Consider the following 100,819-nt stretch of genomic DNA (forward strand, 5'->3'; position numbering starts at 1 on the left):
ATGTTATCTAGTTTAGATCGAGGACATAAAAAATTTATTGACTTTTAAAGTGAATAAGTTATATAATGATTGTCTCAAAAGAATAATGTTTGGTGATGATGGCAGAGAGGTCACACCCGTTCCCATACCGAACACGGAAGTTAAGCTCTCTAGCGCCGATGGTAGTTGGGACCTTGTCCCTGTGAGAGTAGGACGTTGCCAGGCAATATTATTCCGCAGTAGCTCAGCGGTAGAGCTATCGGCTGTTAACCGATCGGTCGTAGGTTCGATTCCTACCTGCGGAGCCATTGGAGAGCTGTCCGAGTTGGCCGAAGGAGCACGATTGGAAATCGTGTATACGTCACAAGCGTATCAAGGGTTCGAATCCCTTGCTCTCCGCCATAGGATTTATAATATTTGGCCCGTTGGTCAAGTGGTTAAGACACCGCCCTTTCACGGCGGTAACACGGGTTCGAATCCCGTACGGGTCACCACTTTTGGAGGATTAGCTCAGCTGGGAGAGCACCTGCCTTACAAGCAGGGGGTCGGCGGTTCGATCCCGTCATCCTCCACCATATAAACTATATGAATAATATTATCGCGGGGTGGAGCAGCACGGTAGCTCGTCGGGCTCATAACCCGAAGGTCGCAGGTTCAAATCCTGTCCCCGCAACCAAATGGTCCCGTGGTGTAGTGGTTAACATGCCTGCCTGTCACGCAGGAGATCGCCGGTTCGACCCCGGTCGGGACCGCCATTTTAATAAGGCTCGGTAGCTCAGTCGGTAGAGCAGAGGACTGAAAATCCTCGTGTCGGCGGTTCGATTCCGTCCCGAGCCACCATTTATTTTAATAAAATACGCCGGCTTAGCTCAATTGGTAGAGCAACTGACTTGTAATCAGTAGGTTGGGGGTTCAAGTCCTCTAGCCGGCACCATGTAAGTTTCGGAGGGGTAGCGAAGTGGCTAAACGCGGCGGACTGTAAATCCGCTCCTTCGGGTTCGGCAGTTCGAATCTGCCCCCCTCCACCATTTACATAGGGGCATAGTTTAAAGGTAGAACTGAGGTCTCCAAAACCTCCAGTGTGGGTTCGATTCCTACTGCCCCTGCCAAATATATTTACACAACATGGCGGTTGTGGCGAAGTGGTTAACGCACCGGATTGTGGCTCCGGCATTCGTGGGTTCGATTCCCATCAGTCGCCCCATTTTTATTTTAAAAATTATAAATAATCTAATTGATACTTACATATAATTAAGTAAGAATTCGATGGGCTATAGCCAAGCGGTAAGGCAACGGACTTTGACTCCGTCATGCGCTGGTTCGAATCCAGCTAGCCCAGCCATTTTGCGGAAGTAGTTCAGTGGTAGAATACAACCTTGCCAAGGTTGGGGTCGCGGGTTCGAATCCCGTCTTCCGCTCCAATGAAATTTAATATGGCGGCATAGCCAAGTGGTAAGGCAGAGGTCTGCAAAACCTTTATCACCGGTTCAAATCCGGTTGCCGCCTTTTCTTTTGTGCCGATGTGGCGGAATTGGCAGACGCGCACGACTCAAAATCGTGTTCCTTCGGGAGTGTCGGTTCGACCCCGACCATCGGTATCATGAACGGCGTAATAAAAATCTCTATACTAATTGTATAGAGATTTTTTGTGTTTTCATTACACGAAAAAATAAGCACAAAAAGTGTGCGGTGAGTAAACTGCGAAACAATAAGAGGATAAAAATAAACATTCATTTTTATTCTCTTAATTACATTATCCTATAAAATATCAGCAGAATATTGTATATACAATATTCTCTTTAAGCACTCTAGAGAGAACTTCTCCAGCCCGGTGACATGAAGTTAAATCCGACACCACCAGTAGATATTAGCACATTAGCAGCTGTTAATTTTGTAATTTCTAAAAACTTCTTTTCAAACTTTTCTCTGTTGTATTTGTACATAGTTGAGTGGCACGACCACATGTGTGTTGAAGTACTTAACCAGTCTCCTAATTCCTTTAATTCAGGAAAAGACTCAAATTGAATTGGTTCATCTAATTTCATAAATCTTACTTGATAGATAGTTGGGTTTAACTTCTCTCCAATTCCTTTAAGACCATGTGCTTTTTTCTCATTTGAATGTGTCATAATTCTCCCCCTTATCTTTTCTTCAAATTTTTCCCTATTTTAATTATACAACGATAGAAAGTAATTAAGGGAATATTATGGAAATCGATATCGTCTTTTTTGTTAAATTATACTATGTGCTCCTAAAATTCGTAATAAACGTAGGAATTCATGTATAATATAACTTGTCGAAAGAACAAAATGATAATGATTTATATTATGTCTGTAATATGAATCAAAAATGAACTTTTTATATTTCTTTTAAAAATGTGTTGAATACACATTATATTTCATATTAATATTTTTATGTAGATTTAAAACGGGAAAGAGAGTGGAAAGTATGGGTCGTAAATGGAATAATATTAAGGATAAAAAAGCATCAAAAGATGCAAATACAAGCCGTATATACGCGAAATTTGGACGTGAAATTTATGTGGCAGCAAAACAAGGTGAGCCAGATCCAGAATCAAACCAAGCGCTTAGAGTCGTATTAGAACGTGCGAAAACATACAATGTACCAAGAACAATTATTGATCGTGCAGTTGAAAAAGCAAAAGGCGGTTCAGAAGAAAATTATGACGAGCTTCGTTATGAAGGATTCGGACCAAATGGATCTATGGTAATTGTAGATACACTTACAAATAACGTAAACCGTACTGCAGCAGATGTACGAGCTGCATTTAGCAAAAACAGTGGTAACATGGGTGTAAACGGTTCTGTAGCTTACATGTTTGATGCGACAGCTGTTATCGGTCTTGAAGGTAAAACATCAGATGAAGTTCTTGAAATTTTAATGGAAGCAGATGTAGATGCACGTGACATTCTTGAAGAAGAAGATGCTGTTATCGTGTATGCTGAACCTGATCAATTCCATTCTGTACAATCTGCACTTAAAGATGCTGGTGTTGAAGAATTCACAGTTGCAGAATTAACAATGCTTGCACAAAGTGATGTAGAACTTCCTGAAGATGCTCAAGTACAATTTGAAAAAATGGTTGATGCATTAGAAGATCTAGAAGATGTGCAACAAGTTTACCACAACGTAGACTTAGGAGAATAATTCGATAGAAGCCCCCTGTTCGTTTAACGGATAAGGGGCTTTTTTATGCGGTTAATTAAGTTGATGAATTAGTAAAGGGATTTTGTTGTAGACAGGGAATATGCCTATAGGGATATATGAAATAATCATTATTTCTAGGAGGTTTAATATGGAACATAGAACACCAAAGCATATCGTTGCCGTAGCATGCTATTTAACAAATGAAACAGGTGAAGTGTTATTGGCTAAAGTACATTGAGCAGATACGTGGGAGTTGCCAGGTGGACAGGTAGAAGAAGGGGAAGCGCTCGATCAAGCTGTTTGTAGGGAAATAAAAGAGGAAACAGGATTAACGGTGAAACCTATCGGTATTACAGGGGTTTATTATAATACTTCTATGCATATTTTATCTGTCGTTTTTAAAGTGGCATATGTGAGCGGTGAAATAAAAATTCAGCCTGAAGAAATACAAGAGGCTAAATTTGTTGCTTTAAATGAGGAGAACATAGATGAGTATATAACGCGTCCTCATATGAAATCTAGAACGCTTGATGCGATGAGAGCAATACATTTTATTCCGTATGAAACGTGGAAAGTGCAGCTGTATAACTTAATAGGAAGATTGTAAAGAAAAGAGTAGCCGATTTGAGATGCAATCAAATTGCTACTCTTTTTTGTATACTGTTTAAGAAAAAGGTCAAAATAATAATAGTGTTAGTATTGATTTTAAGAACGTTTGTTCTGTATAATGTATGATGTATTATATACATTTAGATTACTAGATACTCAAAAGTATATATATTTGTAGATGATATAATGAAAATAGAGTGCTTTAATATAGATAGTATAATAGTCTTAAGGTTTAATCTGTTATTGGTTCAGCATAATCTATATTCAATATTTCAGATGAATAGTAGATAAAAAAAGACTGTGATACAATACTTTTTTATACCTTACAATGATGTAAGGTACGTGTAAGAGAAATCGATGGGATATTTTTTTGCAACAAGGTATTCTTAAAGTAAGAGTTATACGCTGTGTGGAAAAGAGGTGTTTAAGATGAAAGAACGAGTATTATCTAGGGTGAACTATCATCAAAAAGTTGCATTAAATCCAATGACTAAATTTTTTTATAAAGCCATTATTTTATTATTATTGTTAAGTTTTACGTTATTATTCATTGGAAATGTAATGATCGAGCAGAGTGATATTAGTAAATTACATGTACCGGCTAAGTTAGAGGTGCCAGAATCGTTAACACATGCATTCATTGCAACAGAAGATAAAAGGTTTTATCATCATAACGGTTTAGATTATATAGCGATTATCAGGGCGTCTGTTGAGAATATAAAAGCTGGTGGTGTTGTGCAAGGAGGAAGCACAATTACACAGCAATTATCCAAAAATGCTTTTTTAACGAATGAACGTACATTTTCTCGTAAGTGGAAAGAAATTTTTTACACGAAAAAAATTGAACGCACATTTACGAAGGATGAAATTTTAAAATTGTATGTAAGTAATATTTATTACGGAGAAGGAGCATGGGGAATTGAAAAGGCAGCAAACCTTTACTTCGGTAAAAAGGTGAGCCAATTAACGTTGGCTGAAAGTGCAATGATGGCTGCTGTAGTAAAGGCACCAGCTTATTACTCACCTGCACAAAATTACGATAAAGCAGTTGAGAGAAGGAATGTAGTTTTGAGGTTAATGGAGAAAGAAGGCTATATCAATCATGATGAGTATGTGCAAGCAGTTAGTGAGAAATTAGTAATCCGTCATGATATAAAAACAGAGCAGTCGATGTTAAAGAATGCACGTGAAAAGGCAGTAAGCTAAGGGAAGTTCCTACATAGGAGCTTCTTTTTTTGAATAAATTGTGACAATTTGTGACACAATATCGTCACAAATGTTGTATTTTTGTAATTTATGTGAGCGTGTTCATTGCGTGATATATGTAAGTATTGATATTATGTGTATTGTGTACAATGCTGTATACAGAATATGAATTTAAAGAGGAATGTATATGAAATCATCGAACAAACTCATGGCTCTTGGTATAGTTTTTTCCATTGCAGTATTGATTGTAATCGGAACGATTGCGTATAGCATCATAAATGACAAAAAAGATAAAGGGAATGAGATGTTTGCTTATTCCACACAACAATCTTTAGGGAAAGATGATGCTCCGGTTAAGGTAGTTGAATTTGGAGACTTCAAATGTCCTGCTTGTCGTACTTGGGATGTAACAGTATTACCACGATTAAAAGAAGAGTATATAGATAAAGGTAAAGTGCAGTTATATTTTATTAACTTCCCATTTATCGGAAAAGACTCTGATTTAGGTGCAGCAGCTGGTGAAGCAATTTATAAGCAAGATAAAGATTCATTCTGGATTTTCTATGATGAGATTTATCAAAGTCAAAAGAAAGACACGGAAGAATGGATTACAGAAGAATTACTTCTTAACATTGTGAAAGAAAAGCTTCCGAAAGTTGATGTAGAGCAATTTAAAAAAGATTTACATAGTAAAGAAATGAAAGAAAAAGTACGTAAAGATTCAGATCGTGCTCAAAAATTAAAAGTACAAGGCGCTCCTTCAGTATATATAAATGGAAATCTTGCAAATCCCGATTTCGATAGTATGAAGAAGGCAATTGATAAAGAATTGAAAAAGTGATGAGATACTCATCACTTTTTCGACTTTTTTCGATAAAATTCTTGCTTCCGCTTTTTTTACATGCTATACTACTTTACATAAGTTATTCTAATATCTTATATTTATTTCATATTTGCGGGTGTAGTTTAGTGGTAAAACAAGAGCCTTCCAAGCTCTGGTCGAGAGTTCGATTCTCTTCACCCGCTCCAAATTTTATTTAATGTTTTTCTATAAATTGTGATCAACGCAGTGTTTCGTTTCCGAGATAAACGAGGCATTGCGTTTTTTAATGTTTGAAAAGCATGATTGTATGCGAAAATAGAAGTAAAGAATAGTATTCCAAAAGAGAATTGCTAACCAATATAGTCGTTACATAAGGGATGAATTCATCTGAGGAGGCGATTAGGAATGGATTTTGAACAATTAAAGCAAGATGTCATTGCGTATAGTAAAACAATTGGTATAGATAAAATAGGCTTTGCTAGTGCTTCACCATTTGAGGAATTAAAGCAGCGTTTAATCCAGCAGCAACAATTAAATTATCAATCTGGATTTGAAGAGCCTGATATAGAAAAGAGAACGAACCCACAGCTTTTACTGCCTGGTGCGAAATCAATTATTGCGATTGCGTTAGCGTATCCTTCAAAATTAAAAAATGCACCATTAAGTAAGCGTGGAGAACGCCGCGGGATTTTTTGTCGTGCCTCTTGGGGACAAGATTATCATCTTGTTTTACGAGATCGTTTGCAAAAATTAGAAGCATATTTAATCGAAAAACTTCCCGATATAGAAGTTAAGTCAATGGTTGATACGGGTGAATTAAGTGATCGAGCTGTTTCGGAGCGTGCCGGTATTGGATGGAGCGGTAAGAATTGCGCTATTATTACACCTGAATTTGGTTCGTATGTATATTTAGGAGAAATGATTACAAACGTTCCATTTCCACCCGACCAGCCAATAGAAGATCAATGTGGAAGCTGTACAAAATGTATTGATATTTGTCCTACAGGTGCTTTAATACAAGGAGGACAGTTAGATTCGAAGAAATGTATAGCATTTTTAACACAGACGAAAGGATTCCTACCGGAAGAATATCGCGACAAAATAGGAAATCGTATTTATGGATGCGATACGTGTCAGACTGTTTGTCCGAAAAATAAAGGAATGGATTTTCATAATCACCCTGAGATGGAACCAGATCCTGAGTTAGTTAAGCCGTTATTAACACCACTTTTAACAATTAGCAATCGTGATTTTAAAGAGAAATATGGAATTATGTCTGGTTCATGGAGAGGTAAAAAGCCGTTGCAACGTAATGCGATTTTGGCACTTGCACATTTTAAAGAAGCATCAGCAATTCCAGATTTAATAGGTGTTATGAAAGATGATCCAAGACCAGTACTTCGCGGAACAGCAGCGTGGGCACTTGGGAAAATTGGTGGAGACGGCGTGGGCGAAGCTATTGAAAAAGCGATGCAACGTGAGAAAGACGAAGAGGTTCTTCATGAAATGAATCGCGGACTTGAATTGTTAGCGCAGAAAAAAGAGTAGATAATATCTCCCTTTTTCATATTGTAATATGGGAGGGAGACGAAATGGCTGTAAAAATAAATATTGAAAAGCAGGTACAACAATTTTTAGCATATATAACAGAGAAACGAACAAGTGTAGATGGTATTGCTGCAGATTTATTACAAATAGCGCTGAGAAAGAAACAATTGTTTCAAAAGCGTAATGCACATATAGTGAAAGCAACTGCGGACGTTTCTTTCATAAGACAATTAAATAATAGCAATCATAAAGAAGTTGATTATCAAATACATTTTAAATATTTAATTAAGCATAAGGAATTATTTTACATCGAAGAGGAACAATTAAAACGAAGAGTTTGTTTAAATAATAGTCGGGTAATAGGTGATTATGCTATTGAAGTGCCAGAAGCAGTTGGAATGGGTGAGACATTAGAAAGGGAAATTACAAAGGAGAAGTATGGTTCTTATCAGTATAATCGTTTAGAGGCAGTTAAATATGCGGAACGTTGGTGGGATGATCGAAACCCTGTATATCGTAATTTCCCTGATAATTGTACGAATTTTATTTCTCAATGTCTTCATACTGGAGAAGTACCAATGAATGGATATCCTAATATTCGTAAAGGATGGTGGCAAAGGGAGAATCAGTGGAGTTGGAGCTGGGCTGTCGCACACTCTTTTTATTGGTATTTGTCAGGTGCTACAACGGGGCTTCGAGCAGAAGCAGTAGAAAGACCAGAGGACCTTATTCTTGGTGATGTCATCGCTTATGATTTCGAGGATGATGGTAGGTGGAATCATACGACGATTGTAGTAGCAAAAGATGCAGATGGTATGCCACTTGTAAACGCACATTCAGCGAATAGCCGTCAGCGTTATTGGAACTATGAAGATTCTAGTAAATATACACCACAAATGAAATATAAATTCTTTCATATTATTAATGGGTAGAGATTTTTCGCTCAAGTGGTATAATACGTAGTAGACAAAAAACAGAGGTGAATATCGCGTGGGAGTACATGTTGTTTTATATCAACCAGAAATTCCAGCAAATACAGGGAATATTGCTCGTACTTGTGCAGCAACTGGAACAGAATTACATTTGATTAGACCGCTTGGATTTTCAACGGATGATAAAATGTTAAAGCGTGCAGGATTAGATTATTGGCAGCACGTGAAAATTACGTATTATGATTCAATTGAAGAATTTTATGAGAAAAATAAAGACGGTGAATTCTTCTATTTAACAAAGTATGGCGAGAAGGCTCATACAGCGTTTGATTATAGTAAACGTGAGAAGGATTACTACTTTGTATTTGGAAGAGAAACAAACGGTTTACCAGCTAATGTAATCGAAGAAAACTTCGATCATTGTTTACGTATTCCAATGACTGATAAAGTGCGCTCATTAAATTTATCTAATACAGCAGCTATTTTAATTTATGAAGCGTTCCGTCAACAAAATTATCCAGGATTAGATTTAGAAATTGTTTATTAAAAGTCGCCATATGGCGACTTTTTTTCTAAAAATAAAAATAAATATGTAATCATACATTTAAAAAAGGGGACATATTCATATAGAATGGGATATATGAATAAAAATAGATCAGACAGGTTGAGATAAATATGAAGGAACAATATAGTAATCAAAATACCTTTTTAAGTATGATAGATATGGATTTAATAAGAAGAGGATTATTACATGCTATTCAAGATTTAGTATTTATTGTGAAAGTTATTGATGATGAAACCTTTAAATATATTTATGTAAATAAGTTAGGTATGGATTATGCGAAGCTAAGTGAAGAATGTTATGGAAAAACTTTTGCAGAAGTATTACCGAAAGATACGGCGGAAATATTGCAAGTGCAATATGCAAAAGTAGCGAGCGAAGCGAAAGCGCATACCTTTTGTGATGTAGTTAGTTTACCAAAGGGTGAGATACATTATGAATCTTCACTTAATCCTGTATTTGACGAAGAAGGTGTATGTCAGTTTATTATTTGTATTACGAGGGATATTACAGCTCAAATTGAGGAGAAGATTGAGATAGAGGAAAAACAAATGTTATTTAAGTCATTACTAGAATATAATAATGACTCTATTATATCTATAGATTCTATAGGGAAAATTACATATGCAAATCCAGCAACGTATGAAATATTTGGATACCGATATGAAGAATTAAATAATAAATCTATTTTTGAATTTATTAATAAAGAATATGAAAAAGATTTTCAAATTATATTTAAAGGGGCTATGCAAGGAAGAGCAAAGCAAATTGTTTCAAAGAAATATGTTCATAAAGAAGGGTACGAGCTCTATATTTCTTTGAGAACTATTCCAATTATTGTGAATGGTGAAATTGTTGGGGTTTATATTGTTACGAGGGATGTTACAAGGCAAGTATTAAATGAGATGAGAACGGAATATTTAGCTTACTATGATCAGTTAACAGGATTAATGAATAGAATTTCATGTACAAATAAGTTAAATAATTTCTTAAATGAGAAGATAGATTTTGCGTTTATCTTTATAGATTTAGATGAATTTCATCTTATTAACGATACGTTTGGTCATAAAGAAGGAGATAAAGTATTACAAAAAGTTACAGAATGTTTAAGCAGTCTCCAAATAGACGGTATGCATTTATTTAGAGAACACGATGATCAATTTGTTATGTTAATAGAAAATATAACGAAAGAACGTGTAAAGGTAGTTGCAAAAAGCATACAAAAAAAGATTAGTGAACATTTTGTAATTGAAGAAGAGGACGTGTATTTAAGTGCGTCAATCGGAATTGTAATGGCTCCAACAGATGGAGAAGATGAAAAAATATTATTCCAAAGAGTTGATGCTGCTTTGGAAAAAGCGAAAGAAAAAGGAAAAGGACATTATCATTTTTATTGTAGTGGATTAGATTGTGAGCGTGAACAAAGATTTATAATAGAAAACCAATTACATCGTGCTATAGAAAAAAATGAATTCTTCTTATATTATCAGCCGCAAATGAATATTGAAACGAAAAAAATAGCCAGTATGGAGGCTTTAATAAGATGGGAGAATAAAGAATTAGGATTTGTCTATCCCAATCAATTTATTCCGCTAGCAGAAAGAACAGGATTTATTATTAAGCTTGATGAATGGGTAGTAAATGAAGTGTGTCAGCAAATACGTGAATGGTTAAATAAAGGATATGAAGTTGTCCCAGTTGCAGTTAATATTTCAGCCAGGCACTTTCGCTCTATTACATTAATAGAAATGATTACACGTGCTTTACATAAGTACAACGTACCAGCTCATCTATTAGCGATAGAGGTTACCGAAGGAGCCCTTATACATAAAGACATATCGAAAAGAGTATTGCTACAATTAAAAGAACAAAATTTAAAGATTCATTTAGATGATTTTGGGACGGGATATTCATCTTTAAGTTATTTAAAAACGTATCCAATTGATACTTTGAAAATCGATCGTTCTTTTATGGAAGGTATACATGTAGATGAACGTGATACGAATATTACGGCTGCAATTATTCATTTAGCTCATACTTTGGAATTGAATGTAATTGCAGAAGGAGTAGAAAAAGCAGAACAAATACAATTTTTGAAGGAAAAGAATGTGAAATTTGTACAAGGTTATTATTATAGTAGACCGCTATCAAAATATGATGTGGAAAATACGTATTACAAATGATTGATAAAGAAAAAAGTGATGTGCTAAAAAGCACATCACTTTTTATGTGTACCTGGTTTATCATTGTAACCAGATGTAAAAATGGCTGTAAGAAATGTAAGTGATACACCTAAAATCAATAATAATTTCATACTAATATCCTCCTTACGTTTTCGGTTTATGAATCCTAATTATTATTCGAAATGTATGTAAGGTTCTTGGAAGAAAAGAATTTATTTATAATGAATAGCGGTGTAAAAACTTTAATACCTATATTATACAGAATTTTCTTTGAATTTTGGAGAGAATTTTATATGACTACTATATATTTCATTTTGATTTAAAGAATGTTTGAGGACATCCTAGCATACCTTTTATAATAATCCGATTGAACAAGGAGATGGGGGAGGAGCTATAATGGATATTCTTAAAAAAATTGAACAGCATCGAGAAGCAGAAGAACGCTTACAATGGGAAGGTACGTTTGCGGAGTATTTAGAGCTTGTGAAGGAAAGACCATGGGTGGCTCAAACAGCACACTCTCGCATTTACAATATGATAAAAGACGCTGGAATTGAAGAAGTTGATGGCAGAAGAAAGTATAATTTCTTTAGTAATCAGCTATTTGGATTAGAGGATGCTTTAGAACGCCTTGTAGAGGAATATTTTCATCCATCAGCAAAACGATTAGATGTTAGAAAACGTATTTTATTATTAATGGGTCCTGTTAGTGGAGGGAAATCAACATTAGTTACGATGTTGAAACGAGGATTAGAAACTTATTCAAGAACAGATCGCGGAGCAATCTTTGCAATTAAAGGTTGCCCAATGCATGAAGATCCACTTCATTTAATTCCGCATCATTTACGAGATGATTTCTTTGATGAGTATGGAGTCAGAATTGAAGGGAATCTATCACCACTAAATGTGATGCGTTTAGAACAAGAATATGGGTCAAGAATTGAGGATGTAGTTGTAGAGCGTATTTTCTTCTCGGAAGATCGCCGTACAGGGATTGGTACATTTAGTCCTTCAGATCCGAAGTCACAAGATATTGCTGACTTAACAGGTAGTCTTGACTTCTCTACAATTGCAGAATATGGTTCAGAATCAGATCCTCGAGCGTATCGCTTCGATGGAGAATTAAATAAGGCGAACCGAGGAATGATGGAATTCCAAGAGATGTTAAAATGTGATGAGAAATTTTTATGGCATTTATTATCTCTTACGCAAGAAGGGAATTTCAAAGCAGGAAGATTTGCGCTTATTTCAGCAGATGAATTAATCGTAGCGCATACGAACGAAACAGAGTATCGTTCCTTTATAGCAAATAAGAAAAATGAAGCATTACATTCGCGTATTATCGTAATGCCGGTCCCATACAATTTACGGGTTAGTGAAGAAGAACATATTTATGAAAAAATGATTCGTGAAAGTGACGTGTCCGATGTGCACATTGCACCGCACACACTTCGAGTTGCAGCAATGTTTACGATTTTAACTCGTTTAAAAGATCCGAAGCGTCCAGATATTGATTTAATTAAAAAGATGCGTTTGTATGATGGAGAAACGGTAGAAGGTTATAATGCGATTGATGTAGAGGAGCTGCAACGCGAATATCAAGATGAAGGTATGAAAGGTATTGATCCTCGTTACGTTATTAACCGAATTTCTTCTACAATTATTCGAAAAGAGGTACCGTCTATTAACGCCCTAGATGTGCTTAGATCGTTAAAAGATGGGTTGGATCAGCACCCATCGATTAGTAATGAAGACCGAGAGCGTTATATGAATTTCATTTCATTAGCGAGAAAAGAATACGATGAAATCGCGAAGAAAGAAGTACAAAAAGCGTTTGTTTATTCGTACGAAGAATCCGCTAAGACACTCATGGATAATTACTTAGATAACGTTGAGGCGTACTGCAATAAGTCGAAGTTACGTGATCCGTTAACAGGAGAAGAAATGAGCCCAGATGAAAAATTAATGCGCTCAATTGAGGAGCAAATTGGAATCTCGGAAAATGCTAAAAAAGCATTCCGGGAAGAAATATTAATCCGCATCTCTGCTTATGCACGTAAAGGGAAACGCTTCGATTATAATTCGCACGAACGTCTTCGTGAAGCGATTCAGAAGAAGCTATTTGCTGATTTAAAAGATATAGTGAAAATTACAACATCAACGAAAACGCCAGACGAAAATCAGCTGAAGAAAATCAATGATGTTGTTGCACGTTTAATTGATGAACACGGCTATAATTCTTCTTCAGCAAATGAATTATTACGCTATGTAGGTAGCCTGCTAAATCGATAGTTTGATAACAAAACGCTGTCTCTTGTATTTTGCGGGACAGCGTTTTATTATCCGTTCATATGTGTAAAGTGTCATACCTTGTCCAAATATAATAAATTAAGATGCAATTTTATGAATTTATTGTCAATTATTTTTGCAATATGCATATGATAGAGTAACCAACCATTCATACGAAAAAAGCCAACACAATACAATATGTTGCAAAGTGAAAATGTGTGCAACAATGCATTGTGTTTCTTTCTTATCGACGGTTAAATGTCATTTCTATTATGTGAGTGGCAAAATTTTGTTTAGGATGCTCGGAGTATTATATGAAAAACGTTATATATGTTTATGGGATGATTTTCGATGGGCAGTTACCTTTCATTCTAGCTGGCACAGTATAAAACAAAATTTTTAGCTTGCTGTTCATATAGGAAGACAATTACAGTAAGGAGGGAAAGAAATGGGTGAAGAAAACCAACCAAATTATACGATTTCACAGGAAAACTGGTCCCTCCATCGCAAAGGATATGACGACCAACAACGCCATCAAGAAAAAGTACAAGAGGCAATTAAGAATAATTTACCCGATCTTGTAACAGAAGAAAGTATAGTGATGTCTAATGGTAAGGATGTTGTAAAAATACCGATTCGCTCTTTAGATGAATATAAGATTAGGTACAATTATGATAAAAACAAACATGTTGGGCAAGGAAACGGTGACAGCAAAGTTGGTGATGTCGTTGCGAGAGATGGATCAGGTGGTCAAAAACAAAAAGGACCAGGAAAAGGGCAAGGGGCAGGAGATTCAGCTGGAGAAGATTATTATGAAGCTGAAGTTTCTATTCTAGAATTAGAGCAAGCGTTTTTCAAAGAATTAGAATTACCTAATTTGAAGAGAAAAGAAATGGATGAAAATCGGATTGAACATGTTGAATTTAATGACATTAGAAAAACGGGATTATGGGGCAACATCGATAAGAAAAGAACGATGATATCCGCATATAAACGAAATGCGATGCGTGGTAAAGCATCCTTCCATCCAATTCATCAAGAAGATTTAAAGTTCCGCACTTGGAATGAAGTATTAAAGCCAGATTCTAAAGCGGTTGTATTAGCAATGATGGATACGAGTGGATCAATGGGAATATGGGAGAAATATATGGCACGCAGCTTCTTTTTCTGGATGACGAGATTCCTACGGACGAAGTATGAAACAGTAGATATTGAGTTTATTGCCCATCATACGGAGGCAAAAGTAGTTACAGAGGAAGAGTTTTTCTCAAAAGGAGAAAGTGGCGGAACAATATGTTCTTCTGTATACAAAAAAGCACTCGAGCTAATTGATAATAAATACTCACCAGACCGCTATAATATTTATCCATTCCATTTTTCAGACGGTGATAATTTAACATCAGATAATGCTAGATGTGTAAAGCTTGTTGAAGAGTTAATGAAGAAGTGTAATATGTTTGGATATGGGGAAGTGAATCAGTACAACCGCCATAGTACCCTCATGTCAGCCTATAAAAATATTAAAGATGAGAATTTCAGATATTATATTTTAAAGCAAAAAGCAGATGTATTCCATGCAATGAAGAGCTTCTTTAGAGAAGAAGCTGGAGAGAAAATGGCATAACCCCTTTAAAAAGGGGTTATTTTTTTTGTAAACTTTTTATTTTCCTAGTTGACAATGAAAATGAAAATCATTATCATTTATTCGAGATATAATTACATTTAGATTTATATATTTTGGAGGAGATGTAAAGTTGAAAAAAAATAAAAGAAAACATATAAATGCGATGATTATAGCTGCGGCGTTATCACTTCCATTTGCTGCGTACTCAACGCCTGCTTTAGCAGCAGTAGCAATTGAGGTGAATAAAACTGGGCATGCTTTAGAAGATGGTACATATGATGCTGTTATTAAGGCGTATAAAGATAAAACGAATGAAGAGTCTATGGCAGCTGTTTATATAAAAAATCCTAAATTAACAATTGAGAAAGGAAAGAAAATTGTAACGGCAACGTTAAGTGATAGTGATTTCTTTCAATACTTGAAAACAGAGGATATTCATACTCCAGGTGTATTCCATGATGTAAAAGTAATATCAGAAGATAAAAAGAAAAATGGAACGAAAGTGATTCAGTTTGAAGTAGGAGAATTAGGGAAAAGGTATAATATGCAAATGCATATTTATATTCCGACAATGGCCTATGATAATAAGTATCAAGTGCAATTTGAAGTAAATACATTGAATTTAGAGAACAATGTTCCAGAAGAACAAAAGGAAAATAAAGAGGATAAAGTGGATCAACAAGATGCGAATGTAATAGTAGATAAGCAACTACAAAGGCATATTAATAAATATAACTTGAATAGAGAGAATCTAAATACTCCAATAACTAAGGAAGATTTATTAAAAGTTAAATCTTTAATAGTCGTTGAAGCCAAAAGTAAAGGAATAAAAGACGTAAGCGGTCTAGAATATATGAAGAACTTAGAAAGCTTAACTTTGGAAGAAGTTAAGTTAGAAAATATAAACTTTATCTCGAATCTGAGACAATTGAAATCATTAAGTATAACCTACGGCGAACTTGAAGATATTGGACCTTTGGCTGATTTAGAGCATCTGGAGTTTTTAACCTTGAGAAACAATAAAATCTCAGATTTAAGCCCGTTAAGCCAAATGAAGAAGATTAAAATGCTAGATTTAAATAGTAATGATATAAAAGATATTAAACCATTATTTACAGTGAAATCTTTAAGGACTTTGACTGTAGCAAATAATCAAATTAGTAATGCAGATCTTGAAGGAGTTCACCAATTAAAGAATTTAAAGACATTTGAAATAAGCAATAATGGATTGAGTAATGTTGAACATATTAATGGAATGAATAAATTAATTGAATTAGGGCTTTCCAAAAATGAATTAGTAGATCTTACGCCATTATCAAAATTATCAGGGCTACAGAAACTAAATCTAGAAGAAAACTATATTTCAGATATAACGCCACTTAGTCAATTAACAGGTTTATATGATTTAAAACTAGGTTCAAATGAAATTCGTGATGTTAGACCGGTTCAAGAACTAGGAAAAAGAATGTATATTGATATTCAAAGACAAAAAATCTTTTTAGATGATGTAGAAAAAGATAAGGAAGTTAAAATACCTATCTATAATTTACAAGGAGAGCCAATTAATACTATTCAATTGAATAGTGAAGATGGAATAGTTAATAATGGTTCTGTTAAATGGGGTACTACCGGTGAAAAAACATATGAATTTATGTTGGATATAAAGCCAGAAGAGAATCGTATTAAGTTTAATGGAACAGTAATTCAAAATGTTGTTGAAAAGTTAGATGAAATAAAGGAAACAATCAAAGAGAATAATGAACAAAAGGAAAATGTAATTCTAGATAAAACTTTACAACAACATATTAATAAAGAGAGTTTAGGTAGAGAGAATTTAAACGCTCCTATCACAAAAGAAGATTTATTACAGATTAAAAAATTAGAGGTACTTAAAGAAAAAGGAAAAGAGATAAAAGATATAACAGGTTTAGAGTACATGACGAACTTAGAAAAACTCACTTTAGAAGGAGTAGGTTTGAAGAATATCGAATTTATCTCGAATTTAGAAAAGTTGAACGATGTGAACGTATCTCATAATCAAATTGAAGATATAACACCACTATCTTCATTAAAAAATCTACAATGGTTAAATCTTGCGGACAATCATATTAAAGATGTATCGGTTCTTGGTTCCATGCTAGACTTACTTGGCTTACATTTAGCAGGAAATGAAGTTCGTGATGTAAGACCGTTAATACAATTGGGTCAATGGGGAACAATTGATGTCAGAAGGCAAAAGGTCATTTTAGATGATGCAGAAATAAATAAGGAAGTGAAAATACCTGTATATGATTTAGAAGGAGAACGAATTGAAAAGATTACGTTAAAGAGTGCAGGTGGAATGCTTACTGATGAGGGAATCATTTGGAGTACTCTAGGAGAAAAAATATATGAATTTAATTTAGATGCAGATCATTATGAGACTGGCATATTATATAGTGGCATCGTTATGCAGAATATAGTAGAAAAATTAATATCGACAGAAGAAGTAAAAGAACCAACGAAAGAAGTTGAAAAAGCAAAAGAAGAAGTAAAAGAGCCAACAAAAGAAGTTGAAGAGGTAAAAGAAGAAGTAAAAGAGCCAGCGAAAGAAGTTGAAGAAGCAAAAGAAGAAGTAAAAGAACCAGCGAAAGAAGTTGAAGAAGCAAAAGAAGAAGTAAAAGAACCAGCGAAAGAAGTTGAAGAAGCAAAAGAAGAAGTAAAGGAACCAACAAAAGAAATTGAAGAAGCAAAAGAAGAAGTAAAAGAAAAGAAGAAGTAAAAGAGCTAACGAAAGAAATTGAAGAGGTAAAAGAAGAAAAAGAGCCAACGAAAGAAATTGAAGAGGTAAAAGAAGAAGTAAAAGAGCCAACGAAAGAAATTGAAGAGGTAAAAGAAGAAGTAAAAGAGCCAGTGAAAGAAGTTGAAGAGGTAAAAGAAGAAGTAAATGAGCCAGTGAAAGAAGCTGAAAAAGTAAAAGAGGAGGAAGTAAGAGAGTCAACAAAAGGATTAGTAACTGGATTGAATCAAGAGCAAAAAGGGAATAATCAAGTTGTTGAAAACGAAGAGAGAAAAGCAGACAATTTAAATAAACAACATGCTAATAAGCAAGAGGAAGGTAAGAAATCTTTAGCATCAACAGGTGGTGAAGCTAGCACATCAACTTTACTTTCTGGAATAACACTTGTTCTTTCCGCACTAAGTATGTTCGTATTTAGAAAGAGATTATTTAAAAAATAAAAACGTTTTATCTTTTTATAATGTAAAATGATTATAAAATTTTTTGAGAAGACATTATTATGGCGATTTCATTTTGTAATATGCTTATAATAATGTCTTTTTTTGAAGGATATAAATGGAAAAAGTGTAAATGTATTAGAGAAGGAGGAGAGGTTATGTATGTTAGTACTATTTTAAAGGTTGAAGAGATTGCATCATTTATTGCAACTGTAAATAAAGACGCTATTCATCATGTTGGTTATTGTGGAGATGAGAAAGGGGAGTTGTTACATACAATTCTTCATGATTTTTCTGATATAGGTTGGGAAAAATCTTTTGTTGTCACTTATGAGAACAATAAAATAATTGGTGTATTAGGATTTGATGTGGATGAGGTAAAGAAATGTGCAGAAATTTGGGGACCATTTATTATTGCAGAGAATTGGGAAGAAGTTACTTTACATATGTGGAAGGAACTTATAGAAAAGGTGCCGTTTCATATTGAAAAATTTTATGGTTTTTATCATGTGGAAAATAATAATTGTGCCCGCTTAATGAAGGACTTACATGCAAAAGAACAAGGTCGACATAGTATTTTCAGTTTAAGTCATAATACTGTGGAAGAACGTAGTATATGTAATATAGAAGAAGCTTTACCACAAATGTTTGAGCAGTTTGTCGCTTTACATAATCATGTTTTTCCTAATACATATTATAAAGGAGATGAAATCATTGAACGTTTAAGTGATACGAATAAATTATTTGTAAGTATGAAGAATGATAAGTTAGAAGGTTATGTATATGTGGAAGTAAATCCAGGGTTTCAAGAAGCGAATATCGAATTTATTGCAACCGCTGAAAATAGTAGAAGAAATGGTATCGGAGAGCGGTTATTACAAGCTGCAATTCAGTATATTTTCTCCTTCAAAGGGATGAGAGAGATAGAACTATGTTTGAATACGAATAATGATGGTGCGATGAAGTTGTACAAGAAAGTAGGTTTTGAGGAGAAGGCATGTTTACAACACTATATAATAGAGTAAAAAACCCATTCGTATGAAAATTATATTTCATACGAATGGGTTTTATTAATCTACTTTTCCCTCAGTTATTACGGATTCAGAAGTAATTTGAGGTGCTAATCGTTACATAACCTTTTTTATTTTTTGCGTAACTTCTTTCGTTTGCGAATTAATATCTTCTTTTCGCAGCTCCTTAAAGAGCGAAATGACCATAAGAACGACTACGATAGAAAATGGTAGTGCTGCGATGATAGCTGCAATTTGTAGGGCGTTTAACCCTCCAGCTTGTAATAAAATAGCTGCAATAATTGCGATTGTTAATCCCCATATAAGTTTTAAACTATTTTTCGGTGATAAGCTTCCATTACTCGTTTGCATGGAAACAACAAATGTTGCCGAGTCGGCAGAAGTAACGAAAAATGTGGCTACTAAAATCAATCCAATAATTGTTAAAAATGTAGAGAATGGTAGGTGTGAAATAACAGCGAATAATCCAATCTCTGTTCCGTTTTTTGCGATTTCATCAGCTATGCCAAGCGATTGGAACATTTCCATATGGATAGCGGTGCCGCCAAATACTGCAAACCAAAATGTACAGATGAGAGTTGGGACTAATACAACTCCAAAAATAAATTCTTTTATTGTGCGCCCTTTAGAAATACGGGCGATGAATGTACCGACGAATGGAGACCAAGAGATCCACCATCCCCAATAGAAAATAGTCCAGTTTTCAATCCAAGAAGAAGATTTTTCATTAAATGCTCCTAAATTTAATCCCATACTAGGTAAAGCTCCAATATAAGAACCGAGTGTAGATGTGAAATATTTCATAATAAATACAGTTGGTCCTAAAAGTAAAAAGGAGACGAGTAAAATACCTGCAAGAGAGAAATTTAAGTTACTCAAATATTTAATCCCACGATCTAATCCAGTTTGTGCACTCGTTAAATATAAAACAGCGAAGATGGCGATAAGTACGAGCTGTGTAAGTAGAGTGTTATGAATAGAAGGGAATAAATAGCTTAATCCTCCGGCGATTTGTTGAGCACCGATCCCAACAGATGGCACAATACCAAATACTGTGGCTAAAACAGCTAAAATATCGACTGTTTTTCCGATAGGAGAATTTTTCGATCGATTAAATAATGGAGTAACTGTAGCACCAATTGTGCTACCTTTTTGTTTGCGGAATGTGAAATAGGCAATTGTTAAAGCAACCATTGCGTATAGTGACCATGGAAAGAGGCCCCAGTGGAAAAATGAATATTGCATAGCGAGCTTGGCGCTTTCCTCTGTACCTGCTTTTCCTGTTAGTGGATCTGTAAAATGTGAAATCGGTTCAGCGATTCCGTAAAAGAGGAGGCCAATTCCCATTCCTGCTCCAAACAACATGGATAGCCAAGATGGATAACTATACTTTGGTTTTTCCCCATCTTTACCAAGACGAATAGAACCGTACTTAGAAAATGCTAAATAAGTGGCTAGAATAATCATTGCGGTCATAAGTAAAGAGTAAAACCATCCAAATTTATTGAGGATAAATGAATTTAAGGAAGATGTAACACTTTGTAAATCATAGCCTTGTATCCAACTTGCCGGGGTAATTCCCCATATAATGAATAATGTTGTAAGCAAGATGGAGATATAAAATACACTGTTTTCTTTTTTTATCATAGAATCCCACCCTTGTTTAATAAAGTTAACAATTATATTAACCATAACAATTAAAGGTTTAATTGTCAAAAAATTCGTTTTTTAACACGTGTAAAAGGACAGTTTAATCGTTATAGATTCATAACTATTGGAGGTTAGATAAAGGTAAGGTTGTTCACGATATGTACAAAATATGGGGAGAAATAATATGAAATATTGCATTTTATATTGTTGTATCCAGATTTTATGTTAAATTCGTGAATGGAATATTTGAATAGGGGCAAGGATATGAACAAGAAATCAAAAATCAATAAAGTGATGCTTAGTATTAGTACAATGGCTTTATCGTTAGGGGCACTTCAAGCTCCTGCATCAGCGGAAGAAAAAGTACCGTATAATGTGTTGAAAACGAAACCAGTTGGAATTGAAAAACCAGTAGATGAGATTGGACACGTTTCTAAAGCGGAGGAAACATTATCGTTTCAAGAACGGTTAAAAGTAGGAGACTTTTCACAGCGACCAGCATCTATTACGAACAAAGCGACAGTAAAGCAAGTTAAGGAAAGCTATTCAATGGCTGATTTAAACAAAATGAATGATCACGAATTAGTTGAAACGTTAGGCAGTATTAAGTGGCACCAAATTACAGACTTATTCCAGTTTAATGAAGATGCAAAAGCTTTTTATAAAGATAAAGGGAAAATGCAAGTCGTTATAGATGAATTAGCTCATCGGGGTAGTACATTTACGAAAGATGATTCAAAAGGAATTCAAACATTTACGGAAGTGTTACGTTCAGCTTTTTATCTGGCATTTTATAATAACGAATTAAGTGAATTAAATGAAAGAAGCTTCCAGGACAAATGTTTACCTGCTTTAAAAGCAATCGCAAAAAATCCAAACTTTAAGCTTGGTACAGCTGAACAAGATACAGTCGTATCTGCATACGGTAAATTAATTAGTAATGCATCAAGTGATGTTGAAACAGTGCAATATGCATCGAATATTTTAAAGCAATACAATGATAATTTTACTAACTATGTAAATGATCGAATGAAGGGACAAGCAATATACGATATTATGCAAGGTATTGACTATGATATACAGTCTTACTTAATTGAGGCTCGTAAAGAAGCGAATGAAACGATGTGGTATGGGAAAGTAGATGGGTTTATTAATGAAATAAATCGTATTGCTCTTTTAAATGAAGTAACACAAGAAAATAAGTGGCTCGTTAATAATGGAATTTATTTTGCTAGTCGTTTAGGGAAGTTTCACAGTAATCCAAACAAAGGTTTAGAAGTTGTTACACAAGCAATGCATATGTATCCGCGGTTAAGTGAACCGTATTTTGTCGCAGTAGAACAAATTACAACAAATTATAATGGAAAAGATTATAGCGGGAATACGGTAGATTTAGAGAAAATACGTAAAGAAGGAAAAGAGCAGTACTTACCAAAAACATATACATTCGATGATGGATCTATCGTGTTTAAAACAGGGGATAAAGTATCAGAAGAAAAAATTAAGAGACTATACTGGGCTGCAAAAGAAGTAAAAGCACAGTATCATCGTGTAATTGGGAATGACAAAGCGTTAGAGCCGGGCAATGCAGATGATGTATTAACGATAGTAATTTATAACAGTCCAGAAGAGTACCAGTTAAATAGACAACTGTATGGATACGAAACAAATAACGGTGGAATTTATATTGAAGAAACAGGAACATTCTTTACATATGAGCGTACGCCAGAACAAAGTATTTATAGTTTAGAAGAGTTATTCCGTCATGAGTTTACTCATTATTTGCAAGGGAGATATGAAGTACCAGGTTTATTTGGAAGAGGAGATATGTATCAAAATGAAAGATTAACTTGGTTCCAAGAAGGGAATGCAGAATTTTTCGCAGGATCTACTCGTACAAATAACGTAGTACCGAGAAAGAGCATCATTAGTGGATTATCATCTGATCCTGCAAGCCGTTATACAGCAGAGCGAACATTATTTGCTAAATATGGCTCTTGGGATTTCTATAACTACTCATTTGCATTACAGTCTTACTTATATACACATCAATTTGAAACGTTTGATAAAATTCAAGATTTAATTCGTGCAAATGACGTGAAAAATTATGATGTATATCGTGAAACTTTAAGTAAAGATCCTAAACTAAATAAAGAGTATCAAGAGTATATGCAGCAGCTAATCGATAATCAAGATAAATATAATGTACCGGAAGTAGCAGATGATTATTTAGCTGAACATGCACCAAAATCGTTAACAGCAGTAGAGAAAGAAATTACTGAAACGTTGCCGATGAAAGATGCAAAAATGAAAAAACATAGCTCCCAATTCTTTAATACATTTACATTAGAAGGCACGTTTACAGGTAGTGTAACAAAAGGTGAGTCAGAAGATTGGAACGCAATGAGTAAGAGAGTAAATGAAGCTTTAGAACAACTGGCGCAAAAAGAATGGAGTGGCTACAAAACTGTTACAGCATACTTCGTCAATTACCGTGTAAATAGCTCAAATCAATTTGAATATGATGTAGTCTTTCACGGTATCGAAAAAGATGACGGAGAAAATAAAGCTCCAACGATTAATATAAATGGCCCTTATAATGGGCTTGTAAAAGAAGGTATTCAATTTAAAAGTGATGGCTCAAAAGATGAAGATGGAAAAATCGTTTCTTATTTATGGGACTTTGGAGATGGAAGCACAAGTGCAGAAGTAAATCCAGTACATGTATATGAAAGAGAAGGTTCATATAAAGTAGCGTTAATAGTAAAAGATGATAAAGGGAAAGAGAGCAGAAGCGAAACAACTGTCACGGTTAAAGATGGAAGTTTAACAGAATCAGAACCAAATAATCGTCCAGAGGAAGCAAATCGTATTGGGCTAAACACTACTATAAAAGGTAGCCTTATCGGCGGAGATCACACTGATGTTTATACATTTAATGTAGCATCAGCCAAAGATATCGATATTTCCGTTTTAAATGAGTATGGAATCGGGATGACATGGGTACTTCACCATGAATCAGATATGCAAAATTATGCTGCTTACGGTCAAGCAAATGGAAATCATATAGAGGCAAACTTTAATGCAAAACCAGGTAAGTATTACTTGTATGTATATAAATATGATAATGGCGATGGAACTTACGAATTATCAGTAAAGTGAAACCTTAATCAGTGGGGGTTCTGTTCATCCCCCACTGATTATTAGCCCACACCAATCGGGCTTTTACTGCCCGTTAATGCGGGTTAAAACAAGTGTTTTTCCAATGTATGTTTAACTTTACTTTTTGTGGAAAATAGTATATTATATAGATATATAATATATCGGTTATTTTCTAGGAGGAGCCTGTCACAATAGGTTTCTCCTGTTCTTTTTTAGAGGCCTGTACTGCAGGCTTTTCTTTAAAGGGTAAATAACTGAAAATTAAGAACAATAATCTTTGGAAGAGGTGGGGCATACACATAACAAAAAAGGGATTGTTTAAGAGAGGGGGATAAGAAATGGTTTTGTTTGGTTATCCACTTGAGACAATTTATTTATATGGATTTATTATTGCTACTATACTCACTGTGATTTATATCTTTTTTGGAGATATATTTGAATCCATATTTAGTTTTGGAGGCGGATCGGTATCCGTTGTTACTTTATTACTTAGTTTTTTCGCCATGTTATGTGGACTTAGTTATATAGGAGAATATTTATTTTCCTTTAATAGTATTCTTATTTTCGGGGCTGCATTTGCTATATCTTTTATTGGTGTATTCATAATGAAAATACTAATTTTAAAGCCAATTGCAGAAGCAGAACAAAATACTGTGCAACGTATGGATGAATTCGTTGGTTGCAAGGGAGAAGTCATTACGACAATTCCTACAGAAGGATTTGGTGAAGTATTAATCTCTTCCCAATTTGGAAGTAATGCAATCCCAGCTAAAACAGTTGGAAAAAAAGATATTTCACAAGGAACTGAGGTTATTATCGAGGGAGTCCAAGATGGTGTTTTGCTTGTACAAAACATCTCTTATTCTTTAAAAAAACCAAAATTATAAGGGGGAATTTACATGACGATTCCATTAATTATTGGTGGAGTTTTACTCGCAATTTTAATTCTACTCATTTTAGTATTTATTACGAAGTATCGAACAGTTGGACCAGATGAAGCGTTAATTGTTACAGGTAATTGGCTTGGAGGCGGGAAAAATGTTGTTACCACGGATGATGGAAAGAAGATTAAGATTATTCGCGGTGGCGGTACTTTCGTAGTTCCGATTATGCAAAGAGCAGAGCCTTTAAGCCTATTAAACTACAAGTTAGAAGTCGGAACACGTGATACGTATACGAAACAAGGTGTACCAATTACAGTAAACGGTGTTTCTATTATTAAAGTAGGATCAACAATTGAAGAAGTTTCCACAGCAGCTGAACAATATCTAGGAAAAGAAACGGAAGAGTTAAAAATAGAAGCAAAAGAAGTTTTAGAAGGGCATCTTCGTGCTATCTTATCTTCTATGACAGTAGAAGATGCATATAGTAATAGAGAGCAATTTGCTCAAAAGGTGCATGAAGTAGCTTCTACAGATTTAAAGAAGATGGGTCTTCGCATCGTTTCCTTTACAATTAAAGAAATCATGGATAAGAACGGTTACTTAGATGCACTTGGTCAGCCGCAAATTGCGACAGTTAAGCGTGATGCAACAATTGCGAATGCAGAGCGTGAAAAGGAAGCACGTATTGAAAAAGCTCGCGCTGAGAAAGAAGCGAAAGAAGCTGAATACCAACGTGATGCACAGATTGCTGAAGCTGAAAAACATAAAGAACTAAAAGTACAATCGTATAAGAGAGAACAAGAACAAGCTCGCGCAGACGCGGATCTTTCTTATGAATTACAACAAGCGAAAGCGCAACAAGGTGTAACAGAAGAGCAAATGCGCGTTAAAATCATTGAGCGTGAAAAGCAAATTGAGTTAGAAGAAAAAGAGATTGCGCGTCGTGAAAAGCAATACGATGCAGAAGTAAAGAAAAAGGCAGATGCAGATCGTTATGCTGTTGAGCAATCAGCTGAAGCTGAAAAAGTAAAACAAATTAAAAAGGCAGATGCGGATCAATATAAGATTGAAGCAGAAGCGAGAGCACGTGCAGAAGAAGTACGTGTAGAAGGTTTAGCGAAGGCGGAAATTGAGAAAGCGCAAGGTCAAGCGAAAGCGGAAGTACAAAAAGCACAAGGTACAGCAGAAGCCGATGTTATCAGATTAAAAGGTTTAGCGGAAGCAGAAGCGAAACAAAAAATTGCAGAGGCATTTGAATTATATGGCCAAGCGGCAATTATGGATATGGTACTTAAAATGCTTCCAAGTTATGCGAAAGAAATTGCAAGCCCACTTAGCAACATTGATAAAATTACAGTTGTTGATACAGGCGGCGGTGGTAAAAATAGCGGCGCTGGAAAAGTTGCGGGTTATGCGACTGATTTAATGGCGACGATGCAAGAAACATTAAAAGCTTCTTCTGGCATTGACTTAAAAGAGTTATTAGAAGGATTTGCAGGAAAGGGAGCGGTACAACAATTATCAAATGATAAACCTGGTGTATCTGTAGTAGAAGATGAGAAAAAAGAAGTAGAAAAAGGTAAAGAATAGTGTAGTGGGAAGAACCTCTAGTAAGTGAGATACTAGAGGTTCTTCACTGAATTATAATATTTAGAATAATATACATTTTTATATATTGTTTTAATTATTTAATTTATATAGAATGAAAAGGGTATGTATTAATTCTTTAATAGAAAAAGAGACAAAGAGTTGATACATCTTAATCGTATAATTTATATAAAGAAATTAAATGTAAGATAATTACATTTAAAACGGTATGGAGGGGTAGAAATATGCTTCAAGGGAAATTAAGGAGAAGTAGTTTAAAAGCAAAGTTACTTATATCATTTGTTATTGTTTTAATTCTTCCAAGTATTGTAATTGGTTGGACGTCTTATCAGCAAGCGAAAACAAACTTTAATGAAACAATTTTACGATCAGCGGAAGATAACGTAAAGATTTTAAACAATGTTATTAACAAAGAGATAGACAGTAAAAAGGTAGACGCAGTATATTTTACAAAGTTATTTAATGGAGTAAGTTACGGAACTGATCAGCTCCAAAATGTGCAAAATAAATTAGAAGAATATAATAAATTACATCCAGAAATAGAAGCAATTTATACGGGATCTAGTACGGGACAATTTATTCAATCACCGTCTATTCAAATGCCAGATGGGTATAATCCTACCGAAAGAGATTGGTATAAAGAAGCAGCGAAAAAAAGCGGAGAAGTGGTTATCACAGCCCCATATAAGTCAAGTACAACAGGGAATATTGTTATTACAATAGCGAAACAAAATGAGGATAAAAGTGGTGTTCTCGGTATTGATTTAATTATTAATGATATTGTAAATACTTCAAAAATGGTCAATATCGGCAAAAAAGGATATGTAGCAATCTTCGACCAATCTAAACAGGTAATAGCACATCCGACGATGAAACCAGGTGACAAAATAGAAGAAAAACTTGAGAAGGAATTGTACAAACAGGAAACAGGTGATTTTAAATTCAAACTCGATGGTGATGATCGCAATGTTACCTTTATAACAAATAAGCAGACTGGATGGAAAATAGCAGGGATTATGCCTTCCAAAGAAATTATCGAAGCAGCTAACCCTATTTTCTATAAAACGCTAACTGTTATTGGTATTTCATTAATAATTGGCGGGATTTTAATTTACTTCATAATTGCTTCTATTATTAGTCCGTTAAAACAACTTGTTATATCATCGAAAAAGATTAGTGAAGGTGATTTAACAGAAACGATTACAGTTCATTCTAAAGATGAAATTGGGCAGTTAGGAGAAAGCTTTAACGAGATGGCGGCATCATTACATCATGTCATTTCTAATATAAATACTTCAGCAGGTCATGTAGCAGCATCTTCAGAAGAATTAACAGCTAGCATGAAGCAGACAAGTGAAGCGACGGAACAAATTACACAGGCAATAGAGCAAGTGTCGAGTGGATCGGAAATACAAACGAAAGAAGTTGAAGAAGGCGCAACATTATTAGAAGAAGTTACAGAAGGAATTCAGCGTGTTGCAGATAGTTCTTCATTAGTATCCACAGCATCTATGTATACGAAGAAAAAGGCTGAAGATGGTGGAAAGTTAGTTGAACAAACTGTGAATCAAATGCAATTAATCCATGAGTCTGTTTCACAATCAGATAAAGTTATTGTTTTGTTAGATGATAAGTCGAAACAAATTGGAGCAATCCTTGAGGTGATTCAACATATTGCAGAGCAGACAAATTTATTAGCATTAAATGCTGCAATCGAGGCTGCGAGAGCTGGAGAGCAAGGAAGAGGATTTGCAATTGTAGCAGATGAAGTGCGAAAGCTAGCTGAACAATCAGGACAGTCTTCTACGGAAATTGGAAAACTAGTAAAAGAGATACAATTTGACATAAAAGAAACAGTAAGCTCTATGAAGCAAGTTGGGACAGAAGTACAATCAGGACTTGTAGTTGCAAATGAAACGAAACAAAGCTTTGCTGAAATATTGAAGTCTACAGATGATACAGTTGTACAAATTGATAGTATGGTAGAAGTAGCGAAACAAATGACGGTAGATGCAAAACAAGTTAGTGCATCTATTAATGAAATTGCAGCTACAATTGAAGAAAATGCAGCAAGCGTTCAAAATATTGCTGCTTCTTCAGAAGAGCAATTAGCTTCAGTAGATGAAATCAATGCAGCAGCAGTTCATTTATCGCAAATGGCAGAAGAATTACAAGAGATGATTGGGAAATTTAAAGTGTAATAAAAAATGTTGAGAAATGAGGTAGTAATTGTACCTCGTTTCTTTTTTTATGAAGATAAAAATAAAGAAATATAGAGTAACCGTGTTATGATTAAGTATAATTATAAAAGACTGTATTTTCTTTAAATTCCATCTTTAATCATGTTAGGGGAATGGTTTTGAAATTAAAAAAATTAAAATTACAACCAAGAATTACATTAACTATTAGTACACTTATTCTTGTTGTACTTCTGTTAACGAGTTATTTATTCTATTACATATTGTCTGAAACAGTAGAAGAGCAAATTGGGAAACGAGCTTTACATGTTGCGAAAACAGTTGCTGCTATACCTGAAATAAAGGAAGCTTTTCAAACAGAAAATCCAGCTTCTATCATTCAACCGATTGCAGAAAAAGTTCGAATGGATACAGATGCTGATTTTATTGTAGTTGGAAATAAAGAAGGGATTCGTTATGCACATCCTAAGAAAGATAAAATAGGAGAAGTAATGGTTGGTGGAGATAACAAAGGGGTGCTATTAGAAGGAAAATCTTACGTTTCGAAAGCAACTGGATCATTAGGCCCTTCATTACGCGGCAAAGTTCCAATTCGTAATCAGGAAAATGAAATTATTGGCGTGGTATCTGTTGGATTTTCAATGGATGATATTCATGGAGCGGTAGAAGTATATGGAAAGCGTGTATTTTGGATTACAATAATCGGTCTTTTAATTGGGATAATTGGTTCTATGTATTTAGCAGGAAGTATAAAAAGAATGATGTTTGGGATGGAGCCAGAAGAAATTTCATCTTTATATGAAGAGCATAGTACCGTGATTCAATCTGTACGTGAAGGGATTATTGTCATTGATCAAAAGGGCATGATTAGTTTAGTCAATCAAGCAGCTTATGATATTCTTTCGCTAGATGAACAACGCAATATTATTGGAGAATTTATTTTAAATGTAATTCCTAATTCAACGATACTAGATGTACTTCAAACTGGTGAAGAACAGTTTGATCGTCAATTGAATATAAAAGGGCAGGCTGTGATTGCGAATCGTCTACCTATTAAAGTAAAGAATAAAGTAACGGGCGTTGTATCGAGCTTACGTTTGAAATCTGAAATGGATCAGTTAACAGCAGAATTATCTCAGACGAAGCAATATACAGAGGCATTACGAGCGCAAACGCATGAATATAACAATTTATTGTATACGCTTTCAGGTCTTATTCAGCTAGAATCATATGAGGATGCTTTAGAGCTTATTCATAAGGAAACAGCGGTATATCAAGATTTTGTTCAATTTATTATGAAGCGAATTCAAAATCCATGGTTAGGTGGAATTTTAATTGGATTCTATAATAGAGCAAGAGAGCTGAAGATTGATTTTGTGCTAGATCGAGAAAGTAGCTTAGACAAATTAAGCCCGCACATTGAGAGTAATTATGTCGTTTCCATTTTAGGAAATTTAATTACGAATGCATTTGAAGCGATTGAAAGAAATGAAGAGAATGATAAGAAGGTAAGGATGTTTGTAACTGATATCGGAGAAGAAATCGTAATTGAAGTGGAAGATTCGGGCCAAGGGATTCATGATGAAGTCATTACTAGCATATTCTACAAAGGCTTCTCGACGAAAGAAGGCGGGAAGAGAGGATATGGATTAGCAAAAGTGAAAGAGTTAGTAGAAGATTTAAATGGAAGTATCGCAATCGAAAAAGGGGATTTAGGTGGTGCATTATTTATTATTGCATTACCAAAAAAGAGAGGCGAATTGTAATGGGTGAGGAGATTGAAGTATTGATTGTAGAAGATGATATTCGAATTGCGGACATTCATCGTCGTTTTACCGAAAAGATTGAGGGATTTAAAGTAATTGGAACAGCAACGAATGGAGAACAAGCGAAAGAATGGCTAGATTTTGTGAAGCCACAGCTCGTTTTATTAGACGTGTACTTACCTGATATGCAAGGAACGGAACTTGTCACATATATTAGGAATAATTTACATGATACAGATATTATTATGATTACAGCTGCATCGGAAACAGATGTAGTCAGACATGCTTTACGAGGCGGAGTAACAGATTATATCGTAAAACCACTTATGTTTGATCGATTTAAGGCAAGTTTGGAAAGTTACCAAAAAAAGATTGTGCAGTTAAAGAAAAATAATCAATTATCTATAGAACAAATAGAACATCTATGGTCCCAAAGAGGTGTAAAGGGAAATGAAATAGAATATGCGCCGAAAGGGATAGATCCTTTAACTTTAGCAAAAATAAAAAAGCATATGTTAACCGTGAATGAAGAAGGAATTACAGCAGAAATGTTAAGTACAATGGTAGGAGTAAGCCGGTCAACAGCGAGGCGCTATTTAGAATATTTAATATCAGGAAAGAAAGTTCATGCGGAGCTTACATATGGAAGTGTGGGGAGACCAGAAAGAAGGTATTTTCTCGTTTCTTCATAAAAAAACAGTAGAGGATATATGTCCTCTACTGTTTTTTTATCTTATATTGGAATAATCCCAATTACAATTCCAGTAATCAACATTACCATTGTCGTTCCAACTGCCCACAATAAAGTGAAGCGTTGATGTTCACCAAAATCAACTTTGGCCATGCCGACTAATAAATAAGTGGATGCGACAAGAGGACTTAATAAGTGAACAGGTTGCCCGAGTAAGGAAGCACGTCCCATTTCAGCCGCACTAATTCCATAAGTAGCAGCAGCTTTTGTTAAAATAGGTAGTACACCGAAGTAAAATGCATCATTGGACATGAAGAATGTGAACGGCATACTGAGGAGTGCTGTAATAATTGGTAATTGTGGCCCAAGGAAATCTGGTATAAGGGCTACTACACTTTTAGCCATTGCATCTACCATTTTTGTTCCTGATAAAATCCCAGTGAAAATCCCAGCGGCAAATACGAGAGAAACAACCGCTAATACGTTTCCTGCGTGAGAAGCAATACGCTCTTTCTGTTGTTCTAAGTTCGGATAGTTAAGCATAACAGCAATAGCGAAAGCGATTGTAAATAAAACAGGTAACGGCATAACTTCTAGTATGAGACAGACAAGTAAGGTAACAGTTAATAAAAAGTTAATCCATAGAAGTTTAGGACGTTTATGAACAGCAGTTTCTACTGCGGCAGCTTGCTCATCCATCGTTTGCATTTGTTTTAAATATTGTACATCCATAATACCTAAACGCTTTCTTTCTTTTTTTCCAAGATAGTAAGCAACGAAAACTACCCAAAGTGCACCAGCGATCATTCCTGGTATAAGTGGTGTGAAGAGCTCTGATGCGTCTAGTCCAAGTGCACTCATAACCCGAGCTGTCGGTCCACCCCAAGGCGTAAGATTTGTTACACCAGCTCCTAACATAACAACCCCAGCTAATATAAGTGGGTTCATTCCAAGGCGTTTATATAGTGGATACATTGCGGAAACAGTAATCATATACGTCGTTGTTCCATCCCCATCTAACGAAACAATAATAGTAAGAATCGCTGTACCAACAACGATTTTTAAAGGATCTCCTTTTACAAATTTCAAAATCCTACTAATGACAGGATCGAATAAACCGCTATCAATCATAATTCCAAAATATAAAATAGCAAACATAAGCATAATACCAGTAGGTGCTAGTTTTTGAATTCCTTCTAACATCATAGGTCCCATATTTGCATAAAAACCACCAATTAATGCGAAAGTAATTGGAATTAATATTAATGCTACTAGTGCTGACATACGTTTCGTCATAATTAAAAACATAAAGACAAATACCATCGCAAATCCAAGTAGTGCTAACATGTAATCTCCCCCATCCCAAAAATGTTTACGCTTTCAAAATAGAATAAAAATTCAGAAAAAAGTTTTTTTGTTTATCATAAAAGCATCTATTCAAATGGTAAATAATTTGAAAAATAACATCATTAGAAGCATAATTTTTATTTTGTTCATTTTGTTCACGGTAGTTAATTTGAATTTTTAAAAAGGTAAGCAGCTCTCCGTAAGAATGGTAGAATAAGATGAAAATATTGAAGTGTGAAATAGGGAGTAGATTTTATATGAAAACAAGAATGGAAGAGATTTATAGTTCTTATGAAGGAAAAGTAGAAGAGATTTTTGTTAATGAATCTTCTTACGTATATGAGTGGGAAAATTTAATGATAATCCGAAAAAATAACGGTGAGCTTGAAAAAGTTGCGGTCGGTATTAGTGGAAATATAAGATTAGTAAATGTAGTTGTCGGGCAGCAAATTAATACAGATATATTATTAGTTAAGTTAGAAGACGATTTATTAATTACAGGTTGTGAATGATGAGAGATGTGTAGAAATGACTACACATCTTTTTTGTTCCATATATTACAAAAAGAACATTGTTTTTTCACAAATCTCACACAAGTTTTTGATATTCTCTTTGTGGAATATGCGATTAGGGAGGAAATAAAATGAGAACAAAGTATGTGATGCTTGCTATATGCTTATTCTTTGTCTTTACAATAGTAGGATGTGGTAAGAAACAAGCAGAGGCTGTGGTAATTGATGAGAAACATGATAAATGTGATATTTGCCAAATTGGGGTAATGGATAATCAATTTGCAACAGAAGTCATTTTAGAAAATGGAAAAGCATTAAAGTTTGATGATATTGGTTGTATGTATAAATGGATGGAGATTAATCCAGGTGAAAAGACGAAAGAAAAGTTTGTTCGAGATTATGATTCGAAAGAGTGGGTTTCGTTAGAAGGCGCTACTTACGTATATGATAAAACAATTACAACACCAATGGCTTATAATGTCATTTCATTTAAAAACAAAAAAGATGCTGAGAGCTTTGTATCTAACTATAAGGGGAAAGTTCTTTCGTATAAAGAGCTAGCAGAGCATAAATGGGAAATGAATAAAGAAATGATGGGGAAGCCGAAAAAGGGAAATAACGGTGGGCATCATTAATACTAGAAAACGACAACTTGTCGTTTTCTAGTATTATTCAGGTTTAAGTAGAGAAAAAAGGGAAATAACGGTGGGCATCATTAATACTAGAAAACGACAACTGCACAGTTGTCGTTTTCTAGTATTATTCAGGTGTAAATATAGAAAAGGTGTAAAATTTTTAGAAGAACGGTTACAATGGAATATAGTGACCTAAAGCAATCATTTACCCCGTATTAACGGGCAGTAAAACTCCCACCTCAAAATTAGGCAGGAGCAAAGAAGTTAGGTGGGAGATCAACAGCCCGTAAATACCCGATTGGTTCAACTAATAATCAGTGGGGTGAACCCTCCCACTGATTAAAGTTTCACTTTATGTACTTTTTAGAAATGTATACAAATGCGGTAAAAACGTGCTAAACTAATTGCTTCATAATGTTAATGATGAGGCCATCAGGCGTATCATGCCAATAGGTTGAGAAACATAGTATAAGTTTAAGATAATCCAATTAAAGAAGGAATATAAAGAGCTTATGGATAAATGTACTCAAGAAGAGTTATTGTATGTGATGGAGGAATGGTTAAGAAAACATTATCTTTCATAGGAGCTGTAGTTGTGAGAAAACAAAAAATTTTATTATGTATTTTATTAGGACTTTTAATGACGGTAGTGGCTTGCGATAAGCAAGAAGAGCCAGAATCGAAACCGGTTCATGTGAAAAACGAAAAGAAAAAAGAAAAGCATAAAGAACAGGAAGAATCTAAAGAAGAAAAAAGTATAAATTTAATGGACAAACAGTTGCTACTTTCTGCAACTCTGGGAGACACAGAAACAGCTATGAAGTTGATCCAAGATGGAGCGAATATAAATGTAGAAGGTGACAACGGAGAAACACCCGTCCTTGCAGCAACGTACCAAAATCATGTAGAGACAGTGAAAGCATTAATTGGTGCAGGTGCTAATATTGAAATTAAAGATGAGAAACACAGCAATCCACTTCTTTATGCAAGTAGAGAAGGATATACGGATATTGTAAAAGTATTAATTAATGCAGGAGTTAATACGAAAGAAACGACTAAGTCAGGTGGAACAGCACTTATTTCTGCATCTGAGCGTGGCCATGTAGAGGTCGTAAAAGAATTATTAGAGCATACAGATATTGATGTGAATTATAAAAATGCTCGTGGTGGAACAGCTTTAGTAGAAGCAATCGTATTAGGAAATGGTAGTGAAAACCATAAGAAAGTAATTCAAATGCTTATTGACCACGGGGCAGATGTAAATATGGCCAATAAGGAAAATATTACGCCACTGCAATATGCTGAAAAAAGAGGTTTTAAAGATATTGCAAATATGTTGAGGGTAGCTGGAGCGAATGAAGTAGTACAGCCACAACCACAACCGGTAGAATAACAAGTATGAAATAATCCCATTTAGATAGACAGGATGAAGAAGTCATTGAGTATGATGGATTCAGTAATGTGTATTTGAATGGGATTTTTGTTTGTAAAGAAAACCGTATCCTGAAAAAGGATACGGTTTTTTACAAGGAGATAAGGGATCAAAAAATGAAGAAGTCTTATCTCTTTTATATGAGTAAAGGGTCTAGAATGAATCTTTCCCTTTTCATTATTTGTTTAACTCCATTGCAACTTGTTTGCCATTTACGAAAACCGCTGCTACTGCTACCATAACTTCCATCACTTTTTTCATTTCTCATCTCTCCTTGTTTTTTGTTTCATTTCTTACTTTTAGTATAAGAAAATATAGCAATTGCAACTATCGAATTGAATGACAAGAGACTTACATTGTTGTAAGGATAATCGCTTTGTTTGTAATAAAAGTGATTTTGAATATGAGTTCAGAAATTTCTGCCGTTTTGAACTATAATTAGAAAGAGAGTGGTTTAGAGAGAAGGGGATAATATGAAAAGAATTCTTGTTATTAGTGATATTCATGGAGAGATAGAAAAGTTCGAACAGTTATTGGAAGAAGCACAATATGATGCAAAACAGGATCAATTAATTTTATTAGGGGATTATGTAGATCGTGGTCCAAATTCGTGTGCCGTAATTGAAAAGGTAAAAGAGTTAAAAGAAGAAGGAGCCCTCGTTCTAAAGGGAAATCATGAAGATATGATGATTAAGGCGTTAACGACTGATGAGGAACGTTCATGGAACCATTGGGTAAAAAGGAATGGTGGAGATAAGACTTTATACAGCTATGGATTTGTAGAAGAAGATATTGTAGTTAATGAGGAAGAATTCCAAAAACCGATTTTACAATCGCATGTTTTAGAAGAACATGTAAAGTTTATTCAAGAATTAGATCATTACATTGAAACAGAAAAGTATATATTTGTACATGCTGGTGTTGAGCCATTGAAACGAGTTTCTGAATGTGAACCATATACGTTAATGTGGATCCGTAATGAGTTTCATAATGGATATAGCGGTGAAAAGGTTGTTGTATTTGGTCATACGGAAACAAAAACGCTTCATGGTAGTGAGAATTGCGGCGTGTATTTTGGTAGTAATCGAATTATTGGAATTGATGGCGGGGCTGTGTATGGTGGTCAGCTAAATTGTTTGGAATTGCCAAGTAAAAAGGTATATGTAGTAAAAAATTGAAAGAGATAAGGGAAATCTTATTTCTTTCAATTTTTTATTAAGCTAAATTTAAGAAAGAGTCTTTATAATTAATCTTTAAAATTCTGTATCAAGAAAAAGTGTAGAAAGAACGAATTAAAAATGAAGTTACAAAATATGATTATATTCTTTTGTTAGGAAAAGCAGGAATGTGATTATAAATAGAATCGAACGATATAATGGAAGGTGAGAATATGCGCTTACTCGTAGTAGAAGATAATGCTTCTTTATTAGAGTCTATCGTACAAATTTTGCGTGATGAATTTGAAGTAGATACAGCATTGAATGGAGAAGAGGGATTATTTCTAGCGTTACAAAATATATATGATGCAATTTTGCTTGATGTGATGATGCCAGAGATGGATGGATTTGAAGTGATTCAAAAAATACGTGATGAAAAGATTGAAACACCAGTCCTGTTTTTAACAGCGAGAGATTCTTTAGAAGATCGGGTGAAGGGATTGGACTTTGGTGGAGATGACTATATCGTTAAGCCGTTTCAGGCTCCAGAATTAAAAGCAAGAATTCGTGCTTTGTTACGACGAAGTGGTAGTCTAACAACAAAGCAGACCATTCGCTATAAAGGGATTGAACTGTTCGGAAAAGATAAAGATGTTCAAGTAGATGGACAAGGTATGAAGTTAACACTAAAACAATATGAGCTTCTAGAGTACCTTGTTCAAAATAGCGGAAAGATTTTAATGCGTGAACAAATTTTTGATCGCGTCTGGGGATTTGATTCAGATACGACAGTAGCGATTGTAGAAGTATATGTACATCATTTACGTAAAAAATTAGAGCCATTCGGTTATCAGAAAGATATTCAAACCGTTCGAGGTATTGGATATATATTAAAAGAACAATGAAAAAGGGAAGTATGTTTCAGAAGACGCGTATTCGATTGACTATAATAAATTCGTTAGTATTTATTATATTAATTGGGGTGTTAGGAAGTTTAGTGTATTCATATACATCTAATGAAATTTATAAGGGAGTAGATAGCTCAATAAAGGACCTTATTATAAAGATAACGAGAGAAAAGCCAGCAGGGCCACCACGATTTGATTTGAATAAAGAGTTACGTATAGGGGATTCAAGAGCTTTTTACTTAATATGGGATGAAAGTAATCAATTGCGAGTAATTGATCCTAGAGCACGCAATCGTAGTTTTTTTGAAGAAAACAAAATAAAGTTAATTCCAAAAAAAGTTGAGGATTTTTATGATATAGAGATAAAAGGGAAAAGTTATAGAGTCAGTGCAGTTCAGGGAGCTACTAGGCTAGGAGAGAGCATTACACTTCAAATATTATGTGAAACTACCACTGAGAAAGAAGTACTGCGTACGTTGCTTTTAATTCTTGTAATTGGATGTAGCATAGGAAGTTTATGTGCAATAGGTATCGGCTTTTTCTTAGCTGGTAGAGCACTCGTACCCATTCAAAATTCATGGGAGAAACAGCAGCAATTCGTTTCTGATGCATCACATGAATTAAGAACACCACTTGCAGTCATTCAATCAAAAACGGATGTGTTATTCCAATCCCCATCCGCTACGATAGAAGAAAAAGCAATGGATATCTCTACAATTTCAAAAGAATGTAGGCGGTTATCGAAACTCGTTAGTAACTTATTATTGTTAGCACGTTCTGATTCTAATCAAATTGAGATGGATAAGAAAACATTTGAAATGGATAAATTGTTAGAAGAGATAGTAGATCCATATAAGGAAATTGCTTCCTATCAAGAAAAAGAGATGATATTGAAAGGGGAGCATGACGTATCATTTATGGGTGATAGAGAGAGAATTCATCAAATGATGGTCATATTGTTAGATAATGCGATGAAGTACACGAATGAAGGTGGGCATATACAAATCGATTGTACGCAAACGAATAGCTCGATTCGTATACGAGTGAAAGATGACGGGATAGGAGTGAAAGATGAGGACATCCCAAAATTATTTAATCGTTTTTATCAAGGAGATAAAGCGAGAAGTACGTCAGAAGGAGCGGGATTAGGCCTTTCAATCGCGAATTGGATTGTAGAAAAGCATTACGGGAAAATATCAGTAGAGAGCAAATGGGGAGAGGGTACTTGTTTTGAAGTGATTTTCCCTAAAAATCAAAGAATATAAGTGAGAAGACGATCTTGTTTTTACAAGGTCGTCTTTTTTTAAGGGAAAGTTAAGAAACTATTTGTAACATGTATTATATATAGAAAGTTCGCCCTATAAAGAAGTGATTATAAAAAGGTATTTGAACAGATTATATCGATCATAATGTTATTTCGATTATGTATAGGGAATGATGGGAAAGAAAGTGTAAGAGGGAGGAATTAATTTTGAAAAAGAAAATGATGACGGTATTCACTATTGGGGTAATGAGTTTAAGTATATTAGGGGGTGCCTCTCCTTCTGAAACATCAAAAGGAAAGACAGATTACAAGCAGCGCAGTAAAGAACAATTAAATAACGGAAAGATACATGCGGTGCATACAGAAGAGAAGGCGGAGAATTTAGGGATTGAAACGGCAGGGAAAGAACAAATTACGCTAGAAAAAGAAATCCATGAGACGGAAGTAGGAAGGGAAGCAGAACAGTTAGGAATTTCGATTGAAGGAAAAGATGTTGGAACTCTTTCAGAAGAAATCTATGAAACAAAAGTGAAGCAAGAAGCGTTAAAGTTAGGCATATCAATAGAAAATACATCAATTGTGAATTTGATTATTCAAATTAATACGATTAAAATTAGCGATGAAGCGGATAAATTAGGTATTTCGACAAAAGGAAAAGAAATAGAGGACATTGTGGAAGAAATCTATGGAACGAAAGTAAGAGAAGAAGCAGGGAAGTTAGGTATTTCACAAAAAGGAAAAGAGATAGAAGAGTTAGCGCAAGAAGTGTACGAACAAAAAGTGCAGGAAGAAGCAAAAAAATATCATATTGATTTATATGGTAAAGATATATATCAAGTATTAAGTGAAATTAATGAACAGAAAGTGCTACAAATGGCAGATGAGCTTAATATGGATAAAACGAATATGAATGTTCAAGAATTAGCAGAAAAAATAAAAATAGATCAGCCTGAAAAAGGAAAAGAGCTAAATTTTGTACCGGTGATTCGAACGGATGCTGACGCGTTTTATTCTTATTTAACGAACTAAAAAGGGCGTGAGAGTAATACGGAAATGGAAGTGGTATATATGTATGGCTGTACTCGGTATAGCAGTATGGAATGTATATACAAATGGAGTTACAAAGTATATGGAGAAGTTAACATTCTTCAATATACAAAGTGGAAAAGAAACGGAATTTAGTAATAATGATGAAAAGATTATCTTATCAAATGTACCTTTAATTCAGCAATTACCAGAGTTAGATAGAGGCTGTGAAGTGACGAGCTTAGCGATGATGTTACAATACGCAGGTATTACAGTGGATAAGATGAAATTAGCAAACGAAATAAAGAAAGTCGATTTTATGAACGATGGTGTACGTGGGAACCCGAATGAAGGATTTGTAGGAAATATTTATACCTTTTCTGAATCTGGATATGGTGTATATCATGGACCACTTTTTCAATTAGCGAAAAAGTATTTACCTAACAAAGCTGTGGACTTAACAGGGAAGAGTATAGAAGAACTTTATAAGAGTGTAAAATCAGGACAACCGGTAGTCATGATTACAAATGCAACATTTGCGCCATTAGATGAAGATGAATTTACTACATGGGAAACAAATAGTGGAGATGTTTCTATTACGTATAATGAACATTGTGTAGTGCTTATTGGATATGATAAGGAATTTGTATATATTCGAGATCCTCTAAGTGAAAGTTTAGATGTGAAAGTACCGAGAGAGAGTTTTGAAAAGGCATGGATGCAAATGGGGAGTCAGGCGATTAGTTATGTGAAAAGCAATTAGTAAGGAATTGTAAGAGGAGTTTTTGTGGGTGCTTTTTGTTACGAAATAAGAGAACTTCAGCATATATAATAAGCTGAAGTTCTCTTATTTTTTATGCTTAAATCTTTAGAAGTAGTGAATATGTAAAAATGCATAATTGACAAAAATATTACATGTTATCATTATATATTGTTTTATATATGTCACTTGTATAAAATTACACAAGTATCCACATTACATAAAGGAGGCTTATTATGCAAAAAATATTTAACTGGGTTAAATGTATGAGTATCAAGAAAAAATTAATCATTTCATTTTTTCTTATTTTAACTATACCAGGACTTATTATCGGTGGTGTTTCATATCAAACTGCCAAAACAAATTTTGAACAACAAATTACAGGTAAAGCAAAGGAAAATATTTCGATTTTAAATACTGTTATTTCTCAAAATATAGAAGAGAAATTTGTTGATGCAGCATACTTTGCAGACATCTTAACAGAGGATACATATCCAAACGGACAAGAAGAAATAGTAAGAACGAAGTTAGCGCAATATATAAAACTTCATCCAGAAGTAGAAGGTATTTATATTGGAACGCAGACAGGAAAGTTTATAAGAGAACCATTTATCGAAATGGATGATGGGTATAATCCAACAGATAGATCTTGGTATAAAGAAGCACATGAAAATAAAGGGAAAGTAATTGTTACTGCACCATATCAATCAGCATCTACAAAAAATATGGTAGTGACAATTGCTAAAGAAGTAAAAGATGGTAAAGGTGTTATAGGAATTAACTTAAATTTAGATAACATTTTAAAAATCTCCAAAATGATTAACATAGGGGAAAAAGGTTATGCAGTTATTTTAGATCAAAATAAGCAAATTGTTAGTCATCCATCTAGAAAACCAGGTGCAAAAGTTACCGATCCTTGGATTAAACCAATTTATGAAGAAAAACAAGGGAATGTTTCTTATACAGAACAAGATGATAAAAAGAATTTAATCTTTGCAACAAATGAGAAAACGGGCTGGAAAGTAGTTGGAGTTATGTTTGATGAAGAAATTACCGAAGCTGCGAATCCAGTGTTTTATAAGACTTTTATTGTTATTGCTATCGCTATTGTATTTGGTAGTGTATTAATTTATTTCATTACAAAGTCTATTACAAGACCATTAAGAAAAATAGCTGACTCGGCACATAAAATTAGTAAGGGAGATTTAACCGAGAAAATTACAATCCATTCCAAGGATGACATAGGGAAATTAGGGAATTCCTTTAATGAAATGTCTGCCTCTTTACAAGATGTGATTACTCAAATTAGTTTTTCAGCAGAACATGTCGCTGCATCGGCTGAAGAGTTAACAGCGAGCGTACAACAAGCAAATGATGCGACAGATCAAATTACAATTGCAATGGAACAAGTATCAGGTGGGGCTGAATCACAAAGTCAAGGTGTTGAAGAAGGTGCGGCTACATTACAACAAGTAAATACAGCAATTCAAGATGTAACTGGAAGCGCAGAATCAATTTCTATCTCCTCATTACATGCGAGAGAAAGAGCTGAAGAAGGGGAAGAATTGGTTGAACAAACAGCAAAACAAATGCAGTCTATTTCTAGATCGGTATCCGAATCAGATGCTATTATTAAACTTCTTGATGAGAAATCAAAGCAGGTAGGGGCTATTTCTGAAGCAATTCAAAACATCGCTACTCAAACGAACTTATTAGCTTTAAATGCGGCTATTGAAGCAGCAAGAGCAGGTGAACAGGGCAGAGGATTTGCTATTGTAGCAGATGAAGTTAGAAAATTAGCGGAGCAATCAGGAGAATCATCTGGAGAGATTGCAAATTTAATTGCAGAAATTAAGGCTGATATTGAACATACTGTTAAGGCGATGGATAATGTGAATGGGGAAGTTCAACAAGGCCTTGATATCGTAACAAAAACGAAAGTAAGTTTTACGGAAATTTTAAGTTCTACTACACACATTGTTTCTCAAGTTAATCAAATGGTAGAAACAACGAAGAGAATTTCTGGAGATGCAAATGAAGTGACAAATGCTATTGATGAAATTGCAGCAGCTGCAGAAGAAAATACAGCTAGTATGCAAAGTGTTGCTGCTTCAACAGAAGAACAAGTGAATTCAATGGAAGAAATTAGTTCAGCTTCGCAAAACTTAGCTGAGATGGCCGAAGAACTACAAGCAATGACTAGTAAATTTAAAGTATAATAACAGCAGATAAGTAAGGTGAAAATAATATCACCTTACTTATTTTTCTATTCAGCAATTAGGGGAGTCATTAACGGGATGAAAAAAAGAAAAAGACTATGGAATTTATGGAAAACGATTACATTGTTAGTTTGTACAGTTGTAATCTTTTCTTTACTTGTGACAGATATATTAATTAGTCATAATGTAGAACAGACAACGGAGGATAGCCAAGCAGAGAAAGCAAAAACAATTGCACACATTGTGGCGAATGAGTCGATTGTAATCGATGGTTTAATTGGGAAAGCAGATATTTCTGCAATCCAAACGTATACAAATAGAATATTAAAAAACACAGGTGTTCAATTTATTGTAGTTATGGACATGAATGGAATAAGAAAGTCACATCCAAATCCTCAAAAAATAGGTCATCATTTTATTGGGGGAGATGAAGGACCTGCATTGAAAGGAAAGGAACATGTATCGCTGGCAGAAGGAACTTTAGGTATTTCAATGCGAGTGTTTGTACCTGTATTTTCTGAAACAGGTGAACAACTTGGAGCGGTGGCCGTTGGTATTTCAGCAGATAATGTAAAAGAGAGAGTCAAGGAAAGTAGACATATCATTTATATTGGAGTGGGAGTTGGAGTACTAGTCGGAATTATAGGAGCAATATTGCTAGCTAGACATATAAAGAAAAGTTTATTCGGTCTTGAACCTCACAGGATAGCGAAAATTCTTGAAGAAAGAAATACGATGCTACAATCTGTCAAAGAAGGTATTATTGCTGTAGATAAAGAGGCCAATGTAACTTTAATAAATAATGAGGCAAAACGATTGTTTAAGAAAAGTGGATTGGAAGAAGATTTTATCGGTAAAGATGTTGAGTTATATATGCCTAATTCACGTATAAAAGAAGTATTAAAAACGGGACAGGTACAATTAAACGAAGAACAAAATATTTATGGAATTACGATTGTGACGAATCGTGTTCCTTTATATGTAAAAGGAGAAATAGTTGGCGCGATTGCAACATTTCGTGATAAAACAGAGATTAGAAAATTAGCAGAAGAATTAACTGGTATTAGGTTATATGCGGAAGCATTACGGGCACAATCGCATGAATTTATGAATAAAATGCATGTCGTATTAGGGCTTACACACATGAAGCAGTATGAAGAATTACAGAAATATATAAGCGGTATGGTATCAGAGCATCAATATGAAATTGGTGGGATTATGAAAAGAATAAAAAGTCCAGTATTTGCTGGTTTTTTACTCGGGAAACTTAGCTATGCTAGAGAGAAAAATATAACATTAATTATAAGTGAAGATTCTTACATGCCAGAAATAGAGGATGAAAGTATTACTCATGAACTGATTACGATTGTCGGAAATTTAATTGATAATGCATTAGAGGCAGTGACGAATTGTGAAAAGAAGCAAGTTGAAGTTGAGATACAATATGGGGATACACTAATTATTACAGTACAAGATACCGGAAAAGGTATACAAGAGGAAGAAATAGGGGCATTATTTACGAAAGGTTATTCCACAAAGGGGGATAACCGTGGTTATGGTTTGTATCTTGTAACAGAAAGTATACAGCGAATAAATGGGGAAATTCATGTGTATTCATTAGTAGGAAAGGGAACAACGATAACAATTGAAATACCTAAAGGTAGGGATGAGAGGCAAATATGATTAAAGTTTTAATTGTAGAAGATGACCCGATGGTAGCAATGTTAAATACGCATTATTTAGAGCAAGTAGGAGGGTTTGAACTTGTTCAAGCAGTTAACTCCGTAAAATCGGCGATAGAAGTATTAGAGGAGTCACGAGTAGATTTAGTATTACTTGATATTTTTATGCCTGAAGAGACTGGATTTGAGCTTTTAATGTATATCCGGAATCAAGAAAAAGAAATCGATATTATGATGATTTCAGCTGTACATGATATGGGGAGTATTAAAAAAGCATTACAATATGGCGTAGTAGATTATTTAATTAAACCATTTACATTTGAACGATTTAAAGAGGCATTAACTATATATCGAGAAAAACTTATTTTTATGAAAGAACAACAAAAAATTAGTCAATCGGAATTAGATTCGTTAATTTTGCAAAAAGAAAAAAGAGAGCCTACTGTCACTAAAGAGCTTCCGAAAGGATTAACGAAGCAAACGTTGCAATTAATTTGGCAGAAAATCGAGTCGCTGAATGGACGAGCGTTTACAACAGATGAAATGGCACAATTAGTTGGGATTTCAAGAGTTTCAATTCGAAAATATGTAATGTTTTTGACTGACATTGGAGTGTTAGAAAACGAAATGATGTACCAACATGTGGGAAGACCTGTAAGTAAACTAAGATGTGTTGATCAAAAAAAAATAGAGTTTTACGTATAAGCGACTTATTATAAGTCGCTTATACTTTTTTTAATTACAAAATCAATTACAAAACTTACAAAAACTATTTTTACTATTGAAAGCGTTTTAATATTGTTATTAAGAAAACAAGGGGGTGCCATATGGGAATTCAAAAGAATGTGGAAGCGGTATCATTTTCTGAAGGAAATGAAGTACAAAGAGAATCTTTCGCTTCTAAAATTATGAATGTAAAAATCGGTGTTATACCTTTACCGTTATATGTAGTATTGGCTGCTATTATTTATGGGGCATCTGTATATAATAAATTGCCAGCAGATATGATTGGTGGATTTGCGGTTATTATGATCATGGGTATTTTCTTAGGAGACATTGGGATGAGAATTCCAATTTTAAAAAATATCGGCGGTCCGGCAATACTTTCGTTATTTATTCCATCATTACTTGTATTTTTTAACTGGATGAATCCAGCTTCAATGGAAGCTGCGACTATGTTAATGAAAAAATCGAACTTTTTATATTTGTATATTTCTTGTTTAGTAGTCGGAAGTATTTTAGGAATGAACCGTAAAGTGTTAGTACAAGGTTTCGTTCGTATGTTTATTCCTTTAGTAGTGGGGACGTTAGCTTCTATAGCAGTAGGATTATTCGTCGGTTCACTATTTGGATTTGAAATGAAGCAAACATTCTTCTTTATCATCGTACCAATTGTGAGTGGTGGTATAGGGGAAGGGATTTTACCATTGTCGCTAGCTTATAGTGATATTTTAAATGAGTCATCAGCAACGTTTGTATCACAGCTTATTCCAGCAGCTATTATTGGAAATATGTTCGCAATCGTGAGTGCAGGGTATATGAAGCGTTTAGGTGAGAAGAAACCGGAGCTTAGTGGTAACGGTGTATTAGTAAAAACAGACAATCAAGCAGAGTTATTAAAAGAACAAAATACAGAGAAGCCAATTGACTTTTCATTGATGGGAGCAGGTTTATTAATTGCGTGTACGTTCTTCATCTTCGGAGGATTTGCTTCCAAATTCATCGGTATTCCTGGGGCAATCATTATGATTTTCTCAGCAGCACTTGTGAAATACTTTAAATTAATGCCAGCAAAAATGGAGCAAGGAGCATTCCATCTATATAAATTTATTTCGAAGAATTTAACTTGGCCGTTAATGGTTGGACTAGGATTGCTATATATTCCGCTAAAAGACGTAGCAGCAGTTCTTTCAGTAGGGTATGTTGTTGTGTGCGCATCGGTTGTTCTTACAATGGTAGCGTCAGGTTTTCTTGTAGGGAAAGTGATGAAAATGTATCCAGTTGAATCAGCGATTGTAACTGGATGTCATAGCGGTTTAGGCGGAACTGGAGATGTTGCTATTTTATCAGCTTCAAATCGTATGGAATTAATGCCGTTTGCGCAAATTTCAACACGTTTAGGCGGGGCAGCAATGGTTGTAACAGCGACAATTTTATTAAAAATGTTTTCATGATCAAACAAGCTAGCTATATTCATATAGCTAGCTTGTCAAATTAAGGGGAGATTATAAGTATGTTAGAAAATCAAATTAATGAAAGATCATTGTTATTGCATAAAGAATTAGTAGGGAAAATTGAGATTACAAGTAAAGTAGAAGTAAATTCAGCGGATGATTTAAGCCTGACATATACACCAGGTGTAGCGGAGTCTTGCAAAGCAATTGCGGCAGATGAAGAAACAGTGTATGACTATACAGCACGTGGTAATATGGTGGCAGTTGTCTCAGATGGAACAGCGGTACTTGGTCTAGGGAACATTGGACCGAAAGCAGCTATGCCTGTTATGGAAGGGAAGAGTATTTTATTTAAGAAATTTGCGAATGTAGATGCTTTTCCGTTATGTTTAGGTACGACTGATGTGGATGAAATCGTTACCCTTGTGAAAAATTTAGAGCCTACGTTTGCAGGAATTAACTTAGAAGACATTGCGGCACCACGTTGTTTTGAAATTGAAAAGCGATTAAAAGCAGAAACGAATATTCCTGTATTCCATGATGATCAACATGGAACAGCTATTGTCGTCTTAGCAGCTGTTATTAATGCATTAAAAGTTGTTAGCAAACAAATGGATCATGTGAAAATTGTTATTAACGGTGCGGGTTCGGCAGGAATTGCAATTGGAAAATTATTATTAAAGGCTGGTGCAAAGCACATTACGTTAGTTAGCTTAGAAGGTATTGTTTGTGAAGGTGAAGCATGGATGAACGAAGCGCAAATTGAAGTTTCAAAAAAGACAAATCGAGAACATGTGCGTGGAACGTTAAAAGAAGCGATTCATCAGGCTGATATCTTTATTGGTGTATCGGCCCCTAACGTATTAACGAAAGAACTTGTACAGACGATGAATGAGAAAGCAATTGTGTTTGCAATGGCGAATCCAATTCCAGAAATCTTCCCTGAGGATGCATTAGAGGCTGGAGCAGCTGTAGTAGGAACTGGGCGCTCGGATTATGCGAACCAAGTAAATAATGTATTGGCGTTCCCAGGAATATTCCGCGGTGCGCTAGATGTGCGCGCGACTGATATTACAGAAGAGATGAAATTAGCGGCAGCATATGGGATCGCTAACATCATTACGGATGAAGAACGTAATGCAAATTATGTGATCCCGAATCCATTAGATAAAAGAGTTGTTCCAAGTGTTGCAGAAGCTGTAGCGAAAGCAGCCATTGATTCAGGTGTGGCGCAAATTACGATAATACCAAGTTATTAATAGCTAAAAGCAGTGCCTAAAAAGGCACTGCTTTTTTGAGATAAGAAATCAAAATAATGAAGAAGTGTAAAATTATTTATTTATGTTTCTTCATTATTTATTTAATTCCATTGCAACTTGTTTACCATTTACTAAAACCTCAGTTACTGCTACGATCACTTCTATCATTTTTTTCATCTCTCATCTCTCCTCGTGTCATTTCTTACTTTAAGTATAAGAGAAGGGAGATACTTCAACTATCGAAGTATATGACGTAGAAATTACATTGTTGTAAGAAAGGGTTTTAGTTTTGTCACTTTATTCAGCATTGATTACAAACTGATCATAATATTTTTCATTCACATATATATTTAATAACCATAGTCCAGATGAAGGTAGCGATACAGTGAGTGGGAGTTCGTTTGTGGTAGGATCAATTGTATTTGAAGTAGTCCAAGATTGTTTGGAAGTTTCTTTTTGAAAGAGTACCGGTGTCGGAGTGACAGACCCTTGTTTTAGCGCAATAATAGATAATTTTCCAGTTGGCATTTCAGGATTTAGAAAGTACCACATTATTTCATTTTGTTCATTTGCGATAATAGGGCTATCGGCCATTGCGATTTTTCCTTCAATGCCTTTTAAAGGTATTTTTCCATCTACGAAGGATGGAGCTTCTTCCCAATTCACATCTTTTAAAACGCTAAGATGAAAAAATGAAGGTGCGTTAACTTGAGTGGATGATGTTGCGATGGCTTCTTTTTTAGGTACTTCTGAATCAGGCTGTGCTTGTGCGCATCCAGTGATGAGAAAGGAGAAAAGTAGCATAGTTCCGATTTTTTTCATGGTGCCACACTCCTAATTTTTATTGTTAGTGTAATTGTATTTGCTAGAAAGCAGGACAATTCCTTTAAAACGTTAAAAGAGGTCGTAAGTTTTGTACGACCTCTTTTGACATTTTTTATATTTGCTCAGTTGAAAAGGTTGGTTCTCTCTCTTTTTGAGGCATCGTTAAGAAAATAACCGAAAGAACGATGCATATGCCACCTAATAATTGATAGGCTCCAAAGGATTCATTCAGCCAAACGATTGAAACGATGGCAGCTACAAGTGGTTCAATGCTAGATAAAATGCTTGTTTCTGTAGCTGCTAAATATTTCAGACTACCAATATAAAGAAGGAAAGAAAGAGTGCCACTTATAATGATTAGGATAAGCATAGAAAAAGTTTTTGATGTAAAGGTTTGTGAAAGCTGATTCCATCCAAACGAGCGGTTGCAAATAAGCAGGGCGATGCCACCGATTAACATCCCCCAGCCAATTACTATAGTTGTTCCACATTCTTTAATAAGAGAAGCTGGATGAAGGGTATAAAATGCAAATCCAATTGCCGTTAATAGACCAAAAATAATGGCTTCTTTCGATAAAACAATATTTGCAATTGAACCGTTTGTAATAATAAAGTATGTCCCTGTTAGCGCGGCTATAATTGCGAATAGTTGCATAGAAGCAGGGAATTTTCTTTGCTCAAATGCAGCATAAATAGTAATAAGGACAGGACCAAGAAATTGAAATAATGTTGCTGTGACCGCATTACTAATATGAACCGTTTCGATAAAGGCGTATTGCGCACCAAGCATGCCGAGAATAGAGAAAATAATAAGTTGTATAGAATGTCTAGGGTGTTTCCAAATTTGAAATATGTTTTGTTTCTTTATCAGTAAGAAAGATAAAATAAATATTCCTGCAAGCAACAAGCGAATTGTTAAAAAATCAATTGATGATACGTTAGTATGTTGAAATAGCCACTGAATCATTGGACCAGATAATCCCCATAAGGTAGCTCCTGTAATAATCATAATGAGTCCAATACGTCTACTGTTGTTCATGATCATGCATCTCCTCTCGAGTATTTGATTTTTTATGTGTGACATGATAAAAGGAATTATATATAACTTCTGGTACTGCAAAAAGTATCAGTTTTTAGTTTTATTAAGGGGTCAGATATTATGTTAGAATTAACGCCTAATTTAAATGTGAATAGTAAAAAGGCATTGTACGTGCAATTGTATGAGTATATAAAAAAAGAGATTAAAGATGGAACGATTTCGGCTTTTACAAAATTACCTGCAAAGAGAAAGCTGGCGGGCTATTTACAAGTAAGTAAGAATACAGTAGAAGCGGCTTACGAGCAATTACTTGCAGAAGGTTATATTGAGTCGATATCGAGAAAAGGTTATTTTGTATGTGAAATTGAACAAATGATTGATGTAGAAGGAAGCGAAGCGGATGTAGAAGAAATACCGTTTCGGGGGGAGAACTATAAATTTGATTTTACCCAAACAGGAGTTGATACAAATACTTTTCCTTTCACTATGTACCGCAAGCTTATAAATGATGTATGGCAGCCACATAATAATGAGTTGCTTTTTCTTGGACACCCTCAAGGGGAATTGAGCTTAAGGGAGGAAATTGCGAACTATTTGTATGAATCTAGAGGTGTGCGTTGTTCAGCTAGTCAAATTGTATTAGGGGCGGGAACACAAATATTAGTGAGATTACTTTTTCAATTGTTGAAGGGAAGTAAATATGCTGTTGAAAATCCAGGTTATCATAGGAAAATGGTTGTTTTTGAACAAGGAGAAAAGAAGGTTCAAATGTTGTCTTTAGATAGGGACGGAATTTGTATGGCGGATTTAGAAAATAGCGATGCAAATGTTGTATTTGTAACGCCTTCTCATCAATTCCCATTTGGAATGATTATGCCTATTACAAGAAGGACGCAGCTTTTACAATGGGCGAAGAAAGAAGAAGGCAGGTATATTATTGAAGATGATTACGATAGTGAATTTCGTTATTCAGGAAAGCCAATTCCGGCACTACAAGGATTAGATACAGATGGGAAAGTTATTTATATGGGGACGCTATCAAAAGCTTTGTTACCCTCATTACGGATGAGCTATATAGTATTACCGAAGAATTTAATTAAAAAGTATCAAAAGGAATATTTGTTTTATACACAAAGTGTTTCAAGAATGGATCAAGAAGTGATAAGAAGGTTTTTAAATGAAGGGTATTGGGAAAAACATATTCATAAAATGCGTGTTGTCTACCGGAAAAAGAGGGATCGACTTGTTTTTGAAATAAAGAAGTATTTCTCTAATCGTGTTGAAGTGATAGGGGAAGATTCAGGATTACATATTTTATTAAAAGTGCATAATGGAATGCGAGAAGAAGAACTAATTAAGGAAGCTGCAAAATATAGTATTAAAATATATCCTGTTTCTACGTACTACAAAGACGATACTGCACCTGAAAATGTAGTTTTACTTGGGTTTGCGATTTTATCAGAAGAAGAAATTACGAAAGCGATTCAACTATTAAATATAGCGTGGTTTAGAAAAAAGTAAAAAAAACATCCTCATACATGAGAGGATGTTTTTTGTTATTTATTTTCATCTAAGAATAAGACCATATGCTCTTCGTCCCAATATTGTCCGTTATATTTTAATGAACGTTCTTGCACACCGAATGTTTTAAATCCTAATGATTCATAAAGTTTTTTTGCGCCATCGTTGCCAACAACAACATCAAGCATAACTTGTTCTACTTCTAAAGATTTAGCAAGTTCAAGACATTCTTTAATAAGTGCTTTTCCTGCTCCAAGTCCGCGTGCTTTTGGAGACACATATACAGAACCGATTTTAGCTTTATGTTCTTGTTTTACATATGGTTTCGTTTCCAGCGTTGCAACCCCGATTAATTGCCCATCTTTAAATGCACCTAGCGTATAGTTTTCATCTTGTGCTAATTTTTGTGCTTTATATTCAATCGCACACTCTTTATTAATAATATCTTCATAAGAAGAGCTGAAAGCTTCAGGGTTTTGCTTTAATCCTTCTACACGAAGTTCTAAGTAAATTTCCGCTTCATCTTTTGTTAATACATGGATATCCAATTATATCACCCTCCAAATCTTTGACAAATGTATCTTTATTTTATATTGAAATAAGAATAATTTCAAAAGCTTAGCTTATATGAGCTGATTTTATGAACAAAATAACACCAGTAGTGTTTACTACTACTGGTGTTTTCACACTCATATTATTCAAAAGGTAGTTCAATTATAAAATTTGTTCCTATTCCTAATTGGCTTGTTAATAGAATGGAACCGTTATGCAATTCTACAATTTCTTTTGCAACAGCTAGCCCGATACCTTTTCCCCCAGTAGCTCTCGTTCTGGATTTATCAACACGATAAAAACGATCAAAAATATGCGGGATATCTTCTTCAGGAATACCTTCTCCTTCATCTTGTACACTTATTGTAAAAGAATTTGTTTCTGTGAGTACGCGTATCGTAATAGTTGTGTTTTCTGGCGAATGTTGATAAGCATTGTGTAATAAATTTAACATAACTTGTTCCATACGTCTTTCGTCTATGCAAACTTCTAAATCATCTTTGCAATATACATGGAGTTGCATCTGTTTATTTGTTAATGTTGTTTTTGTTTTTTCAACCATTCGTTCTAAAAATGGTTGAAGGATCACTTTTTGTTTTTTTATAACAAACTGGTGTTGTTCTAATTGTACAAGCATAAATAAATCTTGGACGAGATCGGTTACACTATCTGTTTCATCCTCAATGATTTGTAAGTATTCTTCTCGCTCTTCTTTCGTTAAAGAGTCTCTCTTTGCTACCTTCGCATAACCTTTCATATAGGTCAATGGAGTTAATAGTTCATGGGCAACACTAGCGAGAAATTCGCTTCGCTCTTTTTTCATATAGGTAAGTTCACTCGATAAATCTTCAATCGTTTTTGCTAAGCTTCCAAGTTCATCATTCCGTTTAATACCTAATTGAATTGGCGTATTTAATTTTGACATTTTTTCTGTTGCCCTCTTCATTTTTATAAGAGGTTCTGTAATAACACGAGAAAAAACAAAAACAGAAATAGTCGTTAAAATAACTGTCAAAACACTAATGATAAGAAATTGGTTCATGAGTTTAAGTAACATATTTTCTAAGAAAGATGTTTTTAATAACATATATAACTTTCCTTGAAACTCTGCTGTGTTAAGTTGGCTTACGGTTGTGATGAATTTGGATTTTTTCCAGTTCTTTTCGACAACCAATCCGTTTGTTGGAATAGGTTCTGTTTTACAAGTAAGCTGTTTTTGCATTACCTTTGTTACAGGTTCTGAAGTGGAAATAATTTTGCCATTATTGTCAGTTATAATGATAGCTATATCAGAGTTAGCAATTGCTTCTGATTCGACTAAGTGTTCAGCTTCAGTGTTGATATCAAACTCGGGGTATACAGCACGTTTAGGCCGTTTACTGTGTTCAGCGCTTTCTGTGAGTCTCTTTTCTTTAGAGTATGCATTCCACTTGGCGCGGTTTTTAATCATGTTACTATAGCGATTACCTTTTTCTAAAAGAGCAAGTGTTTCCTCCTCAATGCGCATGTTTGAAATGCTTTTGTAAAAAGATACGAAAGCAATTGTTTCAATACATAAAGCTAGTATTAAAAAGTATGTCCCAATTTTAAGTGAAAGTTTACTCATTTTCTCACCATACCTTATTTCATATAAAGGGTCAGTGGTATACTATTGTCCACTGACCGAAGTAATTATTCACTTTTCCATTTATATCCGACTTTATAGACAGTTTCTAAGTAATTTTCAACTGGAAATCCTTTTTTGCGTAATTTATCGCGGATATTGCGAATATGTGAATCGATTGTTCTATATTCAATGTCTGTTTCATAACCCCAAATTTTTTCGATTAAATCATCTCGGCTATAAGCACGGTTTGTATTTTGTAAAAATAGTCCAAGTAAAGAAAATTCGATAGGAGTCAGTGAGATTTTTTCATCATACACTGTGACAGCATGTTTTGTTTTATCCCACTCAATACCATTGAAGCTAACAAATCCATCTTTCTTTGTACGGCGTAATATAGCCTCAATTCGTGCAACTAATACATGCTCATCAAATGGTTTTGTAATATAGTCATCTGCGCCCATAGTAAGGCCCTTAACCATATCGTAGTTTTGATTACGAGCTGTTAGCATAATGATTGGAACGTTGGAAATTTGACGGATTTGATAGCAAGTATCCCATCCATCCATATTCGGCATCATTACATCTAACAAAATAATATCGAAGTCTTTTTGTTCTATTAACTTTAGCGCTTCAAGGCCAGAGGTAGCTTTCATACAAAAATAGCCGCGAGGGCTTAAGAACAGATCTAATAATCGTAACATACGTTCTTCATCGTCTACTAATAAAATTTTAACCATAATCTTGTGCACCCCAAACTGTTCATTCTATTTGTATAGTTTACATGAAAATAATAAAAAACTCTTTTTATGTGATTGAGTGGAAGAGTTATTTCTCGCTCAGAGTAATTGACATAAAAAATGCACTAGTTTTGCACAACTATTTTTTATAATAGAAAACGTAGCGACACAAAATACCCTATGTTGCGACATAACGTCATGTCATTTTATTTATAAAATGACAATTCCATTCTATTGTGTATGTGAGATAGAGAGGGTTTTCGTATTCACCTCGCATCGGATAAGAAAAATTTCCTATCTCACACTTTTTTTAAAAGGAGATCATACACATGAATCCAAAAGAAGAAATTTCAAAAAAAGAAAAGCAAGATCGTAATACGGTTGTCATGTGCATTGCCGTATCTATGGTTATTATTATAAGTTGTGTAAATAAAATTTTGGGGATTTTATAATATATAAAAGCTCATTGCTTCTTACGAAGCAATGAGCTTTTTTCATTATTAGGGGAATAGTTCTATATAATAAACCAAGGTAAAATTGCTAACCCAGAAGTTACAATCGCTGTAGTAAATATTAAAAGCATAGCTCGTTTGTTTTGTTTCATGTCACATTCTCCTCTACATATCAATTGAATGCTATACGTTCATTTCATGATCAGTTAAGGATGGATTTCCTCACTAAGTAAAGTTTCACTTTATATTTTTAGTATAATGAATGGAAAGGTTTGGTACGATCGATAAAGGTGACATGAAGATTACATTGTTGTAATGAAAAAAGCACCTTTTTTAATAAAAAGGTACTTTTGGAAAACTTATATTGAAGTATTAATCATTTAAGAACAGAACCATATGTTCCTCGTCCCAATATTGACCGTTATGTTTTAATGAACGCTCTTGTACGCCGTAAGTTTGGAAACCTAATGATTCATATAATTTTTTTGCAGCATCGTTACCAACTACAACATCGAGCATAAGTTGTTCTACATGTAATTTATCGGCATTTTCAATAATTGCTTTAATGAGAGCTCGTCCTGCTCCAAGGCCACGCGCTCTTGGGGAAACAAAAACGGAACCGATTTTTGCTTTATGTTCTTGTTTAATAAATGGTTTTGTTTCTAAAGTAGCGATACCAATTAAATCGTTATCTTTGAAGGCACCTAGAGTATACTTATCCGGATTGCTTAATCGTTTTGCCATAGCAGCTACAGGATCCTCATGTTTAAGAACATCTTCATAAGAAGAGCTAAAAGCTTCCGGGTTCTTCGTTAAACCTTCCATACAAACTTTTAAATATATTTCTGCATCCTCTGTCGTTAATAAGCGAATTTCCATCGTTGTAACCTCCTTGGTTGATTTCAAATAAATCCATTACTTTTATAAGATTGTATATGCGTTTTGTTAGCAGTCTCCTTTAATTTGTAAAAGAATGAAAAGATATATGCTACAATATTTTGTTTTAATATGTAATGAAATTATATATTAACTTTATTAACTATTCAAGTGTTTAATATATTGCATTTTTATAACTAAAATAACTCCTCGATCGAGGAGTTATTTTAGTTATTCGATTGATAACCATCAATTCGATGTGGATGTGTGTAAATATTGCAAGATTCATTTCTAATAAATCCTACGACTGTAATGCCTAAATCATGAGCGAGTTGCAATGCTAGTTTTGTTGGAGCGGATTTAGATAGAACAATTTCACATCCGATTTTTGAAACTTTGAGTAAAATTTCGGATGAAATACGCCCGCTAAATGCGATGATTTTTCCTTTAACGGATATATTGTTGCGCAAACAATGACCATATATTTTATCTAATGCATTATGTCTTCCGATATCCATTCTTGATAGGAGGATATTGTTTCGATCACATAGCGCGGTATTGTGAACACCGCCAGTTTGGCGAAAGGTAGTGGAAGCTTGTTGTAAAGTATTCATTAAGTAAAAGCATTCTTCAGGAGTAATTTTGACATGTATATCATGTAAATCTTTTGCTTTTGCTGCATCGTTAACGAAAATAAAACCTTGTCTACCTTTTCCACAGCAGGAAGTGATGTATCGTTTATTATATAAATTTTGATAGAGCGGATTTACTTTTGATGATGTTACATGGACAATTCCGTTATCTTTTTGAACCCGTAGTTCTTCAACATCTTTATAGGAAGAAATAATCCCCTCAGAAATTAAAAAACCAATTACCATATCTTCAATATAATTTGGTGTACATACGACTGTTACATATTCTTCACCATTCAATTTAATAGTAATAGGAGATTCTGTAACAATCTCATCAAGTTGTTTTGAAAATGTACCAGACTGATAGCGTACAATTGTATAATTCTCTTGCGTAGGCCCCATATTAAATTCCCCTTTTATATGTATTTCTCTCCCACACTTATCATAAAACATTGAAAAAATAAAAACATCTGTTAGAAGGAAGGTATCAGATTATTTTGGTTATTATTGTATATATACGATATAATAGAAATGTAGAATAGTGAAATTTTCAAGCTTTCGTAGTGATGCCTTATAAACATCTAGAATCGACTTCAAAAGAAAAGTATTTGGGCAGGGCGTTTCAAAAATATGTACAGTAATCCATTTATGAAAACGGATTCATAAATATGTTGTACAGTTGGTTGTAAGGAGAGGGGAAACTATGGCAGAACAGACAGTCCGTGTAACCGTAGATGGTAAAGAATTTTCAGCATCAGGTGAAAAGACAATACTACAATTATTTAATGAGAGTAATTTGGAACATCCTCAAATTTGTCATGTACCAGAAGTAGATCCAATTCAAACTTGTGATACATGTATTGTAGAAGTAGATGGGAAGTTAATGCGTGCTTGTTCAACGAAGCTCGAGAACGGTATGCATATTGAAAGACAGTCACAGCGTGCAAAAGAGGCGCAGACTGAGGCGATGGATCGAATATTAGAGAATCATTTATTGTATTGTACCGTATGTGATAACAATAACGGTAATTGTAAGGTTCATAATACAGTACATATGATGGGAATTGAAGAACAGAAATATCCGTATGAGCCGAAAGTAAGTGCTTGTGAAGTGGATATGTCCCATCCGTTTTATCGGTATGATCCAAATCAATGTATTGCTTGTGGACAGTGTGTAGAAGTATGTCAAAACTTACAGGTCAATGAAACTATATCGATAGACTGGAGCTTAGATCGTCCGCGTGTTATATGGGACAATGGTGTAAGCATAAATGACTCGTCTTGTGTGAGTTGTGGGCAGTGTGTAACGGTATGTCCATGTAATGCGTTAATGGAAAAATCAATGTTAGGTGAAGCTGGATTCATGACAGGATTAAAACCAGATGTGTTAGATCCGATGATTGATTTTGTAAAGGATGTAGAGCCTGGATATAGTAGTATTTTAGCGGTTTCAGAAGTAGAGGCTGCGATGCGTAAGACGAAAGTGAATAAAACAAAAACAGTTTGTACATTTTGTGGTGTCGGTTGTTCATTCGAAGTATGGACGAAAGATCGCCATATATTAAAAGTGCAACCTGTTTCAGATGCACCAGTTAATGGCATTTCCACATGTGTAAAAGGTAAATTTGGATGGGACTTTGTAAATAGTGAAGATCGAATTACGAAGCCATTAATTCGCCAAGGAGATATGTTTGTTGAAGCTACTTGGGAAGAGGCTCTTGAGGTTGTTGCTTCTAACATGCAGCACATTAAATCAGAATACGGCAGTGATGCATTTGGATTTATTTCTTCTTCGAAAGTAACGAATGAAGAAAATTACCTTATGCAAAAACTAGCTCGTCAAATATATGGAACGAATAATGTAGATAACTGCTCGCGTTATTGTCAATCTCCAGCGACAGACGGTTTATTTAAAACTGTCGGTATGGGCGGGGATGCTGGAACAGTGAAAGATATAGCTGAAGCAGGTCTTGTTATTATCGTTGGTGCGAATCCAACAGAAGGACATCCTGTACTTGCTACGAGAGTAAAACGTGCTCATAAATTACACGAGCAAAAACTGATTGTAGCAGACCTTCGTAAACATGAAATGGCAGAGCGTGCGGATTTATTTATTCATCCGCGCCAAGGAACGGATTACGTATGGCTTGCTGGTATTACGAAATATATTATTGATCAAGATTGGCATGATAAAAAGTTCATAGCTGAAAACGTAAAGAATTTTGATGAATATAGCAAAATGGTAGAAAAGTATACGCTTGATTACACAGAAGAAATTACGGGGATTTCAAAAGAAAATCTGAAAGAAATGGCTCGTATGGTATATGAAGCAGATGGTACTTGTGTACTTTGGGGAATGGGTGTAACTCAAAATACAGGAGGAAGTACAACGTCGGCTGCAATTTCAAATTTACTGCTTGTTACGGGTAACTATCGTCGTCCTGGTGCAGGTGCATATCCATTACGAGGGCATAATAACGTACAAGGTGCTTGTGATATGGCGACATTACCAAACTGGCTTCCAGGTTATCAAGCAGTATCAGATGATACGCTTCGTGCGAAGTTTGAAAAAGCATACGGCACAACTATTCCGAAAGCACCAGGGTTAAATAATATTGCAATGTTACTTGCGGCAGAAGAAGGAAAACTACGTGGTATGTATGTCATGGGTGAAGAAATGGCTTTAGTCGATTCCAATGCGAACCATGTGCAACATATTTTAGCGAATTTAGACTTCCTCGTTGTTCAAGATATGTTCTTATCAAAAACAGCTCGTTTTGCTGATGTTATTTTACCAGCGGCACCAAGCTTAGAAAAAGAAGGAACGTTTACGAATACAGAGCGACGTATTCAAAGATTATATGAAGTATTGAAACCGCTTGGCGATTCAAAACCAGACTGGTGGATTTTACAAAAAGTGGCTCGTGCCCTTGGCGGGGATTGGAATTATGAAAGTCCAAGTGAAATCATGGATGAAATTGCATCGCTTGCACCTTTATATTCTCAGGCAACATACGATCGTTTAGAAGGATGGAATAGTTTATGTTGGGGTAGCCATGATGGTAGCGATACACCGCTATTATATGTGGACGGATTTAACTTCCCGGATAAACTAGCTCGTCTATCATTAGATGAATGGGTACCACCGGTTGTAGCGCCAGATGAGTATGATTTACTTTTAAATAATGGACGTATGCTAGAACATTTCCATGAAGGGAATATGACGAATAAATCGGCTGGTATTTTATCTAAAGTATCTGAAGTGTTCGTTGAAATCTCACCTGAACTTGCCCTAGAGCGCAATGTGAAAGATGGTGGTCTTGTAGAATTAACATCACCATTTGGGCAAATTAAAGTACAGGCACTTGTTACAGATCGTGTAACAGGGAAAGAGCTATATTTACCGATGCATGCAACGGTAAATGAAGAGGCAATCAATATTTTAACTGGAACGGCGACAGATCTTTATACGTGTACACCAGCGTACAAACAAACGATGGTAAAGATGCGTGTACTACGTGAAAAAGGGAATCGTCCGTTACCATCTTCAAACCCGAGAGATAAAAAGCGTAATCCGCAAAATGGTGTTGAAATCGAGCAAAAGTGGCAAAGAAAACAATACGTATCACTTGTGGACTAGGGGGCGGAGATAATGGCAAAAGAAATTACTTTAATTAAAAAGAAAGTTGTAACAGAGAAAGAACAGAAACAGCAAGTAGCAGATGAACTTCTAAATGAGCTATCTAATAATCGTGAAGCAGTAGAAGAAACAATGCAGCTGTTAGCACAGTTGCAAAAGGCTGGTATATTAGATGCGGCGATTAGTTTACTTGCTGCGAAGGAAGATGTTTCAAAAATCGCTGTGGAGCAATTAAATCGTGAACCAGTTAAAAATGCACTCAATAATATGATGGGAGCAGGGGAAGCGCTATCCTCAGTTGACCCAGAAGTAACGAAGCAAATTACATCGAGTTTAGTCACTGGATTACAATTTGCAACAGATGAATTAAATAGTGGTAAAAAAACAAAAGTGATGGATTTCTTTAAAGTGTTAAAAGATCCAGATATCAATAGAGCCATTACATTCGGTTTTAGCTTCTTGAAAGCATTTGGACAAGGGTTAGAGAAAAAATAGAGTAGATGAAAAAAGTGATGGGGAGTAACCATCACTTTTTTCATTGTATGTATAAGAGTGTTCATGTTAAGCGGAATATATTATTATTAAAAAGATGGATTAGAAATGGAAATGTGGAATCCATCTCAAATATCGTTTTAGAATGTGGAGGAATATATGCAACACCGTAAAAGACTATCTATACCAGGAGTAATTGGACATTCCTTTCAAACAGTTAGATTTGCTTTTTGGAATGTATTAACCTTTCAACTTGCTTATAAATTATTAGCAGCGATTGTATTTGTCCCGCTATTTGGGATCATTTTTAATAAGTTATTGTATTTTGGTGGTTATGCAAATGCGACGAATGATGAATTATTAGCGTTTTTAAAGACGCCATATGGCATATTGGCAATCGTAATTTTATCATTGTTAGCATTGTTTCTTATCTTTACGGAATTTGCGGTGCTTATTATTATTTCGTACTTTGCTCATAAAAGGCAAAAGGTGAGATTACGTCCGATTTTGTATAAAACAGTAACGTATTTACCTTCCCTTTTTACATATTGCTTACCAGGATTTGTTTTGTACGCAGTTGTGTTATTACCACTATTAAGTACGGGGTATAAATCTGCATTGATTCCTGAGATTCAAATTCCTAATTTTATTACAGGTGAACTATTTAAGACAACGATGGGTCAAGTTGGATATTATGCTTTCTTTGCTGTAGTTGCCTATTTAAATCTTCGTTGGATCTTTGTTTTACCTATCATTGTTTTAGAGGAAAAGCCGTTCCGCACCGCAGCACGAAAAAGTGCAAACTTAGTAAAAGAAAGCTTTTTTAAAGTATTATTCTTTTTAGTAGGTTTTTTCATATCTGTAGGAATTGTTTTTCTTTTATTTATGGGAATTTATTTACTTTGTCTGTGGGGAATATATGAATTTACAAACCCAGCAGGGACATTTGCATTATTAGCGGAATCAACAATGTCTGTGTTTTTAACGAGTACATTGTATTTATTTAGCTTTATCGTGACACCCTTTTATATTATGGCAATTACGCGATTGTATTTACAAAAGGTTCCAGTTGAAGATGTTTTATTAGAAGAAGGATTAGATTATTCGAAAACGAAAGCAGATAAATGTTTCTTCCAAAAACATCGTTGGAAATTTATTGGCGTATATATTGTAGGAATTATTACTGCGGGAATGGTTGTTGCATTCATTGTGACCTTTATTACAAACACGTATAAAGAACCAATTATTATGGCGCACCGCGGGTATATATCAAAAGGAGTAGAAAATACGAAAGAAGCCATTCAAGGTGCTATTGATGCAAAAGCAGACTACGCTGAAATTGATGTACTGCAAACAAAAGACGGTGAATTAGCAGTTATACATGATTTGAAGTTAAAACGTCTTGCTAATGCTAATGTTCATGTGTCAGATTTAACGATGGATGAGTTAAGGCAGCTTACTCTTAGTCAAGATGGGTTTTCAGGACAAATAAGTACACTTGATGAGATCATTAAGTTGGCAAAGGGAAAAATCAAACTCAATATTGAAGTGAAGCTTCATGGGGGCGAAAAAGATTTCGTAAACAAAGTATTAAAAGCAATTAAAGATAATGAATTTGAGAAACAATGTATCATTCAAACGTTACACTATCCGCTTATTAAAGAGTTTAAGCGTGCAAATCCAGATATAAAAGTAGGATATATATTGTATGCGAGTAGAGCTAACTTAAAAAATGTGAAGGCGGATTTTTATGTAGCAGAAGAATACATGCTAAATAAGAAATTAGTAAAAGAAGCAAGGAAGTTAAACAAGCCAATTTACGTATGGACGGTAAATGATATGGAAAGCTTACAGGGATATTATAAATTAAACGTAGATGGTATCATTACCGACTATCCTGAAGATGCACGTGAAACAATTAAGATGTTAAAAGAGCAAGAGGCGGAAGAAAGTGATCTGATTGATAAAATTACTGAAACAACAGATGATTTATTTTCCAAGTTATTTATAAGTTATCCAGCTGCTAGCTAAATGCTAGCAGCTGTTTTTTTTATGAAAAGAATATATCCCTAAAGTATTGTGTAAATTAATAACTGTATATGTATACGTCATCATTAGGGTTTCTTACATTGTTACATTATTGTCAAATAATAAATAGTCGATACTTATTTTGGAAGAGTATAATAAAAATAGAGTGATAGATAGTGGAATGAAACGAGAACCCTAATAGAATCAATGTTTTATATATTTACACTATTCTAAATATATAAACTTTAAAAAAATGGTATGTTAGCGTTTTCATAACTTTTAAGTTATGCTAGAATAAGGACATAAGTTATTAATTATTACAAAAAGAAAAAAGACTTTCTTTTTTCTGTTAATTATAAGGGGGCATTTCATTATGCGTATTGGGGTACCAGCAGAAATTAAAAACAACGAAAACCGTGTGGCAATGACACCAGCAGGTGTTGTACATTTAATTCGTAACAATCACGAAGTATTCATTCAAAAGGGTGCAGGTTTAGGATCTGGTTTCACAGATGCTCAGTATGTTGAAGCGGGAGCGAAAATTGTTGATACAGCTGAAGAAGCTTGGAACATGGAAATGGTTATGAAAGTTAAGGAACCAATTGAAAGCGAATACAAACACTTCAGCGAAGGTTTAATCTTATTCACATATTTACATTTAGCTCCAGAACCAGAATTAACAAAAGCATTAATCGAAAAGAAAGTTGTTTCTATTGCATATGAAACAGTACAATTAGAAAACCGTTCTCTACCATTACTTGCACCTATGAGTGAAGTAGCTGGTCGTATGGCTGCACAAATTGGTGCACAATTCCTTGAGAAAAACAAAGGCGGTAAAGGTATCTTACTTGCAGGTGTTCCAGGGGTTAAACGTGGTAAAGTAACAATCATCGGTGGTGGACAAGCTGGTACAAATGCTGCTAAAATTGCAGTTGGACTAGGTGCGGATGTAACAATCATCGACTTAAGTGCAGAACGTCTTCGTCAATTAGATGACATTTTCGGAAACCAAGTAAAAACTTTAATGTCTAATCCTTACAATATTGCAGAAGCTGTAAAAGAGTCTGATCTTGTAATCGGTGCAGTATTAATCCCAGGTGCAAAAGCGCCAAAACTTGTAACAGAAGAAATGATTCAATCAATGGAACCAGGTTCTGTTGTTGTAGATATCGCGATTGACCAAGGTGGTATTTTCGAAACAACTGACCGTATTACAACTCATGATAACCCAACTTACGAAAAACACGGCGTTGTTCATTATGCAGTTGCAAACATGCCAGGTGCGGTTCCACGTACATCAACTCTTGCATTAACAAACGTAACAGTACCATATGCAGTACAAATTGCTAACAAAGGCTACAAAGAAGCTTGCCTAGGCAACGCTGCATTACTAAAAGGTATTAACACATTAGATGGCTATGTAACATTCGAAGCAGTTGCAGAAGCTCACGGTGTAGAGTACAAAGGTGCTAAAGAATTACTAGAAGCAGAAACAGTATCTTGCTAATAAAAGCATTATACAAAACAAAATCGAACAATATATAAAACAACATGATAAGAGCTAAGAGATAATACCTCTTAGCTCTTCTTGGTAAAAGGGGGCATTCATCGTGGCCAACCTATTTAAAAAGAAATCCGTTACGCAATTGTTAGGGGAAAGTAAAAGTAAAACTTTAACGAAAACGCTAGGGGCATTTGACCTAACAATGCTAGGGATTGGTGCGATAATTGGTACAGGAGTTCTAGTATTAACTGGATTAGTAGCCGCAAGAGATGCTGGTCCAGCAGTTATTTTTTCATTCATGATTGCAGCAATTGTTTGTGGATTTGCAGCTTTATGTTATGCAGAAGTTGCATCTACACTTCCTGTTTCAGGTAGTGTGTACACATATTCGTATGCAACAATTGGTGAGTTTGTTGCCCATTTAATGGGATGGACATTGTTATCCGTATATGTCGTAACGACTGCCGCAGTAGCTGGTGGATGGACGGGTTATTTCCATAACTTAGTGAGTGGATTGGGACTTGAAATTCCAAAAGCATTGCTAACGATTCCAGCACAAGGTGGTATGGTAAACTTACCAGCAGTTATTGTTACGTTGGTGATAACTTGGTTATTATCACGAGGTACGAAAGAAAGTAAACGTGTGAATAACATAATGGTATTAATTAAAATTGGTATTGTTGTTTTATTCATTGCAGTTGGTGTATTCTACGTGAAACCAGAAAACTGGATACCATTTGCACCTTACGGTTTAAGTGGAGTGTTCGCCGGAGGAGCAGCAGTATTCTTTGCTTTCTTAGGATTTGATGCATTAGCAACTTCTGCTGAAGAAGTAAAAAATCCGCAACGTGATTTGCCGATTGGTATTATTGCTTCGCTAGTTATTTGTACAGTCATTTATGTTGTAGTTTGTCTTGTTATGACAGGTATGGTTTCTTATAAGGAATTAGATGTACCAGAAGCTATGGCATATGTACTAGAGGTTGTAGGACAAGATAAAGTAGCAGGTGTAATTGCTATTGGAGCTGTAATCGGTATTATGGCTGTAATTTTCGCTTACATTTATGCAACAACTCGTGTATTCTTCGCAATGAGCCGTGATGGGTTATTGCCAAAATCTTTCGCGAAAATTAACAAGAAGACTGAAGCACCAACATTTTCAGTTTGGTTAACAGGAATTGGTAGTGCTTTAATTGCTGGATTTATCGATTTAAAAGAATTGTCGAATTTAGCGAATATTGGAGCGTTATTAACATTCGCTATGGTGGGTGTAACTGTTATCATTCTTCGTAAAACGCATCCGAAATTACAACGTGGATTTATGGTACCACTTGTACCGATCTTACCGATTATTTCAATTGCGTGTTGTCTATTCTTAATGGTAAATTTACCGTTAACAACATGGATATACTTCGGTATTTGGTTAGCAATTGGAGTAGTTGTATACTTTGTATATTCGAAAAAGCATAGTCATTTAAAAGACGATGGAAGTTCGCAGGATAATTTAGAACAAGCTAATTAAAAGCTTAATTAAAAGGGATATAAGTATAGTAAGCCTTGTGCGTCTAGGGAACGCGCAAGGCTTTTTCTTTTGTGCAAAGTGGACATCCTTTTTTGTATGAGAATGTAATTGATGTAGAAAATATGTGTAGCTCTTTTTTAAATGTGAACGAAATGTTCAAAAAAATGTATTAGATTTCATTGACACATATGAATGGACGCTCATATAATAAAGGTATAAGATATATGAATGATTGTTCATATGTTCAAATAAAGAGGTGAGCTATAATGGCTGGAAATAAAGTAGAAACACCACAAGAGACATGTTCTCAAACGATAATTCATGAAGAAGTTGTAGAGCAAGTAAAACAAACAATTCCAACTGATGAAAGTTTAAGTAAAGTAGCAGAACTATTTAAAGTATTAGGTGATCGTACACGTACGAGAATATTACATGCGTTATTTGAAGCTGAAATGTGCGTTTGTGATTTAGCTTATTTATTAGGAATGACACAATCATCTATTTCGCATCAGCTTCGTGTGTTAAAGCAAGCGAAACTTGTGAAGAATCGTAAAGAAGGAAAGGTTGTTTATTATTCGTTAGCTGACCAGCACGTAATTCATATCTTCGAGCAAGCGTTTGAACACGTAAACGAAGAAGAATAAAAAGAACGCGAGGAGGGAGAACGATGGCTGAAGCATTAGTGAAAAAGAAACTGATGTTAGAAGGTTTAGATTGTGCGAATTGTGCAATGAAAATTGAAAAAGGTGTTGGGAATATAGAAGGAGTGAATTCTTGCTCTGTAAACTTCGCAACAAAGACAATGATCTTAGAAACAGCACAAAATAAAGAAAACGAAGTTGTTACGGAAGCAAAACAACTCGTTACAAAATTAGAACCGCATATTAAAGTGCAAGAAGAACAAAAAAATAAAATTGCTAAAGAAGTATTTATATTAGAAGGTTTAGATTGCGCGAACTGTGCAATGAAAATTGAAAATAAAGTGAAGGAAATGCCAGCTGTCTCAGAAGCAACTGTTGATTTCGTATCGAAGAAACTACGAGTAGAAGTTGCGAATAAAAGAGAACTAGAAGCGACTGTAGCAAATATAACAAATGTCGTTCAAAAGTTAGAGCCAGATGTGAAAGTTGTTCGTGAAGAGAAGAACGGTCATGACCACGGACATAGTCACGATCATGGTGAAGCAAACGTGAAAAAGATGGTAGGGAGATTAGTGGTCGGCGGAATTTTGACAGCAATTGCTGCATTAGCGGGCTTACCACAAATGGTAACAATTCCGTTATTCGTCCTTGCTTATTTATTAATAGGTGGAGATATCGTTTGGAGAGCGGTAAGAAACATAACTCGTGGCCAAGTATTTGATGAAAACTTCTTAATGGCAATTGCAACTGTAGGAGCTTTTGCAATTCAGCAATATTCAGAAGCTGTAGCAGTAATGCTATTTTATCAAGTAGGAGAACTATTCCAAAGTATTGCGGTAAATCGTTCTCGAAAATCAATCACTTCATTAATGGATATTCGTCCTGATTATGCGAATGTAAAGGTTGGAAATGAAACGAAACAAGTATCACCAGAAGATGTACAAATTGGCGATTATATTATCGTTAAGCCAGGTGAGAAAGTACCGTTAGATGGAAAAGTAATTGAAGGAACATCAATGGTAGATACTTCAGCATTAACTGGTGAATCTGTACCACGTGAAGTTGAAGTTGGAAATGATGTATTAAGTGGCTTTGTGAACCAAAACGGTGTATTAACAATTGAAGTTACAAAAGAATTCGGTGAATCGACTGTATCAAAAATTTTAGATTTAGTTCAAAATGCAAGCAGTAAAAAAGCACCAACGGAAAACTTTATTACGAAGTTTGCACGTTACTATACTCCAGTTGTAGTTATTACAGCGGCGATCATGGCGTTTATTCCACCACTTATTTTAGAAGGAGCTACATTCTCTGAGTGGATTTATAGAGCTTTAGTGTTCTTAGTAATCTCTTGTCCATGTGCGTTAGTTGTATCTATTCCTCTTGGATTCTTTGGAGGTATTGGTGGTGCATCTAAAAGTGGTGTGTTAGTAAAAGGAAGTAACTATTTAGAAGCTTTAAATGATGTAAAATATATTGTTTTTGACAAAACAGGAACATTAACAAAAGGTGTTTTTAAAGTTACAAAAATGGAACCGAGCGAAGGTACTACAAGTGAAGAGTTATTAGAGTATGCGGCATTTGCTGAAGTATATTCTAACCATCCGATTGCCCAATCTATTCGAAAGGCATATGGAAAATCAATTGATGAAAAAATAATCGATGATTATAACGAAATTTCTGGTCACGGTACAGTCGTAAAAGTACAAGGAAAAGAAATTTTTGCAGGTAATGCAAAATTAATGAGAAAAGAAAATATTGAATTTAAACAACCAGAAACAGTAGGGACATTAGTTCACGTTGCTGTAGATGGAAAATATGCAGGTTATATTGTTATCTCTGATGAGGTAAAAGAGGATTCGAAACAAGCGATTCAAAAGTTAAAAGAACTAGGTATTAAAAAGACAGTAATGTTAACTGGTGATGCAAAACCAGTTGGTGAAGCTGTCGGTAAAGAGTTAGGCTTAGATGAAGTTCATGCGGAATTACTACCGCAACAAAAAGTAGAAGAGATTGAAAAAATTGATGCAGCGAAGCACGGAAAAGAAAAAATTGCCTTCGTTGGTGATGGTATTAACGATACACCAGTATTAGCCCGTGCAGACGTTGGTATTGCGATGGGTGGTTTAGGATCAGATGCAGCAATTGAAGCGGCAGACATCGTTATTATGACTGATGAGCCTTCAAAAATTGCGACAGCTGTAAAAATTGCAAAACGCACAAGAAGTATAGTTTGGCAAAATATCATCTTTGCCTTAGGTGTAAAAGGGATTGTTTTATTACTTGGTGCTTTCGGTATTGCAACAATGTGGGAAGCAGTTTTCTCAGATGTTGGTGTGACACTACTGGCAGTATTAAATGCAATGCGTGTACTAAGAGTGAAAGATTTATAAAGTGAAACTTTAATCAGTGGGGGGCTTCATCCCCCACTGATTATTAGTTGAACCAATCGGGCTTTTACGGGCAGTTGATTCCCCATCTAACGTCCTTGCTTTCGCTGAATTTTGAGGTGGGGGTCTTACTGCCCGTTAATGCGGGATAAAAAAGAGGACGCAACCTGCGTCCTCTTTTTTAGGTTATTCTGTTGAAATTGACTCAATAAAATAATAACAAATATTATTTTATAAATAACTTAATATTTAAATTTACAAATAAAAAATATTTGTCTTATTATTTTAATATATTTTTCGCAAAGATATATAGCATTGAAAAAACAGAGAAGGAGGAGCTTCTCTGTTTTATTTTTGTATATTTTTTTCAACTTGTTCTCGAACAGTTTGAATGTAATTCATTTTATGATCCCAACATTCTTGACTTAAATCGACAGGGTACTCTTCGGGATTTAAAGTTCGCATATATTCTTCCCAAAATAGTGCGAGACTCTGTTCATTATATTTTTGAATATCTAATATGCCAGGTAATTCATATGTTCTTTCACCGTTAACAAAAATATCTTTATGCAGTTCGCGTGCTTCAAAGTTTGTTACAAATTTACTTATATATGTGTGAACAGGATGAAACATTTTTAAACGTTCCTCTTTTCCTGGCTCTTCAGAATCTAATGCAATATAATCGCCTTCTGCATGATCGTTCACTCGATTGATAATGCGATAAATACGCTTAAGTCCTGGAGTGGTAATTTTTTCAGGGTTAGATGAAATTTTAATTGTATCATTTAATTTTCCATCAGTATCTTCAATCGCAACTAGTTTATAAACAGCCCCTAACGCTGGTTGCTCAAAGGACGTAATTAATTTTGTTCCAACGCCCCATACATCAATTTTTGCTCCTTGAGATTTCAAGTGCATAATTGTGTATTCATCTAAATCGCTAGAAGCAATAATTTTTGTATTTGTAAACCCAGCTTCATCTAGTAGTTTTCTTGCTTTTTTAGATAAATAAGCCATATCCCCACTATCAAGGCGAATTCCGTAAAAATCGATACGCTCTCCAAACTCCTTCGCAACGCGAATTGCATTTGGAACACCAGATTTCAAAGTGTCGTATGTATCGACAAGAAACACACACTTTTTATGTGTCTCAGCATATTTTTTGAAAGCAACATATTCATCGCGATATGCTTGAACGAAAGAGTGAGCATGTGTACCGGCTACAGGTATTCCGAAGCGTTTCCCAGCTCGTACGTTGCTTGTAGATGAAAAACCACCAATAAATGCAGCGCGTGTGCCCCAAAGAGCGGCATCGAACTCATGGGCACGTCTTGTACCAAACTCTAAAAGTTCATCATTATTTGCAGCGTGCTTCATACGAGCCGCTTTTGTTGCAATTAATGTTTGGTAATTCACAATGTTTAACAGGGCAGTTTCAATAATTTGTGCTTCGCCGAGTGGTGCATCAACACGTAATAAAGGCTCGTTATTAAATACAACTTCACCTTCTTGCATACTTCGAACTGTCCCAGTGAATTTCATATTTTGTAAATAATGAAGAAATTCTTCTTCAAATTGTAACTCTGCTAAATAAGCGATATCGCTTTCGGTAAAGCTGAAGTTTTCTATGTACTCCACAATTTTTTCAAGACCAGCAAAAACAGCGTAACCGTTCTCAAATGGAAGTTTTCGAAAGTATAAATCAAACACCGAGCGGCGATTATGAATACCATCTTTCCAATATGTATAAGCCATATTAATTTGATATAAATCTGTATGTAAGGCATAGCTATCGTCTTTATAATAAGTCATCGCGAAAACACCTCCATAATTTGGTTATAGTATACCAATTTTTCACCGCTCGTAGCAAAGAATGGATATGGAAGTAGAGTCAAGAGGGAAAAAAATGAAATAATGCATATTTTTTAGAAAATTAACATTTATCAATTTATATTTCTCAAGATTTTATGTATTATTAGAGTAATGGGGGTAATGAGAATGGAGGAGGACAATGCAACAAACATTAGAAAAAATAGGCAAACAAGTCTTTTACAAACGGCTACAGCAAAAAATGACACAAGAAGAATTATGTCAGGGCATTTGTTCTGTCTCATACTTAAGTAAAATCGAAAATGGAAAGATCGAAGCATCAGAAGAAATTCTACAATTGCTCTGCGCAAGATTAGAAATTGCCGTGACGGATTTGAGGGATGTAGAGGAAGATGTGAAGGGGAAGCTGGAGGATTGGCATAAAGCTATCGTCCATTTAGAAAGAGAACGAATTGAGCAAATATATGCTGATTTACAAGAAGAAATTGAGCAAGTAACTGATTTTGAAATTATGAATTATTATGAGCTATTATATGTACGTTATCTTATGATTAAGCGTGATATTGATAACGGAGCGGAAAGATTAAATAAATTAAAAAAAGGGTATAAGAAATTATCTCAGTTTCAAAAAATGTTATTCACATATAATGTTGCGTTATTGAATTGTTTACAAAACAAATGGAAGATAGGATTAGAGAGTTTAATTGAAACGGAAAAAATGGCGAAAGGGCTAAATTATCATGAGAATGGTATTTATTATAATTTAGCATTAGCATATAGTCATTTAGAAAATCCGTATAAAGCTCTGCATTTTGCTAACATTGCAATAGAGGGATTCCGTAATGAGTATAAATTCCGTAATGTGATAAACTGTCAATTTATTATAGCGATTTGTTTTGTAAGGCAAGGACAGTACAAAGAGGCTTTGGATATGTATAATAGCATTTTACGTGAAGCGAGTTCATTTTCTGAAAATGAGGCAATTATGAGTATCGCATTAAGTAATATTGCAGAAGTCTACGGTAACCAACAACAATACGAAAAGGCTAAGGAGTTTTATTTGAAAAGTTTGCAATATCATCAACATGAAGATGATAATTACTTAGATACTTTATATCATACAGCATTACAGTGTATTCACTTAAAACAAATGGATGAGGCGAACCAGTGGATAGAAAAAGGTATTTCTATTGCTCAACGACAAGAAAAGTATAAAAGGGCATTATATTTATTAATTATTTTACAATATAAATATTTCCGTACATCGGATGAATATAAGAAATTTCTAGAATTAGAGGCTATACCGTTTTTTAAAAGTGAAGGTAATTTAGTCTATTTGAAGCAAGTGTATTTAGAAATTGCGAATTATTTCGAAGGGATCCGTAATTTCGAAGAGAGTAGTCGTTATTATAAAGAAACTATTTCGTTACTAGAAAAAGGGGAGGAGAAATAATATGAAAAAAGTGATGTTTTTAGGACTTGTTATTGGAGTTGTGTTTTTGACACAGTTTATTGAACAATATTCGTCAAGACCAGATGTTTTAACGCAAGGAACACAAGTAGTTGAAACAATTGAATCGTAATAAAAAACCCCTTTCCAATCGGAAAGGGGTTTTTCAATATTTGTTCCCCAAAATTCTACAATACTTGAGAAAATAATTAATTGAATTTTTAGTATATTAATAGTGAAAACATAATGCTAATATGAAACTACTCTTTTTCAAAAAAAATTATTAGGGGGAAGGTTCATGAAAAAGAAAAGTTTAGCGTTAGTGTTAGCGACAGGAATGGCAGTTACAACGTTTGGAGGGGCAGGATCTGCATTTGCGGATTCAAAAAATGTGCTCTCTACGAAGAAGTACAATGAGACGGTACAGTCACCTGAGTTTATTTCTGGTGATCTAACTGGAGCAACTGGTAAGAAAGCAGAATCTGTTGTGTTTGATTACTTAAACGCAGCAAAAGGTGATTATAAGTTAGGGGAAAAGAGTGCGCAAGATTCTTTCAAAGTGAAACAAGTGAAGAAAGATGCTGTAACTGATTCAACAGTATTACGTTTGCAACAAGTATATGAAGGAGTACCTGTATGGGGTTCTACGCAAGTAGCTCACGTAAGTAAAGATGGTTCTTTAAAAGTATTGTCTGGAACAGTTGCGCCTGATTTAGACAAAAAGGACAAGTTGAAAAATAAAAATAAGATTGAAGGCGCAAAAGCAATTGAAATTGCGCAAAAAGATTTAGGTGTTACACCTAAATATGAGGTAGAACCAAAAGCGGACTTATATGTATATCAAAACGGTGAGGAAACAACATATGCATACGTTGTAAATCTAAACTTCTTAGAGCCAAGTCCAGGAAACTACTACTATTTCATTGAAGCAGACAGCGGTAAAGTCTTAAATAAATATAATAAACTTGATCATGTAGCAAATGAAGATAAGTCACCAGTTAAGCAAGAAGCTCCTAAACAAGAAGCAAAGGCGGTTGTAAAGCCTGTTACAGGAACAAATAAAGTAGGAACGGGTAAAGGTGTATTAGGAGATACGAAGTCGCTTAATACAACGTTATCTGGCTCATCTTACTACTTACAAGATAATACGCGCGGAGCAACGATTTTCACATATGATGCGAAAAATCGTACTACGTTGCCAGGAACTTTATGGGTAGATGCAGATAATGTTTTCAATGCAGCGTATGATGCAGCGGCAGTAGATGCTCATTACTATGCAGGTAAAACATATGATTATTATAAAGCTACTTTTAATAGAAATTCTATTAACGATGCAGGAGCACCATTAAAATCAACAGTTCATTACGGAAGTAAGTATAATAATGCATTCTGGAACGGCTCACAAATGGTATACGGAGATGGTGATGGTGTAACGTTCACTTCATTATCTGGTGGTATTGATGTAATTGGACACGAATTAACGCATGCTGTTACGGAAAATAGCTCGGATCTAATTTATCAAAATGAATCAGGGGCGCTAAATGAAGCAATTTCTGATATCTTTGGTACTTTAGTAGAATACTATGATAATCGTAATCCGGATTGGGAAATTGGTGAAGATATTTACACGCCTGGTAAAGCAGGAGATGCACTTCGCTCTATGAGTGATCCAGCGAAATATGGTGACCCAGACCATTATTCTAAGCGTTACACTGGTACTAGTGATAACGGTGGGGTTCATACGAACAGTGGTATTATTAACAAACAAGCTTATTTATTAGCAAATGGCGGTACACATTCTGGTGTAACTGTAACTGGTATTGGTAAAGATAAGTTAGGTGCAATTTATTACCGTGCAAACACACAATATTTCACGCAATCTACTACATTTAGCCAAGCTCGTGCTGGTGCAGTACAAGCCGCAGCTGATTTATATGGTGCGACTTCTGCGGAAGTAGCAGCAGTTAAGCAATCGTTTAGTGCGGTTGGTATAAACTAAGAGGATTTAAGAGAGTATTATTAATAAAATACCTCAAAAATAAAGAAGGAGCCTATGCTCCTTCTTTATTTTTTTCTCCATTTTTTCCACAAATAAAACAATCCAATAGCGCCTGCAATTGTTACAATCCACTTCGCTTCATTTGTTCCGTTCATAACATGATAGGCAGAATATACTTCGATTAGCAAAGCCGGTATTTTACCTATTGTACTGGCAATACTGAAGGATAGTAGTGACATTTTGCCTAGAGCTGCAAATAAAGTCACGATACTGGATGGAATGAAAGGAATGAACCGGAACGATAGGACGAGTAGAAAAGCCTCTTTGCCTTGTACATAAAGAAGACGCTCTACCTTTGGGTACTTATTTACTTTATCGTGAGTGAACTTTTGAAGGCCTATACGATAAATATAAAACGAGATAATAGCCCCTAATGCCTCACCTGCGATCGAAATAATGGTTCCGTTTGTTACACCAAAGAGCTGGATGTTAATAGCAGTCAAAAAAATACTAGGGATAACACCTAAAAGGCTAATAACGATGTTAATTAAAATGCTAAGTGGAATTGCAATTGAATAATAGTCTGTTAAGAAGTTTTGAATTGTTTCAGCCATTGTTTAAAATCCTTTATCTTTTTTTGCATTACACCATATTTCCATTGTGTAGGCAAGTGGGAATTTACATAATGTAGAAAAACGTTGATAAAACACCATTAATATACCTTATGAGGGTATTAGGTATATGAAATCTGGGGTATATTTAATTTGTTTAAAAATAACCAAGTAAACCCTGTTTTTAAAGGGTTTACTTGGTTATTTTAGCGATGGTTTAATTCGGGAAATAATTTGAAAAACATGGGGGTATATTTATAGAAAGGGTGAAAATAGTGATTTAATGAAACTAGAGTGGTAATATAGCAAAATAGATGAGAAATTTAAAAAATGTATATGTTTTTTCGGAGTGAAATTGACTTTTAGTGAAGTTGCGATAATAATCATGAAAGAGGTGATATGATGAAACGAATAAGTAGTCTTTTCTTGAGTAGTTTATTGGCATTAATGCTGATCCTAAGTGGATGTGCAGGAAAAGAACAAAAAACAGAGAAACAAACAGGGAATCAATCGACATCAGTAGAAAAAATTAGTGATAATATTTTAGATGAAATGGAAGGGCCGCCTAAAAATGGTCATACGATTGAAAGACATGTAGGAAAATCAGAAGAGGATTTAAAGAATCGCTTGAAGACAGATAAAGTATCAGCGGCAAGTACATACTATGATAAGGAAACAGCGACGAAAGCTGTAAAAGATAGTTTGAAGCAGCATGATAAGGAAATTCAAGATTGGTTAAAAAATTCTAAAGAGGCTCGTCTCGTATTAAATACAACGCATTCATTCCCGGTTGGAAAAACGGTAATAAAGAAAAATATGAATGTAAAAGACAAGTTAGTAAAAACTGTTACTGTTTTAGCGAGAGATAAGTCAGGAGATTTAGGGTATAAGATCATTACTTCTTATCCATCTGATAAATAAGAAGGGGGAGTAAATATGTATACGACATTACAATATTTTCTCAAATCTTACTGTACGTTAAGTATCCATGAAGATGAAATAGTAGGCGTGATGGAAGAATTTATAGAGCAAGAAGATGAAGAAATTGTTTTGAAATTACGCGATGAATTATTATATATGAAGAAAAAGGATGCTTGGGAAGAAGCGTGCGTATTAGCTGCAAAGCAAGGAAATCGTATGTGGTCTTTAGAAGAAACGAAAGACCATCTTGCAACCTTTTTAGTATTATTGCAACAAAAAAAGGCGTGAGTAGATCACGCCTTTTTTGTTGGTTTAATAGTACATCATTGTGTTGGAGCGCTTTTATATACGCTTTTTGAAATTTGTCCATTAGATACTACTTCACCGTTTTGTGTTACTTTTTTATACGTAACTGCTGTTATTTTATCACCAGTCCTACTAACTACTTGAGAAGAAACTTCAACATTTTTACCAGTATTTGTACCGAAAATACGTGTAGTAATACTACCTCCATTTGAAAATGCTTGAATATAAATATGATTGCCTGTATTGTTTTTAAATTTTAAATCTGGACCATAATCTGCTACTGCTGCATCTTGCCCCAGTGGTAAATAATTTACAGGCATAGAATGATTGCTTCGAGAAACAATACCTAAATCTGCCCTTAAAGCGGCGCTATATAAAGTACTACTAACTTGGCAAACGCCTCCGCCAGCACTTTGTATAACCTTACCTTGTGAATATACAGCTGCGGATTTATAGCCATGTGCAGCATCCGTTACGCCAACGCGGCCATTAAAACTAAATGTTTCATCAGGTGCGACAATAACTCCACTTAAAGTATTAGCTGACTTATTTACGTTAAAGGATTGATTCCCATTACGACCAGCCATTGGAGTCGAATATTCAGCGATTACTTCTTTTATGCCCATTTTCTGTATATCTTCTGTAGAACGTTCAGGCTTTAATAGTGTAACTGGTAATGTAACATCCGATGTGCCAGAAGTAATGGCTTGTTTCGTTAAATCAGTTAATTTTCCTTTATCAATTTTTTCTCCATTTTGGCTTTGGCTAATATTTACTGTAGAGCCTTCAATACTTAACTCTGCATTAACAGGATTTTTTAATGTTTCATTATATTTATCTTTTATAAAGCTTTCATAAGTAGTTGTATTTAATTGAGGTGTTAATTTATAGTCACGTTTTAATTCACCGTTTTCAGCCTGCTTTCGCATTTTGTAACGATTCAATGCGTTTCCTTCTTGTTCTTTAAAGATCTTATCGATAATATCATTTTCTTGATAATTTATCCCTAAATCTTTCCATGTGTAAGTTTGTTTATCATTTTGGAATATGTAAGTAAGAGATTTTTGATCTAATTCAGTTATCTTTTGATTAATAATTGTTTGAATATCTTTTTTATTTTTTCCATCGAGAGAAATACCTTCAAATGTAGTATTTGGTAATGCAGTAGTATTTAATTGATTATTTAGTTTGGATACATATTGATATCCACTAACACCACCTACACAAAGTAATATGCCCCCAGCAATTGCAGAACCGATCAGTATTTTACTTAGCTTCATTTATTTCCCCCCAGAAATTTTTGTATAAATATATGTATTACATTTTTTGTATAAAAATGCTGAAAATAACATTATGTACGTACTAGTATACTATTATTTTCACTATGTGTGTAATGTTTTTATAAAAAATGTTACACTGCTGTAATAATTGTCTCTTTTTGTCACAATATGCATGAAAAATATGTTGAAAATTATAATAAAAAGGCTGTCTAGAAAAATCTAGCAGCCTTTTTATTATAATTTTTTATGTTGATTTTTATTCGTAACACCGAGATGTTCTTGAAGTGTTGTCGATATATTATTGACGCTTTTTTCGTTCGGAACGTAATAATAAATACCGTCTATATATTTATCAGTACCTTCTACTTGCAATTTGTCCATTTTTAAATCTGAACCCATTGAATTCTTGGCAATTGTCATCATATCATCAAAAGTTAAATTTGTTTTTAAATCTTTATCAACAGCGTCTAATAGACCACCGATTTTATTAATGGAATTAAGCGATAATGCCTTTTCGGCAATAGCTTCTAAAACAAGCTGTTGTCGTTGACCGCGCATATAATCACTATCGATATGACGAGTTCTCGCTAGTGCTAGTGCTTCTTCTCCATTTAAATGTTGACGTCCTTTTTTTAGATGAATAGCATCTGCTTCATCTTTACTATTTTGTTCTGTGAACTCCACTGGAACATCTACAGTAATACCACCAAGAGAATCAACAATTTTGATAAAGGATTTAAAGTTGAATTTTACATAGTAATCAACTGGAACGTCTAAAAAATTCTCAACTGTATCAATCGTGCTGTCTACACCACCGAATACGTGCGCATGTGTAATTTTATCGTATTTATCACGTGATTTAATATAGACACGTGAGTCACGTGGAATACTGACAAGTTTAACAGATTTATCGTTTTTATTAATTGTTGCAAGTAATAGTGCATCTGTACGAGTTGCTTTCCCATAATTCTTGTCCCTAATATCACTTTCATCAACACCCATAATAAGTACGGAAATGTTGTCAGTCATAGGTTTAACGGCTTTTTCACGTTTGCTGGATTTATCTCCGCGACCAAGTTCAGAATAGGCATTACTTAAAATTGATTTTGCTTTACTGTATATATGGAAGGAGTAACCTCCTGTCCCAAGTGCTATAATCAGTAATGGAATAAGAAGGAACCAAAGTAGACGTTTTTTCTTTGAGCGTCCTTTTTTGGATCGAGTATCTTTGTTCATGTCGGATTTCATCATTTTTTCTCCTTTAAAACTATCAAAGTGTATACATTTAGAAGCGGATTCAAACACATAAAAATTATTGTACGCTAAATAAAAGTGATTGTACATGTATAAAAAATAGATGTCTTGATTATTTATAAGACACCTATTCGTTATTGTATACAAAAGATAGGGATAAGAAAATGATAAAATTTTACCTAATTACAACATAATGCTTACGATAATTGCAGATAAAATGCTAACGAGAGTAGCTCCATATAGTAATTTAAGGCCAAATCGGGCAACAACGTTTCCTTGTTCTTCGTTTAACCCTTTTACCGCACCTGAAATAATGCCGATAGAAGAAAAATTGGCAAAAGACACGAGGAAAACAGAAATAATACCAACTGTACGGGGAGAAAGGCTATTAGAAATTTTACCAAGGTCCATCATTGCTACAAATTCATTCGTTACAAGCTTCGTTGCCATAATGCTACCAGCCGCGACAATTTCAGAACTTGGTACACCGATAAGGAATGCAATAGGTGCAAATACGTAGCCGATTAATTGCTGGAAAGTAATGCCGAATATAATGAGGAATAGGTCATTAACGCAGCTAATTAATGCGACGAATCCGATAAGCATAGCGCCGACAACGATGGCTACGCGGAAGCCATCTAGAATATATTCTCCAAGCATTTCAAAAAAGCTTTGTTTTTCGCCTTTAATCTCTAAAATATCTTCGTCATCTTTAACGTCGTAAGGGTTAATGATGAGTACGATAATAAAACCACTAAATAAATTGAGAACGAGTGCGGTTACTACATATTTAGGTTCAATCATTGACATATAGGCACCGACGATAGACATAGATACGGTTGACATGGCAGATGCGCAAAGTGTATAAAGACGGTGTTTTGGGATTTGAGCTAATTGTTTTTTTACCGTAATAAAAACTTCTGATTGGCCGACAATGGCAGACGCGATAGCGTTATAAGATTCTAACTTCCCAAGACCATTTATTTTGCTAAGGAAGTAACCGATCCAATGAATAAAAAATGGTAGTATTTTGAAATGTTGTAGTATACCAATTAAGACGGAAATGAAGACGATTGGTAATAAAACAGTAAGGAAAAATGACATTTCACCTTTATTCGCAAGACCGCCAAATACAAAGTTTATACCATCAGCAGCATACTCGAGTAACTTTGTGAACAGATTGGAAATGACTCGAATAAGTATGAGACCGATTTCTGTATTTAATAATAAATAGGTTAAAATCAACTGGATAATAAGCATGATGAAAATTGGTTTGAATTTAATATGTTTCTTATTGTTACTAGCGATATAAGCAAGGAAAAAAACAACGATAAGTCCCACGAAAAAAGTAATAAATTTCATAGTAAGCCCCCTAAAAGAGATATTCTGCTATATGTGTTTTTCATTTCAAGGGAGAATATGCATCTTTGGTAAAGAAAGGAATAGAGAGTATGAATATAAGTAGAGTGCATCACGTTGCAATTATTTGTTCGAATTATAAAGTGTCAAAGGATTTTTATACTAGGATATTAGGTTTTAAAGTGATAAATGAAGTATATAGAAAGGAACGAGATTCTTATAAGTTAGATTTATGTGTAGGACAAGAGTATCAAATTGAATTATTTTCATTTCCAAGCCCGCCTAATCGCCCAAGTTTTCCAGAAGCGGCTGGACTTAGACATTTAGCATTTGCTGTTACAAATATAGGAGAGGCTGTACAACATTTAAGTCAATGTGGTGTTGAAACTGAGGCAATACGTATTGATGAGATAACCGGAAAAAAATTCGTCTTTTTCCAAGACCCCGACGGTCTACCTCTAGAATTGTATGAGGTTTGAAATTGGTGAATTTTATATAGGGTTGCTTTTGAGTAAATGAAGAAACTAAAGTGAAACTTCTTTTTTAAAGGAGGTGTAACTTTAGCTAAGAAGGCTAAAGGATATATGTGGATATTTTAAAATTACTGATGGTAGTTATCCTTATTGCATTAACAGGTTTTTTTGTAGCTGTTGAGTTCGCGATTATTAAGGTGCGTAGCAGTCGTATTGATCAACTCGTTAGTGAAAAGCGACGAGGAGCATTGGCAGCTAAAAAAGTAACTTCGAATTTAGATGAGTATTTATCAGCATGTCAGCTAGGTATTACAATTACTGCTTTAGGGCTTGGGTGGTTAGGTGAGCCGACTATAAAACATTTACTCGAGCCGTTGTTTTTAAAACTACATTTATCTCCCGCAATTGCAAGTACAGTTTCGTTTATTATTGCATTTGCAGTTATTACGTTCTTACATGTTGTCATTGGTGAACTTGCTCCGAAGACGTTTGCTATACAAAGAGCGGAACAAGTTAGCTTATTATTATCGAAGCCACTTATTTACTTTTACCGAGTAATGTATCCGTTTATTTGGGCTTTAAATGGTTCTGCAAGGCTTGTAACAGGATTATTCGGCTTACATCCGGCTTCTGAACATGAAGTAGCTCATTCGGAGGAAGAATTACGATTAATCCTATCAGAGAGTTATGAGAGCGGAGAGATTAATCAAAGGGAATTTAAATATGTAAATAATATTTTTGAATTTGATAATAGAGTCGCAAAGGAAATTATGGTACCTCGTACGGAAGTTGTAGGTTTATATGAGGATGAATCATTTGAAACACATATTAAAATAATCGCACAAGAAAAATATACGAGGTATCCTGTATTTGGTGAAGATAAAGATGAAATTATTGGAATGGTTAATGTAAAGGATTTATTTATTCGTTATATGGATGGTAATCGGGACGAGGAGTGCTCGATTATGCCATATACAAGGCCAGTTATTGAAGTGCTAGAAAATATTCCAATTCATGATCTACTATTACAAATGCAAAGAAAACACATTCCATTAGCTGTGTTGTATGATGAATATGGAGGTACAGCTGGGATTGTTACACTGGAAGATATTTTAGAAGAAATTGTTGGAGAAATTCGAGATGAATATGATGAAGATGAACACCCGCCTATAGAGCATATAAGTGAAGGGTGTAAAATTGTAGAAGGAAAAGTGCTTATTAGTGAAGTGAATGATTTATTTGGCATTCACTTAATCGCTGATGATGTAGATACAATTGGTGGCTGGATTATGGTACAAAGGCAAATCGTTGCTGAAGGAGATATTATTGAAAAACACGGCTTTTCTTTTAAAGTTCTGGAAAAAGATATGCATCAAATTAAACGAGTGGAAATAAAGAAGGTAGAAGAATGATTTTCTATAAAAGAAATATATAGAAAAATAAATGTTTGCGCTTTCAAAAAGGGTGCTATATAGTGAAGGTGGATACTGAAAAATTCTTCTGAACGATACTCGTATTTTTAGAGGGCGAATTTTTTAGATAGGGATTTAGAATGAAAAGTATAGGTGATGAAAATGATAGCAACGAAGGATATACGTATAGAAAAAGATTTTTTAGGTGAAAAAGAAGTACCAAGTGTAGCTTATTACGGTGTACAAACATTACGTGCTGTAGAAAACTTCCCGATCACAGGATATCGTATTCATCCGTCACTCATTACGGCAATGGCAATTGTGAAAAAAGCGGCGGCACTTGCAAATATAGATACTGGTTACTTAGCGAAGGACATTGGACATGAAATTGCGGAGGCAGCGCAAGAAATTGTTGATGGAAAATTTCATGATCAATTTATTGTAGATCCAATCCAAGGCGGTGCTGGAACTTCTATTAATATGAATACAAATGAAGTAATCGCTAATCGAGCGTTAGAACGTATGGGGCATGAAAAAGGCGAGTATGCGAAAATTAGCCCAAACACGCATGTGAACATGGCTCAATCAACGAATGATGCATTTCCAACAGGAATTCATATCGCAACTCTTATGATGTTAGAAGAACTTCTTATTACAATGGAAGAACTTCATTCTGCTTTCCGTGCAAAAGCAAAAGAGTTCGATCACGTCATTAAAATGGGACGTACACATTTACAAGATGCTGTGCCGATTCGTCTTGGTCAAGAATTTGAAGCGTATAGCCGAGTGCTTGCGCGTGATATAAAAAGAATCAAACAGTCTCGCCAACATTTATATGAAGTAAATATGGGGGCGACAGCTGTTGGTACGGGATTAAATGCAAACCCTACCTACATTGAACAAGTGGTTAAACACTTGCGAACATTTAGCGGATTCCCACTTGTTGGTGCAGAGCATTTAGTTGATGCAACGCAAAATACAGATGCATACACAGAAGTATCTGCAGCATTAAAAGTGTGTATGATGAATATGTCTAAAATTGCGAATGACCTTCGTATTATGGCATCTGGTCCACGTGTTGGATTAGCAGAAATTCAATTACCAGCTCGTCAACCAGGTTCATCTATTATGCCGGGGAAAGTAAATCCTGTTATGGCAGAAGTAATTAATCAAGTTGCTTTCCAAGTAATTGGTAATGATCATACAATTTGCTTAGCGTCAGAAGCAGGACAATTGGAGCTCAACGTAATGGAGCCTGTGCTCGTATTTAATTTAATTCAATCTATCAGTATTATGAATAACGGATTCCGTGTATTCCGTGAATATTGTATTAAAGGAATTACAGCAAATGAAGAATTGCTAAAGCAATATGTGGAGAAAAGTGTTGGAATTATTACGGCAGTGAACCCTCATATTGGTTATGAAGCAGCATCTCGCATTGCACGTGAAGCGATTGAAACAGGAAAATCTGTTAGGGAGCTATGTTTAGAGCATGGTGTACTAACAGAAGAAGAATTGGATATTATTTTAGATCCATTCGAAATGACGCATCCTGAAATTGCTGGAGCTTCTTTACTAAAGAATAAGAAGATGTAATGTGAAAAAACACCGATCCATTTGGATCGGTGTTTTATGTTTAAAAGATATTAAATACAGCATTTAATTGAAGTAAGCTAATAATAGCTAAGAAGATTAAACTATATTTCATCACTGTTTTAAATAGAACCGATTCTTTACCAACTAGTCCAACTGCCGCACAAGCAACTGCTACAGATTGTGGTGAAACCATTTTTGCTATTGTGCCACCAACTACGTTTAATGAAACGAGAGTAGATGGTACGATGTTTAATTGATCGGCAGTTACTGCTTGAAGTGGTGCGAATAGTGAACCACTAGATACTACTGAACCAGTAATGAATACGCCAATCCATCCTAAGATTGGAGAAAGAATAGGGAATGCATTTCCAGTAGAAGAGAATGCAAGTCCAAGTGTAGATGACATACCAGAGTAGTTCTCTACGTAAGCTAAAGCGATAACGCTACAAATTGTATATACTGGAACCTTTAATTCTTTTATTGTTTCAATCATTAATTCTTTAATCATTTTGCCGTTTACACGGTAGACGATAAGTGAAACGATAATTGCTAATACAATCGCAGTAGTTGTAGATGAGAATACATCAAATTTGAAAACAGCTGCGAAAGGTGTATCAGCTTTTGTGATTGGTGCAGTTTTAATAACTTGATTATGAAGACCAGGGAATTGAATGTTAAATACTAAGTTTGCTAATGGACCATCCGGAGCAAATAAAGCTTTAATTGGTTTTAAATTAAAGATTGTTACAAATGCAGTTAAGAATACGAATGGAGACCAAGCATATAAAATTTGATTGAATGTATGAGATTCTTTTTCTTCTTGTTTTTCTTCTTTAGCAGAAGATTTTGGTTGCCAAACACGTAAGAATAATGCAAGAGCGACCATACTTACGACTGCTGCGAAAATATTAGTAAGTTCAGCACCTAAGAAGTAAGTTACAACGAACTGAGTAATTGCGAAAGAAACACCACTTACAAGAATACCTTGCCAAGTTTCTTTAATGCCTTTAAATCCATCTACCATTGAAACAAGTAAGAACGGTAAAACGATGCTAATGAATGGCAAAATGTAAACTGCTTGACGACCGACAGTTAATGCATCTATTCCAGTTAATTGTGCAGGTACTGTAACTGGAATACCCATAGCCCCCATAGCACCACCAGCGATATTAGCTACTAAGCAAATACCCGCTGCTTTTAATGGATTAAAGCCCATACCTACAAGTAATGCAGCTGTAATAGCAACCGGAACACCGAAACCAGCTGCGCCTTCTAAGAAAGCGCCGAAAGAATAAGCGATTAATAATACTTGTAAACGTTGATCATTTGTAATACTTGAAATACTATCACGAATGACATTGAATTGTTCTGTTTTAACAGTTAATTTGTAAAGGAAGATAGCTGCGATAACGATAGTACAAATTGGATAAAATCCAGATAAAACACCAAATCCGGCAGATGCTACTGCTGCAGTTGTAGGCATTTTATAAACAAATATAGCAAGAATAATAGCAACAATTACACTGTAAAGACCAGCCATGTAACCTTTCATTTTGAATCCCACTAAACAAATAATGAAGCAAAAAATTGGAAGTGCTGCGATTAGAGCAGATAACCAAATATTGTTTAATGGGTCATAAATTTGTGTCCAAGTACTCATAATAATGACAACTCCTATCTATTTTATGTGAAGAAATTCACATTATTTGTGAAACTATTCACAATCAACTTACATGCTTAGTATATTCTCCTTCAACACTATTGTCAACGTAAAAAAGTATAATTATTCCATAATAGTGTTAAAAGAAATACTTTGTTCATAAAGTAGACAAAAAGCCCATTCAAATCTATTTGAGTGGGCGGGATAAAGGATTTGCATATTCTTTCCTTGTAGTTGTTTATACATTATTAATGCTACAGCTCTATAGTAGAGACTGTCTTTGTATCGAATATAGAGCTGCAGAATGTACCGCTTGTCCTATTTGATCAAGTCAGGAGTGGGACAGTAAATGTACTTAATAGGAAGTGTTCCATCATAGTTCAAGCGATTGAATATTAATTAAAAAGTAATAAGTTAATATTTAATGTTACGGCAGCTCTTTTTACTGAAAATTCCTTTTAGCGTAACAAAGAGGTTAAATATAACCCAAATACGTTACGATAGGTTATCAATTATAGACGGTATTTTACAATATCATTACTGCACGTTGCAATGAGGTGAAAATATAACAAAAAGCCTGATAAAACAACGTTTGCAAGCAAAGTATTTGCAGCCCGTTGTTTTGCTTTTTCGTTATATCATATAGTATAATATTCAAAATCAGCAGGGATTTTTTCCTGAGTTCTTTGCTGGTTAAGATGGAAAAAAATTTCGGCTTTATAAGTTGATAAAGTTATGTCGTAACAGGAAATATAAGAACAGATATATAAATAAATAAAAAGAAAATAAAAACGAAAATGAGGGGAACTTTATGAGCCAAAATCAATTCGAATGTCGTATTTCAGAAGAAGATGTACAAATGCTAAGAGCGTTGGCGCATCCATTGCGTCTACGTCTAGTAATGGAACTAATGCAACGTGGAACTTGTAATGTAACACAATTACAGGAAGTGTTAGAAATTCCGCAATCAACAGTTTCGCAACATTTAACGAAATTAAAACAAAATAAAGTAGTGCGCTTTGAAAGACGAGGATTAGAAGTGTATTATCAAATTCATAATGATAAAGTAAGTGAAGTAGTGAAAACATTATTTTCTTAAAATTTGAATATTATGGAAAAAGACGTGTGAGATATACGTCTTTTTTTATTTGTCAGAAAGGTGATATGAGAGTAGATGTTAGCATGTAAGGAAGAAAAGGCTATCAATTAACATGTTGTTATATGGAATATATTCTAAAGGGAAAAGAAAAGATAGAAAGGAGTGTAGTAAGTAAAAGGAGGGATAGTAGTATGGATGTAAAACGTGTGAAACAAATCTTATCTTCTTCAAGTAGAGTTGACGTTACATATGAAGGCGTACCAGTATGGATTGAGAGCTGTGACGAGCAGAGTGGAGTTGCTCAAGTGTATGATGTATCTAATCCTGGAGAAAGCGTTCACGTGAACGTGACGGCTTTAGAGGAGAAGTAATAGAAAAGACGCTTCTAATTTTAGAAGCGTCTTTTTGTGTGTTATTCCATCATACTTGCAACTTTTTTAGAGCAGAGAAGAAGTACAAATCCTAGGACGATAACGATAATACCGATACTTGCAAATACTTCAAGATAGCCCAATGATTGTGTAAAGGAAGCAAGTTTACCAGCTAACCAGTTAGCCATACCTGAACCAGCTAACCATACACCCATTAGTAATGATGCTAATTTAACAGGTGCAATTGCACTTACCATTGATAGACCGATTGGTGATAAGAATAGTTCGCCAATTGTATGGAACATATAAGTGATAACGATGAATAATAAGTTTGCTTTAACAGTTATATCAGCTTCACTACTTCCAGTTTTTAGAACCGCTAATGTTAAAACAAGGTAACCTATACCTAGTAAAATCATACCAAATGCCATTTTTGTTGGTATTTTTAAATCGCCACGCTTTGATTTAGAAAGTTTTAACCATAGCATAGATACGAATGGTGCAAGTAGTACGATGAACGCTGGATTAACGGATTGGAACCAAGATGTTGGAACTTCCCATCCAAAAATTGTACGATCAACAAATTTATCTGTATAAAGTGTTAAAGAACTACCAGCTTGTTCAAAGCCTGCCCAGAAGAATACTACGAAACAAGTTAAAATTACAATTGCCCAAGTGCGATTTTTTTCTTGTTTTGTTAAAGGTTTCTTTTCGATTGCAGGTTGATTTTTTGTTTTTTTACCAACAACTGTTGTTCCTGCTGTACCAAGGTAGCGAGGGGCTAATAAGTTGAAAACAATTTGTCCAATAATCATACCGATACAAGCTGCTAAGAATCCGTATTTATATCCCATAACCATAACGCCATCAACGCTTGTTTTAAAGAAATCTTCTGCTAAAAATCCACAAATAAGTGGAGCGAAGAAAGCACCTACGTTAATACCCATATAGAAGATAGTAAATGCACTGTCACGACGTGAATCATTTTCGTTATACAATTCACCTAACAGTGTAGAAATATTTGGTTTGAAGAATCCATTACCAATAACTAATAGTACTAATCCAAGGAATAGTCCTGTTTTTGTATTCATGGAGAATAGTACAAAGTTACCAATCGCCATAATAATTCCGCCGAGAGTAATGGCATGACGTCTCGTAATATAATGATCAGTTAGCCATCCGCCTATAATTGGCATGAAATATACTGCCGCTGTAAAAGTACCATATAATTGCACTGCGAATGCCTTATCAAATCCTAATCCGCCACTAACGGCAGCTGTTGTTAAATAAAGAACTAAAAGGCCACGCATTCCATAATAACTAAATCTTTCCCACATTTCTGTTAAGAACAACAAATATAATCCTGGTGGATGTTTTTTTGGTGATTGTTGTTCTCCAGCTTTTTCTAATTTTAAAGCTGCATCCATTTTTGTTTCCCCCTAATCCTGTATAACGGATATTTATGTAATTATTTTAATTCACAAAATATTTAGAAGTCAATAGAATTATATGGAAATAGAAAGAAAATTTCTAAAAAAATCTATTTTTCTTCAACCGTTACTGTATTTTTCCCTGAAAACTATATAATAAGCGTTTTCAAATGTAATAATTGAATTCTAAAAGAAAATAAAATAGTGATTAATCAGAAAATTTAGATTAAAATATTTATTCTGATATAGAGAAAACATATTTTATTTACTTTTTTAATATAACATATTAGGAATAAAAATACAAAACGAAATAATATGACATTTACGTGAATTGAAAAATAACCAGCTCCATAGAAGGGGAGCTGGTTAGGGAAATATTATTTAACAAAGCGTTTTTCGATATCATCTAATAGTAGGTTAGCAGCCATTACACCACCAGCTGTATTCCAAATAACATCGTCAACTTTGTATGCTTTACCATTTTTTACTGCATTTAAGTTTTTAAATAGAGGATCATTGATATATTCTTTTTCTAATTCAGAACCTTTTTTCTCGTTACCTTTATCGAATGTGAAGTAGAATAATACGTCACCATCCATTGCAGAAATACGTTCTTTAGATACGTTACGCTCTGCGAAGTCATCTTTATTTTGATCACCAGGACGTTTAAATCCAAGTTCTTTTAAAATAACACCAGAGAATGTATCACCATGATAAATACGAACATCACCAGGCATGAAGCGAACCATAGAGATTTCTTGATTTACTTTATCACCTAGTTTGGCTTTTAAATCTTTCATACGTTTATCGTAATCAGCTAGAACCTTTTGACCTTCTTTTTCTTTATTTAATGCTTTTGCATAAAACTTAAAGTTATCTTTCCATTCACCACGTAATGTTTCAGAGAACACAGTAGGTGCAATTGCTGTTAGTTGCTCATACACTTTCTCGTGACGCATTTTGTTACCGATAATTAAGTCTGGTTTTAAAGAAGCGATTGTTTCCACATTCACTTGTCCTTCATCACCAACAACTTTTACATCTTTCATTTTATCTTTAATATGTGGATACCATGGATCACCAGTCCAAGATTTTACAGCCCCAACTGGTTTTACACCTAAATCGAGTAAAGCTTCGGTTCCTTCATTTGTTAAAATAACTACACGTTTTGGATTAGCGGGAACTTCTGTTTTACCCATTGCATGTTCCACAGTAACCATTTCTTTTTTCGTATCCTCTTTTGTTTCTTCTTTCGTATTTGACTTTCCACAAGCACTTAAAAGTAATGAAAAGGCTAGTAAAAATACAAATACTGTAAACGATTTCTTTTGCATGAATTTCATTATGTACCCCCTACATATTGAGAAGTTTTTTCAATAGCAAGCATGATATTAAGCCTTTATCTTTTGATTGTCAATATATACGGCTGAAAATAATTCTCATTTCCGTTGACAATGAGAATTAAGTTGAAATACACTTACAACGTATCATTATACATTGAAGGGGAAACGCTGCATGTTATTAAAAACAAATCAAGCAAAATGGATTGGATTATTTGTTGGGATCATTGCAGTTATTATTTGTATTTGGGGAAGTATTATTTTCGGATATACAAATACGAGCTGGAAATTAGCATTAGATGCTTTTTTTCATTTCAATGGTTCCAATGAACATATTATTATTCAAAATGTACGTCTACCAAGGGCATTAATTGCAGCTAGTGTTGGTGCTAGTTTAGCCATTGCGGGTTGTCTTATGCAAACTTTAACGAAGAATCCGCTTGCTTCTCCAGATTTTATCGGATTAAATTCAGGTGCTGCTTTCTTCATAGTCGTAGCAATTGTTATTTTTTCCGTGACATCATTATCAGCTTTCACGTGGATTGCCTTTTTAGGAGCAGCAGTTGCAGCTGTACTTGTATTTGCTTCTAGCTCTTTAGGAAAAGAAGGGACAACGCCTCTTAAGTTAACATTAGCAGGGGTCGCAATTAGTGCGTTATTTTCATCATTAACACAAGGATTACTTGTGTTAAATGAAAAGGCGCTTGAAGAAGTATTATTTTGGCTTGCCGGATCTGTGCAAGGAAGAAAGTTAGAAATTTTACAATCTGTATTCCCATATTTATTAATAGGCTGGATCGCATCTATTATGATGGCAGGGAAAGTAAATACATTGATGATGGGGGAAGACGTCGCGAAGGGGCTTGGACAACGAACAATTTTAATGAAATCATTCGTGTTACTTATTATTGTCCTGTTGTCTGGTGGTTCAGTTGCGGTTGCTGGTCCAATTGGATTTATTGGAATTATTATCCCACATTTCGCCAGATTTCTTGTTGGAGTAGATCATAGATGGAGAGTACCGTATAGTGGCCTGTTAGGTGCAATACTACTAATCTTGGCTGATATAGCAGCAAGATATGTCATTATGCCACAAGAAGTACCAGTAGGGGTTATGACAGCATTTATTGGTGCACCGTTCTTTATTTATATTGCACGTAAGAGAGGGCTTAGCAAATGAAGAAGTATATTCCGTTTCGTATAGGAAAAGGCGGGCTCTCGTTTTTAATGTATAAACGAGCTTGTCTCGTCTTATTCAGTTTACTAGTTGTTTTAATAGGATTATTTTTTGCGAGTGCAGGTATGGGAGATATGAAAATTGCTCCTTATGATGTATGGCAAGCAATCACTGGAAATGGCGATGCGATGTCCAATATGGTGGTAAATAAGTTTCGTATGCCGCGTATTTTAATTGCCATTCTTGTAGGAATTGCACTTGCTGTAGCAGGATGTATTTTACAAGGTCTCGTTCGAAATCCACTGGCTTCTCCTGATATCATCGGGATTACAGGTGGTGCAAGTGTTGCAGTTGTATTATTTTTAGCTATATTTAGTGATAAAAATAATGCGCTAACCGTAAGCATTCATTATATGCCGCTAGCAGCCTTTGTTGGTGCAACGATTGTAGCGCTTTTTGTATATTTATTTGCATGGAGAAATGACGGGTTATCACCGATTAGCCTTGTTTTAATTGGTGTTGGGTTTTGGGCATTAACGAAAGCGGCAACGACTTTGTTTATGTTGTTAGCGCCAATTTACCAAGCGAGTCAAGCGAATGTATGGATTACAGGTACTGTTTATGGATCTTCATGGCAAAACGTCATGGTACTTGCGCCGTGGGTTCTCATTTTAACGGTAATATCGTTTATAGCTGCTAGACATTTAAATGCGCAAGAGCTAGGGGATGATATTGCGGTAGGACTTGGTGTTCCTTTAACGAAATCGCGCGTATTCATGCTATTACTGAGTACAGCTTTAATTGGCGGTGCAGTTGCCTTTGCCGGAGGAATTGGATTTGTCGGTTTAATGGCACCTCATATTTCGCGAAGACTAGTTGGTTCTTTATACGGTGCATTACTCCCAGTTGCGGCGATTGTTGGTGCAATTTTAGTACTTGCTGCAGATTTAATTGGGCGTACAGTTTTCACCCCACTTGAAATTCCAGCAGGGGTATTTACATCAGCAATTGGTGCACCTTATTTTATTTATTTACTTTATAAAAGTCGGAATTCATAAAGGGAGATGAATATGCAAAAAGCATTGGAGACGAAACGTTTGACGTTGTCTTACGGCGAAACAATTATTATTGATGAGTTGAATTTAGAAATTCCAAAAGGCGAAATTACAATCTTTATCGGTTCTAACGGTTGCGGGAAATCAACTTTATTACGCTCACTAGCTAGATTATTAAAACCAACAACTGGTGACATTTTGTTAGATAATCAAGCGATTCAAAGTATGCAAACGAAGCAAATCGCTCGTCAAATGGCAATTTTACCGCAAGGACCGCAAGCACCAGAAGGGCTTACAGTATTGCAACTTGTAAAACAAGGACGTTATCCATATCAAACATGGCTGAAACAATGGTCAGAAAAAGATGAGGAAATGGTACAAAAAGCACTTGCAGCAACAGGTATGACAGAATTTGCTGAGCGTGATGTGCATGCTCTTTCAGGTGGACAACGTCAACGTGCTTGGATTGCAATGACGCTTGCACAAGATACAGATATTATTTTACTGGATGAGCCTACTACATATTTAGATATGACTCACCAAATTGAAGTGCTAGATTTATTATTCGAATTAAATGAAACAGAACAAAGAACAATTGTTATGGTATTACACGATTTAAATTTAGCATGCCGTTATGCAGATAATATTGTAGCCATTCAAGATAAGCAAATATATGCACAAGGTAAGCCGGAAGAAGTAGTAGATGAGAAGCTAGTACGTGATGTATTCCGAATGGAATGTCAAATCAGTACGGATCCGTTATTTGGAACGCCACTTTGTATCCCGCATGGAAAAGGAAGACGTGTACGTAAAGAGGTTGTTCAGGCAATGAGATAATGAAAAAGACGATGAGGGTTCATCGTCTTTTTATTTTTGGCAAGAAAATAAGAGGAAGAGGGGAATTCGTAAACGTCGTTCATATTCTTCTGCGCTTTGAAAATAAGTTTGATCTGGTGTAGCTTCTTTTAAGTTTGTAATCGTAAATCCAGCTTGTTGTAACAATGTAAAATACTCTTCCGTTGTACGATGGTATTTAATAACTTCTTGCTCAATCCAAGGCTCAACGCGTTTTCCCATTTTAAAATAATCATCGACGATCCAGCTTGTTCTTTTCCCGCTCGTTTGTAAGCTTTCAAATGAAGAGGTAATAATAGGATGTTGAACGCTAAAAGTAAAGGTTCCATTTGTTTTTAAAGTTTCGTACACATTACGAAAAATGATAGGAAGATGTTCAATATAATGTAAGGCGAGTCTAGATGTTACTAAATCAAAAGTAGCAGGAGGGTATGTGTAGTCTTTAAGGTTTAAAAAATGGACGGAGCCATTTTTATTTTCTAGCTGTTTTTTAGCTTTTTCATACATAAGTTCGGAGCCTTCAATACCAGTGTAAGAGTGGCAGCCTTTTTCTAATAACTCCTCACCGAATTTAGCGTCTCCGCAGCCTAAATCAAGGATTTGTTTTCCTTTCACATCATCAATGAGTTGAAAGAAGGCTGGTTTTTCAAGTGACTCATTTGGGCTATTTTCTTGGTATCTTCGTTTCATATATTGTTTAAAAAATGCTTCGTTATTATATACATCAGATTCAGTAAATGCCATGATTGAAGCCCCCTTAAATATTTTTTTTATTCTATCAAATATGAAAAGTAAATGATAGATTTCTTGTAATGAATCATATATAATCTAGAATTGTAAGCGGTTACTTTAAACTATTTTTCTATAATAAATTCTGAAAACGTGTTAAGCTAGTAGAGGGATTATTAGAACTATTAAGACAATAATTCGCTTACATGAACGATGGGAGGCTTCACAATGTCTAGTAAAACACTTGCAAAATTTTTAGAAGAAAATTTAGAGGATTTAAAATCAAAGGGGCTTTATAACGTAATTGATCCGCTTGAGAGTTCAAATGGACCGATCATTACAATTGGCGGAAAAGAATATATTAACTTATCTTCAAACAACTATCTTGGATTAGCAACAGATAGCCGTTTGCAAGAAGCAGCAATTGGTGCTATTCATAAGTACGGTGTTGGAGCAGGAGCTGTTCGTACAATTAACGGTACTTTAGATTTGCATATTAAATTAGAAGAAACAATTGCAAAGTTTAAACATACAGAAGCAGCAATTGCTTATCAATCAGGATTTAACTGTAATATGGCAGCGATTTCAGCCGTTATGGATAAAAATGATGCGATTCTTTCAGACGAATTAAACCATGCTTCTATTATCGACGGTAGTCGTCTATCAAAAGCAAAAATTATCGTTTATAAACATTCTGATATGGAAGATTTACGCCAAAAAGCAATCGCGGCGAAAGAATCAGGTCTTTACAATAAATTAATGGTAATTACAGACGGTGTCTTTTCAATGGATGGAGATGTTGCAAAACTACCAGAGATTGTTGAAATTGCAGAAGAGTTAGATTTAATGACATACGTAGATGATGCACACGGTTCAGGTGTACTTGGAAAAGGTGCAGGAACGGTAAAGCACTTCGGTCTGTCGGATAAAGTTGATTTCCAAATTGGTACATTATCAAAAGCAATTGGGGTAATTGGTGGATATGTAGCTGGGAAACAAAACTTAATTGACTGGTTAAAAGTTCGTTCACGTCCATTCTTATTCTCTACAGCATTAACACCAGCTGATGCAGCAGCTTGCATGAGATCAATTGAAATCTTAATGGAAAGCACAGAGTTACATGATCGTCTGTGGGAAAATGGTCGCTATTTAAAACAAGGATTAAAAGAACTTGGCTTTAACATCGGAGAAAGTGAAACGCCAATTACACCTTGTATTATTGGGGATGAAGTGTTAACACAAGAATTTAGTAAACGTCTAAATGAAGAAGGCGTATACGCAAAATCTATCGTGTTCCCAACTGTAGCAAAAGGAACCGGACGCGTTCGTAATATGCCTACAGCAGCTCATACGAAAGAAATGTTAGATGAAGCAATTCGTAAGTATGAAAAAGTAGGGAAAGAAATGGGCATCATTTAAGTAACGACATCTTTTGAATAGCTTGCAAATGAGGAGTGGGGAAAATGAAAAAAATTCTAGTAACCGGTTCTTTAGGGCAAATTGGTTCTGAACTAGTAATGAAACTTCGTGATGTATACGGCGCATCAAATGTTATTGCAACAGATATTCGTGAAACAGATAGTGAAGTAGTAACGTCTGGTCCATTTGAAACGTTAGATGTAACAGATGGACAAAAACTACATGATATCGCAAAGCGTAATGAAGTAGATACAATTATTCATTTAGCAGCTTTACTTTCAGCAACAGCAGAAAAAAATCCGTTATTTGCATGGAATTTAAATATGGGCGGACTTGTAAATGCATTAGAAGCAGCTCGTGAATTAAACTGTAAGTTCTTCACGCCAAGTTCTATCGGTGCATTCGGTCCATCAACGCCGAAAGATAATACGCCACAAGATACAATTCAGCGACCTACTACGATGTATGGGGTAAACAAAGTAGCAGGAGAATTACTATGTGATTATTATCATCAAAAGTTTGGCGTTGATACGCGCGGCGTACGTTTCCCTGGTTTAATTTCTTACGTAGCTCCTCCAGGAGGCGGAACAACTGATTATGCAGTTGAAATTTATTATGAGGCAATTAAAAAAGGCACATACACCTCATACATTGCAGAAGGAACATACATGGATATGATGTACATGCCAGATGCTTTACAAGCGATCATTTCATTAATGGAAGCTGATCCAAGTAAGCTAGTGCATAGAAATGCATTTAATATTACAGCGATGAGCTTTGAGCCAGAGCAAATTGCAGCATCAATTCGTAAACATATCCCGACGTTTACAATGGATTACGCTGTAGATCCTGCTCGTCAAACAATCGCTGATAGCTGGCCAAACTCTATTGATGCAACAGCAGCAATGAAAGAGTGGGGCTTTAAAGCAGAATACGATTTAGACAAAATGACAACGGACATGTTGGCTAAGTTAAAAAAAAAGCTCACAGCTGAGTTAGTGATGAATTAATAGGAAGGGTCGATTCTTGGGAGTCGACCTTTTTATTTGTATTTTAGGAATATACAAATAATTACAAACGTGATAGAATGAGTTAATTTGTGTGTAAAGGGGAGACAGTGGATGGAGAAATGGGAGTTAGCAAAGGAAATTTACAATACGTCACGTTTAATGGGAACATTTAAGCTTCGATCAGGACAAGTATCAAATCAATACTTTGATAAGTACTTATTTGAATCTAATCCAGTACTGTTATTAGAAATTGCTATACAATTGAAAGAGCTCATTCCTCCTGATACAGAAGTACTCGCTGGTTTAGAAATGGGAGGAATTCCAGTAGCAACAGCATTATCTTTACAAACAGGTATACCAGTTGTATTTGTAAGAAAAGAAGCGAAGAAATACGGTACATGTAAGTTAGCAGAAGGCGTTAATATTGCTGGGAAAAATGTTTGTGTTATTGAGGATGTTATTACGACAGGTGGTCAAATATTATTAAGCACGAAAGATTTAAGAGAACTAGGTGCGAAAGTACATCATGTTCTAGGTGTGATTGAACGAACGAAAGAGGGAAGAGAAAACTTATTAGAAGATGGTTTACAACTACATTCTTTATTTACAATGGATGAGTTAATTGAAGGAGAAAAGCAACATGCAAAGAGTTGATGTCGTATATGCGCTCATATATGATGAGGAAATAGATAAAATATTAATGGTACATAATGTGGAACAAAACGTTTGGTCATTACCAGGTGGGGCTGTTGAAAAGGGTGAGACGTTAGAGAAAGCTCTAGTAAGGGAAGTAAAAGAAGAGACAGGTTTAACTGCTGTAGCAGGTGGACTTGTTGCGATCAATGAAAAATTCTTTGAAGAGTCAGGGAATCATGCGCTATTATTTACATTTCGAGCGAATGTAGTAACAGGTGAACTTATTGCAGAAGATGAAGAGGAAATTTCTGCAATAGAGTGGGTGGATCGAACAATCGCAAATGAACGATTCCCATTCTACGATGGAGGATTCGAGTCATTATTAGAAGTAGCCATTCCATACAAGTTTCAGCCAGAAACAAAGTGATTGAAAGAAAAACAGGAGCGACAACGCTCCTGTTTTTCTATTCAATCGTCTTCAGTAATAACTTTTTCAATAGTGGTTTAATCTTCAGACGTAAATCTTCAGCGTGATTTGCAACTAAGAAGTGATGGTTATAAATGTTCTTCATTAATTGATAAGTTGCTTCTTTCGCTTCGCCTTCTTCGATGAAGATTCCGATTACTTCCATACCACTTTTACGAGCAAGTTTAACAGCTTCATGTGTATCTAAAATACCGTCTTGTTGATAGTCTAGTGCAGAAGGTTCACCGTCTGTGAAGACAAGTAAGAATTTATGCTTTTCTGGTCTTTTTGCAAGCTTTTCAGAAACGATACGAATAATATATCCATCGCGATTATCTTCTTCTTCGCGAAGCTGCATAATTTCGGGACCAACGTTTGGTAACGTTGAGTTTTTATACGTTACAACTTCATGGATAACGTTCGGCTTATCTTCAGGTTTAGCACTAGAAGCATCTTCCCAAAATCCGCTAATAGCGTGCGGGATTTTTAAAGATTTCAACGCTTCATGGAATAGGACCACACTCTTTTTCGTTTCTTCCATTTTGTTATACATAGAACCAGAGCAGTCCACTAGTAGTTGGAATGCAACGTCGAGCTCTTGCGATTCTTGCCCTTTTTTATAAAACATGCGAGGCTGCTTTTCAGTATAAATACGAAGGAATTTCTTACGAAGTCTTCCGTAATATTTATCACTATTTGCATTCGTTTTATTTTCAATCGTTTTTTCAATAATTTTCTTTAATTCTTTTACATCTTTATTAACGACTGATTTGATAGCTTGGTAATCCTTTTTCTCATCAGGATTTGATTTACGAGCTTCTTTAAATGTATGAGAAGCACCAACGTTATACTTACCGTATGCACCATCATTTTGACTAGAGGCGTGAGAAGCTCTTGCTTCCTCTGTATCAGCACCATCAAAGTTAGATTGTGTACTTTTTTGAGAAGTACCTTGTACAGAGCCAAGTGCTTGGTCACCATCTTCTGATTCGCGAGCAGTATCACCCATCATATTTGTTTTTGTTCCACTTTCTAATTCAAAGCGTAAAAAGTTCTCGTTTTCATTGTTTTTATTTTCGCGATGCCATGTTGAGAAGCTTTCATCCATTTTGTTTTTATTTTCGTCGTCATCTATGAGCTGCGTATCATCATTTGCTAAATCTTCGACGCGACAGTTCTTTTCGTCTGCAATAACAGATAAATAAAGTGGTGCATGGCCGAAATAGTTGTTAAGCATATCACTTTCAAGAATCTCCTCTAAACGATAGCGAATTTTCTCAACGATATACATAATATCTTCCGTATTACGAGCTTGGAATGTTTCATGCAGAATAGCTTCAATTTGCTCGAAATATTCATTATTAAACATTTCATATTTATCGCTAGTTAATGAAAGATAACAGAGACAAAATAGACGATCACCGTGATAGTTACGAACGCGATTGATTTCATTTTGTGAGCTAAAATAATTGCGATACATTTCTTTTCTTCTTTTAAAAACATGCTTTGTGCCAGGGCGTAAGTTTTTTACGATTTCCTCAACACGTAAATCTTCTAATAGAACAAATAATTGTGTTAAAAACTTTTTTAAGGGTGATTCTTGTAATTCAATCGCATAAGAACGAATTAAAGTCATGTCCGAGTAATGTTTATTACCAAGTGCTTTTAAAAACACTTCGCTTTTTAATCCGATTACTGTATCCTCTTCTTTTCGATCATCCCAAAAGTGACTAATGACAACCTTTTTTTCAATTTCGTCGTAGTATGCTTTATAACCATACTCAAGGTAGGCATCGTCTTCTTTTAGAAGAGCATACATTAAGTTTTCCATTTGTAGAAACAGCGACGCATCAATTTTTTTGTCACTAAAAATTTGTCTCATGAATTATCCCTCAAAGAAATAACTTTCTGCTAATTCACGGACAGTCATTTGTTCTGTTTCATCGTTTAATTTTGCGATAATACTACGTTCAATTGCACGCATAACAGGAATATATACACCTAAATCACATGCGTCGATAATCCCACGAATACTTGCCGCTTCTTCACTTACACGTCCATCACGAGCTAAAGGCATAAGGTCGCTTGCAAAGGCAACGAACTTTTCAATTGTTGCAACATCATTTAATTTTGATTCAGCTAATAATAGTTCTTTTAATGTATCACCTTGAATGTAAGGAACTTCAATAATAACGAAACGGTTTTTTAACGCTTCGTTTAGTTCGCTTGTTCCAACGTAACCTTCATTAATTGCTGCAATTACGCGATATTCGTCATCACCGTATACAACTTCTTGTGTAAATGGATTGGTAATCATTTTACGGTAATCTAATGCACCGTGAAGAAGTGGTAGTGTTTCAGGCTTTGCCATATTGATTTCATCAATATATAGGAAATGACCGTTCTTCATTGCTTTCATAAGAGGACCGTTAACGAATGTAACTTCAGATGCGCCATCTTTCGTTTGTAGTGTGTTGTATCCTAAAATACCTTCTACATCTAGGTCGACAGAACAGTTAATGCTATGCATTGGTTTTTGGAATAAAGAAGAAAGAGTTTCAGCTAGTACTGTTTTACCACTACCAGTCGGCCCTTTTAATAGAATGTTTTTGCCAAGAAGAAGTGCTGTAATAGCATCTTCAATAATGCTGTTATCAGATGCTTTATATATTTTCTTTCCAATTAAATGTGCATTTTCACCAGCTTCTTGCTTATTCTTTTCGTGAATCGTAGAAAGCTGCTGTTTTAAATCAGCATGTATATGAAATTGTTCTAACATGTATTTCCCACCTAACATTATTTTCATAAAGTAATACATCTTATGATAACTTGTTTTAATATGGTATGCAAAGAAAAGGAGAGGGGGGAAATGGAAAAGAAAAAGCAATCAATGTTACATTGATTGCTTACAGTAAAGGAGAAATGAGTCGCATGAAAGACTCTAGTATTCGTTTTTTGATACTTCTTTTTTGGAAAGCGTTCCATTTAATTTCATTGGAATGCTTAAAGTCATCTTCAAAATCACGTTTAATATCATGAACAGTTTCTGATTCATACAGTACGCTAATAAGTTCATAATTTAATTCGAAGCTGCGTACGTCCATATTTGCTGTTCCAATTGTCGCGATTTTATCATCAACGAGTACAATTTTTGCATGCATAAAACCATCTTTATAACTATAAATGGAGGCACCAGCTTTTAAAAGTGGAGTGAAGTAGGACTGAGATGCTTGATCACTAATAATACTATCACTTTTACCGGGATATAAAATGCGTACATCTATGCCAGATATTGCACTTAAACGTAATAATGTTAAAGTTTCTTGATCTGGAATGAAATATGGTGTAGCAATCCAAATCGATTTTTTTGCAGAGCCCATAACAGCTAATAATGTATTGCGAATGCTTTTATCATCTGAGCTTGGTCCGCTTGCTACAATTTGCACAGCACCTTCTGCACTTGAAATTTCTTTACCTGGGAAGTATTGTCTATTCATAAATTGATCCCAAGAATAAGTATTCAATCCACTAGATGCATAGAGCCAATCTTCTAGAAAAATTGCTTGTAATTTATATAGCGCTTTTCCTTCTATTTTTAAATGACTATCACGCCAAACGGGAAATTTTTTTGAACGGCCAAGATATTCATCACCAACGTTGAGTCCACCAGTAAAACCGATTTCTCCATCTACAATGACGATTTTACGGTGGTTACGATAATTAACTGTTTCAAGTAACCAAGCTGAAAAAATAGGGTCAAATTCAACAATTTCAATCCCAGCTTCTTTCATAGGTTTTAAAAAGCGTCTTCTTAACGTATTACTTCCTAATCCATCATAAAGGAAGCGTACAATAACACCAGATTTTGCTTTTTTTATTAACGCATCCCGAACTTTTGTGCCAATCTCATCAGATTTATAAATATAGTATTGAATATGTATGTGATGTTTTGCTTGCTCGATAGCTTGTAAAATTTCTGAGAATGTTTGATCTCCGTTTGTTAAAAGTTTTGTAGTTGTTCTATCTGCGGCAGGTCCGCCTCCAAATTTTTGTATAACTTTTGTTAAATGTGTAGAACGCTCATGTAAGGGGACTGTGAGTGATAATTCTACTCGTCTTCCTTCTAATATTTCACGGAATAATTTTCTTTGTTCTTCTGAACGATGGAGATGTTTTTTTCTTCTCCAACGGCTACGCCCGAAAATAGAGTATAAAAGCACACCTACAACAGGAAGAAGTGCCAATACTAAAAACCATGCTAAAGTGCTTTGTGGAGATCTGTTTTCGATAAAAATAACGAAAGATATTCCTATGATTGTAAGAGACCATAATACACCGAAAAAGGTATATAGTGAGAGGATAGACGTATCTAAAAGTAAGAGTACGATAGATACAATTATAAATACCAATAATAATTGAACGATAGGCTTCTTCATTGCTATAAAATTCCTCTAATCTTTCTTAAATATAGACTTTTTATATAAAAAGGTATAATCCGACATTCTTATTATAAAGTGTTTTGTTTTTTTTACAAAATATAGACATTTTCCCCATGCTTTCCGCATTTGTCCTACATACAGTATATTGTTACGTTATTAGCCCGCTATTTGCTGGTTAATAAACAGTGTAGGAGGGACAAAATCCTTGCCCCTTATATAGGAAAAGGTGGATAACCATATTACGTGGATTCTTCCTATTATATAGGTTGCTAACAAGGTCCGTACTATTCATACAATATCTATTAACGATGAGGAAACGGAAAAGGAGTGGGGAAACATGAATTATATAGAAAATAACGGAGTGTATTATCGTAATCATCATCCTCATGGAGGGCATAACCATAACGGTGGACATCACCACTATGGAGGGCACAATTACCATGATCATCACCACCATCACGGAGGCGGATGGGGCTGGGGTGGCGGCTCGTGGGGCGGTGGATTCTTTCCTGGAAGTTTTGCTGGAGGCATGTTAGGTGGACTTACAGCTGGCGCATTAACGGGTGCAGCAGGTGGGGGCTACTATCCAGCACCGTATCCGGTAACTTATCCAGCACCATACCCAGCGCCATATCCGGGTTATCAGCAAATACCATATCCGTATTAAACTAAAAAAAGAGG

The 100,819-nt window shown here is 34.9% G+C and carries 78 protein-coding genes, 16 tRNA genes, 1 rRNA gene and 4 pseudogenes; 77 read left to right on the forward strand and 22 right to left on the reverse strand.

The features are described from left to right. The first annotated feature begins 88 nt into the window (after positions 1-88). The 16 genes from rrf (at position 89) to DN390_RS18900 (ending at position 1,577) form a co-directional block, all read left to right on the forward strand. Positions 89-204, forward strand: a 5S ribosomal RNA gene (gene rrf / locus DN390_RS18825). Positions 205-212: 8 nt separating this feature from the next. Further along, positions 213-287, forward strand: a tRNA-Asn gene (locus DN390_RS18830). 2 nt (positions 288-289) lie between these two features. Beyond that, positions 290-381 (forward strand) — tRNA-Ser (locus tag DN390_RS18835). 17 nt (positions 382-398) lie between these two features. Beyond that, positions 399-473: transfer RNA gene (locus tag DN390_RS18840), tRNA-Glu, on the forward strand. Between the two features lie 5 nt (positions 474-478). Continuing rightward, positions 479-554, forward strand: a tRNA-Val gene (locus DN390_RS18845). Between the two features lie 24 nt (positions 555-578). After that, positions 579-655 (forward strand) — tRNA-Met (locus DN390_RS18850). 3 nt (positions 656-658) lie between these two features. Next, positions 659-734 (forward strand) — tRNA-Asp (locus DN390_RS18855). Between the two features lie 9 nt (positions 735-743). Next, positions 744-819: transfer RNA gene (locus DN390_RS18860), tRNA-Phe, on the forward strand. 18 nt (positions 820-837) lie between these two features. After that, a tRNA-Thr gene (locus DN390_RS18865) sits at positions 838-913 on the forward strand. A 10-nt stretch (positions 914-923) separates the two neighbouring features. Continuing rightward, positions 924-1,007 (forward strand) — tRNA-Tyr (locus DN390_RS18870). Between the two features lie 7 nt (positions 1,008-1,014). After that, positions 1,015-1,088, forward strand: a tRNA-Trp gene (locus DN390_RS18875). A 19-nt stretch (positions 1,089-1,107) separates the two neighbouring features. Continuing rightward, a tRNA-His gene (locus DN390_RS18880) sits at positions 1,108-1,183 on the forward strand. Positions 1,184-1,246: 63 nt separating this feature from the next. Further along, a tRNA-Gln gene (locus tag DN390_RS18885) sits at positions 1,247-1,321 on the forward strand. A 4-nt stretch (positions 1,322-1,325) separates the two neighbouring features. After that, a tRNA-Gly gene (locus tag DN390_RS18890) sits at positions 1,326-1,400 on the forward strand. A 14-nt stretch (positions 1,401-1,414) separates the two neighbouring features. Next, a tRNA-Cys gene (locus DN390_RS18895) sits at positions 1,415-1,485 on the forward strand. A 10-nt stretch (positions 1,486-1,495) separates the two neighbouring features. Then, a tRNA-Leu gene (locus tag DN390_RS18900) sits at positions 1,496-1,577 on the forward strand. 210 nt (positions 1,578-1,787) lie between these two features. Here DN390_RS18900 and DN390_RS18905 read toward each other — a convergent pair. Continuing rightward, positions 1,788-2,108: a DUF3884 family protein gene (locus DN390_RS18905; protein WP_147808095.1), complete on the reverse strand. Its 321-nt coding sequence runs from the start codon at positions 2,106-2,108 to the stop codon at positions 1,788-1,790. Between the two features lie 319 nt (positions 2,109-2,427). Between DN390_RS18905 and DN390_RS18910 the strand changes: the two genes are divergently transcribed. The 13 genes and pseudogenes from DN390_RS18910 to DN390_RS18970 all read left to right on the forward strand — a co-directional run bounded on the left by DN390_RS18910 (position 2,428) and on the right by DN390_RS18970 (position 19,164). Beyond that, positions 2,428-3,147, forward strand: a complete 720-nt coding sequence (locus tag DN390_RS18910; protein ID WP_000532956.1) for a YebC/PmpR family DNA-binding transcriptional regulator — start codon at positions 2,428-2,430, stop codon at positions 3,145-3,147. Positions 3,148-3,295: 148 nt separating this feature from the next. After that, positions 3,296-3,754, forward strand: a pseudogene (locus DN390_RS18915) (NUDIX hydrolase). A 431-nt stretch (positions 3,755-4,185) separates the two neighbouring features. Then, on the forward strand, positions 4,186-4,962 hold the full coding sequence (locus DN390_RS18920) for a transglycosylase domain-containing protein (protein ID WP_097951038.1): 777 nt from the start codon (positions 4,186-4,188) through the stop codon (positions 4,960-4,962). Positions 4,963-5,149: 187 nt separating this feature from the next. Next, positions 5,150-5,803, forward strand: coding sequence for a DsbA family protein (locus tag DN390_RS18925; RefSeq protein WP_060629453.1), 654 nt, complete (start codon positions 5,150-5,152; stop codon positions 5,801-5,803). A 114-nt stretch (positions 5,804-5,917) separates the two neighbouring features. Next, positions 5,918-5,991, forward strand: a tRNA-Gly gene (locus DN390_RS18930). Positions 5,992-6,190: 199 nt separating this feature from the next. Next, entirely contained in the window at positions 6,191-7,333 is a 1,143-nt protein-coding gene (gene queG / locus DN390_RS18935; RefSeq protein ID WP_060629454.1) for a tRNA epoxyqueuosine(34) reductase QueG, read from the forward strand. Positions 7,334-7,377: 44 nt separating this feature from the next. Beyond that, a complete protein-coding gene (locus DN390_RS18940) occupies positions 7,378-8,265 on the forward strand; it encodes an amidase domain-containing protein (RefSeq protein ID WP_060629455.1) in 888 nt (295 codons plus the stop codon). Positions 8,266-8,323: 58 nt separating this feature from the next. Continuing rightward, a complete protein-coding gene (gene trmL, locus DN390_RS18945) occupies positions 8,324-8,812 on the forward strand; it encodes a tRNA (uridine(34)/cytosine(34)/5-carboxymethylaminomethyluridine(34)-2'-O)-methyltransferase TrmL (RefSeq protein WP_000538147.1) in 489 nt (162 codons plus the stop codon). A 128-nt stretch (positions 8,813-8,940) separates the two neighbouring features. After that, positions 8,941-11,010, forward strand: a complete 2,070-nt coding sequence (locus tag DN390_RS18950) for a sensor domain-containing protein (RefSeq protein ID WP_060629456.1) — start codon at positions 8,941-8,943, stop codon at positions 11,008-11,010. A gap of 396 nt (positions 11,011-11,406) precedes the next feature. Continuing rightward, a complete protein-coding gene (locus DN390_RS18955; RefSeq protein ID WP_000353280.1) occupies positions 11,407-13,302 on the forward strand; it encodes a PrkA family serine protein kinase in 1,896 nt (631 codons plus the stop codon). Positions 13,303-13,747: 445 nt separating this feature from the next. Beyond that, a complete protein-coding gene (gene yhbH, locus DN390_RS18960) occupies positions 13,748-14,923 on the forward strand; it encodes a sporulation protein YhbH (RefSeq protein WP_060629457.1) in 1,176 nt (391 codons plus the stop codon). A 130-nt stretch (positions 14,924-15,053) separates the two neighbouring features. Continuing rightward, positions 15,054-18,142: pseudogene (locus DN390_RS18965) on the forward strand (NEAT domain-containing protein). Between the two features lie 155 nt (positions 18,143-18,297). Continuing rightward, positions 18,298-19,164 carry a GNAT family N-acetyltransferase gene (locus tag DN390_RS18970; protein WP_147808096.1) on the forward strand — a complete coding sequence of 289 codons (867 nt, stop codon included), beginning with the start codon at positions 18,298-18,300 and terminating at the stop codon, positions 19,162-19,164. Between the two features lie 102 nt (positions 19,165-19,266). On the opposite strand, the gene opuD is transcribed toward DN390_RS18970, so the two are convergent. Further along, entirely contained in the window at positions 19,267-20,817 is a 1,551-nt protein-coding gene (opuD, locus tag DN390_RS18975; protein WP_147808097.1) for a glycine betaine transporter OpuD, read from the reverse strand. 267 nt (positions 20,818-21,084) lie between these two features. Between opuD and colA the strand changes: the two genes are divergently transcribed. From colA to DN390_RS19005, 7 genes and pseudogenes are all read left to right on the forward strand, one after another. Continuing rightward, the gene (gene colA, locus DN390_RS18980; RefSeq protein ID WP_147808098.1) at positions 21,085-23,982 is read left to right on the forward strand and encodes a collagenase ColA; all 2,898 of its coding nucleotides are present in this window, start codon (positions 21,085-21,087) and stop codon (positions 23,980-23,982) included. Positions 23,983-24,320: 338 nt separating this feature from the next. Then, complete coding sequence (locus DN390_RS18985; RefSeq protein ID WP_147808099.1) at positions 24,321-24,869, forward strand: NfeD family protein; 549 nt, start codon at positions 24,321-24,323, stop codon at positions 24,867-24,869. Between the two features lie 12 nt (positions 24,870-24,881). Further along, the gene (locus DN390_RS18990) at positions 24,882-26,456 is read left to right on the forward strand and encodes a flotillin family protein (RefSeq protein WP_147808100.1); all 1,575 of its coding nucleotides are present in this window, start codon (positions 24,882-24,884) and stop codon (positions 26,454-26,456) included. Positions 26,457-26,698: 242 nt separating this feature from the next. After that, a pseudogene (locus DN390_RS31675) lies at positions 26,699-27,733 on the forward strand (HAMP domain-containing protein); the annotation flags it as partial. 81 nt (positions 27,734-27,814) lie between these two features. Next, positions 27,815-28,675 carry a methyl-accepting chemotaxis protein gene (locus tag DN390_RS31680; RefSeq protein WP_370513479.1) on the forward strand — a complete coding sequence of 287 codons (861 nt, stop codon included), beginning with the start codon at positions 27,815-27,817 and terminating at the stop codon, positions 28,673-28,675. Between the two features lie 152 nt (positions 28,676-28,827). Next, complete coding sequence (locus tag DN390_RS19000; protein WP_147808102.1) at positions 28,828-30,438, forward strand: ATP-binding protein; 1,611 nt, start codon at positions 28,828-28,830, stop codon at positions 30,436-30,438. After that, entirely contained in the window at positions 30,438-31,130 is a 693-nt protein-coding gene (locus tag DN390_RS19005) for a response regulator (RefSeq protein ID WP_147808103.1), read from the forward strand. The genes DN390_RS19000 and DN390_RS19005 overlap by 1 nt, the downstream gene beginning before the upstream one ends. Before the next feature lie 41 nt (positions 31,131-31,171). On the opposite strand, the gene DN390_RS19010 is transcribed toward DN390_RS19005, so the two are convergent. After that, the gene (locus tag DN390_RS19010) at positions 31,172-32,476 is read right to left on the reverse strand and encodes a CitMHS family transporter (protein WP_097951018.1); all 1,305 of its coding nucleotides are present in this window, start codon (positions 32,474-32,476) and stop codon (positions 31,172-31,174) included. Positions 32,477-32,733: 257 nt separating this feature from the next. On the opposite strand from DN390_RS19010, the gene DN390_RS19015 reads away from it, so the two are divergent. The 14 genes and pseudogenes from DN390_RS19015 (at position 32,734) to DN390_RS19080 (ending at position 47,504) form a co-directional block, all read left to right on the forward strand. Further along, the gene (locus DN390_RS19015; RefSeq protein WP_147808104.1) at positions 32,734-32,988 is read left to right on the forward strand and encodes a hypothetical protein; all 255 of its coding nucleotides are present in this window, start codon (positions 32,734-32,736) and stop codon (positions 32,986-32,988) included. A gap of 131 nt (positions 32,989-33,119) precedes the next feature. Then, positions 33,120-33,623: a nitrous oxide reductase accessory protein NosL gene (locus DN390_RS19020; protein ID WP_147808105.1), complete on the forward strand. Its 504-nt coding sequence runs from the start codon at positions 33,120-33,122 to the stop codon at positions 33,621-33,623. A gap of 520 nt (positions 33,624-34,143) precedes the next feature. Continuing rightward, positions 34,144-35,016: an ankyrin repeat domain-containing protein gene (locus tag DN390_RS19030; RefSeq protein WP_141439231.1), complete on the forward strand. Its 873-nt coding sequence runs from the start codon at positions 34,144-34,146 to the stop codon at positions 35,014-35,016. A 512-nt stretch (positions 35,017-35,528) separates the two neighbouring features. Further along, complete coding sequence (locus tag DN390_RS19035) at positions 35,529-36,233, forward strand: metallophosphoesterase family protein (protein WP_147808106.1); 705 nt, start codon at positions 35,529-35,531, stop codon at positions 36,231-36,233. A gap of 212 nt (positions 36,234-36,445) precedes the next feature. Next, positions 36,446-37,117, forward strand: a complete 672-nt coding sequence (locus DN390_RS19040; protein WP_147808107.1) for a response regulator transcription factor — start codon at positions 36,446-36,448, stop codon at positions 37,115-37,117. Beyond that, on the forward strand, positions 37,114-38,385 hold the full coding sequence (locus DN390_RS19045) for a sensor histidine kinase (RefSeq protein ID WP_147808108.1): 1,272 nt from the start codon (positions 37,114-37,116) through the stop codon (positions 38,383-38,385). The genes DN390_RS19040 and DN390_RS19045 overlap by 4 nt, the downstream gene beginning before the upstream one ends. Positions 38,386-38,591: 206 nt before the next feature. Beyond that, a complete protein-coding gene (locus DN390_RS19050) occupies positions 38,592-39,413 on the forward strand; it encodes a transporter (protein WP_147808109.1) in 822 nt (273 codons plus the stop codon). A 43-nt stretch (positions 39,414-39,456) separates the two neighbouring features. Further along, positions 39,457-40,173: a C39 family peptidase gene (locus DN390_RS19055; protein ID WP_147808110.1), complete on the forward strand. Its 717-nt coding sequence runs from the start codon at positions 39,457-39,459 to the stop codon at positions 40,171-40,173. Positions 40,174-40,436: 263 nt separating this feature from the next. Then, a pseudogene (locus DN390_RS31780) lies at positions 40,437-41,450 on the forward strand (HAMP domain-containing protein); the annotation flags it as partial. 120 nt (positions 41,451-41,570) lie between these two features. After that, a complete protein-coding gene (locus DN390_RS31785; RefSeq protein WP_472926136.1) occupies positions 41,571-42,389 on the forward strand; it encodes a methyl-accepting chemotaxis protein in 819 nt (272 codons plus the stop codon). 78 nt (positions 42,390-42,467) lie between these two features. Beyond that, on the forward strand, positions 42,468-44,072 hold the full coding sequence (locus tag DN390_RS19065) for a sensor histidine kinase (RefSeq protein ID WP_147808112.1): 1,605 nt from the start codon (positions 42,468-42,470) through the stop codon (positions 44,070-44,072). Next, positions 44,069-44,776 (forward strand): response regulator, encoded by a 708-nt coding sequence (locus DN390_RS19070; protein WP_147808113.1) that lies wholly within the window; start codon positions 44,069-44,071, stop codon positions 44,774-44,776. The genes DN390_RS19065 and DN390_RS19070 overlap by 4 nt, the downstream gene beginning before the upstream one ends. Positions 44,777-44,898: 122 nt before the next feature. Beyond that, complete coding sequence (locus DN390_RS19075; RefSeq protein ID WP_147808114.1) at positions 44,899-46,245, forward strand: 2-hydroxycarboxylate transporter family protein; 1,347 nt, start codon at positions 44,899-44,901, stop codon at positions 46,243-46,245. Between the two features lie 59 nt (positions 46,246-46,304). Continuing rightward, positions 46,305-47,504 carry an NAD(P)-dependent malic enzyme gene (locus DN390_RS19080; RefSeq protein ID WP_147808115.1) on the forward strand — a complete coding sequence of 400 codons (1,200 nt, stop codon included), beginning with the start codon at positions 46,305-46,307 and terminating at the stop codon, positions 47,502-47,504. Positions 47,505-47,801: 297 nt separating this feature from the next. Here DN390_RS19080 and DN390_RS19085 read toward each other — a convergent pair whose 3' ends face one another. Both DN390_RS19085 and DN390_RS19090 read right to left on the reverse strand, forming a co-directional pair. After that, on the reverse strand, positions 47,802-48,326 hold the full coding sequence (locus tag DN390_RS19085; protein ID WP_060629484.1) for a DUF4871 domain-containing protein: 525 nt from the start codon (positions 48,324-48,326) through the stop codon (positions 47,802-47,804). Between the two features lie 115 nt (positions 48,327-48,441). After that, the gene (locus DN390_RS19090; RefSeq protein WP_147808116.1) at positions 48,442-49,368 is read right to left on the reverse strand and encodes a DMT family transporter; all 927 of its coding nucleotides are present in this window, start codon (positions 49,366-49,368) and stop codon (positions 48,442-48,444) included. 120 nt (positions 49,369-49,488) lie between these two features. Between DN390_RS19090 and pdxR the strand changes: the two genes are divergently transcribed. Continuing rightward, positions 49,489-50,889, forward strand: coding sequence for a MocR-like pyridoxine biosynthesis transcription factor PdxR (gene pdxR, locus DN390_RS19095; protein ID WP_147808117.1), 1,401 nt, complete (start codon positions 49,489-49,491; stop codon positions 50,887-50,889). 35 nt (positions 50,890-50,924) lie between these two features. On the opposite strand, the gene DN390_RS19100 is transcribed toward pdxR, so the two are convergent. From DN390_RS19100 to DN390_RS19110, 3 genes are all read right to left on the reverse strand, one after another. Beyond that, positions 50,925-51,437 (reverse strand): GNAT family N-acetyltransferase, encoded by a 513-nt coding sequence (locus DN390_RS19100; RefSeq protein ID WP_000351216.1) that lies wholly within the window; start codon positions 51,435-51,437, stop codon positions 50,925-50,927. A gap of 146 nt (positions 51,438-51,583) precedes the next feature. After that, a complete protein-coding gene (locus tag DN390_RS19105; protein WP_147808118.1) occupies positions 51,584-53,047 on the reverse strand; it encodes a sensor histidine kinase in 1,464 nt (487 codons plus the stop codon). Positions 53,048-53,112: 65 nt separating this feature from the next. Continuing rightward, on the reverse strand, positions 53,113-53,784 hold the full coding sequence (locus DN390_RS19110) for a response regulator transcription factor (protein ID WP_147808119.1): 672 nt from the start codon (positions 53,782-53,784) through the stop codon (positions 53,113-53,115). A 329-nt stretch (positions 53,785-54,113) separates the two neighbouring features. On the opposite strand from DN390_RS19110, the gene DN390_RS31205 reads away from it, so the two are divergent. Beyond that, positions 54,114-54,236 carry a hypothetical protein gene (locus DN390_RS31205; RefSeq protein ID WP_001068388.1) on the forward strand — a complete coding sequence of 41 codons (123 nt, stop codon included), beginning with the start codon at positions 54,114-54,116 and terminating at the stop codon, positions 54,234-54,236. A 372-nt stretch (positions 54,237-54,608) separates the two neighbouring features. Here DN390_RS31205 and DN390_RS19115 read toward each other — a convergent pair whose 3' ends face one another. Together DN390_RS19115 and fdhD are read right to left on the reverse strand one after the other, a co-directional pair. Further along, positions 54,609-55,115, reverse strand: coding sequence for a GNAT family N-acetyltransferase (locus DN390_RS19115; protein WP_147808120.1), 507 nt, complete (start codon positions 55,113-55,115; stop codon positions 54,609-54,611). A gap of 224 nt (positions 55,116-55,339) precedes the next feature. Next, complete coding sequence (fdhD, locus tag DN390_RS19120; protein ID WP_255444057.1) at positions 55,340-56,146, reverse strand: formate dehydrogenase accessory sulfurtransferase FdhD; 807 nt, start codon at positions 56,144-56,146, stop codon at positions 55,340-55,342. Positions 56,147-56,447: 301 nt separating this feature from the next. On the opposite strand from fdhD, the gene fdhF reads away from it, so the two are divergent. The 7 genes from fdhF (at position 56,448) to DN390_RS19155 (ending at position 67,964) form a co-directional block, all read left to right on the forward strand. After that, positions 56,448-59,384 carry a formate dehydrogenase subunit alpha gene (fdhF, locus tag DN390_RS19125; protein ID WP_147808122.1) on the forward strand — a complete coding sequence of 979 codons (2,937 nt, stop codon included), beginning with the start codon at positions 56,448-56,450 and terminating at the stop codon, positions 59,382-59,384. 12 nt (positions 59,385-59,396) lie between these two features. Continuing rightward, positions 59,397-59,879: a helical membrane plugin domain-containing protein gene (locus DN390_RS19130; RefSeq protein ID WP_147808123.1), complete on the forward strand. Its 483-nt coding sequence runs from the start codon at positions 59,397-59,399 to the stop codon at positions 59,877-59,879. 156 nt (positions 59,880-60,035) lie between these two features. Next, the gene (locus tag DN390_RS19135; RefSeq protein WP_060629493.1) at positions 60,036-61,907 is read left to right on the forward strand and encodes a glycerophosphoryl diester phosphodiesterase membrane domain-containing protein; all 1,872 of its coding nucleotides are present in this window, start codon (positions 60,036-60,038) and stop codon (positions 61,905-61,907) included. A 370-nt stretch (positions 61,908-62,277) separates the two neighbouring features. Next, the gene (ald, locus tag DN390_RS19140; protein ID WP_060629494.1) at positions 62,278-63,411 is read left to right on the forward strand and encodes an alanine dehydrogenase; all 1,134 of its coding nucleotides are present in this window, start codon (positions 62,278-62,280) and stop codon (positions 63,409-63,411) included. Between the two features lie 103 nt (positions 63,412-63,514). Continuing rightward, complete coding sequence (locus DN390_RS19145; protein ID WP_147808124.1) at positions 63,515-64,930, forward strand: amino acid permease; 1,416 nt, start codon at positions 63,515-63,517, stop codon at positions 64,928-64,930. A gap of 266 nt (positions 64,931-65,196) precedes the next feature. Further along, the gene (locus tag DN390_RS19150) at positions 65,197-65,574 is read left to right on the forward strand and encodes an ArsR/SmtB family transcription factor (RefSeq protein WP_000918378.1); all 378 of its coding nucleotides are present in this window, start codon (positions 65,197-65,199) and stop codon (positions 65,572-65,574) included. Positions 65,575-65,597: 23 nt separating this feature from the next. Continuing rightward, on the forward strand, positions 65,598-67,964 hold the full coding sequence (locus DN390_RS19155) for a heavy metal translocating P-type ATPase (RefSeq protein ID WP_063535619.1): 2,367 nt from the start codon (positions 65,598-65,600) through the stop codon (positions 67,962-67,964). A gap of 345 nt (positions 67,965-68,309) precedes the next feature. Here DN390_RS19155 and DN390_RS19160 read toward each other — a convergent pair whose 3' ends face one another. Continuing rightward, positions 68,310-69,773 (reverse strand): nicotinate phosphoribosyltransferase, encoded by a 1,464-nt coding sequence (locus DN390_RS19160; RefSeq protein ID WP_147808125.1) that lies wholly within the window; start codon positions 69,771-69,773, stop codon positions 68,310-68,312. 199 nt (positions 69,774-69,972) lie between these two features. Here DN390_RS19160 and DN390_RS19165 point away from each other — a divergent pair, with 199 nt between their 5' ends. The 3 genes from DN390_RS19165 (at position 69,973) to DN390_RS19175 (ending at position 73,240) form a co-directional block, all read left to right on the forward strand. Beyond that, positions 69,973-71,244 (forward strand): tetratricopeptide repeat protein, encoded by a 1,272-nt coding sequence (locus DN390_RS19165; protein ID WP_147808126.1) that lies wholly within the window; start codon positions 69,973-69,975, stop codon positions 71,242-71,244. A 1-nt stretch (position 71,245) separates the two neighbouring features. Then, positions 71,246-71,374 (forward strand): NprX family peptide pheromone, encoded by a 129-nt coding sequence (locus tag DN390_RS19170; protein WP_141439183.1) that lies wholly within the window; start codon positions 71,246-71,248, stop codon positions 71,372-71,374. A 165-nt stretch (positions 71,375-71,539) separates the two neighbouring features. After that, on the forward strand, positions 71,540-73,240 hold the full coding sequence (locus tag DN390_RS19175) for a M4 family metallopeptidase (protein WP_097950517.1): 1,701 nt from the start codon (positions 71,540-71,542) through the stop codon (positions 73,238-73,240). 65 nt (positions 73,241-73,305) lie between these two features. Here DN390_RS19175 and DN390_RS19180 read toward each other — a convergent pair whose 3' ends face one another. Then, the gene (locus DN390_RS19180; RefSeq protein ID WP_060629499.1) at positions 73,306-73,854 is read right to left on the reverse strand and encodes a TVP38/TMEM64 family protein; all 549 of its coding nucleotides are present in this window, start codon (positions 73,852-73,854) and stop codon (positions 73,306-73,308) included. A gap of 399 nt (positions 73,855-74,253) precedes the next feature. Between DN390_RS19180 and DN390_RS19185 the strand changes: the two genes are divergently transcribed. Together DN390_RS19185 and DN390_RS19190 are read left to right on the forward strand one after the other, a co-directional pair. Then, positions 74,254-74,772, forward strand: coding sequence for an RNase A-like domain-containing lipoprotein (locus tag DN390_RS19185; RefSeq protein WP_000822712.1), 519 nt, complete (start codon positions 74,254-74,256; stop codon positions 74,770-74,772). Positions 74,773-74,787: 15 nt separating this feature from the next. Then, positions 74,788-75,060 carry a hypothetical protein gene (locus DN390_RS19190; RefSeq protein WP_098296686.1) on the forward strand — a complete coding sequence of 91 codons (273 nt, stop codon included), beginning with the start codon at positions 74,788-74,790 and terminating at the stop codon, positions 75,058-75,060. A 35-nt stretch (positions 75,061-75,095) separates the two neighbouring features. Here DN390_RS19190 and DN390_RS19195 read toward each other — a convergent pair whose 3' ends face one another. The 3 genes from DN390_RS19195 to DN390_RS19205 all read right to left on the reverse strand — a co-directional run bounded on the left by DN390_RS19195 (position 75,096) and on the right by DN390_RS19205 (position 78,974). After that, the gene (locus DN390_RS19195) at positions 75,096-76,358 is read right to left on the reverse strand and encodes a VanW family protein (RefSeq protein WP_147808127.1); all 1,263 of its coding nucleotides are present in this window, start codon (positions 76,356-76,358) and stop codon (positions 75,096-75,098) included. A gap of 234 nt (positions 76,359-76,592) precedes the next feature. Then, the gene (locus tag DN390_RS19200) at positions 76,593-77,609 is read right to left on the reverse strand and encodes an LCP family protein (RefSeq protein WP_147808128.1); all 1,017 of its coding nucleotides are present in this window, start codon (positions 77,607-77,609) and stop codon (positions 76,593-76,595) included. 186 nt (positions 77,610-77,795) lie between these two features. Beyond that, positions 77,796-78,974 carry a NupC/NupG family nucleoside CNT transporter gene (locus DN390_RS19205; RefSeq protein WP_147808129.1) on the reverse strand — a complete coding sequence of 393 codons (1,179 nt, stop codon included), beginning with the start codon at positions 78,972-78,974 and terminating at the stop codon, positions 77,796-77,798. 89 nt (positions 78,975-79,063) lie between these two features. Between DN390_RS19205 and gloA2 the strand changes: the two genes are divergently transcribed. From gloA2 to aspA, 3 genes are all read left to right on the forward strand, one after another. Continuing rightward, a complete protein-coding gene (gene gloA2 / locus DN390_RS19210) occupies positions 79,064-79,450 on the forward strand; it encodes an SMU1112c/YaeR family gloxylase I-like metalloprotein (RefSeq protein WP_097950524.1) in 387 nt (128 codons plus the stop codon). Between the two features lie 107 nt (positions 79,451-79,557). Next, positions 79,558-80,856, forward strand: coding sequence for a hemolysin family protein (locus tag DN390_RS19215; RefSeq protein WP_060629505.1), 1,299 nt, complete (start codon positions 79,558-79,560; stop codon positions 80,854-80,856). Between the two features lie 162 nt (positions 80,857-81,018). Beyond that, the gene (aspA, locus tag DN390_RS19220) at positions 81,019-82,452 is read left to right on the forward strand and encodes an aspartate ammonia-lyase (protein WP_147808130.1); all 1,434 of its coding nucleotides are present in this window, start codon (positions 81,019-81,021) and stop codon (positions 82,450-82,452) included. 40 nt (positions 82,453-82,492) lie between these two features. On the opposite strand, the gene DN390_RS19225 is transcribed toward aspA, so the two are convergent. After that, a complete protein-coding gene (locus DN390_RS19225; protein ID WP_060629507.1) occupies positions 82,493-84,112 on the reverse strand; it encodes an L-lactate permease in 1,620 nt (539 codons plus the stop codon). An 811-nt stretch (positions 84,113-84,923) separates the two neighbouring features. On the opposite strand from DN390_RS19225, the gene DN390_RS19230 reads away from it, so the two are divergent. Both DN390_RS19230 and DN390_RS19235 read left to right on the forward strand, forming a co-directional pair. Continuing rightward, on the forward strand, positions 84,924-85,211 hold the full coding sequence (locus DN390_RS19230) for an ArsR/SmtB family transcription factor (RefSeq protein WP_000081429.1): 288 nt from the start codon (positions 84,924-84,926) through the stop codon (positions 85,209-85,211). Positions 85,212-85,402: 191 nt separating this feature from the next. Beyond that, positions 85,403-85,582 carry an acid-soluble spore protein H gene (locus DN390_RS19235; protein WP_060629508.1) on the forward strand — a complete coding sequence of 60 codons (180 nt, stop codon included), beginning with the start codon at positions 85,403-85,405 and terminating at the stop codon, positions 85,580-85,582. Between the two features lie 41 nt (positions 85,583-85,623). Here DN390_RS19235 and DN390_RS19240 read toward each other — a convergent pair whose 3' ends face one another. Both DN390_RS19240 and DN390_RS19245 read right to left on the reverse strand, forming a co-directional pair. Continuing rightward, positions 85,624-87,009, reverse strand: coding sequence for a peptide MFS transporter (locus DN390_RS19240; RefSeq protein WP_000338332.1), 1,386 nt, complete (start codon positions 87,007-87,009; stop codon positions 85,624-85,626). Positions 87,010-87,389: 380 nt separating this feature from the next. Then, complete coding sequence (locus DN390_RS19245; RefSeq protein WP_147808131.1) at positions 87,390-88,355, reverse strand: ABC transporter substrate-binding protein; 966 nt, start codon at positions 88,353-88,355, stop codon at positions 87,390-87,392. A gap of 172 nt (positions 88,356-88,527) precedes the next feature. Between DN390_RS19245 and DN390_RS19250 the strand changes: the two genes are divergently transcribed. The 3 genes from DN390_RS19250 to DN390_RS19260 are packed head-to-tail and all read left to right on the forward strand — an operon-like array spanning position 88,528 to position 91,421. Continuing rightward, positions 88,528-89,532 carry a FecCD family ABC transporter permease gene (locus DN390_RS19250; protein WP_017560400.1) on the forward strand — a complete coding sequence of 335 codons (1,005 nt, stop codon included), beginning with the start codon at positions 88,528-88,530 and terminating at the stop codon, positions 89,530-89,532. Further along, positions 89,529-90,587 (forward strand): FecCD family ABC transporter permease, encoded by a 1,059-nt coding sequence (locus DN390_RS19255; protein ID WP_088095119.1) that lies wholly within the window; start codon positions 89,529-89,531, stop codon positions 90,585-90,587. Before DN390_RS19250 ends, DN390_RS19255 begins: the two co-directional genes overlap by 4 nt. A gap of 12 nt (positions 90,588-90,599) precedes the next feature. Next, on the forward strand, positions 90,600-91,421 hold the full coding sequence (locus DN390_RS19260) for an ABC transporter ATP-binding protein (RefSeq protein ID WP_001167961.1): 822 nt from the start codon (positions 90,600-90,602) through the stop codon (positions 91,419-91,421). Between the two features lie 30 nt (positions 91,422-91,451). On the opposite strand, the gene DN390_RS19265 is transcribed toward DN390_RS19260, so the two are convergent. Continuing rightward, positions 91,452-92,183, reverse strand: a complete 732-nt coding sequence (locus DN390_RS19265) for a class I SAM-dependent methyltransferase (protein ID WP_147808132.1) — start codon at positions 92,181-92,183, stop codon at positions 91,452-91,454. 213 nt (positions 92,184-92,396) lie between these two features. Here DN390_RS19265 and DN390_RS19270 point away from each other — a divergent pair, with 213 nt between their 5' ends. The 4 genes from DN390_RS19270 (at position 92,397) to DN390_RS19285 (ending at position 95,660) form a co-directional block, all read left to right on the forward strand. Then, entirely contained in the window at positions 92,397-93,587 is a 1,191-nt protein-coding gene (locus DN390_RS19270) for a glycine C-acetyltransferase (protein ID WP_000095906.1), read from the forward strand. A 44-nt stretch (positions 93,588-93,631) separates the two neighbouring features. Continuing rightward, positions 93,632-94,597 carry an L-threonine 3-dehydrogenase gene (locus DN390_RS19275; protein WP_000723139.1) on the forward strand — a complete coding sequence of 322 codons (966 nt, stop codon included), beginning with the start codon at positions 93,632-93,634 and terminating at the stop codon, positions 94,595-94,597. 111 nt (positions 94,598-94,708) lie between these two features. Further along, positions 94,709-95,251 carry an orotate phosphoribosyltransferase gene (pyrE, locus tag DN390_RS19280; RefSeq protein ID WP_147808133.1) on the forward strand — a complete coding sequence of 181 codons (543 nt, stop codon included), beginning with the start codon at positions 94,709-94,711 and terminating at the stop codon, positions 95,249-95,251. Then, positions 95,238-95,660, forward strand: a complete 423-nt coding sequence (locus DN390_RS19285) for an NUDIX hydrolase (RefSeq protein ID WP_097950506.1) — start codon at positions 95,238-95,240, stop codon at positions 95,658-95,660. The genes pyrE and DN390_RS19285 overlap by 14 nt, the downstream gene beginning before the upstream one ends. A 37-nt stretch (positions 95,661-95,697) precedes the next feature. Here the strand turns inward: DN390_RS19285 and DN390_RS19290 are convergent, their stop codons facing one another. The 3 genes from DN390_RS19290 to DN390_RS19300 all read right to left on the reverse strand — a co-directional run bounded on the left by DN390_RS19290 (position 95,698) and on the right by DN390_RS19300 (position 100,135). Further along, positions 95,698-97,581: a vWA domain-containing protein gene (locus DN390_RS19290; RefSeq protein WP_147808134.1), complete on the reverse strand. Its 1,884-nt coding sequence runs from the start codon at positions 97,579-97,581 to the stop codon at positions 95,698-95,700. Positions 97,582-97,584: 3 nt separating this feature from the next. Beyond that, positions 97,585-98,478 carry an ATP-binding protein gene (locus DN390_RS19295; protein WP_147808135.1) on the reverse strand — a complete coding sequence of 298 codons (894 nt, stop codon included), beginning with the start codon at positions 98,476-98,478 and terminating at the stop codon, positions 97,585-97,587. 127 nt (positions 98,479-98,605) lie between these two features. Then, the gene (locus DN390_RS19300) at positions 98,606-100,135 is read right to left on the reverse strand and encodes a cardiolipin synthase (RefSeq protein WP_147808136.1); all 1,530 of its coding nucleotides are present in this window, start codon (positions 100,133-100,135) and stop codon (positions 98,606-98,608) included. Between the two features lie 340 nt (positions 100,136-100,475). On the opposite strand from DN390_RS19300, the gene DN390_RS19310 reads away from it, so the two are divergent. Next, positions 100,476-100,805, forward strand: coding sequence for a hypothetical protein (locus tag DN390_RS19310; RefSeq protein ID WP_060629517.1), 330 nt, complete (start codon positions 100,476-100,478; stop codon positions 100,803-100,805). Positions 100,806-100,819 lie beyond the last annotated feature (14 nt).

The organism is Bacillus sp. SH7-1, from assembly GCF_008042405.1.
GTDB classification, from domain to species: domain Bacteria; phylum Bacillota; class Bacilli; order Bacillales; family Bacillaceae_G; genus Bacillus_A; species Bacillus_A thuringiensis_N.

What these genes read in the sequence shown, in the direction of transcription:
- DN390_RS19250 (WP_017560400.1), top strand. Translation starts at nt 88,528, where the DNA reads ATGTTATTAAAAACAAATCAAGCAAAATGGATTGGATTATTTGTTGGG.
- DN390_RS19090 (WP_147808116.1), bottom strand. Translation starts at nt 49,368, where the DNA reads ATGAACAACAGTAGACGTATTGGACTCATTATGATTATTACAGGAGCT.
- fdhF (WP_147808122.1), top strand. Translation starts at nt 56,448, where the DNA reads ATGGCAGAACAGACAGTCCGTGTAACCGTAGATGGTAAAGAATTTTCA.
- DN390_RS19115 (WP_147808120.1), bottom strand. Translation starts at nt 55,115, where the DNA reads ATGGAAATTCGCTTATTAACGACAGAGGATGCAGAAATATATTTAAAA.
- DN390_RS31680 (WP_370513479.1), top strand. Translation starts at nt 27,815, where the DNA reads ATGAAGCAGACAAGTGAAGCGACGGAACAAATTACACAGGCAATAGAG.
- DN390_RS19080 (WP_147808115.1), top strand. Translation starts at nt 46,305, where the DNA reads ATGTTAGAAAATCAAATTAATGAAAGATCATTGTTATTGCATAAAGAA.
- DN390_RS19310 (WP_060629517.1), top strand. Translation starts at nt 100,476, where the DNA reads ATGAATTATATAGAAAATAACGGAGTGTATTATCGTAATCATCATCCT.
- DN390_RS18985 (WP_147808099.1), top strand. Translation starts at nt 24,321, where the DNA reads ATGGTTTTGTTTGGTTATCCACTTGAGACAATTTATTTATATGGATTT.
- DN390_RS19165 (WP_147808126.1), top strand. Translation starts at nt 69,973, where the DNA reads ATGCAACAAACATTAGAAAAAATAGGCAAACAAGTCTTTTACAAACGG.
- DN390_RS19155 (WP_063535619.1), top strand. Translation starts at nt 65,598, where the DNA reads ATGGCTGAAGCATTAGTGAAAAAGAAACTGATGTTAGAAGGTTTAGAT.
- DN390_RS19150 (WP_000918378.1), top strand. Translation starts at nt 65,197, where the DNA reads ATGGCTGGAAATAAAGTAGAAACACCACAAGAGACATGTTCTCAAACG.
- DN390_RS19255 (WP_088095119.1), top strand. Translation starts at nt 89,529, where the DNA reads ATGAAGAAGTATATTCCGTTTCGTATAGGAAAAGGCGGGCTCTCGTTT.
- DN390_RS18925 (WP_060629453.1), top strand. Translation starts at nt 5,150, where the DNA reads ATGAAATCATCGAACAAACTCATGGCTCTTGGTATAGTTTTTTCCATT.
- DN390_RS19275 (WP_000723139.1), top strand. Translation starts at nt 93,632, where the DNA reads ATGAAAAAAATTCTAGTAACCGGTTCTTTAGGGCAAATTGGTTCTGAA.
- colA (WP_147808098.1), top strand. Translation starts at nt 21,085, where the DNA reads ATGAACAAGAAATCAAAAATCAATAAAGTGATGCTTAGTATTAGTACA.
- DN390_RS18970 (WP_147808096.1), top strand. Translation starts at nt 18,298, where the DNA reads ATGTATGTTAGTACTATTTTAAAGGTTGAAGAGATTGCATCATTTATT.
- DN390_RS19020 (WP_147808105.1), top strand. Translation starts at nt 33,120, where the DNA reads ATGAGAACAAAGTATGTGATGCTTGCTATATGCTTATTCTTTGTCTTT.
- DN390_RS19265 (WP_147808132.1), bottom strand. Translation starts at nt 92,183, where the DNA reads ATGGCATTTACTGAATCTGATGTATATAATAACGAAGCATTTTTTAAA.
- DN390_RS19130 (WP_147808123.1), top strand. Translation starts at nt 59,397, where the DNA reads ATGGCAAAAGAAATTACTTTAATTAAAAAGAAAGTTGTAACAGAGAAA.
- DN390_RS19135 (WP_060629493.1), top strand. Translation starts at nt 60,036, where the DNA reads ATGCAACACCGTAAAAGACTATCTATACCAGGAGTAATTGGACATTCC.
- DN390_RS19195 (WP_147808127.1), bottom strand. Translation starts at nt 76,358, where the DNA reads ATGAAGCTAAGTAAAATACTGATCGGTTCTGCAATTGCTGGGGGCATA.
- DN390_RS19235 (WP_060629508.1), top strand. Translation starts at nt 85,403, where the DNA reads ATGGATGTAAAACGTGTGAAACAAATCTTATCTTCTTCAAGTAGAGTT.
- DN390_RS19055 (WP_147808110.1), top strand. Translation starts at nt 39,457, where the DNA reads ATGGCTGTACTCGGTATAGCAGTATGGAATGTATATACAAATGGAGTT.
- DN390_RS19110 (WP_147808119.1), bottom strand. Translation starts at nt 53,784, where the DNA reads ATGGTTAAAATTTTATTAGTAGACGATGAAGAACGTATGTTACGATTA.
- DN390_RS18940 (WP_060629455.1), top strand. Translation starts at nt 7,378, where the DNA reads ATGGCTGTAAAAATAAATATTGAAAAGCAGGTACAACAATTTTTAGCA.
- DN390_RS19190 (WP_098296686.1), top strand. Translation starts at nt 74,788, where the DNA reads ATGTATACGACATTACAATATTTTCTCAAATCTTACTGTACGTTAAGT.
- DN390_RS19040 (WP_147808107.1), top strand. Translation starts at nt 36,446, where the DNA reads ATGCGCTTACTCGTAGTAGAAGATAATGCTTCTTTATTAGAGTCTATC.
- aspA (WP_147808130.1), top strand. Translation starts at nt 81,019, where the DNA reads ATGATAGCAACGAAGGATATACGTATAGAAAAAGATTTTTTAGGTGAA.
- DN390_RS19085 (WP_060629484.1), bottom strand. Translation starts at nt 48,326, where the DNA reads ATGAAAAAAATCGGAACTATGCTACTTTTCTCCTTTCTCATCACTGGA.
- DN390_RS19300 (WP_147808136.1), bottom strand. Translation starts at nt 100,135, where the DNA reads ATGAAGAAGCCTATCGTTCAATTATTATTGGTATTTATAATTGTATCT.
- gloA2 (WP_097950524.1), top strand. Translation starts at nt 79,064, where the DNA reads ATGAATATAAGTAGAGTGCATCACGTTGCAATTATTTGTTCGAATTAT.
- DN390_RS19105 (WP_147808118.1), bottom strand. Translation starts at nt 53,047, where the DNA reads ATGAGTAAACTTTCACTTAAAATTGGGACATACTTTTTAATACTAGCT.
- DN390_RS19170 (WP_141439183.1), top strand. Translation starts at nt 71,246, where the DNA reads ATGAAAAAAGTGATGTTTTTAGGACTTGTTATTGGAGTTGTGTTTTTG.
- DN390_RS19185 (WP_000822712.1), top strand. Translation starts at nt 74,254, where the DNA reads ATGAAACGAATAAGTAGTCTTTTCTTGAGTAGTTTATTGGCATTAATG.
- DN390_RS19010 (WP_097951018.1), bottom strand. Translation starts at nt 32,476, where the DNA reads ATGTTAGCACTACTTGGATTTGCGATGGTATTTGTCTTTATGTTTTTA.
- DN390_RS31785 (WP_472926136.1), top strand. Translation starts at nt 41,571, where the DNA reads ATGGAACAAGTATCAGGTGGGGCTGAATCACAAAGTCAAGGTGTTGAA.
- yhbH (WP_060629457.1), top strand. Translation starts at nt 13,748, where the DNA reads ATGGGTGAAGAAAACCAACCAAATTATACGATTTCACAGGAAAACTGG.
- DN390_RS31205 (WP_001068388.1), top strand. Translation starts at nt 54,114, where the DNA reads ATGAATCCAAAAGAAGAAATTTCAAAAAAAGAAAAGCAAGATCGTAAT.
- DN390_RS19200 (WP_147808128.1), bottom strand. Translation starts at nt 77,609, where the DNA reads ATGATGAAATCCGACATGAACAAAGATACTCGATCCAAAAAAGGACGC.
- queG (WP_060629454.1), top strand. Translation starts at nt 6,191, where the DNA reads ATGGATTTTGAACAATTAAAGCAAGATGTCATTGCGTATAGTAAAACA.
- DN390_RS18910 (WP_000532956.1), top strand. Translation starts at nt 2,428, where the DNA reads ATGGGTCGTAAATGGAATAATATTAAGGATAAAAAAGCATCAAAAGAT.
- fdhD (WP_255444057.1), bottom strand. Translation starts at nt 56,146, where the DNA reads ATGGGGCCTACGCAAGAGAATTATACAATTGTACGCTATCAGTCTGGT.
- DN390_RS19230 (WP_000081429.1), top strand. Translation starts at nt 84,924, where the DNA reads ATGAGCCAAAATCAATTCGAATGTCGTATTTCAGAAGAAGATGTACAA.
- DN390_RS19180 (WP_060629499.1), bottom strand. Translation starts at nt 73,854, where the DNA reads ATGGCTGAAACAATTCAAAACTTCTTAACAGACTATTATTCAATTGCA.
- DN390_RS19070 (WP_147808113.1), top strand. Translation starts at nt 44,069, where the DNA reads ATGATTAAAGTTTTAATTGTAGAAGATGACCCGATGGTAGCAATGTTA.
- pdxR (WP_147808117.1), top strand. Translation starts at nt 49,489, where the DNA reads ATGTTAGAATTAACGCCTAATTTAAATGTGAATAGTAAAAAGGCATTG.
- DN390_RS19035 (WP_147808106.1), top strand. Translation starts at nt 35,529, where the DNA reads ATGAAAAGAATTCTTGTTATTAGTGATATTCATGGAGAGATAGAAAAG.
- DN390_RS19295 (WP_147808135.1), bottom strand. Translation starts at nt 98,478, where the DNA reads ATGTTAGAACAATTTCATATACATGCTGATTTAAAACAGCAGCTTTCT.
- DN390_RS19225 (WP_060629507.1), bottom strand. Translation starts at nt 84,112, where the DNA reads ATGAGTACTTGGACACAAATTTATGACCCATTAAACAATATTTGGTTA.
- opuD (WP_147808097.1), bottom strand. Translation starts at nt 20,817, where the DNA reads ATGATAAAAAAAGAAAACAGTGTATTTTATATCTCCATCTTGCTTACA.
- DN390_RS19015 (WP_147808104.1), top strand. Translation starts at nt 32,734, where the DNA reads ATGAAAACAAGAATGGAAGAGATTTATAGTTCTTATGAAGGAAAAGTA.
- DN390_RS19290 (WP_147808134.1), bottom strand. Translation starts at nt 97,581, where the DNA reads ATGAGACAAATTTTTAGTGACAAAAAAATTGATGCGTCGCTGTTTCTA.
- DN390_RS19240 (WP_000338332.1), bottom strand. Translation starts at nt 87,009, where the DNA reads ATGGATGCAGCTTTAAAATTAGAAAAAGCTGGAGAACAACAATCACCA.
- DN390_RS19075 (WP_147808114.1), top strand. Translation starts at nt 44,899, where the DNA reads ATGGGAATTCAAAAGAATGTGGAAGCGGTATCATTTTCTGAAGGAAAT.
- DN390_RS19245 (WP_147808131.1), bottom strand. Translation starts at nt 88,355, where the DNA reads ATGAAATTCATGCAAAAGAAATCGTTTACAGTATTTGTATTTTTACTA.
- DN390_RS19065 (WP_147808112.1), top strand. Translation starts at nt 42,468, where the DNA reads ATGAAAAAAAGAAAAAGACTATGGAATTTATGGAAAACGATTACATTG.
- DN390_RS19285 (WP_097950506.1), top strand. Translation starts at nt 95,238, where the DNA reads ATGCAAAGAGTTGATGTCGTATATGCGCTCATATATGATGAGGAAATA.
- DN390_RS18950 (WP_060629456.1), top strand. Translation starts at nt 8,941, where the DNA reads ATGAAGGAACAATATAGTAATCAAAATACCTTTTTAAGTATGATAGAT.
- pyrE (WP_147808133.1), top strand. Translation starts at nt 94,709, where the DNA reads ATGGAGAAATGGGAGTTAGCAAAGGAAATTTACAATACGTCACGTTTA.
- DN390_RS19205 (WP_147808129.1), bottom strand. Translation starts at nt 78,974, where the DNA reads ATGAAATTTATTACTTTTTTCGTGGGACTTATCGTTGTTTTTTTCCTT.
- DN390_RS19030 (WP_141439231.1), top strand. Translation starts at nt 34,144, where the DNA reads ATGTACTCAAGAAGAGTTATTGTATGTGATGGAGGAATGGTTAAGAAA.
- DN390_RS18955 (WP_000353280.1), top strand. Translation starts at nt 11,407, where the DNA reads ATGGATATTCTTAAAAAAATTGAACAGCATCGAGAAGCAGAAGAACGC.
- DN390_RS19175 (WP_097950517.1), top strand. Translation starts at nt 71,540, where the DNA reads ATGAAAAAGAAAAGTTTAGCGTTAGTGTTAGCGACAGGAATGGCAGTT.
- DN390_RS18920 (WP_097951038.1), top strand. Translation starts at nt 4,186, where the DNA reads ATGAAAGAACGAGTATTATCTAGGGTGAACTATCATCAAAAAGTTGCA.
- DN390_RS19045 (WP_147808108.1), top strand. Translation starts at nt 37,114, where the DNA reads ATGAAAAAGGGAAGTATGTTTCAGAAGACGCGTATTCGATTGACTATA.
- DN390_RS18905 (WP_147808095.1), bottom strand. Translation starts at nt 2,108, where the DNA reads ATGACACATTCAAATGAGAAAAAAGCACATGGTCTTAAAGGAATTGGA.
- DN390_RS19160 (WP_147808125.1), bottom strand. Translation starts at nt 69,773, where the DNA reads ATGACTTATTATAAAGACGATAGCTATGCCTTACATACAGATTTATAT.
- ald (WP_060629494.1), top strand. Translation starts at nt 62,278, where the DNA reads ATGCGTATTGGGGTACCAGCAGAAATTAAAAACAACGAAAACCGTGTG.
- DN390_RS18990 (WP_147808100.1), top strand. Translation starts at nt 24,882, where the DNA reads ATGACGATTCCATTAATTATTGGTGGAGTTTTACTCGCAATTTTAATT.
- DN390_RS19005 (WP_147808103.1), top strand. Translation starts at nt 30,438, where the DNA reads ATGGGTGAGGAGATTGAAGTATTGATTGTAGAAGATGATATTCGAATT.
- DN390_RS19260 (WP_001167961.1), top strand. Translation starts at nt 90,600, where the DNA reads ATGCAAAAAGCATTGGAGACGAAACGTTTGACGTTGTCTTACGGCGAA.
- DN390_RS19000 (WP_147808102.1), top strand. Translation starts at nt 28,828, where the DNA reads ATGGTTTTGAAATTAAAAAAATTAAAATTACAACCAAGAATTACATTA.
- DN390_RS19270 (WP_000095906.1), top strand. Translation starts at nt 92,397, where the DNA reads ATGTCTAGTAAAACACTTGCAAAATTTTTAGAAGAAAATTTAGAGGAT.